Origin of the sequence: Streptomyces sp. NPDC014861, from assembly GCF_043081625.1 — a bacterium.
GTDB lineage: Bacteria > Actinomycetota > Actinomycetes > Streptomycetales > Streptomycetaceae > Streptomyces.
On the sequence record NZ_JBIBWV010000026.1, the window covers coordinates 1 to 113,012 of the forward strand.

Here is a 113,012-nt window from a genome sequence, read left to right on the forward strand (position 1 = left end):
GACCCGCACCCCAGCAAGTTCCCCAGCCCTCATACGGCCAGCGAACTACCGAACACAAGCCGTGACAAGACCACCTAACAAAGCACTACTAGGGCTCGTCCTCCGGCGGGGCGCCTTCGAGGAGGCGTTCGCCGATGTCGTCGGCCCAGCGCTGGGCCCAGGCGCGCAGGGCGTGGATCCGTTCCTCGTCGAGGCCGTGCGCGGTGAACTCGGTGTCGTCGATCCACTCCGCGCCGGCGAGCTTCGTCCGGAGCTCCTCCAGGTCGAAGCCGTCGCGGGCGTGCTGCCGGCCCAGCCCTTCCAGTTCCTCGGGGCTCCAGCCGCGGTCCGCCGCGGCCTGGACGTCGATCAGGTCGCGGGCCATGCCCCGGTCGGCCAGGGCGCGCACCTTGGTGCCGACCACATCCCGGAGGGAGAGGAGGAGGCCGAACTCGCGGTGCTCGGGAGGGCCGCAGAGGACTTCCTTGAGGACGTCGACCTCGCACTCCTCGCCGCTGTCCGGATCGGTGACGATCAGCCGGGCGGAGAGCGGGTCGGTCTCCAGGGTCCGCACCCGCCAGCCGCCGGCCTCCAGCGCGGCCCGCAGGCGGGCGGCGATCTCGGGCATGGGCCGGGGGCTCTCGGTGGCGACGTCGAGGTCCTGGCTGAGGCGGTCGACCAGGCCGTGCGCCTGGACGGCGTAACCGCCGGTGAGGACGAGGGGGTACTCGGTGCCCGCCGCGAGGACGTCGTCGAGGAGGCGGCGGTGCAGCCCGGTGAGCTTCACCCCGCGCGCCCGGCCGCCGTCGCCATCGGCGCCAGTTCGTGGAAGGCGTCCTCCCAGACCACCCGCAGGTCCTTGCTCACGAGGGTGCGCAGGACGGGCCACAGCTCGACGAGGAGGTCCCGGTTGAGGTGCCGGACTAGGTCGTCGTGGCCGCCCTCGGCGAGGACCGTGCGGTAGCAGCTCATCCGCAGCCGGGGCCGGTCGAGGTCGTACTCGGTCAGCCCGGACCAGGCCAGGTGCAGGGGAAGCCGGACCGACCCGTGCCCGGGTCCGCGCAGTGCGGACAGGTCGGTGGGGAGTCGTCGTGCGTACCGTTCGCGCCGTACCTCGGAGACGGTCGCCGTCTCGTGTGCCATGCCTCCGATTATCCCCGCGCGCGGCCGTCCCGGGGGCAACACGCGGCACCTCCGTCACGGGCGGGTTCCCGTCACGTCAGGGGCGGGGCGGCGGGAAGCCGATCTCCGCGATGTCCTCGGCGAGGTCCGTGAGGGTCGCCGCCGGGTTGAGGGCCGTCACGACCTCCGGGGTCAGCGGGCGCAGGGCGAGGACGTGGCGGACGGCTTCGACGGGGACGTCGGTGCCGTAGTGGTCGGAGGCCCAGGTGGCGTACGCCTCGGGGGTGCGGTCCAGGAGCAGGTGGAGGAGGCGGCCGGAGCCGTCCGGGTCCGCGTGGCCGTCCGGGTGGTCGTCAGGGTCGGGGAAGGCGACCGGGCCGGTGCGCCAGGCGGTGTCGGCGGGCTCGCGCCACAGGCAGGCGGTGGTGACGTGGACGTCGTCCTCGTCGAGGAAGGCGGGCTCCGTCAGGTACTCCGAGAAGGCGTCAGGGACGCCGTCGAGGACCCCGGGCCAGGTCGCGCCGTCCGCGAGGGGCCCGTAGGGGCTCAGCGGCGACTCGTGGTCGAAGACGCGGGCGAAGGCGCCCGCCGGGGAGAGGACGATGGTGTACTCGCCGCCCTCGCCGTCCTTCATCGACGCCAGCTGCTCGGTGTCGGACCAGTGCGCGTCGAAGGAGTAGTACCGGCGCTCCCATACGGGGCTCAGCACGGCGTCCAGCATCGCGAGGCTCCGGGAGTGGTCGCGCAGTTCCTCGATGCCCGGCAGCGCCCGGGCCGTGTCGTAGACGGTCATGGGTCCCATTGAAGGGGGTCGCGCCGACATGCGCGGCACCGCCCCCGAACCTACGCTGGCCACGACGCAACCCCGTGAGAGAGGGAGTCCGATGGCGAAGCGAGGCAACAAGAGGCGGGCTCGCAAGAAGAAGAAGGCGAACCACGGCAAGCGGCCCAACGCCTGAGCCGTGACGACGACGGAGGCCGGGCCGGTACGGGCCCGGCCTCCGTCGCGCCGGAGAGCGCGTCGGAGGGCGCGGCGGCCGTGCGTCAGCAGGTGTGGCGGCCGTGCGCCGGTCGTGCCTCGGCAGGCGTGGCGGTCGTGCGCCGGGGTGCGGCGGCCGTGGGTCAGCAGGTGTGGCGGTCGCGGGCCGGGTCGTAGAGGTGGCTGTCGCGGAACTCGGAGGCGGCCAGGGTGCGGCCGACGATGATCACGGCGGTCCTGGTGACGCCGGCCTCCTTCACCTGGCCGGCGATGTCCGCGAGGGTGCCGCGCAGGACGAGCTCGTCGGGGCGGCTGGCCATGGCGACGACCGCGGCGGGGCAGTCGGCGCCGTAGTGGGGGACGAGTTCGGAGACGATCCGGTCGGCGTAGCGGGCGCCGAGGTGGAGGACGAGCAGGGCGCCGCTGCGGCCGAGGGTGGCGAGGTCCTCGCCCTCCGGCATGGGGGTGGCCTGCTGGGCGATGCGGGTGAGGATGACGGTCTGGCCGACCGTGGGGACGGTGAGTTCCCGCTTGAGGGCGGCGGCCGCGGCGGCGAAGGCCGGGACGCCGGGCACGACCTCGTACGGGATGCCGGCCGCGTCGAGCCGGCGCATCTGCTCGGCCATGGCGCTGAAGACGGACGGGTCGCCGGAGTGGAGGCGGGCGACGTCCTGGCCGGCCTCGTGGGCGGCGGCGATCTCCGCGACGATACCGTCCAGGTCCATCCGCGCCGTGTCGACGAGCTTCGCGCCGGGCGGGCACTCGGCGAGCAGTTCGCGCGGGACGAGGGAGCCGGCGTAGAGGCAGACCCCGCAGGCCGCGAGGGTGCGGGCGCCGCGCACGGTGATGAGGTCGGCGGCGCCGGGGCCCGCTCCGATGAAGTAGACGGTCATCCCTCTTCAGAACCTTTCGTTACGGACCACTGGGTCACGGGCATCGCCGTACGCCAGCCGGTGAAGCCGCCGACGGGCACGGCGGCGGAGACGGCGAGCCGGACCAGTTCGCCGCCGTGGCGGCGGTAGCCCTCGGCGAGCAGGGCCTCGGATTCGAGCGTCACGGTGTTGGCGACGAGCCGGCCGCCGGCGGGCAGGGCGTCCCAGCAGGTGTCGATCAGGCCGGGGGCGGTGAGCCCGCCGCCGATGAAGACGGCGTCGGGGACGGGGAGGCCGGCGAGGGCGGCGGGGGCCGGGCCGGTGACCACGCGCAGGGCCGGGACGCCGAGGGCGGCGGCGTTGCGGGTGATCCGCGCGGCGCGCTCGGGGGACCTCTCGACGGCGATCGCCCGGCAGTCGCGGTGTGCCCGCATCCATTCGACGCCGATGGAGCCGGAGCCGCCGCCGACGTCCCAGAGGAGTTCCCCGGGGGCGGGGGCGAGCGCGGCGAGCGTGGCGGCGCGGACGTAGCGCTTGGTGAGCTGCCCGTCGTGCTCGTACGCCTCGTCGGGGAGGCCGGGCGTGGTGCCGAGCCGGAGCGTGCCGGGGTCGCGGACGCAGTCGAGGGCGAGGACGTGGAGGGCGTCGGTGCGCTCGTGCGGCCAGTCGGCGGCGGTCGCGTCGAGGAGTCGTTCGGCGGGGCCGCCGAGCTGTTCCAGGACCCGGATCCTGGTGCCGCCCCATCCCGCCTCGCGGAGCAGCGCCGCGACCCGGGCGGGGGTCCCGGGGCCCTCGCCGAGGAGGAGGAGCCGGCGGCCGGGGTGGAGGGCGGCGCGGAGCGCGTCGAGCGGCCGGGCGACGAGCGAGAGCGTGTCGACGGCCTCCAGCGGCCAGCCGAGGCGGGCACAGGCGTAGGAGACGGAGGAGGGGTGCGGGCGGACGTCGAGGCGGTCCGGTCCCGCGGTCTCGGCGAGGGTGCGGGCGATGCCGTAGAAGGAGGGGTCGCCGCTGGCGAGCACGGCGACCGCGCGGTCCGCGTGCGCGGCGAGCAGGCCGGGGACGGCGGGGCGGAGCGGGGACGGCCAGGCGATCCGCTCGCCCGGGCAGGCGTCCTCGGGGAGGAGGTCCAGCTGGCGGGGGCCGCCGAGCAGCACCTCGGCGCCGCGCAGGACCCGGCGGGAGCTCTCGGGGAGCCCGTCCCAGCCGTCCGCGCCGATTCCGACGACCGATATCGCACCGTTCACGTCGGGGACTCTACGTGAGGCCCGCAGGCCGGCGGCACGTGGCGGCGCTCACCTCGGGGCGGGGCCGCGGGGCCCGGGCCGTCACTTCTGGGCGTTCTGTCCGACGTGGAAGAGGATCCAGACGAAGCCGGCGAACGCGTGGGTGGCGAAGACGTACACGAAGACGCGGAGCATCACGCCCCGCTCCTTCCAGCCCTCGTCGTCGTGCGCCTTCTCGGTCATGGCCTCCAGGGTACGGCGACCGCATGCCCGGGCCGGGGGACCGGGGAGGCGCCGGGCGGAGGCACGGGCCGGGGACCCGGGAGGCGACGGAGCACGGGCCCCGGAGGCGCGGAATAGGGAGGCGGTCGGCACCGTTGGACGGGATAGTTTAAGCTTCAATCACTATCGAGGAACGCGAGAGGTGACCACGATGCAGTTCGGGATCTTCACCGTCGGCGACGTGACGACCGACCCCACCACCGGCCGCACCCCCTCCGAGCACGAGCGCATCAAGAACACGGTCGCCATCGCGCTCAAGGCGGAGGAGGTCGGGCTCGACGTCTTCGCGACCGGCGAGCACCACAACCCGCCCTTCGTCCCGTCCTCCCCGACCACCCTCCTCGGCCACATCGCGGCCCGCACGGAGAACCTGATCCTCTCCACCTCCACGACGCTCATCACCACCAACGACCCGGTGAAGATCGCCGAGGACTACGCCACCCTCCAGCACCTCGCCGACGGGCGGGTGGACCTGATGATGGGCCGCGGCAACACCGGCCCGGTCTACCCGTGGTTCGGGCAGGACATCCGCCAGGGCATCCCGCTCGCCATCGAGAACTACGCGCTCCTCCACAGGCTGTGGAGGGAGGACGTGGTCGACTGGGAGGGGAGGTTCCGCACCGCGCTCCAGGGCTTCACCTCCACCCCGCGCCCGCTCGACGGCGTCCCGCCGTTCGTCTGGCACGGCTCCATCCGCTCCCCGGAGATCGCCGAGCAGGCCGCGTACTACGGCGACGGCTTCTTCGCCAACCACATCTTCTGGCCCAAGCAGCACACCGAGAAGATGGTCCGGCTCTACCGGCAGCGGTACGCGCACTACGGCCACGGCACCGAGGAGCAGGCGATCGTCGGCCTCGGCGGCCAGGTCTTCGTGCGGAAGAACTCGCAGGACGCGGTACGGGAGTTCCGCCCGTACTTCGACAACGCGCCGGTCTACGGCCACGGCCCCTCCCTGGAGGAGTTCAGCAGCCAGACCCCGCTGACCGTCGGCTCCCCGCAGGAGGTCATCGAGCGCACCCTCTCCTTCCGCGAGTACGTCGGCGACTACCAGCGCCAGCTCTTCCTCGTCGACCACGCCGGACTGCCGCTGAAGACCGTCCTGGAACAGCTCGACATCCTCGGCGAGGAGGTCGTCCCCGTCCTCCGCAAGGAGTTCGCGAACCTCCGCCCCGCCGGCGTCCCCGCCACCGCCCCGCTCCACCCCGCCCTCTCGCAGAAGAAGGAGGCGTGACCACCGTGCGTACGCTCAAGCTGGTCGCCGTCTCGGCCGGGCTCAGCAGCCCCTCCTCCACCCGGCTCCTCGCCGACCGCCTCGTCCAGGCCGCCCGCTACCGGCTCGCCGAGCAGGAGTACGCGGTCGACGTCGAGGTCGTCGAGGTGCGGGACCTCGCCGTGGACATCGCCAAGCACCTCGTCACCGGCTTCCCGTCGGAGGCGCTGGGCAGGGCGATCGACGCGGTGACCGGCGCGGACGGCGTCATCGCGGTGACGCCCGTCTTCACCGCCTCCTACAGCGGTCTGTTCAAGTCCTTCTTCGACCTGATCGACCCGGCGGCCCTCACCGGTACGCCGGTCCTCCTCGGCGCGACCGGCGGCACCGCCCGCCACTCCCTCGTCCTCGACCACGCGCTGCGCCCCCTCTTCGCCTACCTGCGGGCCCGGGTCGCCCCGACCGCGGTCTACGCCGCCTCCGAGGACTGGGGCAGCGGCGGCGACGAGTACACCGAGGGCCTGCCGCACCGGATCACCCGGGCGGGCGAGGAGTTCGCGGAGCTGGTCGCGTCGGCGGCCGACCGGAAGGACGGAGCGGAGGAGGACGCGTTCGTCCCCTTCGAGAAGCAACTGGCCGACCTCCGGCTCGATTGACCGGTTTGTTAGGTTGTGAGAGGTAGTTCCCGACGACGGACGGAGGTCGGCGATGGCCGGCGGCAGGATCGTGGTGGGCGTGGACGGCTCGGAACCGTCCCTGAAGGCGCTGAAGTGGGCGGCCGCCCAGGCCGCCCTCACCGGGGACACGCTCCACGCGGTGATCAGCTGGGAGTACCCGGCGTCCTGGGCGACGCTGATGCCGGGCGTGCCGCCGGAGTTCGACCCGGAGCGGCTCGCCAAGCAGATCCTCGACCAGTCCCTGGAGCAGGCCCTCACCCCCGAGCAGGCGGCCGCGACCACCCGCACGGTCGTCGGCGGCAACGCGGCGCAGGCCCTGGTGGACCAGGCGGCGGGCGCGGAGCTGCTGGTGGTCGGGGACCGGGGCTACAGCGGCTTCAAGGCGGCCGTCCTGGGCTCGGTCTCCACCAACGTCACCCAGCACGCCCCCTGCCCGGTGGTGGTCGTCCGCACCCACGGGGCGGCGTGACGCCCGGGGCGGCGTAACCCTCGGGGCCGCGCGACCCTCAGGGGCCCGCGTGTCCCTCGCAGCATCCCGGCGGGCGGGCATCGCCCCCCGGGGGGTCACCCCCGCGCCCGCTCCGCCGTGCGAAGGGCACCGCACCGACCGAGGATGCCCTCATGGGCACCATGGACATCAAACTCGAACTGATCGGCGTCCCCGTCACCGACGTCGACCGCGCCAAGGCCTTCTACGAGCAGGCCGGCTTCCACGCCGACCACGACGTGACCGTCAGCGAGGACATCCGCTTCGTGCAGATGACCCCGCCCGGGTCGGCCTGCTCGATCGCCTTCGGGAAAGGGGTCACGCAGATGGCCCCGGGCTCCCTCGACAACATGCAGGTCTGCGTCGACGACATCGAGCGGGCCCACGCCGAGCTGACCGGCCGCGGCATCGACGTCGGCGAGATCGACGACCAGCCCTGGGGCTCGTTCGTGTACTTCGCGGACCCGGACGGCAACCGCTGGGCGGTCCAGCAGAAGACGCCCCGCGCGGGCTGACGCCTACTTGCGGTTGTAGAGCCGCATGGTCACCGCGCCGAACACGGCCACGAAGACGGCCGACCACCCCAGCGACCAGGCGATGTCCGCCGCGGGCCAGTTGCCGGCCATCAACTCCCGCACGGCCGTCGCCAGGTGGGTCACCGGGCTGTTGTTCACGAAGGCCTGGAGCCAGCCCGGCATGGTCTTCGGGTCGACGAAGACGTTGGAGAGGAAGGTCAGCGGGAAGATCACCATCATGCTGACGCCCATGACGGACTTCTCGCTGCGCAGCAGCAGCCCGAACATGGTCCAGATCCACGAGAACGAGAACGAGAAGACCAGCAGCAGCGCCACCCCGAGCAGCACGCCCACGATCCCGCCGTCCGGGCGGTAGCCGATGAGGAGCCCGACGCTCAGCATCACGGCGGAGGCGATCACATAGCGGACGACGTCGCCGAGGAGATAGCCGACCATCGGCGCGGGCCGCCAGATCGGCAGCGTGCGGAAGCGGTCGAAGACGCCCTTCTCGATGTCGGTGTTGACCGAGATGCCCGTGTACATCGTGATCATGACGACGGACATCACGAGGATGCCGGGCAGCAGGAACTGGATGTACTCCGTGACCGAGCCGGCCAGCGCGCCCCCGAAGAGGTACGTGTACATCAGCACCATCATGATCGGGAACGCGGTCACGTCGAACAGCTGCTCCGGCACGTGCTTGATCTTCAGCATGGCGCGCCAGCCGAAGGTGAGCGACGCGGAGAGCGCGCTGGGCCGGGGCGGCCGGTTCTTCCCGACGAGCAGCGCGGCGAGTTCGTCGGCGCGCGGCGCGGCGAAGTCGGTGCCGGTGGTCGCGGTGTCGGTCGTGCCGGCCGGTCCGGTGGTGCCGGTCGTTCCGGTCGTGTCGGTCGTTCCGGTCGTGTCGGTCGAGGTGGTGCCGGTACTCATGCGGCCGGCCCCTTCCGGTCGGTGAGGGCGAGGAAGACCTCGTCCAGACTCGGCTGGCCGAGGGCGAAGTTGTCGACGGTGATCCCGGCGCGGGCCAGTTCGGCGAGGGCGCGGGCGGCCTGTTCGGCGGCGCCGAGCTCGGTGCCGTGGCCGTTGACGGTCGCGGTGAGGGCGACCGGGTCGGGGTCGAGCTGGACGGAGGCCCTGAGGGCGGTGGTGAGGACCCGTTCGGCCTCGGGCCGCTGCTCCGCGTCCCGGAGCCGTACGTGGACGGAGCCCGAGCCCACCGACGCCTTCAGCTCGCCCTTGGTGCCCTCCGCGATCACCTTGCCGTGGTCGATGACGGCGATCCGGGAGGCGAGCTGGTCGGCCTCGTCGAGGTACTGGGTGGTGAGGAGGACGGTCGTGCCCTGGGCGACGACGGCCCGCACGATGTCCCACACCTGGTTGCGGCTGCGCGGATCGAGGCCGGTGGTCGGCTCGTCGAGGAAGAGCAGGTCGGGGGTGTTGAGGATGGACGCGGCGATGTCGATACGGCGCCGCATGCCGCCCGAGTAGTTCTTGACCTGCCGGTCGGCGGCCTCCGAGAGCCCGAACGCGCCGAGGAGCTGCGCGGACCGCTCGCGGGCCTCGGGCCGGCCGTGCCCGAGGAGCCGGGCCAGGAGGACCAGGTTCTCGGTGCCGGTCAGGTCCTCGTCGACGGAGGCGTACTGGCCGGTGAGGCTGACGCGGCCCCGGACGGTGTCGGCCTCCGCGACGACGTCGTGCCCGAAGACGCGGGCGCGGCCGGCGTCGGGGCGCAGGAGGGTGGCGAGCATCTTCACGGCGGTGGTCTTGCCGGCGCCGTTGGGCCCGAGCAGTCCGTAGACGGTGCCGGCCGGGACGCGGAGGTCGACGCCGTCGACGGCCCGGTTCTTCCCGAACGTCTTGACGAGACCCTCGGTCTCGATGGCCGCGCCCTCGCTCATGCCGCCTCCCTCGAACCCTCCCCAGTCTCCCCCGGCCCGGTCCGCACCGCACCCGCGCGGCGGGGGGCGGCCCGGTCCGCACCGCACCCGCGGCGGGGGACGGCCCCCGCCGCGGGCGTGTCCGGCACGGGCGGGGTCAGTACGGCGCCGGGTGACCGGCCGCGTCCTCGTGCGTGTAGTAGAGGTAGAACATCCCGGCCGTGACGGCCGCTGCCATGGCCAGCCCCAGGCCGCTCGACGACAGCACGCTCGCTCCCGACAGGCTGAAGAGGAAGCCGGTCGCACCGCCGACGAGCGCGCCCCACGCCGGTGCGCGCAGCTCGCGCCGCAGCGCGTGGCCGTAGGTGCGGAGCGCGTACACGCCGCCTCCGAGGAGGAGCGCGGAGACGATCCCGAGCCAGAGCTGGCCCCAGGTGAGCGCTCCGCCGTGCCGGGAGACGGTGGAGGTGTAGAGGCCGTAGGCGATGCCGATGACGGCGGGCAGGACGGCACCGTGCGTGCTCACGTGGCGCCGGGCGGGTACCGCTGCGTGTGCGGCCATGGCGGAGGCTCCTTCGTGTCGTCCCCCCGCTGCATCCTCCAGGGCACACCCGCCGCCCGGCCGCCGCAAGTGGATCAGGCCGCGGGCCGTACCGCCACCGCGTCGATCTCGAAGAGCATGCCCGGCAGCGCCAGCGAGGCGACCCCGCTGAGGGTCTGCGCCGGCAGCCGCTCCCCGAACGCCTCGTGCAGCGCCTTCCCCAGCACCTCCAGCTTGCCGAGGTCGTGGTCGACGACGTACGAACCGAGCCGCACGACGTGCTCGAAGCCGAGTCCGACGCCTTCGAGGGCGTGCCGCAGGTTGGCGAGGGAGCGCGCGACCTGGTCGGCGAAGTCGCCGGGGACGGGCGCGCCGCCGGCGTCGGAGGCGTACTGCCCGCCGATGAAGACGAGCTCCCCGGGGGCGGAGGCGGCGTGGCTGTAGCCGAAGGGGGTGGGGTCGTGGAGGGTGGGCGGGTTGGTGAGGGTGCGCTGATCAGCCATGACGGATCGTTCCTTCCACAGACGAGCGACAAAGGACGGGCACTTCTCGGTATTTCTTGATGTTCGATGTCCAGAACGAGCCGGTGGATCGAGGGGCGCGAGCCCCGTCACCCCCCGTTCGCGAACCATCGCCGGATCCGCTCCGGCGCGTCCGGGGCCTGCTCCTCGGCGCGGGCGCGGACGCCGTCCAGGGTCTGGGCGGCGAGTTCCCGGCGCCAGGCCAGTTCGGCGCGTCCCATCGCGCCGGCGATGGCGCACTCGGCGGCGTACGCGCCCGCGGGGCCCGCCCCGGGGCCCTGTCGGCGGATCTCCGCGCAGCGGAAGGCCTCTTCGGGGCCCTCCACCGCGGTCACGACGTCCATGAGGGTGATCCGGTCGAGGCCCCGCGCGAGCCGGAAGCCGCCCTTGGGGCCGGAGACGGAGCTGAGGATGCCGGCCCGGACGAGGGCCTGGAGCTGCTTGTTGAGATAGGCGGCGGGCAGCTCGTGGTACGCGGCGAGCCGCGCGGCGGTCACGGCCCGACCGGGCCCGATCCAGGCCAGGTTGAGGCAGCTGTGGAGCGCCCATTCCACGCCTTCGTTCATCCTCATGATCCTGGACTTTACACATCCAGAATAAGAGAGGCAAGGGAAGGACGATCACCCGTCCGGCCCTATCAGAAGGTCGAAATCATCCGATTGCTCCCACGATGGGGCCATGAGCCAGAACAGCACACCTCCGCGCCCGGACCCCGCCCCCCGCTCCCGCCCGTCGGGCACGTCGAGCACCTCCGGGGCGTGGGCCTCCGGCGGCACGCTCTTCGCCGGTGTCCTCATGCTGGTCACCGGCATCATGGACGTCTTCCAGGGCATCGCCGGGATCGCCGAGGACGACGTCTACACCCGCGTCGGCGACTACGTCTTCAAGTTCAACCTCACCACCTGGGGCTGGATCCACCTGGTCATCGGCATCGTCGTCGCGATCGCCGGCTACGGGATCCTCAAGGGCGCCGAGTGGGGCCGGGTCGCCGGTATCTGCCTGGCGTCCCTCAACCTCCTCTCCCAGTTCCTCTTCCTGCCCTACCAGCCGTGGTGGGCGCTCTTCTCCATGGCCGTCTCGATCTTCGTGATCTGGGCCCTCGCCACCGACGACGCCTACGGCCCCGGCGAACGGTACTGACCGGCGATGCCCCCACCCGCACGGGAAGCACCGGCACGAGGGGCGACCGGACGGCCCCGGGGACGGCGACCGGCCACCGCGGCCGTCCTCCTCCTCGCCCTCGCCGCCACCGGCGCGACGACCGGCTGCGACGCCGCCAAGGAGACCGCCGGCGACATCGTCTCCTCGGCGACCGCCGCCGTCGCCTCGGCCGCCCAGCGGAAGATGGACGAGATCAAGGACGGTGTGAACGCCTCCGGCGACGTGACCGCAGGCCCCACCTCCGTCGACGGCGACCGCACGGTCGCCACGATCACGGCCACCAACCCCAAGGACGGCACCGCCGACTACACGGTCATGGTCGTCTTCCGGGACGACGGCGGGAACCTCCTCGACACGGTCGTCCTCACCATCGACCGCGTCGGAGCCGGATCCTCCAAGTCCGGTACGGCGCGCAGCAATCGGACGCTCGGCGGAGCGACGACCGCGGAGATCGCCCAGGCCCTGCGACACTGAGGACGTGGACCGAGCAGCCCCGACCACGTCGCCCGGCACGCCCCCGCCCGCGACACCGACCGCACCCGCCGTACCGCACCCGCCCCTCCGGCCCAGGCACCGCGACCGCGCGCTCGCCTGGGCCGCCGGGCTGCTCCTGTCCGCGCCCGCGGCCGTCGCCGCCTGCCGGGCGCTGGACGAGGACGGCATCACGCCCCTCCCCCAACTGCTCTCCTTCCTCCCCTGGCTGACCGTCCCCGCCGGCCTCGGACTGCTGCTCGCGGCCGCCGCCCGCCACCGGGTGCTCGCCTTCGTCGCGGTGCTCGTCCTCACCGGCACCGCCTGGGCGTCGCTGCCGTACACACCGCTGCTCGCCGTCCCCTACGGCCCCTCGCTCGCCCGGATCCGCGTCATCGCCGCGAACGTCGAGTTCGGACAGGCCACCGGCTCCCTCATCGCCCTCGCGCGCAGGGAGCGCCCCCAGCTCCTGTACGTCTCCGAGTGCGACCTCGCCTGCGGGCGCGCCCTCGCCTCCGCCCTCTCCGGCCTGCTCCCGCACCGGGTCTCCGTCGACGCGGAGGGCTCCGCCGGCTCCATCCTGCTCAGCACCTACCCGCTCAGGGACCGGTCCGTCCTGCCCTCCACGATGGGCATGCCGGGCGCCACCGCGACCGTCGCCGGGCGGACGGTACGGCTCCAGCTCGCCCACCCGATGCCGCCCGTCCCCGGCCAGGTCGGCCTCTGGAAGGCCGAACTGGCCCGGCTGCGCGACGAGGTGGCGGCCCGCCCCCACGACGAGTCGCTGATCGTCGCCGGCGACTTCAACGCCTCCCAGGACCACGCCGCCTTCCGCTCCGTCGCCGCCGCCGGCCTCCTCCTCGACGCCGCCCGCGCCACCGGCGCCTCCCGCACCCCCACCTGGCCCGCCGAGGGCCCCCTGCCGCCCTACGTCCAGATCGACCACGTCCTCACCACCCCCGACCTCGCCGCCGGGGCCACCCGCTTCCCGCCCCTCCCCGGCAGCGACCACCGCGCCGTCGTCGCCGACCTCGACCTGCAGGAAGGACGCTGATCGGCGACGCTGGGAGCATGGACAACGAGCAGATCCTCGACGACATCGGAGCGCTCGTGGAGGAGGAACGCGCCCTCCGCACCCGCGCCGGCGGCCTCCTCCCGGAGGAGCTCGAACGCCTCGCCGCCCTGGAGGTCCGCCTCGACCAGTGCTGGGACCTGCTCCGCCAGCGCCGCGCCAAGGCCGAGTTCGGCGAGGACCCCGACACCGCCGCCCTCCGCCCCGCCTCGGAGGTCGAGTCCTACCGCAACTGACTCCCGCGCCTCCCGCGTAACTTGGACGCATGGCACGCCCCGCACGATCCGTACGCGTCGCTCCCCCCGCCTGGCTGACCGCGGGCCTTCGGCCCGCACCGGCGCCCGTCCCGTGGGCCGCCGTCGTGCGGGCCTCGCTCGCGATGTCGCTGCCGCTGGCGGTCGGGCTGGCCGTGGGGGAGCCGACGTACGGGGCGCTCGTGTCGATGGGGGCGCTGTCGGGCGTCATCGGCGACACCGCCGACGCGTACCGGATGCGGGTCTTCAACATCGCCGTCCCCCAGCTGTTCGGCGCGCTCGGGGTGACGCTCGGGACGCTCGTCTTCGGGCAGGGGTGGCTCGCCGTGGCGACGCTGACGCTCGTCGCGCTCGTCTCCGGGATGATCTCCTCGATCGGCGCGGTCGCCTCCGCCTCCGGACTGCTGCTCCTCCTGAACGCCGTGGTCGGCGCCGGCCTGCCCATGCCGGAACCCTGGTGGAAGGCGCCGCTGCTGCTGACCGCCGGCGGGCTCGTGGTGCTGGTCCTCACGCTGCTCGGCTGGCCGCTGCGGCGGGCCGCGCCGGAACGGGCCGCGGTGGCCGCCACCTACCGGACGGTCGCCGAACTGTACGAGGCCGCGGGCTCGGAGGCGTACCAGGAGAAGCGGCACGCGGTCACCGCCTCGCTCAACCAGTCGTACGACCTGATCCTGGCCCGCCGCACCCGCCAGCACGGCCGCACCACCTCGCTGGCCCGGCTGCTCGCCCAGCTCAACGTGCTGGTGCCGCTCCTGGAGGCGGCACCCGCCGCCGACCTGCGGGTCCGCCTGTACGGACCGCTGGCGCCCGCCGTCGCCGCCACCGTCCGCGACCTCGCGGACGCCGTCGAGACCGGCCGGACCGAGCGCCCCGAGCTCGACCTCCCGCCGTCCACCCGGCCCGCCGAGAAGGCCGTCGAGCACGCCCTCCGGCACGCCGCCACCGTCGTCCACGAGGCCGAACCCGACCCCTACAACGTCGACGACAGCCTCGGCCGCCCCGCCTCGCTCACCGTCCGCGCCCGCCGCGCCACCCGCACGATGCTGCTCTCCGCGCCGTCCTGGCGGTACGGGCTCCGCCTCGCGCTCTGCATCGGCCTCGCCCAGGCCCTGGTGTCGCTGGTCGCCGTGCCGCGCTCGTACTGGGTGGCGCTCACCGTCACCTTCGTGATGAAGCCGGACTTCGGCTCGGTGTTCTCCCGGGCCGTGCTGCGCGCCGTCGGCACCTGCCTGGGGCTCGTCTCCGCCGCGCTGGTCCTCGCCGAGGTGCCCCGCGGCTGGTGGGACGTGCCGGTGATGATGGTGCTCGCCGCGCTCATCCCGGCCTTCTCCGCGAAGGGATACGCCTTCCAGACGGCGGCCATCACCCCCGTCATCCTGCTGCTCTCCGACGCCCTCAACCAGCAGGGCTTCGACCTCGTCCTGCCCCGCCTCTACGACTCCCTCATCGGCTGCGCCATCGCGCTGATCGCCGGCTACCTGCTGTGGCCGGAGTCCTGGCACAGCCGGATCGGCGACCGGCTCGCCGACGCGGTCGCCGACTCGGCCGCGTACGTGGACCGCGCCTTCGGCGCCGACGCCGACGCCGGGCGGCTGCGGGCCCGCCGCAAGCTGTACCGGGACCTGTCGGCGGTCCGCTCCGAATTCCAGCGCGCCCTGACCGAGCCGCCGCCCACCGGCACCCGCGCCGCCGCCTGGTGGCCGCTGGCCATCGCCGTCGAACGGATCGTGGACGCCACCACGGCCGCCCGGATCCGGGTGGCGCACGGCGCCGCCCCGCCGGACCCGAAGGAGGTGACGGAGGTGGCGCGGGAGCTGCGCGAACTCGCCGAGGGGCTGCGGGCGACCGACACCCTCTTCGCCGTCCGCGCCGAGCTGCCGGACGACCAGGACGGCGTCCTCGCACCGCTCCGCCAGGAGGTGCGCGCGGCCCGCGCGATCGCCGGCCCTGAGCTGCGCTGACCCGCAGCGGGGCACCGCCAAACCCCTTCCGCGACCGTACGCGGGGCGCGGAGAAGGACTTACCGGCGGTCACGGAACGGAACCCTCCTGCCACCGTTACCGGAATCCACCGGGACGACTACGATGCGCTCGACCGCCCCGACGTGATCAGCGCCCACTCCCCTGCCCGCGCCCGCATCCGGCCGGCCGACCGCCTCGCCGGACGGGCCGCTTCACCCTGCCTCGCCCCACCGCCGCCCGCGTCTCCCCCGCACCCTCCTCAGCCCCCTCTTCTCCTCAGCCTCCTCACCCTCCGTCGTCCGGAACCCCCCACACCCGCTCCCAGGACTCCGAGGACACCGTCATGCGCACGACCACCAGCAGAGGGCTCCAGCCCAATGTCCTCGGCACCTTCGACACGATCGTCATGGCCGTCGCGGGCAGCGCCCCCGCGTACTCGCTCGCCGCCACGACCGCCGTGCTCTTCGGGGCGGTCGGGCTCGCGGGTCCCGCCGCGCTGCTCTACGGCGCGATACCCATGTTCGGCATCGTCCTCGCCTACGCCCGCCTCGGCCGGATCGACGTCAACGCGGGCGCCGGCTACTCGTGGGTGGGCCGCACGCTCCACCCCTTCCTCGGCTTCCTCTCCGGCTGGGCGCTGGTCCTCGCGGCGACCGTGTTCATGGTGGCCGGCTCGCTGCCGGCCGGGGCGCTGACCCTCGCCCTCTTCGACGCGGACCTCGCCGCCTCCACACCGCTGGCCGCCGCCGTCGGCGCCTGCTGGTTCCTGCTCATGCTCGGCGTCGTGCTGGGCGGCGCCCGGCTCACCGTGCGCGCCCAACTCGTCATGTCCGGCATCGAGATGGCGATCCTGCTGGCCTTCGTCCTCGCGGCCGTCGCCCACCGCGGCCGGGCGGTCGCCTTCGACTGGTCCTGGTTCGGCCTCGGGCACTTCGACGGGCCGGAGGGCTTCGCGGCGGGCGCGCTGATCGCCGCCTTCTACTACTGGGGCTGGGACGTCACCAGCAACCTCAGCGAGGAGACCCGGAACAGCCGCCGCACGGCCGGGCTCGCCGCCCTGGTCGGCGTCGGCTTCGTCTTCGTCCTCTTCGTGGCGTTCACCGTCGCGGTGAACGTGCTGCTGCCCGCCGACCGGATCCTCGCCGCGGGTCCGAACGTCCTCGCCGTCCTCGGCCAGGAGATCTGGCCGGGCGTCGGCGGGAAACTGCTGGTCGTCGCCGTGATCCTGTCCACGGTCGCGACCCTGGAGACGACCCTGCTCCAGGTCACCCGCTCGCTCTTCGCGATGGGCCGCGACCGGACCCTCCCCGCCGCCCTCGGCCGGGTCCACCACCGCTGGAACACCCCCTGGGTCGCGGTCGCCGCCGTCGGCGCCGCCGCCCTCGTCCTCTTCGTCGCCGCCGCCTCCGCCGGCTCCGTGCAGCGGATCCTGCGGGACGCGGTCTCCGCGATCGGCCTCCAGATCGCCTTCTACTACGGCCTGGCGGGCATCGCCGCCGCCGTCGCGTACAAGTCGCTGCTGCTGCGCTCCGCGAAGAACCTCCTGCTGGGCGGGGTGTGGCCGCTGCTCGGCTCCGCGTTCATGCTGTGGGTGTTCGTCGAGTCGCTGGGCGAGCTGTCCACCACCGCCCTCACCATCGGCCTCGGCGGACTCGCCGTCGGAGTCGTCCCGATGACGGTGTACTGGCGCAAGGGCAGCGACTACTACCGCCCCGCCCGCCTCGACGCCTCCCGCGCCCTCGCCGCCGCCGACGAGTCGGCCCCCGCCTCCCCGCACACCCGTCTGCGGGACAAGAGCTACGCCACGGATTTCTGACGCACCGTTCTCCTCCACCCCCTCCTCTCTTCAGAGACACCGACCGAAGGAGGTCCTCATGGGCGTACGCCGACGCGCCCTCAGACGGTCCCGCGGAGAGCGGTTCACGCCTGATTTCGACCCGGACTTCGGTGACCGCGCGCTGACGGAGGCCCGCCACGACATCGTGATCGGCCGCTGGCAGGGCGTGCGGGACCTGATCGCCGCGACCGGGGACGACTGGGCCCGCCGCACCCACCGGATCCGGCTGCTCTCGCACGCCGCCGCCGGCAGCTCGACCGTCGAGACGTGGCGGGCCGCCGAGCCCCACAGCGCCGACGCGGCGGTGCTGCGGGCCGCGACCGAGGTGGTGCGGGTCTTCGACGCGGCCATCGCGGCCGGCCGGGGCGCCGCCGTGGACCGGGCCCTGCTCGACGCCGCCGTGGACGCCTGCCGGGGCGCGGCGGACGCGGCCCCCGCCGACCCGATGCCGTGGGTGTCGCTGCTGTCGGTCGCCCGGCTGTACGAGGGCGGGGTGCCGCGCCGCGAACTGCGCTACTGGTTCGACGAGCTGCGCCGCCGCGACCCGTACAACACCGAGGGCCACGTGCAGGTCCTGCGCTATCTGTCGGCGCGCTGGCACGGCACCCACGGCTCGATGTACGACTTCGCACGGGACGCGGCGGGGGTGGCGCCGCCCGGCTCCGCGCTGCCGGTCCTGGTGCAGGTGGCGCGGGTCGAGGAGTACCGCTACATCGCGGACGGGGCCCTGGGCCGCGGCCCGGTGCGCGGCTTCGACCAGCACTGGAAGCACGAGCTGGCCGTGACCGAGCTGCGCCGCACCTGTGACCGCTGGATCGGCGGGCGGGACCGGTCCCGGCCGGTCGCGCCGGAGGAGGTCGGAGACCTCAACTTCCTCGCCCACGCCGCCTGCTACGCGGGCCAGGTGGAGCCGGCGCGGGAGCTGCTCGGCCTGCTCGGGAAGCGGGCGGCGTGGGTGCCGTGGGCCTACACGGGCGACCCGGAGGAGCAGTTCGTCCGCTTCCGGGAGGGCCTGGGGGTCGGCTGACCACCCCCAGACCTCCCGGGCCTCCCGGGCCTCCCGGGCTTACGGTTCCGGCGCCGGTCGGACGCCGGTCAGACGCCGATGTCGCGGCCGTCGTTGCGCCAGACGGCGACGACGGACGGGCGGACGATCTTGCCGGGGCCGTCGGGCCAGGCGGAGGCCGGGTTCTCGACGGTGGCGCCATCGAGCTCGCCCGGGTGCTGCACGGCGACCAGGACGCGGCGGTCCTGGATGATCGGGCCGCAGGTCTCGGCGCCCCGGGGGACGGTGAGGAACTGCTTCAGCTCGCCGCGTCGCTCGCCGTGGGTGGCGACGCCGAACAGGCCGTCGTGGGTGCCGAGGGCGTTGCCGTCGGTGGAGATCCACAGGTTGCCGTGCGGGTCGAAGGCCACGTTGTCCGGGCAGGAGATCGGGGAGACCTTCTCCTTCGGGTAGCCGGCGAAGTAGGTGGCCGGGTCGTTCGGGTCACCGGCGACGAGGAAGAGGCGCCAGGCGAAGCCGTCCGAGGTCGGGTCGTCCCAGTGCTCGGCGAGCTCCAGGACCTGGCCGTGCTTGTTGAGGTTGCGCGGATTGGCCTCGTCGACACCGGGGTTGGTGCCCTTGCCGCGGTTGGTGTTGTTCGTCAGGGCGACGTAGACGCGGCCGGTGCGCGGCGACGGCTCGACGTCCTCGGGGCGGTCCATCTTCGTGGCGCCGACCTTGTCCCCGGCGAGGCGGGTGAAGACGAAGACCTCTTCGGCGGTCATCCCGGGCACGTGCGAGACGGCGCCCTTCGGACCGGCCGTGGCCAGCGGGATCCAGGTGCCGGACCCGTCGAACTCGCCGTCGTTCGGGAGCTTGCCGGTGCCGTCGATCTCGGCGGCGGGGGAGTCGCCGGTCAGCTTGGCGACGTAGAGCGTGCCCTCGTCGAGCAGGGTGAGGTTGTGGGCGTGCGCCCGGCGGGAGTCGCCCTTCATCATCCGCTTCGAGGAGACGAACTTGTAGAAGTAGTCGAACCGCTCGTCGTCGCCCATGTAGACGACCGGGCGGCCGTCGGCGGTCAGGCGCGGCTGGGCGGCCTCGTGCTTGAACCGGCCGAGCGCGGTGCGCTTGCGGGGCGTGGAGTCCGGGTCGTACGGGTCGAGCTCGACGACCCAGCCGAAGCGGTGGATCTCGTTCGGCTCCTGCGCGAGGTCGAAGCGCTTGTCGAAACGCTCCCACTTGCGCTCGGAGGCGCCGGTGCCGACGCCGTAGCGCTTGTCCGTGGCGGACGAGCCGTTGGCGAAGTACTGGTTGAAGTTCTCCTCGCCGGACAGGATCGTGCCCCACGGGGTGGTGCCGCCCGCGCAGTTGTTGAGCGTGCCGAGGACGGTACGGCCCCGGGGGTCGGCGGAGGTCCGGACGAGCGCGGAACCCGCGACCGGCCCGGTCAGCTCGAACGCGCTGCTCGTGTGGAGGCGGCGGTTCAGGTAGTGGCGGGAGACCGGGGTGAGCTTGCCGGTCCGGCGCTCCTCCTGCACCACGACGACGGAGAGGCCGTGCGCGGCCCAGGCTATCTCCACCTGCTCCCGGGTCGGGTTGGCGGCGTCGTAGCCCCGGAACATCAGCTGCTCGTCGGTGTACTCGTGGTTGGCGACGAGCACCTGCCGGCCGTACTCCCCGCGCAGCGGCAGCAGGGAGAGGAAGTCGTTGTTGTAACCGAACTGGCCCGCCTGCGCCTTGGCGGTCTGCTTCTCGGAGTCGAAGGCGGGGGCGCCGCGGAGGATCGGCTCGCCCCAGCGGATGACGACGTTCTGCCCGTACCCGGACGGGACGGTGACCTGGTCGGCGGTGTTCGGCGCGACCGGCGCGAAGCGGAGGCCGCGGGCGCCGTCGGCCTTGGGGGCGGGCCAGTGGGGCTTGTGCCCGCCGTGCGCCTGCGCCTCGGGCGCTCCGGCGACCACCAGCGAACCGCCGGCGGCGGAGGCCACGGTCACGACGGCGGCGGCCCGCAGCGCGGAACGGCGGGACAGCACACCGGCGATGACGTCGCCGACGTACTCGTTGTCGCTGGTGTTCGGCACCTCCTGGAAGCAGGCGTCACCGCAACGGAACCGGCAGGTGAGCGCGGAACGACCGCCCGCGTGGGAGTGGGAGCCGATCATCGGCAGCAGCTTGCGCACTTCGTCCTCCTCCGGCGCAGAAGTGCGCCGACATGGTGTCGGGAATCCATTCGGCCGTGACGGTATGTGCGCACATCTGCACGCGGGCGGCGGCGGAGTGAACGCCGGATGAATGAGCAGCAACCGTGACCGACGGGGTCCCGAGAACCGGAGGACGTGGCCGCTAACCTTACGTGTCCGCCCTGGCCAGGGGTGAAGGACGCATACCGCATCCAACTCATGCGAAAGGGTTCGCCCATGGGTATTCGGAGCTTGCTGCGCAAGGTTTTCGGCCGCGACCGCGAAGATCCCGCGACCCCTTCCGTCCCGTCCCAGTCCCGCGAGCCCGGCGACGCGCCCGTCTCCGCGCGGGACGAGACCCCGGAGTCCGCCGAGGCGCCGGCCCCGGAGCCGGCCGCCGCACCGGCGCCCGCCGCGGAGGTCCCCGAGGACGCCGCCCGCAGGACCGCCGACGCGATGGTGGCCGCCGCCTTCGACAACCCCCAGGTCCCCAAGGCCCGCACGGCCACGGACGCGAAGCCCGCGGAGCAGACGCCCGCGACTCCGTCCGCCCCCGAGTCGGCCGAGCCGACGCCGGACCGGGCCGCCACCCCGCAGCCCGACGCCGCCACCGAGACCTCCGAGCCGACCCCGGCAGCGGCCCCGGAGGCCGTGACCGCCGTCGCCGTCGCCGACACGGAGACGGAGACGGTCCGGGGCACGGACGCCGTGCGGCCGGAGCCGGAGTCCGAGACGACCGGGACGGCCGAGGTGAAGCAGGCAGCGGCGACCGCCGCAGTTGAGACGGAGCCGTCCGAGTCCGCCGCCCCGACGGCCGGGACCGTCGAAGCGGAAGCGGAGCAGGCCACCGACGCGGCGCCGGAAGCGGCCGCGCCCGTCGAGACGCAGCCTGAGCCCGGCTCCGCCGAGACCGCCCGGACGGAGCCGACGGCCGAGGCCGCCGAGACTGTCAAGGCCGTCGAGACCGCCGAGACCGTGCCGGAGGCGCGGGGCGAGGACGCCGCCGAAGCGGAGCCGCAGGCCGGTGCCGCCGCGAGCGAGACCTCCGGAGCGACCGCGACCGCGACCGCGACGGACGCGCAGGCCGCCGCAGAGCCCGCGCCGCAGGAGGAGACGGGCACCGCCGCGAGCGGGACGGTCGTCACCGACGAGACCGCGCCGGCTGTCCCCGCCGAGGCGGAGCCCAAGGCGGTCACGGACGAAACCGCCCTGGCAGAGCCGGCGAGCGTCGTCACCGTCGTCACCGACGAGACCGCCCCCGCCGCCCCGGCCGACGCGGCCCCGGAGGCCGACACCGCCGAGGCCGCGCCGCAGGCGCAGACCGAGGCGGCCAACGAGGCGGCCACCGACACGGTGGCGGAGGCGCCCGCGGAGGCTGACCCCGTCGCCACGGACGACAGCACCGCCGTGGAGGCGGAGGCCGAGGCCGGTACGGACGCGCCGGACGCGGCCTCGGAGGCGCAGCCGGCGATCGTGGCCGACGCGTCGGAGCCCGCCGCCGAACCGGAGTCCGCGCCGGCGGCCGAAGCCCCCACCGACGAGACCCCCCAGGCGGAGCCGACAGCCGCCGCCACCGACGAGAGCGCGGACGTCCCCGCCCAGGCGGAGCCGGTGGCGGTGCTCGCCGACGAGGCCGCACCGGAGGCCGCGCCGCAGGCTGCGCCGGAGGCGGTCGCCGCAGGGGTCGCGGGCCGCGGGTCCGCCCTCTCGCTCGCGCGCGTCAGGAGCGCCGCGCCGCAGCTCGCGGAGGCGTACAGGGCCGCGGGTGGCGTGCTGCGGAAGGAGGGGCTGGAGGGTGCCCGGGCCCAGGTGTATCTGGTGGTCGACCGGTCCGGGTCGATGCGCGGGTACTTCAAGGACGGCTCCGTGCAGCGCCTCGCCGAGCAGGCCGTCGCGCTCGCCGCGCACCTGGACGAGGAGGCGACGGTGACCACCGTCTTCTTCTCGACCGACATCGACGGGGTCGTCGACCTCACCCCCGCCGGCCTCACCCCCACCCGCGTCGAGGAGATCAACGCCGGTCTCGGCCGCCTCGGCCGGACGAACTACCACCGTGCCGTCGAGGAGGTCCTGGCCCGCCACGAGAAGGCGGACCCGGCCCGCCCCGCGCTGGTGATCTTCCAGACGGACGGCGCCCCCGAGTCCCGTACCGCCGCGACGCAGGCCCTCGCGGAGGCGGCCGGCCGCCCGGTGCACTGGCGGTTCACCGCCTGGGGCGAGGAGGACGGCAAGGCCTTCGACTACCTGCGGAAGCTCTCCGCGGACCGTACGGCGACGCACTTCGCGGGCCCGGCGCCGGTCGAGACCCCGCACGCGGACTTCTACCGGGGCGTCGTCACCGGCCTGTCCCTGTAGCCCCGCCGGAAGGCCCCGCTCCGCCCCCTGCTCCCGACTCGCTCGATGTGAGTGGATCTTCGTACGCCCGTTAGGATTTCGACCATGGCGGCCACTGGATCCGAGAAGCAGGGGGCGAAGGCGTTCTACGTCACGACCCCCATCTACTACGTCAACGACGCTCCTCACCTGGGCCACGCCTACACGACCGTCGCAGGCGACGTGCTCACGCGCTGGCACCGTCAGCGCGGCGAGAAGGTGTGGTACCTCACCGGCACGGACGAGCACGGTCAGAAGATCATGCGCACGGCCGAGGCGAACAACGTCACGCCCCAGGCCTGGTGCGACAAGCTCGTCGAGGAGGCCTGGAAGCCCCTCTGGGAGCACCTGGGCATCGCGAACGACGACTTCATCCGCACCACGCAGAAGCGTCACACGGACCGCGTCCAGGAGTTCGTGCAGGACCTGTACGACAAGGACGAGATCTACAAGGGCGGCTACGAGGGCCCGTACTGCGTCGGCTGCGAGGAGTTCAAGCTCCCGGGCGATCTCATCGAGGCGGAGGACGGCACGAAGCTGTGCCCCGTCCACAAGAAGCCGGTGGAGATCCTCAAGGAGGAGAACTACTTCTTCAAGCTGAGCGAGTACGGCCCGAAGCTCCTGGAGTTCTACGAGGCGAACCCGGGCTTCATCCAGCCCGAGTCGGCCCGCAACGAGGTCGTGAACTTCGTGAAGCAGGGCCTGGAGGACCTCTCCATCTCGCGCTCGACCTTCGACTGGGGCATCCCGGTCCCGTGGGACAGCGAGCACGTGATCTACGTGTGGATCGACGCGCTGCTGAACTACGCGACGGCGGTCGGCTACAACGAGAACCCGGAGAAGTTCGACGAGACCTTCCCCGCGAACGTCCACCTGATCGGCAAGGACATCCTCCGCTTCCACGCGGTGATCTGGCCGGCGATGCTGATGGCGCAGGGCCTCCCGGTGCCGGGCAGGGTCGCGGCCAACGGCTGGCTGATGGTCGGCGGCGAGAAGATGTCGAAGTCGAACCTGACCGGCATCAAGCCGCAGGACCTGACCTCGCACTTCGGCGTGGACGCGTACCGCTGGTACTTCCTCCGCGCGATCGCGTTCGGCCAGGACGGCTCGTTCTCGTGGGAGGACTTCTCCGCCCGCTACACCTCCGAGCTGGCCAACGACTACGGCAACCTCGCCTCCCGCGTGGCGGCGATGGTCGGCAAGTACTTCGGCGGCGAGCTGCCGGCCTCGGCGGCCGACGGCGACGCCGAGAAGGCGGTCCAGGAGGGCCTGGCCAAGGCCGTCGCGACGGCCGACGCCAAGATCGGCGAGGAGCTGGACTTCCAGGGCGGCATCCTGGCGGTCTTCGACTTCGTGAAGCAGGTCAACGGCTACATCACGGAGCAGGAGCCGTGGAAGGTCGCGAAGGACGAGTCGGAGGAGGGCCGGGCCCGCCTGGCGACGATCCTCTACACGGCCGCCGAGTCCCTCCGCGCCGCCGCCGTCCTCCTCAATCCGATCATGCCGGAGTCCTCCCAGAAGCTGTGGGACTCCCTCGGTGCCGAGCCCGAGCTGGGCGCCCTGGCCGCGCAGCCGGTCCAGGACGCGGCCCGCTGGGGCCAGCTCCCGGCCGGTGCGACGGTGACGAAGGGCGCGGTTCTCTTCCCGCGCCTGGAGGAGCCGAAGAAGGACTGACGTCCGCGCCGACGTCCGCACCGACGTCCGTACGTCCACCGTGAAGGCCGCCGCCCCGCCCGGGTCGGCGGCCTTCGCCGTCCCCAAAACGGCGGAGCCCGCCCCGTCGGCGTGACGGGGCGGGCAAAGACCACGAGGGCCACGAGCCGCGCGGGCGCGCGGTGTCAGAAGAGCAGCTCGCCGGTCGGGTAGCTGTAGCCGATCTGGGTCCGGGGGGCGTAGTAGCCGGCGCCGTCGCCCTTGTAGAACCACAGACCACCGGACGCGTCGCGGCCGATCAGGTCGGCCCTGCCGTCGCCGTTGATGTCGCCGGGGGCGGCGAGCGCGGTGTAGATCTGCCAGCCGGAGCCGATCTGGGTCCGGGGCGCGTAGTAGCCAGCGCCGTCGCCCTTGTAGAACCACAGACCACCGGACGCGTCGCGGCCGATCAGGTCGGCCCTGCCGTCACCGTCGAAGTCGCCGGGGGCGAGCAGGCTGTCGAAGGTCTGCCAGCCGGAGCCGATCTGTTCGCGGGCCCCGTAGCCGTTCGCGCCGTCGCCGGGGTACAGCCAGAGCGCACCGGCACTGTCGCGGCCGATCAGGTCGCGCTTGCCGTCGCCGTCGAAGTCGCCGGGGGCGAGGAGCACGTCGTTGCCCTGCCAGCCGGTGCCGGCCTGGACGCGGGTGGACCCGGAGTAGCTGCCGGTGGCCGGGTCGGCCGGGTAGCGCCACAGGGTGCCGGAACCGTCGACGGCGACGAGGGTGGTGCCGTCCTGGGCCACCTTGCTCATCGTGCCCCAGCCCACGCCGACCTTGCAGGGCGCGGCGATCTTGCCGTCGGCGCGGCCGGCGTAGCGGTGGAGGGCGCCGCTCGCGTCGCGGCGGAAGAGGCCGTCGGTGGCACCGGCCGGGCCGCAGTCGGCCCAGGTGGCGGCGGCGCGGACCATGTCGTGGTCGGAGGCGTCGACGACCCTGGGCAGGACGTCGCCCTTGACGTTCTTGAAGTGGGCGCCGGAGAGGAAAATGTAGTCGATCTTCCGGCGGCTGGCGCCGAAGGTGGTCTCGCCGCTGCGGCAGCGGGTCGCGCCGGCCGCGGTGCACGCGCTGGTGAACCAGTCCTTGTCCGTCTCGTCGGCCTCGACGAAGCGGCCCTTCCCGGAGCCGTTGCCCGGCTCGTAGAAGGTCCCGGCCATGGTGGACCCCGGGGTGTCGTTGAAGTCGCCTCCGAGGACGACGGGGAGGCCCTGCTCCTGCCAGGCGGCGGCCTGAGCGGCGAGGAACTCGGCTTCCTTGTTGCGGAGGGTGGGGTCGGAGGCCCAGTAGAGGTGGACGGAGCAGGCCCAGTTGGCGCGGCCCTGGGTGTAACTCTTCACGCAGGGGGCCTTGATGGGTTCGCTCTCGCCGCCGGCGGTGAGGTCGAGGACCTTGCGCTCGGACACGGTCCCCTTGACGAAGAGGGCCATGCCGTAGTCGCCCTTGGTGCCTTCCGGCCCCTTGGCGCACAGCTTGGAGGCCGTACCGAGCTGCACCGTGGTGGTGTAGAGCCCTTCGAAGCCCTTGGGGGCGAGGTCGCCGGCGAGCTTGTCGTACTGGTAGCGGCAGACCTCCTGGAGGAAGATCTGGTCGGCGCCCCAGACGGACGGGTTGGTCTGGTCGAGGATGGTCGCGTACTTCGCCGCGTCGGTGTAGCCGAGCTCGTCGGTGCACGGGCTGCCGCTGCCGCACATGTTGTAGCTGACGAAGCGGAGCGCGGGCGCGGTGCCGCCGGTCACGGTGTCGGCCTGGGCGGCCGGGGTGCCGAGGGCGAAGGCGGCGGCCACGCTGCCGAGGAGGGCACCGGCCGCGCCGAGAGCCTTGCGTAGTCTCATGGATGACTCCTGGTGGGAGGGGTGGTCCGGGGGCGGCCGGTCACCAGCCGGTGCCGATCTGCGTGCGGGAGCCGCCGTTGTAGAGGGGGCCGGCGTAGCGGTAGAGGTTGCCGTTCGCGGTCTCGACGGCGAGGAGGTCCGGGACGCCGTCGCCCGTGACGTCGCCGACGCCCGTCACGTTCGACATGGCGTCCCAGTTGACGCCGAGCTTCACGCGGGAGCCGCCGTTGTAGTTCGGGCCGGAGTAGCGGTAGAGGTCTCCGTTCGCCTTCTCCACGGCGAGGACGTCGGCGACGCCGTCGCCGGTGAGGTCGCCCACGGACGCGAGGGCGGACATCGAGTTCCAGGCGACGCCGATCTTCACGCGGGCGGTGCCGCCGGTGAAGGCCGGACCGGCGTAGCGGTAGAGGTCCCCGGTCGCCTTCTCCACGGCGACGAGGTCGGGGACGCCGTCGCCGGTCTGGTCGCCGACGCCGTTGACGTGGGCCATCGCGTCCCAGTTCGAGCCGACCTTGACCCGGGAACCGCCCTTGTAGGTCGGGCCGGAGTAGCGGTAGAGGTCTCCGGTGCCCTTCTCGACGGCGAGGATGTCGGCGACGCCGTCGCCGGTCTGGTCGCCGACGGCGACGAGGTCGCTCATGCCGTTCCAGCCGTAGCCGAGCTTGGTCCGGGCGCCCATGCCGACGTAGCCGGGGCCGTCGTAGCGGTAGAGGTCACCGGTCTTGGCCTCGACGGCGACGATGTCGGGGACGCCGTCGCCGCTGAGGTCGCCCACGGAGGTGAGGTGGGCCATCTTCGTCTGCGGGGCGGCCGGTTCGGCGGGGTACGGGTCGGCCGGGTCGGAGCCGAGTCCGGCCCTGGGCCCACAGGTGGGCCAGGCGCGCTCGCCCTGGGTGGCGAGGACCTTCTCGCCGATGCGGATCTGCTGCTCCTTGGTCGCCTGGTGCGGGTACGTGGCGTACGCGCTGCCGCCGAAGGCGTCCCAGGTCGACTTCAGGAACTGCAGGCCGCCGTAGTAGCCGTTGCCGGTGTTGATGGACCAGTTGCCGCCGGACTCGCACCGGGCGACCTCGTCCCAGGTGGCGACGGAGGCCGCCGAGGCGGGCGGGGCGGTGAGCAGGCCGAGGGCGAGGGCGGCCGACGGGAGTGCGACGAGGGCGGTGCGCGGGGAGAGGCGGCGCTTGCGGGGGCTCATGGGGTTCCTCTGCGGGTGGTACGGGAGGGCACGTACGGGAGGGAGGGCGGGCGCGGTGCCGCGCGACGGGCCGGGCCGGGCCGGACCCGTGCCCGGCCGGCGGCGCGGGGCCGCCGGCCGGGGCGCGGGGTGGGGCGGGGCGAGGTGGGGCGGGGTGGGGCGGGGTGGGGCGCGGGGTCTACCAGCCGGAGCCGATCTCGACGGCCGAGCCACCGTTGAAGGACGGGCCCGAGTAGCGGTAGAGCTTCTGCGTGTCGGAGCGGACGGCGATGAGGTCCGGCACGCTGTCGCCGGTGAGGTCGCCGACGGCGGTGATGTTGGTCATCGCGTCCCAGTTGGTGCCGATCTGGACGCGGGTGCCGCCGTTGTAGTTCGGGCCGGAGTAGCGGTAGAGGTTGCCGGTGGACCGCTCGACCGCGACGATCTCGGCGACGCCGTCGCCGGTGAGGTCCCCGACGCCGACGAGGGTGGACATGCCGTTCCAGGCGTTGCCGATCTGGACGCGACCGCCGCCGCCGACGTAGTTGGGGCCCGAGTAGCGGTAGAGGTTGCCGGTCGCGGTCTCGACCGCGATGATCTCCGGGATCCCGTCGCCGGTGAGGTCGCCGACGCCGGTGATGTTGGTCATCCCGTCCCAGTTGGAGCCGATCTTCACGCGGGCGCCGCCGTTGTAGTTCGGGCCGGGGTAGCGGTAGAGGTCTCCGGTGCCCTTCTCCACGGCGATGACGTCGGCGACGCCGTCGCCCGTGACGTCCCCGGTCCCGACGATGGTGGACATGGTGTTCCAGCCGTTGCCGATCTTGGTGCGGGCGGCCATGCCGACGTAGCCGGGGCCGTTGTAGCGGTAGAGGTTCCCGGTCGCGGACTCGACGGCGATGATGTCGGTGACGCCGTCACCGGTGAGGTCGCCCACGGCGGTCAGGTTGGTCATGCCCTTGTCGACGGGCGCGTCCACGATCCGCTTGTACCGGAGCGCCTTGTAGTCGCCGTTCGGGTGGCTGTCCCAGGTGGCCGCGTTGATGGAGACGCCCGTGACGTGCTTCACCGGCGTCGAACCGAAGGAGTAGTAGGAGAACTTGGTCTTGGCGGCGTCCTCCCACTTGTCGAAGAGGAAGACGTGGTCGTAGTAGCTGTTGAGGATGTCTCCGGGCTTGAGGTCGCTGCGCGGTATCTCGTAGGTGTCCGCGCTGTCCTCGAGCGTCCGGGTACTGAGGCTGGTGGTCAGGTGCCAGGCCATCGAGACGTAACCGGAGCAGTCGGTGCGGTAGTTCTTGCCGTCGGAATCCGGGTACGTGGCGCCCTGGTTGTACGGGATGGACTTGCCGAGCCAGTGCTTGGCGCGCTGGATGACCTCGTCGCGGGTGATCGAGCCGCCGACCGAGGAGTCGGCCGCGACCGCGGTGACCGCCGTCGTGGCGGCGGCGAGGCCGGCCGGGGCGGCGGCCTGGGCGGGGGTGGTGACGCCGAGGACGACGGCGGCGAGGGCGGCCGCGGAGGTGAGGGAGAGGACGCGGGCACGGGTGTTCATCAGGGCTCCTGGGGTGCGAGGACGGAAAGTCTTGAAGCGGGCATGACAGAGCATGGGGTGCTGTGCGCCCGGGCGGGGAAAGGGGTCGGAGACGAAGGAAGCGTGAGGACGACCGGAAGGCCGCGGCGAGCCCGGAGACCGGCCCGCGCCCTCACGGCACCGACAAGCCCCGGCGGGAACCGGCGAGGCCGGCGGGGCGGCGGGACCTAGCGGGCGATGCCGCCGGTGAGGCCGTGCCGGGCGAACGGCTCCCTCACGCGCTCCAGCAGCACCTCGGCGGACCGGATGGCGGCCTCGTCCGTGGATGCCTTCAGGAAGAGGACGACGTCCAGGCCATGAGGGAGTTGGCGGGTCCGGACGTGTTCCAGACCGTCGGCGGGGAGGGCGTGTGCCCAGAGCAGGTCGTGGATCAGGCTGGGGAGCGCGGTGAGGCGGGGGCCGCCCGCCGGTCCCTTCAGCAGGACACAGACCATGCGCATGGGAGGACTCTCGGAACGACGGTGGGGGGAGGAAGGAAGGTCGACGGAAGGCCGGAGGGAGGTCGGAGGACTGTCAGAGGGAGGCCCGGATCGTCCGGTCAGTCCCAGCCGATGGTGTCCGAGGAGGCCGCGAGCGTCGTCCCGCCCGCCGGGGCCGAGTCCCAGCCGATGGTGTCGGCGGGAGCGGCGACGCCCGCGCCGGCCGGAACGGCGTCCCAGCCGATGGTCTCCCCGGTGGCGAAGCCCGCGAGGGCGAGGACGAGGGCGGCGGTGGCGAGGGGGCGGCGGGCGGACGTGAACACGGGGTTTCCTCTCGGGCGGAGCACCACGGACGGCGCGGAATCGAAGGGGACCGACTCCTCGGGGAGCCGGTCCGGTCCACTCCGGGCGCCTCCCTTTCGGTGACACCATCCTGTTCACCCGCCACCCCCGGGTGAAGGGCTTCCCGGCGTCACCTAAATGCCTGGCACCAAGGTGCCGCACCCCGGCTCCCGGCGAGTGGCCATGACATGGCATCAAGGTGACGTACTCGCCCGCCCGAAGGTCCGCTACCGCCGGGGGGATGACCTTCCCGAACCGAACGCGTTCTAAAGTGGGCCCCATCGGGGTGGTGCCACTGGGGGGTGGGCGATCATGCAGGACACTTACGGCCTTGAGCTGCTGGGACTCGGACCGGACCAGGAAGCGGTCTACCAGAGCCTGCTGAACTGCGGACCGGCCGGCGAAGCGGTCGGCGTCGTGCGGCTGGCCGAGCGGCTCGGCATCACGGAGTGCCGGGTACGCGAATGCCTGGACGACCTGGTCGACCTGGAGCTGCTGCGGCCCTCGCGGGACGCGCCCGGCATGCTCCGCGCGGTCAGCCCGGAGACCGGCTTCGACTCCATCCTGCGCCGCCAGGAGGCCGAACTCCTGCGGCGCCAACAGCAACTGGCCCGCAGCAAGGAGGCGGTCGCCCGTACCGTCGCCGCCTACGCGGCCGACCGGTCCGACGCCGGCGTCGACGGCGCCGAACGGCTCGTCGGCCTCGACGCCATCCAGTCCCGCCTGGAGAGCCTCGCCCGGGACCTCACCGACGAGTGCTGCTCCATCGAGCCCGGCGGCGCGCAGTCCCCGGCCAGCCTCGCCGCGGCCCGCCCCCTGGACGAGCGCGCCCTCGCGCGGGGCGTGACCCTGCGAACGATCTACCAGGACAGCGCCCGCAACGACCCGGCGACCTTCGCCTACGCCCGCTGGCACACCGAGAACGGCGGGCAGATCCGCACCTGCCCGGAGACCCCGCCGCGGATGCTCGTCTTCGACCGCCGCGTCGCCGTCGTCCCCATCGACCCGGCCAACACCCGGCTCGGCGCGCTCTGCACCAGCGCCCCCGGCATCGTCATGCCCCTCCTCGCCCTCTTCGAGCAGACCTGGGAGATGGCCGTCCCGCTCGGCGCCGACCGACGCGCCGCTCACGCCGCCGCCGACGGCCTCTCCCCGGCCGAGAGCGCCCTGCTGAAACTGCTGGCTTCCGGCATGACGGACGAGGCCGCGGGCAAGCGCCTCGGCGTCTCCCTGCGGACGGTACGCCGCCAGATGGCCGCGCTGATGGAACGCCTCGACGCGACGAGCCGCTTCGAGGCCGGCCTCAAAGCGGCCCAGCGCGGCTGGCTCTGACCCCGTCCCGCCCGCCGCGGGCGGCTCCCGCCGCGAACACGGCTTCCCGCGGAAGAACTGACCAGTCTCGAATCGGCGCTCCACAAGGCCCTGAATCCCCTGGCCACCGCCCTCCGCGCCCACACGACCGGGCAGCCCGAGGAGCAAATGTGGCGGGGCGAGCCGGTGGACATCGCGCTCTCCGTCCTCGCCGCCTGGAAGGTGGTCGACCAGGAGGTCAAGCGCCTCACCTCCGTCGCCGCCGGCACGGCCGGTTCCTACGGCGCGAGCTACGAACAGCTGGGCGCCGTCTGGGGCATCACCCGCCAGGGCGCCCGCAAGAAGTGGCCGGCCGCGGTGACCCGCCCGACCCCCGGCACCACCACCCCCGCCCTCTTCGGCGGACAGGCGGAGCTCTCCCCCTCCGCCGACGCCTGGACGTGGACGGCGACGGCGGCCGACGGCACCAGAAGCGACAGGGCCGCCGCCCCCACGAAAGAGGAGGCAGCGGCCCTGGCGGGCGCGTTCCTGAAGGACCACGCCCGCTGAATCCCGACGGGGTCCGCGTCAGCCGTCGCCGCGCGCGAACCCGACGAACCCGGCCCACGCCGCCGGCGAGAGGACGAGCTGGGGCAGGCCGATGTCCTTGGAGTCCCGGACGCGGACGGCGGCGGGGGCGGTGGCGACCTCGACGCACGAGTCGCCTTCGCTACTGCTGCTGTGGGAGCTCTTGAACCAGACCGGATCAGAGCCATCCCCGAGTGAGCTGCGGTGCGTCACGTCTCTCCTAGCAGTTGCTCGATGACGGAGGCGGACTCACGGGGGGTGAGAGCCTGCGTCCGGATGATCCCATAACGCAGTTCCAGAATACGGAGCTGCCGCAGGTCGGTCACGGGCCGTCCGCCGGCGATCGCCGGCGAACGCCCCACCGCTGTCCCGTCCTCGAACTTCAGCACCTCGATGCCGCCCGCGAGGCCCGCGTGCTCCTCCCGGCTCAGTGGCATCACTTGAAGCTCCACCTGCCTCGACTCCGCCACGATCAGCAGGTGTTCGAGCTGACGGCGGAGTATCCCCCGCCCGCCCAGAGGGCGCCGCAGCGTCACCTCCTCCAGGACGAAGCTCAGCTCGGGCGCCGGGTCCCTGTCGAAGACGGACTTCCGGGCCACCCGCGCCGCCATGTACCGATCCACCTCGTCCTTCGTGTACGCCGGACGCCGCATCATCAGCAGCCCGCGCGCGTACTCGGGCGTCTGCAACAGGCCATGAACGTTGAGCGGGTCGTACAACTGCATCTCCACCGCCCTCGCCTCCAGCGTCGCCAGCTCGCGGACCTTCTTCGGGTACCGGACCTTCGCCACGTCGTCCTTCATCGCCGACAGCAGCCCCTCCGCCCGCAGCACCCCGTCCGCCTTGTCCAGGTATTCGGGGCGAGGAATCCGCTTTCCGCCCTCGATCTTGTAGACGAGGTCCTCGCCGTAGCCGAGCGCTTCCCCGAACTCCGCACCGCTCATACCGACCGACTCGCGCCGCAAGCGCAGTTGGCGACCCACCGTGGCGACGACGGCGACACCCCACTCATCGTCCGGATCGACTTCCCAACCACTGTCCTCAGCCGACATCCTGCACCCCTCCGCATGTCCTGTGTGGCCGCAACCCCCTACCCGCCACGGGGCCCCCGACAGACCGGACAGCAGTGGACAAGGCCCGGACAGTCACCCTACGTATCGACGGAGTGACTGTTCACGCTAGCCGCACGCGGCCACGCTCGGTGACGTGAACCGAGAGAAAGCCGCCCTCCAACTGGCCGCTCCCGAAGTGCAGTTCGACATCCAGCTGTCCTCGACTCCGCGCGGCGCGCGGCTCGCCAGACTCCTGGCGGTCGAGTGGCTGCGGCCCCGCCAGGACGTCCCGTACGACGTCACCGAGGCCGCCGCGCAGATCATCGCCGAGCTGACGGCGAACGCGGTGACGCACGGCAGGGTCGCCGGCCGGGACTTCCGCCTCGCGCTGGCCGCACTCCCCGGGCTGCTACGGATCGAGGTCAGCGACACCCGAGGGAGCGACCTCCCCGAACTCCCCGAAGCCCACGCGGGAAGGGGCCTGTTGCTGGTGGAGAAGCTGGCGGATCGCTGGGGCGTCGCGCCGGGACCCGTACCCCGCAAGACGGTGTGGGCGGAACTCGATCACCCTTCTGACCTGTGATGTTCTCCCGCCCCACCGGAGCCCGACCGACCGGGCTCCGGTGAGCCGGGCGCCGCCGGGGCGGGCGGCAAAAAGACAAAGAACCGAGGGAAAGAACTCCCACCCACCCACCCTCGCGCGGGCGTGGGAGCGCGGTCACTCACGAGAGTGAATATGCCAACTGATGGCGTTTCGAGGCGGGTTGGTTGGTCTAGTGTCAGCGCCATACCAACCGTTCGCAGAAATGCGTCGGCCCCCGCCGGGATTGCAGTCCCAGTGCGAGGGCCTACCAACAAGGAAGCCAGAACCTTCCCGATGGATACCCGACAGCCTAGTCGGCGGCCGCGCCCCGCGTCCCGCTCACACCCCAAGAACCACTCTTCCCGGCGTACTTCCGGCGGTGTGTGCCACGAGCGGACCCGCCTCACCCGCAACTTCACGGTCCTCGACAACGCCCTGCTCCAGCACAAGGGGCTGGACGGCGTCGCGATCGGCGTCGGCGCCTACATCGCGTCACTGCCCGAAGGCACCGCCGTGGACATCAAGACCCTCTCGCACGAGCTCGACCTCGGCAGGACGACCGTCGCGAAGGCCCTGAACGCCCTGGAAGCCCACGGCTACCTGCGCCGCACGGTCATCCGCACCCCCGACGGCCGCGTCGCGACGCACACGGTCTTCTGCCACCGCCCGGCCCAGAACCGGCCTCCGGCAGACAGGCCGGCCCGACGCCGAATCCCCACCCCGCCCCCGGACCCGACCCCGTCACCTCCGGACCCGGCACCCTCGCCCCCGGCCCCGGCCCCCTCGCCCCCGGACGCGGACCCCACCCCGCCCCCGGCCTCGCGGACCGCCACCCCACCCCGTCGCCCCCTCCCACCCGTGCCCAGCCCCGGCTTCCCCGCCCGCGAACTCCTCCGCTCCGCCCTCCACGTCCTCATCGGGCTACGCGAGACGGACCCCCGCCTGTACTGCTCCGAGGCCGACGCCGAACACCTCACCCCCGGCGTGGCCGCCTGGCTCGAACGCGGCGTCTCACCGGAGACCATCCGCCACGCCCTGACGGCCGGGCTCTCCACCACCCCCATCCACCACCCCGCCGCACTCCTGGCCCACCGCCTGGCCGCCCAGCTCCCCCCAGCACCCCCACTCAGCGCCCCCTCCCCGAATCCGCACCCGTCCCCGCCCCCGCCCACCCCCACCCCCTCCACTACTGCGAACCCTGCGACATCTGCTTCCGAGCCCCCGACTCCACCCCCTGCCCCACCTGCGGCAACCCCGACACCAACCCCGCCCTCCCCCCACACCACGACCAACTCCCCTCTCGCCGCTGACGAAAGCGCAACCACCTGACGGTCCAGGAGGGCACCTCCCGCTCTGGCAGTCTCCAGCACCCCGCGCGCACGCCTACCGCCCCGACGGCGGCCTGACCTCCGTCGCCGAAGCCTTCTCCGGCCCCCGGCACCTCGACCTGGACGGCGCGGGCAGGGGCACGACAGCGCGCGGCCGGAGAGGCGGAAATCGCCGGAGGCGGGGGTCAGTATTTCGGAATGGAGATCAACAATCAGAGCGGCCACTACTGGCCATCCACGGAGAGCCTCGACATCGGAAAGGAAGAGTTCGAACGTGCGGGAATATCCTTCTTCTGACGGACCGCCCTCCACACCGAGTCGACCCAGGGGTCCCCATCGGGCCCACGATTCTTCGCTCGACGCCCTGGAGACGTTTCTGCACAGTCCGGAGGCGCGGACGTGCACGGCCGAGCATTGGGAACAGCTTCGCGACCGAGCGGTCGGTCAGATGCAGCGCTCTGACGAAACCGACGGGAACAGGCTGCGCTGGGCCCGTCTCGCCCTCGCAGCTGTCTCAAGGAAGCATCAGGGCGGCGCACCGCAGCTTTCCATGACCGAATCGGTAGCCATCCGCGCCTATCTGATCCGCGAGTTCGGGGTCGACTCCAGTGATGCGGACCGAAGCCTCGCCCTGCTCTGTTCGGACGTACTCGAGAATCTTGAACTGCCCCTGGAGACGGCGGGCCGGATGGCCGAGCGCTGGCGGGAGACGACACGGGAGAGAATGCTGCAACTGCGCAGGGCGAAGAATCTCCTCACTCCGCTTCTCCCCATCCGGGCGATGCTCGACAGCGGCGATCTTCCGACCGAGGAAATCCACTCATGGCTGGATTTGATTCCAAAGCTCCCCTGAGGAGGAAGGCCCAAGGCGTTCGATCCCCCGAGGTAGTGTCACGCCCCGGCAGAAGCTGAAACGGTGCGGGTGGCATGGAGGCTCGGAGCATGCGGGGCGATGTCGTCGTCGGAGTGATCGGTACCGAGCGGCTGGAGTTGGTGCCGTTGGAGGTGTCGCACGCCGAGGAGATGGCCGGGGTGCTGGGGGATCCGGCGCTGCACGCGTTCATCGGGGGTGTGCCGGAGAGCCTGGAGGAGCTGCGGGCCCGGTACACGCGGTGGGAGGCCGGGGCGCCGGACCCTGACACCGCGTGGTGCAACTGGGTGGTGCGGGAGCGGGACGGCGGGCGGCTCGTCGGGACCGTGCAGGCGACCGTGACCGGCGAGGGGGCCGAGGTCGCCTGGGTGGTCGGGAGCGCCTGGCAGGGGCTGGGGTACGCCTCCGAGGCGGCCCGCGCGCTCGTCGGGTGGCTGCGGCCCCGGGTCCGTACCGTCGTCGCGCACGTGCACCCCGATCACGCCGCCTCCGGCGCCGTCGCCCGCGCCGCCGGGCTCGTACCGACCGGGGAGATCCACGACGGGGAAGTGCGGTGGGAGGCCGCCACCGCCGGGTGAGCGGCTGAGCGGCTGAGCGGGTGGACGCGAAGGGCCCGGGATCCGTGTGCGGATCCCGGGCCCTTCGGACGGGCGGAGACCTACCGCGCCGCGTCCGGGTGGACCGACTCGGTCACCGGGCGGTCGTCCGTCTTCACGGACGGCTTCTCGACCGGCTTGCGGAGCTGGATGTTCAGCTCGCGCAGGCGGGTCTCGTCGAGCTCCGTGGGGGCGCCCATCATGAGGTCCTGCGCGTTGCCGTTGAGCGGGAACGCGATGGTCTCGCGGATGTTGGGCTCGTCGGCGAGGAGCATGACGATGCGGTCGACGCCGGGGGCGATGCCGCCGTGCGGCGGGGCGCCGTACTGGAAGGCGCGCAGCATGCCGGCGAACTCGCTCTCGACGGTCGCGCGGTCGTAACCGGCGATCTCGAAGGCCTTGAACATGATGTCGGGCTCGTGGTTCCGGATGGCACCGGAGGAGAGCTCGATGCCGTTGCAGACGATGTCGTACTGCCAGCCGAGGATGTCCAGCGGGTCCTTCGTCTCCAGGGCCTCGAGGCCGCCCTGGGGCATGGAGAAGGGGTTGTGCGAGAAGTCGATCTTGCCGGTCTCCTCGTCCTTCTCGTACATCGGGAAGTCGACGATCCACGCGAAGCGGAAGACGTTCTCCTCGAACTGGCCGGCGCGCTTGGCGGCCTCGACCCGGACCGGGCCCATGATCTTGGAGACCTCGTCGAACTCGCCGGCGCCGAAGAAGATCGCGTGGCCGGGGGCGAGGCCGAGGCGCTCGGTGAGGACCTTGACGTTCTCCTCGGTGAGGAACTTGGCGATCGGGCCGGTGAGGGCGTTCCCTTCGCCGACGCGGACCCAGGCCAGGCCCTTCGCGCCGAGGGAGACCGCGAAGTCGCCGAGGCCGTCGAAGAACTTGCGCGGCTGGTCGCCGGTGTCCGGGACGGCGAGCGCGCGGACGTGCTTGCCGGCGAAGGCCTTGAACTCGGAGTCCGCGAACACGTCGGAGATGTCGACGAGTTCGAGGGAGGTCCGCAGGTCCGGCTTGTCGTTGCCGTACTTGAGCATCGACTCGCGGAACGGGATCCGCGGGAAGGGGGAGGTGACGTGGCGGCCGCCGCCGAACTCCTCGAAGAGCTCGGTCATGAGCTTCTCGATCGGCTGGAAGACGTCCTCCTGCTCGACGAAGCTCATCTCGACGTCGAGCTGGTAGAACTCGCCGGGCGAGCGGTCGGCGCGGGCGTCCTCGTCGCGGAAGCAGGGCGCGATCTGGAAGTAGCGGTCGAAGCCCGAGATCATGAACAGCTGCTTGAACTGCTGCGGGGCCTGCGGGAGCGCGTAGAACTTGCCCGGGTTGAGACGGGACGGGACGACGAAGTCACGGGCGCCCTCGGGGGAGGTCGCGGTGAGGATCGGGGTCGCCATCTCGTTGAAGCCGAGGGCCACCATCTTGGAGCGGATGGCGGCGATGACGGCGGAGCGCAGCATGATGTTGCGGTGCATGCGCTCGCGGCGCAGGTCGAGGAAGCGGTACTCCAGGCGCCGCTCCTCGTTGACGCCGTCGTCGGCGTTGATGGTGAAGGGGATCTGCTTGGCGGCGCCGAGGACCTCGACCGCGCCGACCTCGACCTCGACCTCTCCGGTGGGGAGTTCGGGGTTGACGTTCTCCGCGCCGCGCGAGACGACCTTGCCGTCGACGCGGACGACGGACTCCTTCGTCAGCTTGTCGAGCGCCTCGTAGGCGTCGGTGCCGGGGCGGGCGACGAGCTGCGTGATGCCGTAGTGGTCGCGCAGATCGATGAAGAGGATGCCGCCCAGGTCGCGCCGATTGTGCAGCCAGCCGCTCAGCCGGACGTCGGTGCCGACGTCAGAGGCGCGGAGCTCGCCGCAGGTGTGGGACCTGTACCGATGCATCGTCGTTCATCCAGTCTTCGGGATCGTGGTGTGAATCCCGACCGCGCCGGAGGGCAGGGTCAGGGCGGTCCCAGCCTACCGGGACACCCAAGATCGCGATTCGGTTACTGTCGGTCGTGCCCGGCGGGGGCACGGTGGCGACACGCTGTCCGATATTCATAAAGTGGGGCAATGCGTACCGAGGACGTCCTGGCCGCGATCGCCACGGGCCTGTGGCGCTGGGACAACGCTTCCGGGACCGTCTCGCTCGACGCCGAGGCCGCCCGGCTGCTCGGGCTGCCCGCGGAGCCGGTGCGGCTGAGCGAGGCGGCGGTGCGGTCCCGCTTCCATCCGGTGGACTGGAACGAGATCGACGGCGTGGTGAACCTGGCGGTGGCCGAGGGCACGCTCGCCGAGGCCCGGCTGCGGATCATGGACGGCGAGGGCCGGGTGGTCCGTACGGTACGGAGCCGGTCCAAGCCGCTGATCGAGGGAAGCGACTACCAGCTGGTCGGCACGCTCCAGGAGGTGGCCGATCCGCAGCCCGGGACGGCCGGGCCGCACACGCCGATCACGGGCGACTGGCGGCGGTCTCGGGAGGCGTTCCTGCTGGACGCGGGGCGGGCGCTCGCGGAGGCGCGGTCCACGGCGGAGGTGCTGCGGGTGGCGGCCTCGCTGTCGATGCCGGGGTTCTCACCGGACGGGCTCGCGGTCTTCGGGATGTCGGGCGAGCGCCTGACGGTGATCGGGCACCACGGGCAGCGGGACGGCGACGAGGGCCCGTTCACGTCGATGTCGCTGGCGACGGACTACCCGGCGGCGGAGGTGGTGCGGACCGGGCGGGCGATCTACCTGCCGTCGCCGGAGGAGTACCGGCGCCGCTTCCCGATGACGTGGCCGCTGGCGGAACGTTTCGAACGGCACTCGTGGGCGTTCGTGCCGCTGGTGGTGGCCGGGCGGACGATGGGCGCCTGGATGGCGGCCTTCGAGCACCCGGTGACGTTCACGCCGGACGAGCGGTCGGTGCTGACGACGGTGGCGCGGATGCTGGCGCAGGCGCTGGCCAGGGCCGGGGTGGCGGAGTCGGAGCGGGAGCTGTCGCTGGGGCTCCAGCGGACGATGATGCCGGTGCTCGGCCCGGGGATCCCGGGGATCCGGGTGGCGGCGCGGTACGTGCCGACCGGCGGCGGGCTCCAGGTGGGCGGCGACTGGTACGACATGATCCGGCTGCCCGGCCGCACGGGCGGCGGCGCGGGCCGGATCGCACTGGTCATCGGGGACGTGCAGGGGCACGACGTGCGGGCGGCGGCGCTGATGGGGCAGCTGCGGATCGCGCTGCGCGCGTACGCCTCCGAGGGGCACCGGCCGGACGCGGTGCTCTCGCGGGCCTCGCGGTTCCTGTACGGGGTGAACGACGGCGACGACGGCCCGGACGGGGAGGGCGGAGAGAGCGGGGTGAGCGGGGAGGGGCGCGGCGGCGGGCCGCGGTTCGCGACCTGTCTGTACCTGGAGGTGGACCTGGAGTCGGGGACGGTGGACATCGCGCGGGCGGGCCACCCCGACCCGGCGGTACGGATGCCCGACGGGACGGTGCTGCTGAGGCCGACGGCCGGCGGGCTGCCGCTCGGCATCGACGCCGACACCGACTACCCCACCACCCGCCTCACCCTGGAGCCCGGCGAGACCCTCATGATCTGCACCGACGGGCTCCTGGAGACCGGCGGGCACGATCTCGACAGCGGCTGGGAGCGGGTCAGGAAGCTGCTCGAACAGCACCGGGGCGACGACCTGGAGGAGCTGGCCGACACGCTCGTGGAGGCCGTCCACGGCCCCGGGTCGCACCACACCACCGGCCCGCTCGCGGACCGGCGCGAGGACGACATCGCCGTCCTGCTGCTCTCCCGGCGGCCGGCGACGACGGTACGGGAGGCCCCGCGCCGCACGCTGATGACGATCGCCCAGGCGGAGCCGGAGCGGATCGCGGAGGCGCGGGAGCAGGTGCGGCAGCTGCTGCACGACTGGGCCGACAAGGACCAGCTCGACTCGGCGGTCCTGATGGTCTCCGAGATGGTCACCAACGTGCTGGTCCACACGGACGGCGACGCCCTGCTGACCGCCGGGGTCACCTGCGGCGACAAGGGCCGCCGGCTGCGGGTGGAGGTCTCGGACGCCAGCGACGAGCTGCCGCACAAGCGCCACCCGGGCGAGATGGCGTCCAGCGGGCGCGGCCTGGTGCTGATGGAGATGCTGGCGGAGGCGTGGGGCGTGGAGCCGCGCGGCGAGGGCAAGACGATCTGGTTCGAGCTGACGGAGCCCACGGGGGCGGAGGGATGCTGCCCGTAGGGGCGGGGTTGTCCACTGGTTCGGGGGCTGCCCGTAGGGGCCGGGACCGCCCGTGAGGGGGCTGTTCCGGGGGGGGGAGGCCGGGACCGCCCGTAGGGGCCGGGACCGCGTCCGTACGGGGCCGGGGCTGCCTGGAGGAGGGGCTGAGGCTGCCGCTCGGACGGGGCAGGGCCGCGCCGGTCTAGGCGGTGCCGCGGGGTTCCGTGCGGGCGCCGTACCGGGCGCGGAGCTCGCCGAGGATGCCGGTGGCCGCGGCGGTGAGCGGGACGGCGAGGAGCATGCCGAGGATGCCGGCGACGGAGGCGCCTGCGGTGATGGCCAGCATCACCGCCGCGGGGTGCATCTGGACGGTGCGGCTCTGGACCATGGGCTGGAGGACGTTGCCCTCGATGACCTGGACCGCGAGGACGATGCCGAGGACCCACAGGGCGATGACGAAGCCCCGGTCGGCGAGGGCGACGAGGACGGCGACGGCTCCGGAGAGGAAGGCGCCGAGGTAGGGGATGTAGGCGGTGACGAAGACGAGGGCGGCGAGCCCGATCGCGCCGGGCACGTCGAGGACGAGCAGGCCGACGCCGATGAGGACGGCGTCGACGAAGGCGACGAGGGTGGTTCCGCGCATGAACCCCTCGACGGCCTCGAAGGCGCGGCGGGCCATGGCCTCGGCGGTGTCGGAGGTGCCGGACGGGACGAAGGCGCGCAGGGCGCCGACGGCCTTGTCGGAGTCGCGGAGGAAGAAGAAGATCAGGAGGAGGGCGAGGACGGCGGTGGCGAGCATCTGCCCGACGACGCTGAGTCCCGAGATGACGCCGGAGGCGGCCGTCCCGCCGAACTTCTCCAGGAGCTGCCGGGCGTTCTTGGCCAGGTCCTCCAGGGAGGTCCCGGCGGCCCCGAAGTGCTCGGCGATGTCGACGGCGGCCTGCCGGAGCGAGGCGAGGATCTGGTCACCGGTCTCGATGAGGGCGGCGACCACGATGTAGCCGGCGCCGCCGACGACCACGAGGACGGCGGCGACGGTGACGGCGGCGGCGAGGGACTTGCTGACCTTCATCCGCAGCAGCCGCCGGTAGAGCGGTCCCAGCAGGGCGGTGCCGAGGATCGCGAGGAGCACGGGTGTCACGGCGGTCTTGAAGACCACGCAGAGCCAGATGAAGACGGCGGCGACGCCCGCCACGAGGAGCAGGACGGCGCACCAGGCGCCGAGCTTGCGGGCCGGCTCGGGCAGCAGGGGCGTTCGACTCGTCTCCACCCGTCCATAAGATCACACGCACAGTTGTCGATCGCGGACATGACGGGCCGTCCGTGCGACGACCCGTCACCTCCGTACGGACCTGCCGCCCGTCCCCGTCGAGGACGGGCGGGGCGGTCTACTCGCCCATCCCGTGGACCGCCGGGACGGTGCCGAGGCGGCCGGCCTGGAAGTCCTCGAAGGCCTGGCGGAGTTCGGCCTGGGTGTTCATGACGAAGGGGCCGTAGTGGGCCATGGGCTCGCGGATGGGCTGCCCGCCGAGGAGGACGACCTCCAGGTCGGGGGTGTGCGAGTCCTGCTTCTCGTCGGCGCGGACGGTCAGCGAGCCGCCCTGCCCGAACACCGCGGTCTGGCCGAGGTGGATGGGGCGGTGCTCGGCGCCGACGGTGCCGCGGCCGGCCATGACGTACGCGAGGCCGTTGAAGTCCTCGCGCCAGGGCAGGGTGATCTCGGCGCCGGGGCGGAGGGTGGCGTGGATCATCGTGATCGGGGTGTGGGTGATGCCGGGGCCCTGGTGTCCGTCGAGCTCGCCGGCGATGACGCGGAGCAGCGCGCCGCCGTCGGGGGAGGTGAGGAGCTGGACCTGGCCGCCGCGGATGTCCTGGTAGCGGGGGGCCATCATCTTGTCGGCGGCGGGCAGGTTGACCCAGAGCTGGAGGCCGTGGAAGAGCCCGCCGCTGACGACGAGGGACTCCGGCGGGGCCTCGATGTGGAGAAGGCCGGAGCCGGCGGTCATCCACTGGGTGTCGCCGTTGGTGATGGTGCCGCCGCCGCCGTTGGAGTCCTGGTGGTCGAAGGTGCCGTCGACGATGTAGGTGACGGTCTCGAAGCCGCGGTGCGGGTGCCAGGGGGTGCCCTTGGGCTCGCCCGGCGCGTACTCCACCTCACCCATCTGGTCCATCATGATGAACGGGTCGAGGTACTGGTAGTTGATGCCCGCGAACGCCCGGCGGACCGGGAAGCCCTCGCCCTCGAAGCCCTGGGGGGCCGTGGTGACGGCGAGCACGGGGCGCGGGGCGGCGTCGGCCGGGGCGACGACGCGCGGCAGGGTGAGCGGGTTCTCGACAGTCACGGCGGGCATGGCGGGACCTCCTTCGTACGGCCTGAGGGCTCGGTGGCCTTCCGGCCTGTCCTCGTACGACCACTTTAGTTGAATGCTGAACTTCCTGCCACCCGGAACGCGGAACGCCCGGGAGGAATTCCTCCCGGGCGCTCTCCACCTCTTCAGGATCCGTCAGCCGTACATCCGCCGCATCGCGAAGTCCACCATCTGCTCCACGGCCTTCGCGTCGAAGACGATCCGGTGGTCGCCCTCCATGTCGAGGACGAAGCCGTAGCCGGTCGGAAGCAGGTCGATCACCTCGGCGCCGGTGATCACGAAGTACTTGGACTCCTTGCCCGCGTACCGCCGCAGCTCCTTCAGCGTGGTGAACATCGGGATCACGGGCTGCTGGGTGTTGTGCAGGGCCAGGAAGCCGGGATTGTCGCCGCGCGGGCAGTAGACCTTCGAGGTCGCGAAGACCTGCTGGAAGTCCTCGGCGGCCAGGGTGCCGGTGGTGAAGGCCCGGACGGCGTCGGCGAGGGAGGGCGGCGACGGCTCGGGATAGAGCGGCGCCTGCTGCTGCCCGTACCCGCCGCCCTGCATGCCGGCCTGCGGGGGGTACTGCCCCTGCGGGGGCGGTGCGTACTGCTGCTGGGCGGCGCCGCCGTCCCCGTGCTGCCCGTATCCGTACATGCCCCCAGCCTATCGACCGACCGCCCCGCACAGGGGCCGACGTCCGTACCCTGGGCTCACGTTCGACGACGGGGGGTCGGCATGGACGAGGCACGGGCGGACGACGCGCGTGAGGCACGGGCGGGCGGTGCGGACGGGGCACGGGCGGGCGGTGCGGACGCGGCACGGGCGGGCGGTGCGCGGGCGGCCGGAGCTTCGTGGGCCGCCGGACCTTCGTGGGCGGCCCGCGCCGACGAGGCGCGGACCGGCGAGCCTCGGCCGGGCGGGGCCGCGCGCCCGGGCGCGCCCTCGCGGGCGGGCCGCCTCGCGCGGGCGGCCGGGTGGATCGGCGCGGGGGTGCTCCTCGCGGGCGCGGGAGCGGGGGTGACCGCCGTCGGCACCGGCGCGCCCGGCCTGGAGACCGTCACCTTCACCCGGATCAGCTGCGCCGAGACGCGGACCGCCGAGGGCGGCGGCGTGTGGCACTGCTTCGGCATGAGCGCCGCGCAGATCGCGGCGGCGGAGGAGGACCGGCGGCGGGCCGCCCTGGACGCGCTGCGCGGGAGGCCCTCGGGGCCGCCGCCCGTCCGGAGCACCCGGCTCTCCTTCGTGGCCCACGACGGGCGGAAGGACCCCGCCGAGGTGACCGCGACCCGGGTCGGTTCGCGCTGGATCGCCCACGCGCCGGGGGTGGTGGGCACCGGCGCGGCCCTGCTCCTCGGGGGCTGCGGGGCCCTCGCCGCGGGGTTGGCGGGGCTGCGCGCGGCGCGAGGCGTGTCACAGATCTCCCGGTAGGGGTTGCCCTTATTACCGGCGGGTAGCATCATCGTAGAGAAGAGTGCGCTACTCGTGAGTAAGTCCTGTCCGGAAGCCGGGCGGGAGCGTGAGTGGCCCTCGGTACGAGGAACCCTCCCCGATCATTACGGAGCCGTCGCCATGGGGCACTACAAGTCGAATCTCCGCGACATCGAGTTCAACCTCTTCGAGGTGCTCGGCCGCGACAAGGTGTACGGCACCGGTCCGTTCGAGGAGATGGACGTCGAGACCGCCAAGAGCATCCTCGACGAGATCCGCCGCCTCGCCGAGAACGAGCTGGCCGAGTCCTTCGCCGACGCCGACCGCAACCCGCCGGTCTTCGACCCGGAGACCAACACCGCCCCGGTCCCGGCCACCTTCAAGGACTCGTACAACGCCTTCATGGAGTCCGAGTACTGGCGCCTCGGCATCCCCGAGGAGATCGGCGGCACCGTCTCCCCGCGCTCCCTGATCTGGGCCTACGCGGAGCTCCTCCTCGGCTCGAACCCGGCGATCTGGATGTACTCCTCCGGCCCCGCCTTCGCCGGCATCCTCTACACCGAGGGCAACGAGCAGCAGAAGAAGGCCGCGCAGATCGCCGTCGAGCGCCGCTGGGGCTCCACGATGGTCCTCACCGAGCCCGACGCCGGCTCCGACGTCGGCGCCGGCCGCACCAAGGCCGTCCAGCAGGAGGACGGCTCCTGGCACATCGAGGGCGTCAAGCGCTTCATCACCAGCGGTGAGCACGACATGGAGGAGAACATCCTCCACTACGTCCTCGCCCGCCCCGAGGGCGCCGGCCCCGGCACCAAGGGCCTCTCCCTCTTCCTCGTCCCCAAGTTCGAGTTCGACTGGGAGACCGGCGAGCTGGGCGAGCGCAACGGCGTCTACGCCACCAACGTCGAGCACAAGATGGGCCTCAAGGCGTCCAACACGTGCGAGATGACCTTCGGCGACCGCCACCCCGCCAAGGGCTGGCTCATCGGCGACAAGCACGACGGCATCCGCCAGATGTTCCTCATCATCGAGTTCGCCCGCATGATGGTCGGCACGAAGGCGATCTCCACCCTCTCCACGGGCTACCTCAACGCCCTGGAGTACGCCAAGGAGCGCGTCCAGGGCACCGACCTGGCCAACTTCATGGACAAGGCCGCGCCCAAGGTCACCATCACGCACCACCCCGACGTCCGCCGCTCGCTCATGACGCAGAAGGCGTACGCCGAGGGCATGCGCTCCCTCGTCCTCTACACCGCCTCCGTGCAGGACGCCATCCAGGTCGCCGAGGCGGCCGGCGAGGACGCCAAGGCGCTCCACGGCCTCAACGACCTGCTCCTGCCGATCGTGAAGGGCTACGGCTCCGAGAAGGGCTACGAGCAGCTCGCGCAGTCGCTCCAGACCTTCGGCGGCTCCGGCTTCCTCCAGGAGTACCCGATCGAGCAGTACATCCGGGACTCCAAGATCGACACCCTCTACGAGGGCACCACCGCCATCCAGGGCCAGGACTTCTTCTTCCGGAAGATCGTCCGCGACCAGGGCGCCGCGCTGAACACCCTCTCCGAGGAGATCAAGAAGTTCCTCGCGGTCGGCACCGGCGGCGAGGAGCTGGCCGGCGCCCGCGACGCGCTCGCCAAGGCGGCCGTCGACCTGGAGGCCATCGTCGGCAAGATGATCACCGACCTCACCGCCACCGGCGAGGACGTCAGGAACATCTACAAGGTCGGCCTGAACACCACCCGCCTGCTCATGGTCTCCGGCGACGTCGTCGTCGGCTACCTGCTCCTCAAGGGCGCGGCCGTCGCCGCCGAGAAGCTGGCCGCCGGCGCGACCGGCAAGGACGTCGCCTTCTACCAGGGCAAGATCGCCGCCGCGAAGTTCTTCGCCGCGAACGTCCTGCCGGGCGTCTCCACCGAGCGCGTCCTCGCCGACGGCGTGGAGAACGGCCTCATGGACCTGGACGAGGCCGCGTTCTAGTACTCCGGTACCCGAACGCACCACGTCCTACGGGAACGGCCCGTCCCCGGGGAGGGGGGCGGGTCGTTCCGCCTTTCCGCCCCCTCCCCGGGAGGCCGGCACGGCGCGACGGCCGGCACAGCACACTTACCGGCGGTACGAGCTCCGCGTGCCGAGGGCCCGTACCGTCCGGAACCGGGCTCCGGGAGGCGCCGGGGGTCTCTCGTAAGGTGGGCGCATGAGCAGCGCAGCTTCCCGACCGGCGTCGACACCCTTCGGCCCCGGCCACACCGATGACCTGATGTCCTTCCTCGCGGCCTCGCCGTCGCCGTACCACGCGGTGCGCAACGCCACCGAGCGGCTGGAGAAGGCGGGCTTCCGCCGGGTCGAGGAGACCGAGGCGTGGGACGGGACGAGCGGCGGGAAGTTCGTGACCCGGGGCGGTGCGATCATCGCCTGGTACGTGCCCGAGGGCGCCGCCCCGCACACCCCGTACCGGATCGTCGGCGCCCACACCGACTCCCCCAACCTCCGCGTCAAGCCCCAGCCCGACATGGGCAACCAGGGCTGGCGGCAGGTCGCCGTCGAGATCTACGGCGGCACCCTCCTCAACACCTGGCTCGACCGCGACCTCGGCCTCGCCGGCCGCCTCACCCTCCGCGACGGCACCCACCGCCTCGTCCACGTCGACCGGCCGCTGCTGCGCGTCCCGCAGCTCGCCATCCACCTCGACCGCGGCGCCAACGACGGCCTCAAGCTCGACCGCCAGCGCCACATGCAGCCCGTGTGGGGCACCGGCGAGGTCCGTGAGGGCGACCTCATGGAGTTCGTCGCCGGCGAGGCCGGTGTGGACGTCGAGGACGTGGCCGGCTGGGACCTGATGGTCCACGCCGTCGACGCCCCCGCCTACCTCGGCCGCGACCGCGAACTCGTCGCGGGACCGCGGATGGACAACCTGCTGTCCGTGCACGCCGGCGTCGCCGCCCTCGCCGCCGTCGCCGGCCGCGACGAGCTCCCGTACATCCCCGTCCTCGCCGCCTTCGACCACGAGGAGAACGGCTCCGAGGCCGACACCGGCGCGCAGGGCCCGCTCCTCGGCAACGTCCTGGAGCGCTCCGTCCACGCCCGCGGCGGCGGCTACGAGGACCGCGCCCGCGCCTTCGCCGGCACGGTCTGCCTCTCCTCCGACACCGGCCACGCCGTCCACCCCAACTACGCGGAGCGGCACGACCCGACGCACCACCCGCGCGTCAACGGCGGCCCGATCCTCAAGGTCAACGTCAACCAGCGGTACGCCACCGACGGCTCCGGCCGCGCCCTCTTCGCCGCCGCGTGCGAGAAGGCGGGCGTGCCGTGGCAGTCGTTCGTCTCCAACAACGACATGCCCTGCGGGACCACCATCGGCCCCATCACGGCCGCCCGCCACGGCATCACCACCGTCGACATCGGCGTGGCGATCCTCTCCATGCACAGCGCCCGCGAGCTCTGCGGCGCCGAGGACCCCTACCTCCTCGCCAACGCCCTCGTGGCCTTCCTGGAGGGCTGAGCCCTCAGGCGTCCATGCCCGCCAGGATCAGCGGGAGGCGGTTCGCGCCGCCTCCCGTGAGCCTCACCGGGACGCCCCAGTCCTGCTGGTGGACGTGGCAGGCGGGGTACTCGTTCGCCGGGTCGTCGTCGCAGGACGCGGCCATCGCCGAGACGTGCAGGACGCCTTCCGCGAGGTCCGGGTTCAGCTCCAGGTCGCGGAAGAGGTCCGTGCCCGTGCCCTCGCCGGAGAGCAGCAGCTCCGGCGGGGTGGCGGAGACCAGGAGGCGGGTCGAGGGGCCGTAGCGCTCGTCCAGCTTCTGGCCCGTGGGTGCCTGGAAGACGACGTCCAGGCGGAAGGCGCCCGGGGCCACCTCGGTGGCCTCCCGCTTCGTCCGGTGGGCGACCGCCTCCACCCGCACGGCCTCCTCGGGGAGCCGCAGCCGGGTGAGGCGGTGGCGCGCCGACTCGACGACCACGATGTCCCCGCCGACCAGGACGGCGTCACTGGGCTCGCGCAGATCGGTGGCGAGGGTGGTGACCTCGCCGGTCGCCGGGTCGTAGCGGCGCAGGGCGTGGTTGTACGTGTCGGAGACCGCGACCGAGCCGTCGGGCAGGGCCGTCACGCCGAGCGGGTGCTGGAGCAGCGCCTGGTCGGCGGCGCCGTCGCGGTGCCCGAAGTCGAAGAGGCCGGTGCCGACGGCCGTGTGGACGGCGCCGTCGGTGTCGATCCAGCGCAGCGCGCTGGTCTCGGAGTCGGCGATCCAGAGACGGTCCTCGGTGGCGGCGAGCCCGGACGGCTGGGCGAACCACGCCTCGGCGCCCGGCCCGTCGACGAGCCCCTCGTTCGTCGTGCCCGCCGCGACCTCGACGGTCCCGCTCCCGGGGTCGTACGTCCAGATCTGGTGCACGCCGGCCATGGCGATCCACACCTTGCCGCGCCAGAAGGCGACGTCCCACGGCGAGGACAGGTCCACGTCGAGCGCGGGCCCGGAGGTCGGGGACCCCTGCCACCACTGCCTGCCGGTGCCCGCGATCCGCTCGACCGTCCCGGTCGCCGGGTCGAAGCGCTGGAGCGCGTGGTGCACGGTGTCCGCGACGACGACCGTGCCGTCCGGGAGCAGCGCGAGGCCCTGCGGCTCGCGGAAGACGCCCTCGCCGCCGATCCGGCGCACGACGGTCTCCCCGTCGGCGGCCAGCTCGACCAGCTGGTGCCGGGTCGTGTCGGAGACGAGCAGGTTGCCGCCCGGCAGCTCGACCGCCTTCCCCGGGAACCGCAGGTCGGTGGCGACGGGCTCCGGCGGCACGTACGGCCCGTCCCCGCGCCGCAGCGTCCCCTTCGCCTCGTGCTCGGCCTCCAGCTCCTCGACGAGCGTCCGGATCGCGTTGGCATGCCCCTCACCCGCGTGCTGGGCGACGACGTACCCCTCCGGGTCGATCACGACCAGCGTCGGCCAGGCCCGCACCGCGTACTGCTTCCAGGTCGCGAGCTCCGGGTCGTCCAGCACCGGATGGTGCACCTCGTACCGCTCCACGGCGTCCACGACCGCCTGGTGCTCCGCCTCGTGCACGAACTTCGGCGAATGCACCCCCACGATCACCAGCGTGTCCCGGTGCTTCTCCTCCAGCTCCCGCAGCTCGTCGAGGACGTGCAGGCAGTTGATGCAGCAGAAGGTCCAGAAATCGACCAGAACGATCTTTCCTCGCAGGTCGGCGAGGGTGAGTTCGGCACCACCGGTGTTCAGCCAGCCTCCCTTGCCGATCAGCTCGGGGGCACGGACACGGGCGCGGGAACGGGGGGCGGGCGCGGGGGTGGGCGCCGGGGCGGCATCGTTCATTCTTCAAGCTTGCCATCCGTCCGTGACAGGCAGGTGAAGGGGCTGTCGCGGGGGTGCGGGCGTACGGGTGGATCGGTGGGGCCGGGTGGGGGGTGCGGGCGTGTCCCGGGGCGGGTGGGGGGTGGGGCGGGCGGTGGCATGGGCTCATGACGCGTGCGGGCAGATCATCGGACTACTCCCGCTTCCGGGTGAGGCGGGCCGTTCGGGCCGGGGCCGGGATCCTCGTCGGGGTCCTCGTCCTGCCCGGACTCGTGCTGGCCGGACTCGTGCTGGCCGGCGGGAGCGGCGCGTGGGCCGACGGGGCCGGCGCCGAGGCGCTGCGGATGAGCGTCACCGTCAACGGGCGCGGGTACGGCGCGGACGGGCCGACGCCGGTACGGGCCGGGCGCGACGTCGTGAAGCGGTACTGGCTGGTGAACGGCGGCGGGGCCGATCTGTACGGGGTGCGGGTGCGCGATCCCGGGATCCCGTCGGGTGTCGTCGTGCGCTGCCCGCGCCGGACCCTCGTCGGGCTCACCTCCATGGAGTGCGTCGCCCGTTTCCGTGCCGTCCCCGCGACCCGTACCGCCACCGTCCGCGCCGAGGGGCGGATCCCCTCGCTCGGTCTCACCGCCACCGCGACCGCCCGATCCGGGTACACCGGCGTCGCCGGGGCCCTCGTCCTCGCCGAGCGGGTGAGCGTCGCCGCGCCGCGCGTCGCGCCGGGCACCGGGCGGACCGGTCGGGCGGCGCCCCGGCGCGCCGTCACGGCCGAGGCCGTCCTCACGTACACCGTCAGCAACAGGGGGAACCGGGCCCTGCGCGACGTGCGCGTCACCGACCCCGCGCTCCGGCTCTCCGGCGACCGCGTCGACTGCGGCGGGCGCCCCGGTCTCGTCCCGGTGCTCGCGCCGGGTGCCTCCGCGCGCTGCACCGCGACCGTCCGCCGCCCGTCCGGGACCCACCGCAGCACCGGACTCGCCACCGGGACGGACCGGGTCGGGACCTACGCCACGGACGGGCGGCTCGTCCGCGCTCCTCTGCTCACGGCACGCGCGCGGGCCTCGTTCGCTGTGCCGGATGCGGAGGTGGAGGTGGAGCGGGGGGTGGAGCCGGGGGCGGGGGTGTCACGGCCGCAGGGGGCGGGGGGCGGTGCGGGAGGGGGCGGGGGCGCGCTCCCGGGGGTTCCTGGGCCGGGGGCTGGTGCGCCGGGTTCTGGGGCGCCGGGGGCTGGTGGGGGGACTGCGGCAGGTGGAGGGGCGGGGGCTGTGAGCGTGCCTGGGGTTTCCGGAGTGCCTGCGGGGGCCGGGCCTGCCGGGGCCGGGGCTGCTGGGGCCGGGGCTGCTGGGGCTCTTGGGGCTCCTGGGGTGGTGGGGAGCGCCTCTGGTGCTGCGGGCGCCGTGCCTCCGGCCGCGGGTGTGCTGCCCGTCGGGCCTCCCGCTCCGGATCCCCTGCCGGCCGCCGGGGCCGCGGGAACGGATACGGGTGCGGGTGTGGGTGTGGGCGGGGCGGTGGGCGGCGCAGGGGCTGGGGCTGGTGCCGGGGCTGGTGTCGGGGCCGGGGCCGGTGTCGCCGCGGTCGGTGGTGTGGCCGGTGAGGGGCGGGTGGAGCCGGCGCCCGCCGCGCGGGAGGCCGCGCGGGAGGCCGCGCGGGCGAGAGGGGCGGGGGAGGCGCCGGTGAGGGGGCGTACGCCGTCGTCCGAGGAGGAGGTTCGGGCCGCCTCCGTCGACGACGAGGGGTTCCTCGGGCGGTTGCGGCGCCGGGGGCGGGAGGCGGACGAGATGGGGGTCGTCGCGATGCTGCTGCTGATCCTGGTGCCGGCGGCCCTCGCCGCCGCGCTCCTCGGGAACCGGAGGAACTGACCCGTGGCCCTGCTCGAAACGCTCGTCGTCGTGCTCGGGGTCGCGCTGCTCGGCGCGCTCGCCGTCGTGGTCAAGACACGGCTCTTCCCCGTCTCCGAGAGCGAGGAGCCGCGCGAGGACGTCGCCGAGTACATCGCGATGATGGTCTCGGTGCTCTACGCGATCGTCCTCGGCCTCTGCCTGGTCTCCGTGTGGGACACCCGGTCCGGCGCCGCCGACGACGTCCAGGCCGAGGCGAGCGCCCTGCATCAGACGTATCTGCTCGCGGACGCCCTCCCCGACGACCGGACCGAACCGCTGCGGGTGGCGGCCCGGACGTACGCCGACCACGTCGTGGAGGTGGAGTGGCCGATGATGGCGGCCCGGCAGCCGCTCGACCCGGAGGGCTGGCGGCTGCTCGAACAGCTCCGGGAGGCGGGCGAGGTCGGCGACACCGCGACCGTCTCGCAGCAGATCGCCGCACAGGAGGTGCTCGCGCAGCTCGGGTACGTGGACGACGCCCGGCGCAGCCGCGAGGCGGCCTCGCAGGAGCGGCTGTCGCCGGTGCTGTGGGCGGGACTGATCATCGGCGGCTTCCTCACGCTCGCCTTCATGTTCATCTTCGGGATCCATCACACCCGCACCCACGTGGTGATGGTGATGGGCCTCGCCGGCTTCATCGCGTTCACCGCGCTGCTGGTCCATCAGCTCGACGAACCCTTCGGCGACGTGCTGGGCACCAACCCGGACGCCTTCACCCGCTACTTCGGATGAGTTCGTCGCCCCACGGCCGAAGCGCTGTTTCACGTGAAACATCAGGAGGGGAGACATTCCGTATGAAATACCTCGTGCGGGACAAGATCTTCGCGATCGGCGACGACTACTGGATCGAGGACGAGAACGGCCGGCACGCCTTTCTCGTCGACGGCAAGGCGCTCCGGCTGCGCGACAAGCTGGAGCTGAAGGACCCCGACGGGCGGGTGCTCGTCACCCTGCGGGAGAAGCTCTTCAGCCTGCGGGACGCGATGACGCTCGAGCGGGACGAGCGGCCGCTGGCGACCGTGCGCCGCAAGCGCCTGTCGCTGCTGCGCAACCACTACCGGGTGGCGCTCGTCGACGGTACCGAACTGGACGTCAGCGGCCGGATCCTGGACCGGGAGTTCGCCGTCGAGTACGACGGCGAACTCCTCGCCCACATCTCCCGCCGGTGGCTGAGCGTCCGGGACACCTACGGCGTGGACGTGGTCCGCGAGGACGCCGACGCGGCACTGCTGATCGCGGTCGCGGTGTGCGTGATCCGGATGGCCGAGCGAGGGGACTGACCCCGGCTCACAGCGCCTTCGAGAGGGCCTGGTCCAGGTCGGTCCACAGGTCCTCGACGTGCTCGATGCCGACCGAGACGCGGACCGTGCCGGGGCCGATGCCGGCCGCCTCCAGGGCGGTGGCGTCGAGCTGGCGGTGCGAGGTGGAGGCCGGGTGCATGACCAGGGTCTTCACGTCACCGAGCGAGACCGAGAGGGAGGCCAGCCGGACCGCCTCGACGAAGGCGCGGCCGGCCTCCCGGCCGCCGACGAGGTCCAGCGAGACCACCCCGCCGGCGCCGTTCGGCAGCAGTCGCTCGGCGAGCGCCCGGTCCGGGTGGCCGGCCAGGCCGGGATAGCGGACGGCGGCGACCGCCGGGTGCTCCGCGAGCCGGGCGGCGAGTTCGGCGGCGGAGGCGCACTGCCGCTCCATCCGCAGCGACAGCGTCTGCATGCCGCGCAGCGTCAGCCAGGCGGCGAACGGGTCGGTGGAGGCGCCGAGCTCGACGGCGAAGTGACGCATCCGGCGCAGGAGTTCCGGGTCGGCGACGGCGAGGATGCCGCCGAGGACGTCCGCGTGGCCGGCGAGGTACTTGGTGGCCGAGTGGACGACGAGGTCGGCGCCGAGCGTGAGCGGGCGGCAGAGCAGCGGGGAGGCGAAGGTGTTGTCGACGGCGACCGGGACGCCGGCCTCGCGGGCGACGGCGGCGAGGGCCGGGATGTCGGAGACGCGGGTGGTGGGGTTGGCGATGGTCTCCAGGTAGAGGAGGCGGGTGGTGGGCCGCAGGGCCGCGGCGACCTCCTCCGGGTCGGTGCCGGAGACGTAGCTGACCTCGACGCCCCAGCGGTCCGCGAGGTCGGTGAGCATCGCGTACGTACCGCCGTACAGGCACCGCTGGGCGATGACGTGTCCGCCGCTGGAGAGCAGTCCGAGCAGGAGCGTGTTGATGGCGCCCATCCCGGAGGCGAACGAGAGCGCGCCGGCGGCGCCCTCCAGGCGGGCCACCGCTTCCTCCAGCGTACGGACGGTGGGGTTGCCCATGCGGCTGTAGAGGAAGGAGTCGCCGGAGTGCATGGACTCGGCGAGGGCGTCGGCCGACTCGAAGGTGAAGACGTGGCCCTGGTGGAGGGGGACGCCGAGCGGCACGCTGCCGGTGACCTCGACCCGGGGCGGGTGCACGGCCAGGGTCTCGGCGCGGAGGTCGTCGGGCGTGACGGAGTGATCGCGTTCGCTGCTCATGGGGCCAGTCTCCGGAGGGCGTTGCGCGTCTCCCAGGGCCAATCGCGGGTAAGTGGTTCGAAGTTCGCCGGGCCCTTCCGGCCCGGAGTACCGCCTGATCCCCGCGTGATGCCCGGCCGGGGGCCCGGCGGTGGCCTGTGCGGGGGGCGTGCGAGGGTCGGGGGAGACGACTTCGCGGGAGGAACCCGATGCACACCACCGTCACACCCTTCACGCTGCGCCCGTGGCGGGAGGGGAAGGGGTACGAGCGGCGAGCCGGTTGGCGCGGCGCGTCGGCCGAGTTCGGCGAGGTCACGGTGGAGGCGCCGCTGCGCCAGACCGTGCCGGAGGTGATCGTCTCGGAGCTGCGGGGCGGGCTGCTGCCGGGTGCCTCGTACGAGACGCGGGGCATCCACACGGAAGCGATCCGGCTGCCGACGCTGAACCGGGCCACGCTGCGGCTCGGTGACGCGCTGGTCCGCATGGAGCGCGACCGGCTCGGGTTCACGGCCCGGCAGCGCGGGCTCCGGCTGCGGTACGGCGGCGACGACTACCGCCTGTGGGCGGAGAACCGGCACTCCTGGACGCTGGCCCGGGCGGCCGACGCCGAGGACCCGGGCGTCCGCGTGCGGGTGCGCGGCGCGGGGCTGCCCGGCGGGCGCCGGTTGGAGGTCACGGTGACGGGCCGGGCGGTCGCGGCCGACCTGTCACTGGCCCTGATCTTCGCGGGCGTGGACCGCGCGGCGCTCACCCGAGGCGGGGCGGTCCGCGCGGCCCTGTCGCGGGGCACGGGGTTCTGGGCGGAGACGCGGCACTGAGACGGGGTCAGGGGGCCCGCCGCGGCTCGTACGCGACGAGGGCGAGCGCGCGGGTACGCCCGTCGAGTCCGTCTCCCGCGCTGGTACGCCCATCGGGTCCGTCTCCCGCGCGGGTACGCCCGTCGGGCCGCTCTTCCCCTCGTGCACGTCGGTCAGGCGCGGGGGCGGCGTGGTGCGGCGACGCCGAGGACGCGGTCCTTGAGGGCCGGGAACTCCTCGCGGATCGCGGCGGGCTTGGCGGGGTCCAGGACGGCGCGCAGGACCTCCTCGCCGGGGCCGGCCTCCGCGAGGATCTCGCCCCACGGGTCGACGATCAGCGAGTGGCCGGCCTGCTCGACGTCGGCGTGGGTACCCGCCGTACCGCAGGCGAGGACGTACGCCTGGTTCTCCACGGCCCGGGCCTGGGCGAGGAGGCGCCAGTGGGCGCGGCGGCGGGCGGGCCAGCCCGCGGGGACGACGAACGCCTCGGCGCCGGCGTCGACGAGGCCGCGGAAGAGCTCGGGGAAGCGGAGGTCGTAGCAGGTGCCGACGCCGACGGTGAGGTGCGGCAGGTCGAAGGTGACCAGGTCCTCGCCGGCGGCCATCAGGACGGCCTCGCCCTTGTCGAAACCGAAGCGGTGGATCTTGCGGTAGGAGGCGGTGAGCTCGCCGTCGGGGGAGAAGACGAGGGAGGTGTTGTAGAGGGCGCCGCCCGCGGCCTCGACGAAGGAGCCGGCGTGCAGCCAGACCTCGGCGTCCTTGGCGGCGGCGGCCATCGCCCGGTAGGTGGGACCGTGGAGGGGCTCGGACTCGGGACCGAAGAGGTCGGCGGCGAAGGCGCCCACGGGCCACAGTTCGGGGAGGACGACGAGGTCCGCGGCCCCGCTCTCCTCCCGTACGAGGCGGGCCGCGCGGGCCCGCCGGTCGGCGACCGGTTCGTCCGGGTCTACCGCGATCTGGATCAGCGAGGCGCGCACACTACCACCGTCCTGGCGTTGAAGCCGTCAACACCGGCCTACGATCGTCACACGAAAGCACTGCCGGGGTGCTCCCGGGGAGCGTAACTTAGCGTCCGAGCCTCCCATTCCACTGTCGCCCAGTCGTGTTTTCAGCCCGCACCGAAGAACGTCGAGGGGTCCCGTGACCGTCCATCCCAGCCTCCAGAACTACGCCGACGCCTGGACCCATTCCATCGAAGCGATAGCCGAGCTGGTGCAGCCGCTCGTGGAGGGCGAGTGGAACCGGGCGACTCCGTGCCGCGGCTGGTCGGTACGCGACATCGTGTCCCATGTGATCGGCATGGAGACGGAGATGCTCGGCGACCCGAGGCCGATCCACTCGCTCCCCCGCGACCTGTACCACGTGCGCAGTGACTTCGCCCGCTACATGGAGGTGCAGGTCGACGTCCGGCGGCACCACACGGCGCCGGAGATGACGTCGGAGCTGGAGTACATCCTGATCCGCCGCGCGCGGCAGCTCCGCAACGAGAACCGCTCGCCCGACCACGTCATCCGGGCGCCTCTGGGCGCGGAGCAGACCCTGGAGCAGGGCTACCGGCTGCGGGCCTTCGACACGTGGGTGCACGAGCAGGACCTGCGGGCCGCGCTCGGGGTGCCGGGCCACCTGGACTCGCCGGGCGCGCTCGTGGCGCGGGACCTGCTCCTGGAGGCGCTGCCGAAGGTGGTCGCGAAGGACGCGGGCGCGCCGGCGAGCTCGGCGGTCGTGGTGGACGTGACGGGGCCGGTGGAGTTCCTGCGGACGGTGCGGGTGGACGCGGAGGGGCGGGGCAGCATCGACGGGGCGCCGTCGCTGGGTCCGGCGGTGACGCTGGCGACGGACTGGGAGACGTACGTCCGGCTGGCCTGCGGCCGGGTCCGGCCGGCCGAGGTGGCCGACCGGATCAAGACCGAGGGCGACGCGGACCTGGCCGCCGCGATCCTCGACCACTTCGCGGTCACGCCGAACTAGCCCGGCCCGGGGCGCGACCCCCGCCGACGCCCTCCGCCGGCACGCGTACGCCCTCGAACCACACCCGCACGTCCTCACGTCACACGCGCACGCCCTACACCGGCACGTGCACGGCCTCCACGCGGCTGGCGACGAGCCGTTCGCGCTCGCGCCGGTGGGTGCGGGACTTCAGGCGGAGGATCTGGGCGACGCCGAGGGCTTCGAGGACGAAGACCGAGGAGAAGGCGATCCGGTAGTCGTCGCCGGTCGCGTCGAGCAGCACGCCGATGGCGAGCAGCGTCGTCATGGAGGCGACGAAACCACCCATGTTGACGATGCCGGAGGCGGTGCCCTGACGCTCCGGCGGGTTGGCCGGGCGGGCGAAGTCGAAGCCGATCATGGAGGCCGGTCCGCAGGCGCCGAGGACCACGCAGAGGGTGACGAGCAGCCACATCGGCGCGTGGTCGGCGGGGTACGCGATCGTCGCGGCCCACAGCAGGGCGGTGGCGGCGACGGTGCCGAGGGCGAGCGGGGCGCGGGCGCCGCCGTGCCGGGCGATGATCTGCCCGTAGGCGAGGCCGACGGCCATGTTGGAGAGCACGACGAGGGTGAGGAGTTCGCCCGCGGTGCCGCGGGAGAGGCCCTGTGCCTCGACGAGGAACGGCAGCCCCCACAGCAGCAGGAAGACCATGGCGGGGAACTGGGTGGTGAAGTGCACCCAGAGGCCGAGCCGGGTGCCGGGCTCGCGCCAGGAGGCGGCGATCTGCCGGCGGACGTAGGCGGCGCCGGCGTGCCGGACCGGGGTGGGCTCGAACCCCTCGGGGTGGTCCTTGAGGAAGAGCAGCAGCAGGACCAGGACGAGGACGCCGGCGAGGGAGCTGCCGACGAAGGTGGTGGTCCAGCCGAGGCCGTGCAGGGCGCGGGAGAGGACGACGGTCGAGATCAGGTTGCCGGCCATGCCGATGAGGCCGGCGAGCTGGGCGATGAGCGGGCCGCGGCGGGCCGGGAACCAGCGACCGCCGAGCCGGAGGACGCTGATGAAGGTCATGGCGTCGCCGCAGCCGAGGAGGGCGCGGGAGGCCAGTGCCATGGGGTACGTGGGGGAGAGCGCGAAGCCCAGCTGGCCCAGGGTGAAGAGGACGACGCCGAGGGCGAGGACCTTCTTGGTGCCGAGCCGGTCGACCATGAGGCCGACGGGTATCTGCATGCCGGCGTAGACCAGCAGCTGGAGTATGGAGAAGGTGGAGAGCGCGGAGGCTCCCACGTGGAAGCGGTCGGCGGCGTCGAGTCCGGCGACGCCGAGCGAGGTGCGGAAGATGACGGCGACGAAGTAGACGGCGACGCCGACGCCCCAGACGAGGGCGGCGCGGCGGCCGCCGGGCGGGTCGCCGGGGAGGGTGACGGCGGAGCCGTAGCCGTTGCGGCCGCTCACCGGCCCTCACCCCGGACCAGGACGCCGACGCGGCCGAGGTGGCGGCGGACGGCGGCGGCGGCGCTCTCCGCGTCCCCGTCCCTGAGGTGGTCGAGGATCTCGGCGTGCTCGGTGATGTTCTGGGCGACCCGGTCGGGGTGGGCCTGCATCACGGCGACGCCCATGCGGAGCTGGCGGTCGCGGAGCTGGTCGTAGAGGCGGGCGAGGATCTGGTTCCCGGCGTGCTTGACGATCTCGGCGTGGAAGCAGCGGTCGGTGACGGCGACGTCCGCGAGGTCGCCGGCGCCGGCCTGCCGCTGCTGCTCCGCCAGGAGTTCTTCGAGGCGGGTGAGGAGCGCGGGCGGGGCGGGGACGGCCTTGCGGACGGCGAACTCCTCGACGAGGAGGCGGGTCTCGACGACGTCGGCGATCTCCTGGGCGGAGACGGCGAGGACGAGGGCGCCCTTCTTGGGGTAGAGCTTCAGCAGCCCTTCCATCTCCAGCTTGAGCAGTGCCTCGCGGACGGGGGTGCGGGAGACGCCGACGGCCTGGGCCAGCTCCCCCTCGGTGAGCAGGGTGCCGCCTTCGTAACGGCGGTCGAGGACCGCGCGCTTGACGTGGCTGTAGACGCGTTCGGCGGCGGGTGGCTGCTTGGTGGGCTGCTCGGTGGAGGGGGGTGCTGCTGATGGCATGCGCACAGCATAGATACATGAGGGATGCGTCTGACAGGGGCGTCCAGATCTTGGACTCCTTACCTGCCGTGACTACCTGCCAGGACTGCCTGCCGTGACTACCTGCCGGGACTACCTGCCGGGACTGCCTGTCGGGATCACCCGCCGGAGTCACCCGCGGGAGTCTCCTGCCGGAAAGCGGAACATCCGGTGGCGGCGCGGGGCCACCACCGGATGTTTCACGTGAAACACGCCAACCGGACGACTACGACCAGGTGATGAGCCTCTTCGGCTGCTCCAGGACCGCGGCCACGTCGGCCAGGAACTTGGAGCCGAGCTCGCCGTCGACCAGGCGGTGGTCGAAGGAGAGGGCCAGCGTCGTGACCTGGCGCGGCTTCACCTTGCCCTTGTGGACCCAGGGCTGGAGCTTGATCGCGCCGACCGCGAGGATCGCGGACTCGCCCGGGTTGAGGATGGGCGTACCGGTGTCGACGCCGAAGACGCCGACGTTGGTGATGGTGAAGGTGCCGCCCTGCATCGCCGCCGGGGTCGTCTTCCCCTCGCGGGCGGTGGCGACCAGCTCGCTCAGGGAGCGGGAGAGCTCCGGCAGGGTCTGGGCGTGCGCGTCCTTGATGTTCGGCACGATCAGACCGCGCGGGGTGGCCGCGGCGATCCCGAGGTTCACGTAGTGCTTGAGGACGATCTCCTGCGCCGCCTCGTCCCAGGCCGCGTTGATCTCCGGGTTGCGCTTGACCGCGACCAGGACGGCCTTGGCGATGAGGAGGAGCGGGTTGACCCGCAGGCCCGCCATGTCCTTGTCGGACTTGAGCTCCTCGACCAGCTTCATCGTGCGCGTGATGTCGAAGGTCACGAACTCGGTGACGTGCGGGGCGGTGAAGGCCGAGCCGACCATCGCCGCCGCCGTGGCCTTGCGGACGCCCTTGATCGGGACGCGGGTCTCCCGCGCGTCGCCCGCGCCCACGGCGGCCGGTGCCTGGACCGGGACGGCCGGGGCGGCGACGGCCGGGGCGGGGGCCGCCTCGACCGCGGGCGCCTGGGCCGGCGCCGGGGCCGCGGGAACGGCCGGGGCCGCCGCGCGGTGGACGTCCTCGCGGGTGATGATCCCGTCCGGGCCGGTCGCGACGACCGCGGCCAGGTCCACCCCGAGGTCCTTGGCGAGCTTGCGCACCGGCGGCTTGGCCAGCGGCCTGGGCGCGCCGGTCACGGTGCCGTGGCCGTTCAGCTGCTCGGGCACGACCGCGACGGGGGCGGCCCCGGGCGCGGTCCTGCGGGCCCTGCGCTTGGTGGAGCTGGCGGCCACGCCGTAGCCGACGAGGACCGGCTGGCGGCCCTGCGGCTCCTCGGCCTCCGCCTCCGGCGCGGGGGCCGGGGTCGCGACGGGGGCCGGGGCGGCGACGGGGGCCGGGGCCGCCGGGGCGGGAGCCTCGGCGGGGGCGTCGCCGCCGACGTTCACCGAGATGATGACCTGGCCGACGTCGACCGTGGTGCCCTCGGGGAAGACCAGCTCGTGGACGGTGCCGTCGAAGGGGATCGGCAGCTCCACGGCGGCCTTGGCCGTCTCCACCTCGCAGACGACCTGCCCGTCGGTGACGGTGTCACCGGGCTGGACGTACCACTTGAGGATCTCGGCCTCGGTCAGGCCCTCGCCCACGTCGGGCATCTTGAATTCGCGGATCGTCATCGTGCTCTCCTCAGTACGCCAGCGAGCGGTCGACGGCGTCGAGCACGCGGTCCAGGCCCGGCAGGTACTCCTCCTCCAGGCGCGCCGGCGGGTACGGCGCGTGGTAGCCGCCGACCCGCAGGACGGGGGCCTCCAGGTGGTAGAAGCAGCGCTCGGTGATCCGGGCGGCGATCTCCGCGCCGGAGCCGAAGAACACCGGGGCCTCGTGGACGACGACCAGCCGGCGGGTCTTCTCGACCGAGGTCTGGATGGTGTCGAAGTCGAGCGGGGAGATCGAGCGCAGGTCCACGACCTCGATCGACCGGCCCTCCTCGGCGGCGGCCGCGGCCGCCTCCAGGCAGGTCTTCACCATGGGGCCGTACGCGACCAGCGTGAGGTCGGTGCCCTGGCGGGCGACCCGGGCCCTGTGGAGCTCGCCGGGGATGGCCTCGGTGTCGAGCTCGCCCTTGTCCCAGTAGCGGCGCTTGGGCTCGAAGAAGATGACCGGGTCGTCGCTCTGGATCGCCTGCTGGAGCATCCAGTAGGCGTCGGAGGAGTTCGCCGGGGTGACGACCTTGAGGCCCGCGACGTGCGCGAAGAGCGACTCGGGGGACTCGGAGTGGTGCTCGACGGCGCCGATGCCGCCGCCGTACGGGATGCGGATGACGACCGGCATCTTCACGGTGCCGAGCGAGCGGGCCCGCATCTTCGCCAGCTGGGTGACGATCTGGTCGTACGCCGGGAAGACGAAGCCGTCGAACTGGATCTCCACGACGGGGCGGTAGCCGCGCAGCGCGAGGCCGATCGCGGTGCCGACGATGCCGGACTCGGCGAGCGGGGTGTCGACCACCCGGTCCTCGCCGAAGTCCTTCTGGAGGCCGTCGGTGATGCGGAAGACGCCGCCGAGCTTGCCGACGTCCAGGCCCATGACGACGACCTTGGGGTCGGTCTCCAGGGCCTTGCGCAGCGACTCGTTGAGCGCCTTCGCGAGGGGAAGCTTCTGAACAGCCATGATTACTCGGCCTCTCCGTCCGCGAAGGACGCCTGGTAGGCGGCGAACTGCGCGCGCTCCTCGTCGACGAGCGTGTGCCCGTCCGCGTACGTGTGGTCGAACATCGCCATGTGGTCCGGGATCGGCATGGCGCGGACGACCTCGCGGACGCTCTTGCCGAGGGTCTCGCTCTCGGCCTCCAGCTCCTCGAAGAAGGCCGCGTCGGCGTGGCCCTCGCTCTCCAGGTACGCCCTCAGGCGGAGGATCGGGTCCTTCGCCTCCCACGCCTCGCGCTCCGCGTCGCGGCGGTAGCGGGTCGGGTCGTCGGAGGTGGTGTGGGCGGCCATCCGGTAGGTGAACGCCTCGATCAGGGTGGGGCCCTCGCCGCGGCGGGCGCGCTCCAGTGCCGAGCGGGTGACGGCCAGGCAGGCGAGGACGTCGTTGCCGTCGACGCGGACGCCGGGGAAGCCGAAGCCGCGGGCGCGCTGGTAGAGCGGGACGCGGGTCTGCTTCTCGATGGGCTCGGAGATGGCCCACTGGTTGTTCTGGCAGAAGAAGACGACCGGGGCGTTGTAGACCGCGGAGAAGACGAACGACTCGTTGACGTCGCCCTGGCTGGAGGCGCCGTCGCCGAAGTAGGCGAGCACGGCGGAGTCCGCGCCGTCCTTGGCGATGCCCATGGCGTAGCCGGTGGCGTGCAGGGTCTGCGAGCCGAGGACGATCGTGTAGAGGTGGAAGTTGTTGCTGCTGGGGTCCCACCCTCCGTTGTTCACGCCGCGGAACATGCCGAGCAGGTTGGTGGGGTCGACGCCGCGGCACCAGGCCACGCCGTGCTCCCGGTAGGTCGGGAAGACGTAGTCGTCGTCCCGCAGGGCCCGGCCGGAGCCGATCTGGGCGGCCTCCTGGCCGAGGAGCGAGGCCCACAGGCCCAGCTCGCCCTGGCGCTGGAGGGCGGTCGCCTCGGCGTCGAAGCGGCGCGTGAGGACCATGTCGCGGTAGAGCCCGCGCAGTTCCTCGGCGCTCAGGTCGATGTCGTAGTCGGGGTGATGGACGCGCTCGCCCTCGGGCGTCAGCAGCTGAACGAGCTCGGGCTCCCCGGCCTGCGGCTGGTCGGCCTTCTTGGCGCCGGCGCTGGCGCCGGTGGCGCGCTTGGCGCCGCTGCTGCGTCGCGTCGTCTTGCGCGCGGCAGTGCTCTCCACGGTCACGTGCGTGCTCCTCCGTCGGTCCGGCCCCCGGGTTCGCCGGTGGGCCAGTGCGGCTCTCCGCCTTATCCGTACCCTGCGCACGGGGTGGGTGCGACGCGGCCGGGGTCGGGCGTGACAGGTGTCCCGGAGAGCGCCGTCATGAGGCACGTTACCCATAGCGCGGCATTCCTGCGAAACCCCACTTGACCTGCAATTTTGCTTGGATTTCCAAGTAAATCGAGAAAAGCGGAAAGTCGCCCAGGTCAGCGCACCGAGCAGCGGCCCGACACCCTCGTCGGAACATCCGGCACCGTAACCCGCACACCCCGGGCACCGGAAGAGCCAATATGTGAGACTGGCTTCGTGCGCGAAGAAGGAAAAATCCGGGTATTTCTGCTGGATGACCATGAAGTCGTCCGGCGCGGCGTCCACGAGCTGCTTTCCGTGGAGGACGACATCGAGGTGGTCGGCGAGGCCGGAACCGCGGCCGACGCCCTGGTCAGGATCCCCGCGACCCGCCCCGACGTGGCGGTGCTCGACGTCCGGCTGCCCGACGGCAGCGGGGTCGAGGTCTGTCGCGAGGTCCGCTCCCAGGACGAGTCGATCAAGTGCCTCATGCTCACCTCGTACGCGGACGACGAGGCGCTTTTCGACGCGATCATGGCCGGGGCCTCGGGATACGTCCTCAAGGCCATCCGGGGCAACGAACTGCTGAACGCGGTCCGGGACGTGGCGGCCGGCAAGTCGCTGCTCGACCCGGTGGCGACGGCGCGCGTCCTGGAGCGGCTGCGGGACGGCAACAATCCGAAGGGTGACGACAAGCTCGCCCATCTCACCGAGCAGGAGCGCAAGATCCTCGATCTGATCGGCGAGGGTCTGACCAACCGGGCCATCGGCGAGCGCCTCCACCTCGCGGAGAAGACCATCAAGAACTACGTCTCCAGCCTGCTGTCGAAGCTGGGCATGGAGCGCCGCTCGCAGGCCGCCGCCTACGTGGCGCGGATGCAGGCCGAGCGTCACTGAGCCACCGCACGCCCCGCCGGGCCCGCGCCCTCCCCGAAGGTCTCGTCCGTGGGGAGCGGTCCGGGCCCGCCCGACGGGATTCGGGACCTACGTCCCCGCCGACGCGGGGCCCCGGCCCCTTTCCCGACAGGGTGCCGGTGGCGGAGAGTGGAGGCATGTCCACCGAGGAGATCCGCGCCATCGAACTGCTCGGCCGTGCGTCGTACGGCCGGGTCGCCACGAGCATGCGGGCGATGCCGTTCGTCGCGCCCGCCCGGCACATCGTCTCCGACGACAGCGTCGTGATCCGCATGCACGAGGGTCTCGGCTACCACCAGGCGTGCAGCGGCAGCGTCGTCGCCTACGGGGCGGACGACCTCGATCCCGCCTCCGGCGTCCTGTGGTCGGTGCAGTTCACCGGGACCGCCGAGATCGTCGAGCCGACCGCGGAGGAGCTGGCCGCCTTCGGCCCCGAACCGGTGAGCGTGGACGGCGAGCCCTTCGTCCCCGTCTACATGCGGATCGAACCCCAGTTCGCAACGGTGCACAGCATCGAGTACGGCCCCGCGGCCGGTTCCGTACCGCGCCGCCTTCACCACGCAGCGTGATCTAACATCTGCGGAGTGCCGCGCTCATCTGACCACTCCGCTCCTCCGGTCGGCGCCCTGCTGCGCCGCCACCCGCACGCCGGCGAGCCCCTGTCCTGCGTCCCCGTCACCGAGGGCCTGCTCAACCGCGGCTACCGGCTCGCCACCACCCGCGGCCGCTACTTCCTCAAGCAGCACCTCGACGCCCCCACCGCCGACCGGGCCACCATCACCCGCCAGCACCGCGCCACCCAGCGCCTGCACGCCCTGGGCCTTCCCGTCGCCCCGCCGCTGCCCGACAGCCGCGGCCGCACGGTCGCGGTCATCGACGGCCGCTGCTACGCCCTGCACCCCTGGGTCGAGGGCCGGCACCGCGACGGCGCCCAGCTCACCCCCGGCGGCTCCCGCCGCCTCGGCGCCCTCCTGGGCCGCGTCCACACCACCCTGGACCGGGTCATGGAGCCCCCGCCGCCCGGCGACCGGCACGACAGCGTGTGCCTGGAGGACACCTTCCGCGACATCGCCGAGCTGATCCGCCTCGCCCGCGCCCACCACCCGCATGGCAGCTTCGACGCGCTCGCCGAGCACCGGCTGCGGGAGCGCCGCCGGCTGCTCGCGCAGCACGCCCACCGGCGTCCTCCGGCGCCCGCCACGACCGGCTGGGTGCACGGCGACTTCCACCCCCTGAACGTCCTCTACCGGGGCGCGGAACCGGCCGCGATCGTCGACTGGGACCGGCTCGGCGTCCGCCCGCGCGCCGAGGAGGCCGTCCGGGCCGCCGCGATCTTCTTCGTACGGCCGGGGGGCGAGCTGGAGCTGGAGAAGGTGCGGGCCTACGCGCGCGCGTACCGGCGGGCCGCCGGCGCGGACGGCACCGAGCTGGCCGCGGCGGTGCACCGGGTGTGGTGGGAGCGGCTGAACGACTTCTGGACGCTGCGCTGGCGCTACCAGCTGAACGACCGCAGGGCCGACCCGCAGTTTCCCGCGGTGTCGGCCCTGGCCGTGTGGTGGACCCGGGAGTACGACGCCGTCCGCGACGCCTTCTCGGACTGAGGCCCCGGGAGGAGCCCTACGGCGTGGTGGCGCCGGTGAGGCCGGTGTCGCCGCCGGGAGGCGGCGTGTTCGGGTCGCCGTTGCCCCCGCCGGTCGGGTCGGTCTGGCCGCCGCTGTCGGCTCCGCCGTCGTCGGCGCCGCCGTTGTCCGCCCCGCCGTCCGTCGGCGCGGTCGTCTGCTCCTCGGTCGGGGTCGGCTCCGTCGACGGCTCCTCGGTGGGAGTCGGCTCCGTCGACGGCTCCCCGGTCGGGGTCGGCTCCGTCGTCGGCTGCTCGGTGTGCGTCGGCGGGTTCGTCGTCGCGTTCGTCGGCGGGTTCCACGGCTCCTGCGTGGTACCGCCGTCGCCGCCACCGCCGCCGTTCGTGTCGCTCGGCTGGTCGGTGCTCGGCTGCTCGCTCGGCTCCTCGGAGGGGGTGGGCTCCTCGGAGGTCGTGGACGGCGAGTCGGACACCGTCGTCGGCGTCGTGATCGGGTCCTTCTTCTCGCCGCCGCCGGACATCTTCACCGCGAAGACCACGCCGGCGACGATCGCGACGACCGCGAGCGCCGCGAACAGCACCATCCGGTTGCGCTTGCCCCGGCCGTCGTCGTGAGCGCCGTAGCCGCCGGTGCCGCCGCCCGTGCCGTCGTCGTAACCGCCGTAGCCGCCGTACCCGCCGTCGTCGGGGTTGGGCAGAGGGACGATCCGGCCCTGCTGGGCCGTCTCGCCGAGCGGCGGGTGGCCCATGGCCGTGGTCGCCGCCATGCCGTGGCCGGGCGTCTGCCCGCCCTCGTGCACGGCCACCGGGCCGGTGCTCCAGGTGCCGGTGTGACCGCCCTGCTGGTGGAGCATCTCCAGGCTGTACTGGATCAGCCCGCGCATCTCCTCGGCGCTCTGGAACCGGTCGTCCGGCTCCTTCGCGAGCGAACGCATGACCAGGCCGTCCAGCTCCGGCGGCGTCGAGCCGCGGACCTCGGACGGCGGGACCGGGATGTCCTGCACGTGCTGGTAGACGACCGACAGCGGCGTCTCACCGGTGAAGGGGGGACGCAGCGCGAGGAGCTCGTAGAGCAGGCAGCCCGTCGCGTACAGGTCGGAGCGGTGGTCGACGGCCTTGCCGAGCGCCTGCTCCGGGGAGAGGTACTGCGGCGTGCCCATGACCATGCCGGTCTGCGTCATCGTGGCCTGCGCGCCGTGCAGCGCGCGGGCGATGCCGAAGTCCATGACCTTCACGGCGCCGGCGTGCGTGATGATCACGTTGGCCGGCTTGATGTCGCGGTGCACGATGCCGTGCTGGTGCGAGTAGGCCAGCGCCTCCAGGACGCCGGAGACGATCACCAGAGCCTGCTCGGGGCCGGGCGCCTCCGCGCTGACCAGCAGGTCGCGGATGGTGCGGCCCTCGACGATCTCCATCACGATGTACGGCACGGGGCGGCCGTCGACGACGTCCTCGCCCGAGTCGTACACCGCCACGATCGCGTGGTGGTTCAGGCCGGCGACCGACTGTGCCTCACGCGTGAACCGCGCCTTCGAGACCGGGTCCTCGGCGAGGTCGGAGCGCAGCAGCTTCACCGCGACCGTGCGGCCGAGCCGCACGTCCTCGGCGGCGAAGACCTCCGCCATGCCGCCGCGTCCCAGACGGTGCGTCAGGCGGTAGCGGCCGTCACCGACGACGCGGCCGACGCCCCATGACTCGGCGCCAGCGCCCGGCATACCGCCACCTGCGTCGGATCCGGGTTCCATGAGTCCTCGCCGTCGTCTGTCCTTGCCGTGTCCAGTCGTCACGCTACAGGCTCCGTACGACATCACGGTCCGCGATGACCGGCCATCCAACCCTTCTCGTGTACGCCTGTGCAAATTCCGTGAGTTTCGCCCGGTCCCCGCGCCGTGCCGCCTGTGCGGAGGGTCACGGAACGGGTACCCGGCTTGACGTGTCAGGGGCCTCGGGCAGACTTGGCGCAGAATCGGCGGGATATCGAGGTCCGGCCGGAGACGACGGAACGACGCCGCGGGGCGCAGGGGGACAGCACACATGAGCCACGACGGCGCTCAGGGCGGCCGCTACGCGGGCGGTTCGGTCGCGAACGGCCGCTACCAGCTGCGCGACCTCCTCGGCGAGGGCGGCATGGCCTCGGTCTACCTCGCGTACGACAGCGCGCTGGACCGCCAGGTCGCGATCAAGACGCTCCACACCGAGCTGGGCCGCGAGGCGTCCTTCCGCGAGCGGTTCCGCCGTGAGGCGCAGGCCGTCGCGAAGCTCTCGCACACCAACATCGTCTCGGTCTTCGACACCGGCGAGGACACCCTCGACGGCGGCCTCATGCCGTACATCGTCATGGAGTACGTGGAGGGGCAGCCGCTCGGCTCGGCGCTGGCCGCCGATGTGCGCCAGTACGGGGCGATGCCCGCCGACAAGGCGCTGAAGGTGACGGCGGACGTCCTCGCCGCCCTGGAGGTCAGCCACGAGATGGGGCTGGTCCACCGCGACATCAAGCCCGGCAACGTGATGATGACCAAGCGCGGCGTCGTGAAGGTCATGGACTTCGGCATCGCCCGCGCCATGCAGTCCGGCGTGACGTCCATGACCCAGACCGGCATGGTCGTCGGCACCCCCCAGTACCTCTCCCCCGAGCAGGCCCTGGGCCGGCCGGTGGACGCCCGCTCCGACCTTTATTCGGTCGGCATCATGCTGTTCCAGCTGCTGACGGGGCGCCTCCCCTTCGACGCGGACTCGCCGCTCGCCATCGCCTACGCGCACGTGCAGGAGGAGCCGGTCGCCGCGTCCTCGGTGAACCGCTCGGTGACGCCCGCGATGGACGCGCTGATCGCCCGCGCGCTGCGGAAGAACCCGAACGAGCGGTTCCCCAGCGCCGCCGCCATGCGCGACGAGTGCCTGCGGGTGCTGGCGGCCGGCCAGTCCGCGGCGCCGGCGATCGTCCCCGGCGCCCCCGTCGGCAGCGGCTCGGGCGTCGGCTCGGCGGTCTTCCCGCCGGTCGGCCAGACCCCGCCGCCGCACCACGGCGCGCACGTGCAGCAGCCGTACCCCGCGCACACCCCGCAGCCCGGCCCCTACGGGCCGCCGACCCCCGCCCCCGTACCGGCGCCCGGCCCCGGATACGGCTACCCGCAGCAGGCCCCGACCCCGGCCCCCGGCTATCAGACCCCGCCGCCGGTCTCCTACGCGCCCGCGCACTCGCCGGCTCCCGCGAGCGCCCCGCGCCGCACCATGCCGGTGCTCGCGGGTGCCCTCGCGGTCGCCGTGATCGCCGTCGGCGGCGTGGTCGCCTACAACATGATGGACAAGGACGACACCGGCGGGACCACCGGCACCGCCACCGGCACCGGCACCGGCGGCACGGAGCAGACCCAGACCGACAGTCCCGGCCACAGGGGCCCGGACCTGTCGAAGACCATCGACACCAAGGAGTGCACCGAGCCGAGGGAGTCGAGCGACGACCCCGAGAAGTTCGAGGTGCCCGACTTCACCTACAAGAACCTGACCTCGGTGAAGGACTGTCTGAACGCCGCCGGCTGGAAGACGAAGAAGCAGACCCCGGTGGACGAGAACACCTACGGCGAGGACACCGTCCTGGAGCAGTACCCGCCGGCCGGTACGGACATCCGGCCCGACGAGGCCGAGTTCACCCTGGAGATCTCCACCGGCAACCCCCAGAAGTAGCCGCCCCGGATGCCGGAGTCACCCCGCTGTGTGACGCTGAGTCGGACACCTCGGCGGCACGGCAGGGGAGGGTTTCCCGTTGACTCCCACACGCGGCGGGACCGGCGGACGCGGTAGCGGCGGACACCGCCGCGTACGGGCAGGGACACGGGCGCGGACCGCCCGGTCCGGCCCCGTCCTCCTGAGCCTGCGAAGAACCGCCCTCGCCTCCGCGCTGGCCTGCGCCTTCACCCTGTACGGGCTCTCCGGCGCGGCCCTCGCCGGAGCCGCCGCGATCCCCGCGGGACCCCCCGCCGGAACCAGCGGGGCACCCCCCGGACGGACCGCCTCGCACGCCCCCACCGCCGCCCCCGCGCACGGCCCCGGCGCAGGAGCCACCGCCACCCGACCGCACAGCGCCCGGCCGCCCGGCGCCCGGCCGCACGCCACCCGACCGCACGCCGCCACCGAGCCGGCCGTCACCGCGACCGGACCCGCCACCACCGGCCGCCCGGACACCGGCGGCGGACCGGGCACGCCCCCGGCTCCGGGCGCACCCGCCGGCACCGACCGCGCGCCCGCACCCACCGGCACGGGCACCCACCCCGCCCCCGGCACCACCGCGCCCGTCACCCCGACCGGCACCCCCACCGCCCCGCAGACCGGCTCCGCGGCGCCCCGCCCCGGCAAGCCCGCGGCCGCGACCACCGACGCCCCCGCGCCCACCGGCTCCCCCTCCCTCGCCGGCCGGCCCGCCGGCGAGGGCCGCACCCGGCCCGGCCGCCCCGAACCGGCCGCCCCCGAGGAGCCGGACCCCTCCGCCACCCCCTCCCGTGACAGAACCGCTACAGAATCCGACGCCTCCGAACGCCTCGCCGAGGAGGACGCGGGCCTCCCCGAGGAGGACGCGGCGGTACCCGGGACGGAGACCGCGGCCCGCACCGAAGCGGCTCCCGCCAGCCGCCCCGGCATCGCCCCGCAACTCTCCCTGCGGACCGACGCCACCACCTCCGACCAGCCCGTTCCCCTGCTCACCCTCGGCGTGGGACTCACCCTGATGGGGCTCGGGCTCGGCTTCCTCGGACTCCGGCTCCGCCGCCGCTGAACCGGCCGGCCGGCCCCTTCCCGTCCCCCTTGAGTCGGACCCCCCGGGTCCCTCTCGCGACGGTTGTCGCCCTCCGCATACCCGGTATACATACTCGGTATGTCGATCCGCCACGGGCTCCTCGCCCTCCTCGAACAGGGCCCCCGCTACGGCTCCCAGCTGCGCACCGAGTTCGAGTCCCGCACCGGCTCCACCTGGCCGCTCAACGTCGGCCAGGTGTACACGACCCTGGGCCGGCTCGAACGGGACGGCCTGGTCACCCAGAACGGCGAGGACGGCGCCGGCCACGCGCTCTACGCGATCACCCACGCGGGCCGCACCGAACTGCGCAGCTGGTTCGAGCAGCCCGTGGACCGCACCAGCCCCGCCCGTGACGAGCTCGCCATCAAGCTCGCCATGGCCGTCGGGGCACCCGGCGTCGACATCCGCGAGGTCATCCAGTCCCAGCGCCGGCACACCGTGAAGGCCATGCAGGACTACACCCGCCTCAAGGCCCAGGCCCTCGCCGCCCTCGAAGGCGGCGGCTCGCACGAACGCGACGACGTGGCCTGGCTCCTCGTCCTGGAACAGCTGATCTTCCAGACCGAGGCCGAGGCCCGCTGGCTCGACCACTGCGAGGCCCGGCTCATCCGGCTCTCCGCCACCGTCACCGTCACCCCCGACCCTCCCGCCACGGCCTCCGGCTCCGGCTCCGCCTCCGTCCCGGAGCCGGGGCTCGGGGCGGGGGTCCGGCGCGGGCGCGGGGCGGGGACGGGCGGGGTGGGGGCGGGGGCCGGGTCGGGGGGCGCGCCCCGGGACGGGGCCGCGGGCCGGACCCGCTGACCCGGGGCCCAGGCCCCCGTACCACCACGTTCTTCTCACCACACCGCTCACCACCGTGCGCCGCAGCCGCCGCGCACGTCCAAGGGGGACCCCTCCATGTCCACACCGCTCGCCGCGCAGCCCGTGCTGCGCCTGCAGAACCTGACCCGGGTCCACGGGTCCGGCGCCACCGAGGTGCACGCCCTGCGCGGCATCGACCTCGACGTGCACCCCGGCGAACTCGTCGCCGTCATGGGTCCGTCCGGCTCCGGCAAGTCCACGCTGCTCACCATCGCCGGCGGCCTCGACACCCCCACCTCCGGCCAGGTGATCGTCGAGGGCACCGACATCACCACCGCCGGGCTCAAGGAGCTCGCCGCCCTGCGCCGCCGCAGCATCGGCTACGTCTTCCAGGACTACAACCTCATACCGGCGCTGACCGCCGCCGAGAACGTCTCCCTGCCCAGGGAGCTCGACGGCACCTCGGCCCGCAAGGCCCGCGTCGAGGCCCTCGCCGCCCTGGAGGAGATGGGGCTCGGCCACCTCGCCGACCGCTTCCCCGACGAGATGTCCGGCGGACAGCAGCAGCGCGTCGCCATCGCCCGCGCCCTGGTCGGCGACCGCCGCCTCGTCCTCGCCGACGAGCCCACCGGCGCCCTCGACTCCGAGACCGGCGAGTCCGTCCTCGCCCTGCTCCGCTCCCGCTGCGACGCCGGCGCCGCCGGCGTCCTCGTCACCCACGAGCCGCGGTTCGCCGCCTGGGCCGACCGCGTGGTCTTCCTCCGCGACGGCGCCATCGTCGACCAGACCGTGCGCAGCGAGGCCGACTCCCTCCTCACGGGCCGGGTGGCGGACGCGTGAAGACCTGGTTCCACTCCTGGCGGGCGGCCGTCCGCATCGCCCGCCGCGACGCCTGGCGCGCCAAGGGCCGCAGTTCACTCGTCCTCGCGATGATCGCCCTGCCCATCCTCGGGGTCAGCGCCGCCGACCTCACCATCCGCAGCTCCGAGCTCTCCGTGGCCGAACAGCTGGAGCGGTCCATCGGCGCCGCCGACGCCTCCTTCGGTGACCCCGGCTTCGCCGGTGAGCCGGTCCACCAGTCACCGAACGGCGACAACGTCTACCCGGCGAACTGGAAGGAAGGGGACAACGCCCCCTGGCCCAGCGGTGCGACCGACCCCCGCAAGGCCATCCCGGCCGGCGCCCGCTGGATCAGCGACACCCAGGGCGCGGCCAAGCTGACCACCGTGCACGGCCTGCTCCAGACCGACGTCCGGGAGCTCAAGGCCGACGATCCGATGGCCAAGGGCATCACCACCCTCCTCGACGGGCGGTACCCCCAGAAGGCCGACGAGGTGATCGCCACCGCCGCCTTCCTGGAGCAGAGCGGGCTCTCGGTCGGCTCGACCGTTTCCGCTCGCAATTTCGACCGGCCCTACCGGATCGTCGGCTCCTACGAGCTGCCCGACACCCTGACGGCCGCCCAGATCATCGCGCTGCCGGGGGCCTTCCTCTCCCCGTACGCGAAGGCCGCGGAGAAGGCCGGAGCGCTCGCCCCCGGCGACACCACCACGTATCTGGTGCAGCGCGACGGTGGTTTCACGTGGAACAACGTGAAGGAGATCAACGCCAAGGGCGTCACGGTCGTCTCCCGCACCGTCCGGCTCGCCCCGCCGGCCGACTCCGAGGTCCCGCTCTACCAGCAGGAGGGCTGGGGCGACTACGAGTCCAGCGGCGCCGCCGACGCCATGCTCCTCGCCTCCGTCGCCACCGTCGTCGGCCTGGCGATGCTGGAGATCTGCCTGCTCGCGGGCCCCGCCTTCGCGGTCGGCGCCCGGCGCTCCCGCCGCCAGCTCGGCCTGGTCGGCGCCAACGGCGGCTCCCGCAGCCACATCCGGGCCATCGTGCTGAGCGGCGGTCTCGTCATCGGTGTCGCCGCCGCCGTCGTCGGCACGGTGCTCGCGCTGATCCTCACGCTCGTCCTCCAGCCCTTCCTGGAGGACTTCCTGGGGCAGCGGTTCGGCGCCTTCGACGTCCGCCCGCTCGAACTCCTCGGCATCGCGCTGCTCGCCGTCCTCACCGGTCTGCTCGCCGCGATCGTCCCGGCCGTCACCGCCTCCCGGCAGACCGTGCTCGCCTCGCTCACCGGCCGCCGGGGCGTCCGGTCCACCAGCAAGGTGCTGCCCGTCCTCGGTCTGGTGGCGCTGCTCCTCGGCGCGGCGATCGCCCTGTACGGCTCCGTCGTCACCGACCAGTTCATCATCGTCGCCGGCGGCTCGGCCCTCGCCGAGCTGGGCGTGGTCGCCATGACCCCGGCCATCGTCGGGCTCTTCGGGCGCACCGGCCGCTGGCTGCCGCTCTCCCCGCGGCTCGCGCTCCGCGACGCCGTCCGCAACCGGGGCCGTACGGCTCCCGCCGTCGCCGCCGTCCTCGCCGCCGTCGCCGGCACCGTCGCCGTCGCCACGTACACGTCGAGCAGCGACGCCCAGTACCGGGCCGAGTACTCCGCCAGCCTGCCGCACGGCGCCGTGTCCTTCTTCCAGATGGAGGAGTCCGGCCGGGACGTCCCCGCCGTCGCCGACGCCGTCCAGCGGTACTTCTCCGTCGAGACCCGCGCCGACGTCTCCCGCGTCGCCGTCGGCAAGCCCGGCTGCCCCGCCTGGGGCGGCGGCGCCGGCTGCGGCCAGTACGAGGTGATGCTGCCGCCCGCCAACGAGTGCCCGATGTGGGCCTCCACCACCGACGGCAGCGACCCGTCCGAGAAGTTCACCCCCGAGCAGCGGCGCACGATGGTCAAGGAGGACTGGCGCTGCAAGGAGTCCCGGGGCGGCGGTGTCTACGTCGACGGCGGCATCCTCGTCGGCGACGCCCGCCTCCTGAAGGTCCTCGGCATCGACGACCCGGGCGCCGTCAAGGCGCTCGCGGACGGCAAGGCCGTCGTCTTCTCGAAGCCGCTCGTCGACCGGGACGGCACGCTCGGCATCAAGCAGATCACCGACACCAAGGCCGCCGAGAAGGCGTCGATGGAGAACAAGCCCGCCCCGGGCAAGGTCTCCAGGATCCCCTCCCACCTGGTCACCGGTGACCCGAAGTCCTACGGCCTCCAGGTGCTGATGCCGCCCGCGACCGCCAAGGCCGCCGGTCTCACCACGGTCCCCGTCGGCGCCTACTTCAGCACCGACGCCATGCCCAGCAGCGAGCAGCGCCAGAAGCTCGACGCCGAACTGGCGACCCTCGGTGCCGGCATCGACCTCACCGTCGAGGAGGGGTACGTCTCCGACGACAGCATCTTCCTGATCGCGCTGACCGTCTTCGCCGGCCTGGTCACCATCGGCGCCGCCGGCATCGCCACCGGCCTCGCCCAGGCAGACGCCGAGGCCGACCTGAAGACGCTCGCCGCCGTCGGCGCCCCGCCGCGCGTCCGCCGCACCCTCAGCGGCTTCCAGTGCGGGGTGGTCGCCGCGATGGGTGTCGTCCTCGGCTCGGTCTCCGGACTCCTCCCGGCGATGGGCCTGCGGCTCACCGAGGAGCGGCAGCAGCTCCGCTTCCACGAGCAGATGCTCTCCGAGGGCTGGGGCGGCGACACGAGCCCGCCGTACGTGCCGATCGTGGTGCCCTGGGAGACGCTGGCGGCCCTGCTCGTCGCCGTCCCGCTCGGCGCGGCGCTGCTCGCCGCCCTGGTGACCCGCTCGAAGGGGGCCGTGGCCCGCCGCGAGGCGACCTGACACCTTTCCGTGGCCCGACCGTGCCCGGGGAGGAGGGTGGATCACCCTCCTCCCCGGGCACACCTCGTGGTGAAGCGTGTGTGCGAGAGAATGGCGGCATGGAGATGCCGAGGAATGACAGGTCGCAGGAGAGCCCCCAGGTCCTCATCGTGGGACAGGACGGGATGGCTCTCGGCGGCGCCCAGGGCGACGACGAACCCCGCGAGGTCCCGGTGACGGAAATGGTCGAGCAGCCTGCGAAGGTCATGCGGATCGGCAGCATGATCAAGCAGCTTCTGGAGGAAGTTCGGGCGGCACCTCTCGACGAGGCCAGCCGGGTCCGGCTCAAGGAGATCCACGCCAGCTCGGTGAAGGAGCTGGAGGACGGTCTCGCGCCGGAGCTGGTGGAGGAACTGGAGCGGCTGTCCCTGCCGTTCACGGACGAGGCGATCCCCTCCGAGGCGGAACTGAGGATCGCGCAGGCCCAGTTGGTGGGCTGGCTGGAGGGCCTCTTCCACGGCATCCAGACGGCGCTGTTCGCCCAGCAGATGGCGGCCCGCGCCCAACTGGAGCAGATGCGGCGGGCCCTGCCCCCCGGCGCCTCGCACGACGATGACGACGACGAGGGCGGTCGCGGGCACGGCCGCGCGGTCGGGTCGGGCCCGTACCTGTAGGTCCCTCCCCGTACGTGACGGGCCCGGCGCGCGACGAGCGCGCCGGGCCCGTTCCCTTTCTCGTACGTGGCGTGCCCGGCGTGCGCGCCGGGCCCGTTCCTTTTTCGTACGTGGCGTGCCCGGCGTGCGAGCAGGCGCCGGGCCCGGCTCCGTGAGTGCCGGGGGGGCGGGCGCGCCGTGAGCGCGCCGGGCCCCTCCCGTATCGCTCAGGGGGCCAGCAGGAGGACCTTTCCGACGTGCGCGCCGGACTCCAGCACGCGGTGCGCCTCGGCGGCCTCCGGCATCGGCAGCGTCCGGTCGACGACCGGGCGGACCGTGCCGCCCTCGACCAGCGGCCAGACGTGCTCGCGGACGGCCGCGACGATCGCGGCCTTCTCCTGGAGCGGGCGGGCGCGCAGGGTGGTCGCCATGACGGCGGCGCGCTTGGCGAGCAGCGCCCCGAGGTTCAGCTCGCCCTTGACGCCGCCCTGGAGGCCGATGACGACGAGGCGGCCGCTGACGGCGAGGGCCTGGACGTTCCGCTCCAGGTACTTGGCGCCCATGATGTCCAGGATCACGTCCGCGCCCGCCCCGCCGGTCGCCTTGTGGAGCTCCTCGACGAAGTCCTGGGTGCGGTAGTCGATCAGCACGTCCGCGCCGAGCTCGGCGCAGCGGGCGAGCTTCTCCGGGCTGCCCGCGGTGACCACGACCTTCGCGCCGACCGCCTTGGCCAGCTGGATCGCCATCGTGCCGATGCCGCTGGCCCCGCCGTGCACGAGCAGCGTCTCGCCCGGCCGCAGGTGGGCGATCATGAAGACGTTGGACCAGACCGTGCAGGCGACCTCGGGGAGCGCGGCGGCCGTGGCCAGGTCGACGCCCTTCGGGACCGGCAGCAGCTGGCCGGCCGGGACGGCCACCCGCTGGGCGTATCCGCCGCCGACGAGCAGGGCGCAGACCTCGTCGCCGACGGACCAGCCGGAGACGCCCGGGCCGAGCGCGGTGATCCGCCCGGCGCACTCCAGGCCGGGGTGGGGAGAGGTGCCGGGCGGCGGGTTGTAGAAGCCCTGCCGCTGGAGGACGTCGGCGCGGTTGACGGCGCTCGCCACCACCTCGACGAGGACCTCGCCCTCGCCGGGCACGGGATCGGGCACCTCGGCCCAGACGAGGGCCTCGGGACCACCGGGTTCCGGAATCGTGATCGCATGCATGGCGGCGAGGCTACTCCCGCGCCCCGCCGCCCGCGCCTCCGGTCAGGCGGCCGTGGGCGTGCCGTCAGTCGTGCGGCGGCGTGGTGAGCGGGGTGACGGGAGCGGCGCGGACGATGGTGATGACCCGGTCCGTGAGCTGGAGCGGGCTGGCCGAGGGGTCGTCGTAGCCGAGCAGCCGGTGGCCGCGCAGCACGCTCACCACCAGGTCGTCGGTCTCCCGTACGCTCCGGCCCGCCTCCGCCTTGGTCACCGGACGCTCGACCAGGTCGAGGCCTGAGCCCTGCTGGATCAGGTCCTCCATGACGGTGCCGGCGCTGGGGCTGAGCACGGAGAGGCCGAGCAGCCGGCCGGCGGCGGAGGCACTGGTGATGACCGCGTCGGCCCCGGACTGGCGGAGCAGCGGCGCGTTCTCCTCCTCGCGGACGGCGGCGACGATCTTCGCGCCCCGGTTGAGCTGGCGGGCCGTCAGGGTGACCAGTACGGCGGTGTCGTCGCGCTGGGTGGCGATGACGATCTGGCGGGCCCGCTGCACCTCGGCCCGGAGCAGGACGTCGCTGCGGGTGCCGTCGCCGACGACGCCGACGAAGCCGTCGAGGTTGGCCGCCTCGATGACCTTGCCGGAAGGGTCGACGATGACGATCTGGTCCTTGCGGAGTCCGGTGGCGCAGAGGGTCTGGATCGCGGACCGCCCCTTGGTGCCGAAGCCGACGATCACGGTGTGGTCGCGCAAGTTGGACCTCCAGTGCTTCAGCCGGAACTCCTCCCGGGTCCGCTCCGTGAGGACCTCGAGGGTGGTGCCGACCAGGATGATCAGGAAGAGCACGCGCAGGGGCGTGATCACCAGGATGTTGACGAGTCGCGCGGAGTCGCTGAACGGGACGATGTCGCCGTATCCGGTGGTGGAGAGAGTGACGGTCGCGTAGTAGGCGCAGTCGAGGAAGTCAACGGTCTCGTTGGCGTTGTCGTGGTAGCCGTCGCGGTCGACGTAGACGATGAGAATCGTCAGGAACAGGACGCCGAGAGCCATGAGGAGGCGCTGGCCGACCTGGCGCAGCGGGTCCACCTTCGCCCTCGGCAGGTGGATCCGCGCACCGGTGACCTTCTCGTCTGCGTGTCGGGCCATGACGTCACGGCTGGGAAGTTTCACGTGAAACATGCTCCTTGGGCGAGCTGCGTCGCGGTCGGCCAGGGGAGGGCGAGGAGTTCCGGCCGCCGGCCGGGCTCGGCTCCGCCGGGGGGGACGACGGCCATGGCGTCGGCGGCGGCGATGCCCCGCAGCATGGCCGGCCCGTTGTAGCGCAGCGGTACGACGAGCCCGTCCCGGTGGACGACGGGGACGAGGCGGGTGTCGTGCGGGTGCCCCTGGACGGCGTCACGGAGGGCCGGCGCGGGCGCTTCGGCGGCGGCAAGGGTCCCGGTGGGCGCGGGCGGCCGGGGGGCCGGCTCTCCGGCGAGCGCGGCCAGCAGGGGCGCGGCGAGTGTGAGGAGGCCGGAGACGGCGGCGAGCGGGTTGCCCGGCAGGCCGACGAGGTGGCGTGCGGCGTCGAGCCGGGCGAGCAGCATGGGGTGGCCGGGGCGGACCTTCACGCCGTCGACCAGGAGGACGGCTGCCGCCTTGTCGAGCACCCGGTGGACGTGGTCCACGGGCCCGGCGGCGGTGCCGCCGGTGGTGACGACGAGGTCGGCGGCGGAGCTGGTGACGGCCTCGTACAGGGCCTCGGCGTCGTCGCCGATCCGGCGGGTCGCGAGGACCTCGGCGCCGAGCGCCGTCAGCCAGGGCCCGAGCATCGGGCCGAGCGCGTCGCGGATCAGGCCCTCGTGGGGGAGTCCGGCGGCCAGCAGCTCGTCGCCGAGGACGAGGATCTCCACCTGGGGGCGGGGCAGCACCGCGGGCTCGTCGTAGCCGGCGGCGGCCGCGAGGCCGAGCACGGCCGGGCCGACGACGGTCCCGGCGGGCAGCAGCTCGTCACCCGTGCGGCACTCCTGGCCCCGGGGGCGGATGTCCTGCCCGGTGACCACCTCGCGGAGGGGGTGGAGCAGCAGAACCGTTCCGGCCGCTGCCCGGCCGGCGGCCGGGGGAGCTCCTTCGGTACGGGAGTGCTCGGTACCGGAGTACTCGGTACGGGAGTGCTCGGCGCGGACGACGGCGGTCGCGCCGGCGGGGACGCGGGCGCCGGTGGCGATCCGTACCGCCTCTCCGGGGGCGAGGGCGGCGGCCCCGGCGTGCCCGGCGAGGACGGACTCCTCACGGACGGTCCAGGGCCCGGGGCCCGCGACCGCCCAGCCGTCCATGGCGGAGCTGTCGAAGGACGGCAGGTCGGTCAGGGCCCGCAGCGGTTCGGCGAGGGTCCGGCCGAGGGCCTGCCCGAGCGGTACGCGGACGGGCGGGCGGCTCCTCGCCGCCCGGGCCTCGGCTCCGGCGCGGGCGGCGAGGGCGCGCGCCTCGGGCCAGGGGGTGGCGCGGTGGTGCCCGTGCCCCCGCCCGGACGCGGGGACGGGGACAGGGGCGGGGGCGGGGGCGGGTTGTCCGGGGGTCATCCGGCCTCGTCCTGTTCGGCCGCCCATCGCTGGGCGAGGGCGGCGGCCTTGCGGGCGGCCTCGGCGACCGCGTCCGCGGGAGCCGCGCCGTCCTCGGCGGCCTTCGCCGCCGCGTAGCCGACCAGGAAGGTCGTCAGGGGCGCGGCGGGGCGGGCGACGCCGTGGGCGGCGTCACGGGCCAGGTCGAGCAGCACGCCGGTGTCGACGTCCAGGTCGAGGCCCAGTTCGGTCTTGACTGCGGTGATCCATTCGTCCAGCACGGCTCCATGGTCCCTGATGCGGGCCCGGGCCGTGGCGATGTCCTCCCAGGTGTCGCAGTCGAAGGACGCCGACGCCTCTTCGGGACCGGCCGGGACGCGGACGGTGCGGAGTCCGGCGGTGAGGGACCGGAGGGGGAGGCCGTCGAGGCCGTGGTGGGTGCGGCGCAGTTCGTCGAGCGCACGGCGCAGTGGGGCGGCGCGGTGGACGGCGACGAGCGGCTGGTCGCGGCCTTCGGCGTCGGTGAGGAACACGGCCTCGGCGTCCGGCTCGGCGTCGAGCGCGGCGAGGAGGCGGTGGACGGTCGCCTCGCCGAGGAACGGCAGATCGGCGGAGAGCACGAGCACGACCTCGGGCGCGGGAGACGCGGGAGGCGAGGAGGGCCCGGCAGGGGTGGCGGGCGTGACAGGCCCTGCGGGGGTGGCGGGCGCGGGACACGCGGCAGGGGTGGCGGGCACGGGAGGCGTGGAAGGCCAGGCAGGGAGGGCGGGTCCGGCAGGCCCGGCAGGGGTGGCGGGCGCGGAAGGCCCGGAGGGTCCTGCAGGGCCGGCAGCGTCGGTGGCCGTATCGCCCTCGGCTCCGGGGGCGGTCGTGGCGAGGGCCGCCGCTCCGGCGGCCAGCGCGGCCAGCGGACCCGTGCCGGCCGGCTGCTCGCGGGTCCAGTGGACGGGGCGGACGGTCGGGCGCGGGTCGCCGACGACCACGGTCAGACGGGCTCCCGCGCAGGCGGCGAGCACCCGGTCCAGCAGGGCGCGGCCGCCGACCCGTACCCCTGGCTTGTCCACGCCGCCGAGGCGCCGCGCGGCGCCTCCGGCGAGCACGACGGCGTCGTATGCGGTGGTCACCCCAGCAGTATGGTCCGCCGCCGCCCGCCGGTGCCCGGCCGGTCTCCTGATGAGACGGGCCGGGCCCGGTCACGCGGACCGCTCCGGGTGGGTTCAGACCGTGCGGAGCAGCACCGCGGGCTGCTCGACGCAGTCCGCGACGTACCGCAGGAAGCCGCCGGCCGTGCCGCCGTCGCAGACCCGGTGGTCGAAGGTGAGCGAGAGCTGCACCACCTGACGGACGGCCAGTTCGCCCTGGTGGACCCAGGGCTTGGGGATGATTCGGCCGACGCCGAGCATCGCCGCCTCGGGATGGTTGACGATCGGCGTGGAGCCGTCCACCCCGAACACCCCGTAGTTGTTGAGGGTGAAGGTGCCGCCGGTGAGGTCGGCCGGGGTGAGCGTGCCCTGCCGGGCCGACTCGGTGAGCCGGGCGAACTCCTCGGTGAGCGACTCGGCGGTCCGGGTCCCGGCGTCCCTGACCACGGGGACGACGAGTCCGCGCGGGGTCTGGGCGGCGAAGCCGAGGTGCACCTGGGGCAGCCGCACGATCTCGCGGGCGGCCGTGTCCACGGTGGAGTTCAGCTCGGGGAAGCGAGCCAGCGCGTGGGCGCAGATCCGGGCGAGCAGCGCGAGGAGCGAGATCTTCGGCCCTCCCGCCGCGTTCATGGCCGCGCGCGCGGCCATGAGTTCGGTGGCGTCGGCGTCCACCCAGCAGGTCGCGTCAGGGATCTCGGTGCGGCTGCGGGAGAGCTTGTCGGCGACGGCTCCGCGCAGGCCGCGCAGCGGGATCCGCTCACCGGCCGGGGCAGTGCCCACGGCGGGCGCGGGCGCCGCGACGGGCGTCTCCCGCGCGGTGAGGGCCCGCTCGACGTCGGCGCGCAGGATCAGGCCCTCGGGGCCGGAGCCGCGCACCTCGCGCAGGTCGAGGCCCCGGTCGCGGGCCAGCTTCCGCACGAGCGGCGAGATGACCGGGAGCGGTCCCCCGGGCGCTGCCACGGCGACCGCGACCGCCATCGCGGCGGACGTGGCGTGCGCGGCGTGCGCCGGAGCGGTGGCCACCGGCATGGCGGGCGCGGCGGGCGCGCCGGGCATCTGCGCGGCGCCGGCCGTCGCGTTCGGCGCGGGGGCGGGGCCGGCCGTCGCGTTCGGCGTGGGGTGCGCGACGGCCGGAGACTGGGGGCGGATCCGGCGCCTGCGGGCCGCCGGGCCCGCGGTGCCGTAGCCGACGAGCACATTGCCCGAGTACTCCGACGACACCGCGGAGTCGGCGGCAGCGGCGGACTCGGCCTCACGGGCGGGCGCGGCCGTCCCGGCGCCGCCGTCGGCGGAGGCGCCGACGGCGACCGTCAGGAGCGGGGCGCCGACGGGAAGTTCGGTGCCCTCCTCGCCGAAGCGGGCGGTGACCACGCCGCCGTACGGGCAGGGCACCTCGACCATCGCCTTGGCGGTCTCGACCTCGACGACCGGCTGGTCGATCGCGACGACGTCGCCGACGTCCACCAGCCAGCGGACGATCTCGGCCTCGGTGAGTCCCTCACCGAGGTCGGGGAGCTTGAACTCCAGGACCTGTGCCATCAGTTCCCCGCCTCCCACTGGAGCCGCGCGACCGCGTCAAGGACCCGGTCGACGCCCGGCAGGTGGTGCCGCTCCAGCATCGGCGGCGGGTAGGGGAGGTCGAAGCCCGCGACCCGCAGCACCGGGGCCTCCAGGTGGTGGAAGCAGCGCTCGGTGACCCGGGCGGCGATCTCCGCGCCGGGACCCGCGAAGCCGCCGGACTCGTGGACCACGACCGCGCGGCCGGTGCGCCGCACCGAGGCGGCCACGGTCTCGTCGTCGAAGGGCACGAGCGAGCGGAGGTCCACGACCTCCAGGTCCCAGCCCTCGGCCGCGGCGGCCTCGGCGGCCTCCAGGCAGACCGGCAGGGAGGGGCCGTAGGTGATCAGGGTGGCGCTGGTGCCGGCGCGGCGGACGACGGCCTTGCCGATGGGCTCCACGCGCGCGGGTGCCTCGGGCGACCAGTCGGACTTCGCCCAGTAGAGCCGCTTGGGCTCCAGGAAGACGACCGGGTCGTCGGAGGCGATGGCCGCGCGCAGCAGCCCGTAGGCGTCCTCGACGGTCGCCGGGGTGACGACGTGCAGGCCGGGGGTGGCCATGTAGTAGATCTCGGAGGAGTCGCTGTGGTGCTCGACGCCGCCGATCCCGCCGCCGTACGGGACGCGGATGACCATCGGCATCGGCATCGCGCCGCGCGTGCGGTTCCGCATCTTCGCCACGTGCGAGACGAGCTGCTCGAACGCCGGGTAGGCGAACGCGTCGAACTGCATCTCCACCACGGGCCGCAGGCCGTACATGGCCATGCCGACGGCGGTGCCGAGGATGCCCGCCTCGGCCAGCGGCGTGTCGGTGCAGCGGTCCTCGCCGAACTCCTTGGCGAGCCCGTCGGTGACCCGGAAGACCCCGCCGAGGGTGCCGACGTCCTCGCCCATGACGTGGACGGTCGGGTCCTCGGCCATCGCGTCGCGCATGGCGCGCTGGAGCGCCTGCGCCATGGTGGCCGGCTTGGGCCGGCCAGCCGCCTTGGCGGCCGCCGCGCCGGTCGTCGCCGTCGTCATCGGCTCTCGTCCTCCGCATCGAGTTCGGCCCGCAGTTGCGCCGCCTGTTCGCGCAGCTGCGCGGTCTGCTCGGCGTAGACGTGGGTGAAGAGGTCCATCGGGTCGAGCACCGGGTCGGCGTTCATCCGCTCGCGCAGTTCCGCCGCCATGGTCTCCGCGGCCTCGGCCGCGGCCCGGCGGCCCTCCTCGTCGAGCAGGCCGCGCGCGGTCAGCTCCCGCTCCAGCAGGAGCACCGGGTCGTGGGCCCGCCAGGTCTCGACCTCGCCGTCCGCGCGGTAGCGGGTGGCGTCGTCGGCGTTGGTGTGGGCGTCGATCCGGTAGGTGATCGCCTCCACCAGGGTCGGGCCGCCGCCGCGCCGCGCGCGGGTCACGGCCTCGGTGAGGACCTGGTGCACCGCGACCGCGTCGTTGCCGTCCACCAGGCGGCCTGGCATGCCGTAGCCGACGGCCTTGTGGGCGAGCGAGGGGGCGGCGGTCTGCTTGGCGAGCGGCACGGAGATCGCGAAGCCGTTGTTCTGCACGAAGAAGACGACCGGCGCCTGCCAGACGGCGGCGAAGTTCAGCGCCTCGTGGAAGTCGCCCTCGCTGGTGCCGCCGTCGCCGACCATGGCGAGCGCGACCACGTCGTCGCCCTTGAGGCGGGCGGCGTGGGCGAGGCCCACGGCGTGCGGCAGCTGGGTGGCGAGCGGGGTGCACAGCGGCGCGATGCGGTGCTCGCGCGGGTCGTAGCCCGTGTGCCAGTCGCCGCGCAGCAGGGTCAGTGCCTGTACGGGGTCGAGGCCACGGGCGACGGCCGCGAGGGTGTCGCGGTACGACGGGAAGAGCCAGTCCCGCTCCTCCAGGGCGAGGGCGGCGGCGATCTCGCACGCCTCCTGGCCGGTGGTGGAGGGGTAGACGGCGAGCCGGCCCTGCTTGGTCAGGGCGGTCGCCTGGGCGTTGTACCGGCGACCGCGGACCAGCTCCGCGTAGAGCCGGCGCAGCAGCGCGGGATCGGCGTCGGCCACCGCGTCCGTGCCGAGCACGCGCAGCGGCTCGGCGTCGGGCAGCAGCGGGACGGGGTCGGTCCGCGGCCGCCAGGCCGGCGGCGGCGTGGGCCGGTAGGCCGTGTCGGCGAGCGGCTCCTGGACTGTCGAACTGCGCTGTTGCAACGAGTCCACCTCCTCGTGGGAGCGGGCATAAGACCCGAAGGCGGGTGGCGCGGGTGTGGCGCGCCTCACCTACCGATTGTTCGGTCGTGGAGGCATTTTGGCTACAGGCACCTTCAGCCTGTGGACAAACGGTTCTCCACAGCCTGGGATAGAGACAGGTCGTCCACCGGAGAGAGGCGGGGGGACATGGCGGATGAACAAATGGCCGTCGCCCGGGGCGGAGCCCCGGACGAGGCGGCGGCGGACGCCGCGGGCGAGGTGCTGAGCGCTCCCCCGGACACGCCGGCGCACGCCGTCCCGGCACGCCCGCTGGACGCGATAGACCGGGACATCCTGCGACTGCTCCAGACGGACGGCCGTGCCTCGGTGCGGTCCGTGGCCGAGCGGGTGCACGTCTCCCGGGCCAACGCGTACGCCCGGATCAACCGGCTCATCGACGACGGCGTGATCCGCGGCTTCAGCGCCCGGGTCAACCACGAGCGGGCGGGCCACGGCGCCTCCGCCTACATCACGCTCAAGATCGTCCAGAATTCCTGGCGCACTGTCCGCGAACAGCTCAAGGCCCTCCCCGGGGCCGCGCACATCGCGCTGGTCAGCGGCGACTTCGACGTCCTGCTGCTGGTCCACACCCCGGACAACCGGACCCTGCGGGAACTGGTCCTCACCCGCCTCCAGGCGATCCCGGAGGTGCTCTCCACCCGCACCCTGCTCGTCTTCGACGAGATGGACCTGAACGCCGACCCGAGGCCGTAACGCCCGGACGTGCGGAAAGGCCCCCGGACGTGCGGAAAGGGCCCGGACGTGCGAAGAGGGCCCGGACGTGCGAAGAGGGCCCCGGACGGTCTCCGGGGCCCTCTCCCGCGTCTCAGGGCCCTCTCCCGCGCCTCGGGGGGCTCTCCCGCGCCTCGGGGGGCTCTCGGCACTCCTCAAGGGCCCATGGGCGGCACTCGCCGGCCCTTCAGGCCCTGGCGGCCCCTTCCCGGGCCTGAAGGGCCCTCGTCCCCCTTACGCCCTCCGGGCCCCCTCAGCCGGCCTTCCGCAGCCCGTCGAAGGCCAGGTGGGCGACGGTCTCGGCGAGCTGGTCGCGCTCCGCCTGGTCCGGGTGCGGCCGGTACCACTCCACCAGCGAGTTGATCATGCCGAAGAGGAGCCGGGTCGCGAGCCGGATGTCCACGTCGGACCGCAGATCGCCCTCGGCCGCGGCCGCCCCGAGCAGTTCGGCCACCCGGTGGTCGAACTCCCGGCGCCGCTCCATCGCCCACCGCTCGGTCGCGGTGTTGCCCCGGACCCGCAGCAGCAGCGTCACGTACGGCAGCTCGGCTATCAGCACCTCGACCGTCCGCCGGGTCACGTACTCGACCCGCTCCACCGCCCGGCCACGCACCGCGCCCGGCTCCTCGAGGATCGCGAAGAGCCCGTCCAGCGCCCGGCTGACCGCCCGCCGGAGCAGCTCCTCCTTGCCCGCCACGTGGTGGTAGATCGAGGACTTGGAGATCCCGGCCGCCTTGGACAGGTGCTCCATGGACGTGCCGTCGTAACCGCGCTCGTTGAAGACCGTCACCGCGACCGAGAGCAGCGTCTCGGGGGTGTACGTGTCACGTCTGGCCGTGGTCATCGGTCCTCCTCCGCTTCCTCCACCCAGCTGCGGCGCACCAGGCCGGCAGCGGGCGCGTACCGGCCCGTCGGGTACCGCTCGTGGAGCTGGCCCAGCAGGGCGCACACGCGCCGGTACCCCAGTTTCTCCGCCCACTCCAGCGGGCCGACGGGATAGTTCACGCCGAGCCGCATGGCCGTGTCGATGTCCTCCGCGGTGGCGACGCCCCGGTCGACGGCGTCGGCGGCGAGGTCCACCAGCATGGCGACCGTCCGGCCGACGATCATGCCGGGCACGTCGCCGATCACGGAGACCTGTTTGCCGATCGCCTGGAAGAGGCCCACGGCCTCGGCGACCGCCTCGGGGGCGGTGCCTTCCCAGATCGACAGGACGATCCGGGTCGCCGCCGCGTAGTCCAGGGCGAGGTCGAAGAAGGCGATCTCTTCCCCGTGGTGCTCGAAGGAGGAGTCGCCGTCCACGAGGCAGAGCTTCAGGCCCCCGGGCAGCTCGATGAAGCCGCCGCCCCGTTTGCGGCGGACGGCGATGCCCGCCCCTTCGAAGAGCTCCACCAGCTCCGCGGCCGGCCCCAGATCACCGCGGACGGTGATCCGCTCCGGCGCCTTCGCGGGCGGCTCGGTGTCCGGCTCGGGCCGCTCGGCGCCGTCCGCGTACGGGAACCACCCGTGCCCCGACTTCCGGCCCAGCCGCCCCGACTCCACCAGCCGCCGCTGCGCCAGCGACGGCGTGAACTTCGGGTCGTGGAAGAAGGACTCCCACACGGACCGGGTGACGGCCTCGTTGACGTCCTGCCCGATCAGGTCGGTCAGCTCGAAGGGGCCCATCCGGAAGCCGCCGCACTCGCGCAGCGCCGCGTCGATGGTGGCCGGATCGGCGCCACGCTCCTCGTGGACCCGGAAGGCCTCCGCGTAGAAGGGGCGGGCGATCCGATTGACGATGAAGCCCGGGGTGTCGGCGCAGCGCACCGGCGTCTTCCCCCACGCCAGGACCGTCTCGTACGCGCGCGTGGCGGCGGTCTCACCGGTGGCGAAGCCGCGGACGACCTCGACGAGGGGGAGCAGCGGCGCCGGGTTGAAGAAGTGCAGGCCGACGAAGCGGCCGGGCAGCCGCAGCCCTCCTGCGATGGCGGTGACGGAGAGGGAGGAGGTGTTGGTGGCGAGGAGGGCGTCGTCCGCGACCGTCTTCTCCAGGTCGGCGAAGAGCCGCTGCTTGACCGCCAGGTCCTCGACGATCGCCTCGACGACGAGGGCCGCGTCGGCCAGCTCGGCGAGGTCCTCGGCGGCGTGGAGGCGGCCGGCGGCGTCCTTGCGGTCGGCGGCGTCCAGCCGCCCCTTCTCGACGAGCCGGTCCAGCCGGGCGCCGATCGCGGCGACGGCCTCGGCGGCGCGGCCGGGAGCGCTGTCGTAGAGCCGTACGGGATGACCGGCGACCAGCGCCACCTGCGCGATCCCCTGGCCCATGGTGCCGGTGCCGACGACGGCGACCGTCCGGCCCCGCCCGATTCCCTCGCCCGCGGCGCTTGCGTCGTCCATGGTGGCGCTCCCCCTGACGGTCCCGTCGGCCTGCACGGCGGCGCTCGTGTCGGCGCTCATAGGTGTGATCCTCCCCGATGGGTTTTCCACAGGGGCCACGGACCCCGGGTTCTCCACAGGATCGAGAGACCCCCTTGTCCCGACCGATCGTTCGGTTACTCTAACTCCGTACGCGTCTCCCTGCCCAGCTCGACGAGGAGTTGGTCCATCCATGGCCACCGCCCAGCCGACCACCGACGTTCTGGCCGCGAAGCACCGGTCCACGCTCGATCAGGCCCTCGCCACCATCCGCAGTCGCGCCTACTGGTCGCCGTACCCGGAGCACCCGAAGGCGTACGGGGCGGACGGCTCGCTCGACGCCGCCGCCGGCCTCGCCGCCCACCAGGCGGTGCTGAACGGCCGCTTCGACCTCGACCAGCCGGGCACCGACGGCTGGACCGGCGGCGAGATCTCGCCGTACGGCCCCGCGCTGGGCGTCGAGTACCCGCACGCGGACATCGACGTGCTGCTGCCCGCGATGCGCGCCGGGCTGCCCGGCTGGCGCGACGCGGGGCCCGAGGCGCGCGCCCTGGTCTGCCTGGAGATCCTGGCCCGGATCTCCGCCCGCACCCACGAGTTCGCCCACGCGGTCATGCACACCAGCGGCCAGGCGTTCATGATGGCGTTCCAGGCCGGCGGCCCGCACGCCCAGGACCGCGGTCTGGAGGCGGTGGCGTACGCGTACGAGGAGCAGACCCGGACCCCGGCCGGCCGGGCCGCCTGGTCGAAGCCGCAGGGCAAGCGGGACCCGCTGGAGCTGAGCAAGGAGTTCACCCCGGTCGGCCGCGGCGTCGCCCTGGTCATCGGCTGCAACACCTTCCCGACGTGGAACGGCTACCCGGGCCTCTTCGCCTCCCTCGCCACGGGCAACGCGGTCCTGGTGAAGCCGCACCCGCGCGCGGTCCTCCCCCTGGCGCTGACCGTGAAGGTCGCCCGCGAGGTCCTCGCCGAGTCCGGCTTCGACCCGAATCTGGTGGCGCTGGCCACCGAGCGTCCGGGCGAGGGCATCGCCAAGACCCTGGCGGTCCGCCCGGAGATCCGGATCATCGACTACACCGGCTCGACCGCCTTCGGCGACTGGCTGGAGGCCAACGCCCGGCAGGCGCAGGTCTACACGGAGAAGGCCGGCGTCAACACGGTCCTGATCGACTCCACCGACGACTACAAGGGGATGCTGTCCAACCTGGCGTTCTCGCTGTCCCTGTACAGCGGCCAGATGTGCACCACCCCGCAGAACCTGCTGATCCCCCGCGACGGCATCGCCACCGACCAGGGCCCCCGGTCCTACGACGAGGTGGTGGCCGATCTGGCCGGCGCGGTCGGTGGACTCCTCGGCGACGACGCCCGGGCCAACGCCCTGCTCGGCGCCCTGGTCAACCCGGACGTGAAGGCCCGCCTGGAGGCGGCCGCGGGGCTGGGAGAGGTGGCCCTGGCCTCCCGCGAGGTCGCCAACCCGGAGTTCCCGGAGGCGGTCGTCCGCACCCCGGTCATGGTGAAGCTGGACGGCTCCAAGCCGGACGCGGAGGCCGCGTACCTCTCCGAGTGCTTCGGCCCGGTCTCCTTCGCCGTCTCGGTGGACTCCACCGCCGACGGCCTGGAGCTGCTGCGGCGCACCATCCGCGACAAGGGCGCGATGACGGTCGGCGCGTACACGACGTCCGCCGACACGGAGCGGGCCGTGGAGGAGGTCTGCCTGGAGGAGTCCGCGCAGCTCTCGCTCAACCTGACGGGCGGGGTGTACGTGAACCAGACGGCCGCGTTCTCCGACTTCCACGGCTCGGGCGGCAACCCTGCGGCGAACGCCGCGCTGTGCGACGGCGCGTTCGTCTCCAACCGCTTCCGCGTGGTCGAGGTGCGCCGCCAGGCGTGACCCCCGGCCGTCCCGGTGCCGGCTGGATCCGGCACCGGGCGGCTCCCCGGATCAGGGCTCCGGGATCTCCGCGTACCGCTGCACCCACGCGTGCATGGCGATCGCGGCGGCCGCCCCGGCGTTGATCGACCGGGTGGAGCCGAACTGGGCGATCGAGCAGACCGTCCGCACATGGCGGCGGGCCTCCTCGGTCAGCCCGGGTCCCTCCTGCCCGAAGAGCAGCACGCAGCGGCGCGGCAGCACGGTCCGCTCCAGCGGCACCGAGCCCGGCAGGTTGTCGATGCCGATGATCGGCAGGTCCTCGGCCGCCGCCCAGGCGGTGAGCGCCTCGGTGTCGGGGTGGTGCCGCACGTGCTGGTAGCGGTCGGTGACCATGGCGCCGCGCCGGTTCCAGCGCCGCCGCCCCACGATGTGCACCTCCTTGGCCAGGAAGGCGTTGGCGGTCCGCACCACCGATCCGATGTTGAAGTCGTGGCCCCAGTTCTCCACGGCCACGTGGAAGTCGTGCCGTCGGGTGTCCAGGTCGGCGACGATCGCCTCCCGGGTCCAGTACCGGTACTCGTCCACGACGTTGCGCCGGTCGCCCTCGGCCAGCAGTTCGCGGTCGTAGCGCGGGTCCTCGGGCCACGGCCCGGGGTGCGGGCCGACGCCGACCTCGGGGGCGTGACCCTCGTCGTACTGGAGCGGCTCGGCCCCGGCCGGCGGGGGGTGTTCTTCGGTGGTGCTCACCCGACGAGGGTACGGGGAGAGGCCTCCCCGCCCTTCTCCCCGCCCGGCGCCCCTCCACCGCGCGCCCCTTCACCCGGCGTTCCTTCACCCGACTCCCCGGCGGGTCGCTGCGGGGGCAGCTCCGGGGCGGTGGGCCTCCGCCGCAGCAGCCGGTCCCGGCCCCGGGCCACCCGGGCGCCGAGCCACACCAGGAAGACGGTGGGCAGGAAGACGGCGTCGGCCGCGATCATCGCCAGCGAGAAGGCCGGCAGGCCGAGCAGGACCGCGATGCCGGCGTGCTCCAGCATCATCACGACGAGCAGGACGTTCTTCACCTTGCGCTTGAACAGCGTGAAGGGGAAGGCGACCTGCACGATCACGGTGCCGTAGCTGAGCAGCATGACCATGATCCCGCTGGAGGCGAGCAGCTCGGACAGCCCCGGCCAGGGCGTGAAGTAGTTCAGGTGGAGCGGGTAGAAGAGCGCCGTGCCGTCCTGCCAGCGCGAGCCCTGGATCTTGTACCAGCCGGCGGTTGCGTAGATCAGGCAGACCTCGGCCATGAGGACCACGAGCGTCGCGTTGTGGGCGAGGTTCGCAAGGACGTCCAGGAGGACGCGGGGCTCGCCCGGCACGTACTGCTCCACCAGCCACCACAGGCCGTGGCCGAGCCAGAGCACCCACAGCAGCACGTACATCCACCACTCGCCGGTGACCGGGCTGAACCAGGTCGCGGCGACCAGGAACCCGCCGAGGACGACCCAGAGGACCGGCCCCGCGAGCTCCACCCGCTCGGCGGCCGCCGGGCCCGCGGCGGCCTTGCGGGCGGCCCGCCGGGCGTCCAGGGACCACACCTGCCCGCAGCGGATCAGCGTGAGGTAGATCGCGACGAGGTGCACCACGTTGTCGCCGCCGTCGCCGAGGAAGACGGACCGGTTCTGCAGCGACAGCGCGCCGACCATGAAGACGACCGAGACGGCGCGGGTGTGCCAGCCGACGAGCAGCAGCAGGGCGGCCGCCACGGCGAGCCCGTAGACCACCTCGAACCAGAGCCGTCCGTCGGACCACATCAGGACCGTGAAGGCCCGGTTGTCGGCGATCAGCCGGCGCGCCAGATCGAACGACCAGGGGCCGTCGGGGCCGTACATCTCGTGCCGGTGCGGGAACTCCCGCAGCAGGAAGAAGAGCCAGGTCAGCGAGAAGCCGATCCGGACGATCGCGGTCTGGTACGGGCCCAGCGCGCGCGAGGTGACGGTCTGTGCCGCCCGGGCCAGCCTGCGGTCGAGGGGCACGCGCGCCGGAGCCGCGGCCGGTGCGGGGCGGGGGGCGGTCATCGGCTCGTCTCCGTACGGCTGCGGTCGGCGTCGGTGATCTCCCACCACGGCATGACGGTGGTGGAGGGGTCGGTGGAGCGCTTCTCGGTGCTCCAGTGCGGGGCCGCCACCGGCCGGACGACCCGGCGGAGCTGGATCCGCTCCACGGTCCCGCCGACGTCCGCGCGGGCCTCCGGGCCCTCGATGCGGGGCAGCACGATGCGGCGCATGTACGCCTCCGAGAGCCGGCCGCGCATCCCCTTGGGGCGGCCCGCGTCGTCGTGGGCGTTGCCGTACCAGTCGATCGCCCGGCGCAGCAGGTTCTGGTCGGTGTGGCTGGGGAAGACGTTGCCCCGGATGGACTCGATGTCCATCGCGGTGAGGTCGATCCAGCCGGTGGTCCGCCGGGCGCCGGCGGCGTCGGAGACCTCGGCGCGGACCTCGACGGAGACGTTCTGCTGGAGCGGGTTGGGCGCGAAGAGCTTCCAGTTCTGCTCGAACTCGGGATAGATCCAGTCGTCGACGGCCTGTCCGTGCTGCTTGGTGATCGTGTTCGACGGTGCCACGTGCAGGAAGACCATGGACAGGTGCAGACCGGCGAGGACGGCCACGGCGGCGAGCGCCACCGCCGCCACCACCTGGTACGGCATGGACAGCGCCAGGATTCCTCCGGCCGGCCGCCGCTCCCCGCTGCCGTCGATGTGCGCGCTCATCCCACCCCGATCCCGGGCTTCCCCACCCGATCCCGTCCCACCGGTGACCCGCTCGTCTGCGCCCCGGACGGAGCAGGCGGTTATCCACAGGGTTGACACCATACGGGCCGCCGACCCACCATTGAAGTCATTCAACCGAACGATCGGTCGGTAGGGGGTCCGATGACCGCAGGGACCGCAGGGACGGCAGTGACCGCGGAAGCGCCCGGCACGGGTGCCGCGGACGCGGCGGCGCAGGCCGCCCGCGAGGCGGTGTTCGACGCCGCCGTCGCCGCCGACGAGCGCATCGAGCCGCGCGACTGGATGCCGGAGGCGTACCGCGCCTCCCTCGTCCGCCAGATCGCGCAGCACGCCCACTCGGAAATCATCGGCATGCAGCCCGAGGCCAACTGGATCACCCGCGCGCCCTCGCTGCGCCGCAAGGCCATCCTCATGGCCAAGGTCCAGGACGAGGCCGGCCACGGCCTGTACCTCTACAGCGCCGCCGAGACCCTCGGCGTCAGCCGCGACGAGCTCCTCGACAAGCTCCACACCGGCCGCCAGAAGTACTCCTCGATCTTCAACTACCCCACCCTCACCTGGGCCGACGTCGGCGCCATCGGCTGGCTCGTCGACGGCGCCGCCATCACCAATCAGGTCCCCATCTGCCGCTGCTCCTACGGCCCCTACGCCCGGGCCATGGTCCGCGTCTGCAAGGAGGAGTCCTTCCACCAGCGACAGGGGTACGAAGCCCTGCTCGCCCTCTCCCGCGGCACCGAGGCCCAGCACGCCATGGCCCAGGACGCGGTGGACCGCTGGTGGTGGCCCTCCCTGATGATGTTCGGCCCGCCGGACGACGAATCGACCCACACCGCACAGGCGATGGCGTGGAAGATCAAGCGCCACACCAACGACGAGCTGCGTCAGCGCTTCGTCGACATCGCCGCTCCGCAGGCGGAGTCCCTCGGCCTCACCCTCCCCGACCCCGACCTGAAGTGGAACGAGGAGCGCGGGCACTACGACTTCGGCCCCATCGACTGGGCCGAGTTCTGGGACGTGCTGAAGGGCAACGGCCCCTGCAACGACCAGCGGATCACCCAGCGCCGCCGGGCCCACGAGGACGGCGCCTGGGTCAGAGAGGCCGCCGCGGCCTACGCGCGCAAGCACACCGGACAGCACGGGGAGGCACAGGCATGAGCAGCGACACTTGGCCCCTGTGGGAGGTGTTCGTGCGCTCCCGCCGAGGGCTCTCCCACACCCACGCCGGCAGCCTCCACGCCCCCGACGCGGAGATGGCCCTGCGCAACGCCCGGGACCTCTACACCCGCCGGATGGAGGGCGTCTCCCTCTGGGTCGTGCCCTCCGCCGCCATCACCGCCTCCTCCCCGGACGAGAAGGACCCCTTCTTCGAACCGGCCGCCGACAAGCCCTACCGGCACCCGACCTTCTACGAGATCCCGGAGGGGGTGAAGCACCTGTGACCGCCACCGGCACTCAGGACACCACCGGCACCGCGAACACCACCGTCGCTCCGGACACCACCGGCCCCGAGAACACCACCAGCACCCAGGGCACCACCGGCGCTCCGGACACCTCCGGCACCCCGGGCACGCCCACCGATGCGGCCGTCACCGACCCGGCCCTCACCGACCAGGCCGTCACCACCGCGGCCCTCGCCCTCGGCGACGACGCCCTCGTCCTCGCCCAGCGCCTGGGGGAGTGGGCCGGCAGCGCCCCCGTCCTGGAGGAGGAGGTCGCCCTCGCCAACATCGCGCTCGACCTCCTCGGCCAGGCCCGCGTCCTGCTCTCCCTCGCCGGCGACGAGGACGCGCTCGCCTTCCTCCGCGAGGAGCGCGACTTCCGCAACGTCCAGCTGGTCGAGCAGCCCAACGGCGACTTCGCCCACACCATTGCCCGCCAGCTGTACTTCTCCACCTACCAGCGACTCCTCTACGCGGCCCTCGCCACCGGCTCCACCCCGCTGACCGGCCTCGCCGCCAAGGCCGTCAAGGAAGTCGCCTACCACCAGGACCACGCCGAGCACTGGACGCTCCGCCTCGGCGACGGCACCGAGGAGAGCCACCGCCGGATGCAGACCGCCTGCGACGCGCTCTGGCGCTACACCGGCGAGCTCTTCCAGCCCCTCGACGGCCTCGGCCTGGACCCCGCCGGCCTCGAAGCGGCCTGGCTGGACTCCGTCACCACCGTCCTCACCCGCGCGGGACTCACCGTGCCCACCGGCCCCCGCACCGGCGCCTGGCGGGCCGGCGCCGGCCGCCAAGGCCTCCACACCGAGCACTTCGGCCGGATGCTCGCCGAGATGCAGCACCTCCACCGCAGCCACCCGGGGGCGACATGGTGACCACCGCCACCACCCCGCTCGAAGCGGAACTGGCCCGGATCGCCGGCGCCGTCCCCGACCCCGAGCTGCCCGTCCTCACCCTCGCCGAACTCGGCGTGCTCCGCGGCGTCCACGTCACCGGCCCCGGCCGGGTCGAGGTCGCCCTCACGCCCACGTACACCGGATGCCCCGCCGTCGAGACGATGTCCACCGACATCGAGCACGCCCTCCACGAGCACGGCATCCCCGAGGTCACCGTCGTCACCGTCCTCGCCCCGGCCTGGAGCACCGACGACATCACCGAGGAAGGCCGCCGCAAGCTCAGCGAGTTCGGCATCGCCCCGCCCCGCCCCCAGGGCCCCGCCGGCGGGCCCGTCGCCCTCACCCTGGCCATCCGCTGCCCGCACTGCGGCTCCACCGACACCGAGCTCCTCAGCCGGTTCTCCTCCACCGCCTGCAAGGCCCTGCGCCGCTGCACCGCCTGCCGCGAACCCTTCGACCACTTCAAGGAGCTGTAGATGTTCCATCCGCTCCCGGTGAGCCAGGTCGAGCGGCTCACCGACGACTCCGTGGCCGTCACCTTCGCGGTCCCCGACGACCTCCACGAGACCTTCCGCCACCGCCCGGGCCAGCACCTCGCCCTGCGCCGCACCGACGAGTCCGGCCAGGAGATCCGCCGCACCTACTCGATCTGCTCCCCCGCCGCCCCGGCCGGAGAGCGCCCCGAACTCCGCGTCGGCATCCGCCTCGTCGACGGCGGCGCCTTCTCCACCTGGGCCCTCAAGGAACTCACCCCCGGCCACACCGTGGACGTCATGGCCCCCACCGGCCGCTTCGTCCTCGACCCGCGCCCCGGGCACTTCGCCGCCGTCGCCGGCGGCAGCGGCATCACCCCGGTGCTCTCCATGGCGGCCACCCTCCTCGACCGCGAACCCGAGGCCCGGTTCTGCCTGATCCGCAGCGACCGCACCGCCGCCTCCACGATGTTCCTCGACGAGGTCGCCGACCTGAAGGACCGCCACCCGGAGCGCTTCCAGCTCGTCACCGTCCTCTCCCGCGAGGAGCAGCAGGCCGGGCTCCCGTCCGGCCGCCTCGACCAGGACCGGCTCACCGCGCTCCTGCCCGCCCTCCTTCCGGTCGGCGCCATCGACGGCTGGTTCCTCTGCGGACCCTTCGGTCTCGTCCAGGGCGCCGAGCGGGCCCTGCGCGAGCTCGGTGTCGACCGTGCCCGGGTCCACCAGGAGATCTTCCACGTCGACGACGGCTCGGGCCCCGCGCCTGTCCCCACCACCGACACCCCCGCCCACGCCACCCTCACGGCCACCCTCCACGGCCGCTCCGGCACCTGGCCCGTCGAGCGCGGCGAGAGCCTCCTCGACACCGTCCTCCGCGCCCGCGCCGACGCCCCCTACGCCTGCAAGGGCGGGGTCTGCGGCACCTGCCGGGCCTTCGTCGTCGGCGGCGAGGTCCGCATGGACCGCAACTTCGCCCTCGAACCGGAGGAGACCGACGCCGGCTACGTCCTGGCCTGCCAGTCCCACCCGGCCACCCCCGATGTGGAGCTGGACTTCGACCGCTGAGCCCATTCCCTTCCGCTAGAACCTGTTCTATCTTGACGGCCCGTCAGAACACTGCCTCCTGGCGGGCCGCAGGACCGGCAGCGGACAGCAACGGAAGGACAGGGCCATGGACTTCACGTTCACCGAAGAGCAGCAGGCGGCCGCGGAGACCGCCCGCACCGTCTTCGCCGACGTCGCACCCGACGCCGTACCCAGCCCCGCCCTCACCCCGACCGCCGTCGCCGACGACCTCGACCGCCCCCTGTGGCAGCGCCTCGCCGCCACCGATCTCCTCGGCCTCCTCGCCGCCCCCGAACACGGCGGCACCGGCCTCGACCCGGTCGCCCTCTGCCTCGTCCTGCGCGAGTCCGCCCGCGTCCTGGCCCGCGTCCCCCTCCTGGAGACCACCGCCGTCACCCACGTGCTCCAGCACCACGCCCCGGCCGCCACCGCCGCCGCGCTCCTTCCCGAAGTCTCCGCCGGACGGCTGATCCTCACCGCCGCCGCCCACGGCACCACCGGCCACGAACCCGCCGAACGTGCCGTCACCGCCCGCCGGGTCTCCACCCACTGGATCCTCGACGGCACCACCGACCACGTCCCCTGGGCACACCACGCCGACCTGACCGCCGTCCCCGCGCACACCGCCGACGGCCGCACGGTCCTCGCCCTGCTCCCGCGCGACCACCCGGGCCTCACCCTCGACGCCCAGTACGGCACCCACGGCGAACGCCTCGCCCGGCTACAGCTCGACGCCGTCCGCCTCGACACCGACCAAGTCCTGGACTCCACCGACGCCTGGCCGGCCCTGCGCGCCCTGCTCACCACCGGAACCTGCGCGCTCGCCCTCGGTCTCGGCGAACAGGTCCTCACCATGACGAGCCAGTACACCGGGAAGCGCGAACAGTTCGGCCACCCCGTGGCCACCTTCCAGGCCGTCGCCGTCCAGACCGCCGACCGCTACATCGACCTCCGCGCGATGGAGGCCACCCTCTGGCAGGCCGCCTGGCGCATCTCCACCACGGCCGACACGGCCATGCCCGCCGAGGCGGACCTCGCCGTCGCCAAGATCTGGGCCTCGGAAGGTGTACGCCGGGTCGTCCAGACCGCCCAGCACCTGCACGGCGGCTTCGGCGCCGACACCGACTACCCGCTGCACCGCTACCACGCCTGGGCGAAGTACCTCGAACTCTCCCTCGGCCCGGCCGCCGCCCACGAGGAAGCCCTGGGCGACCTCATCGCCGCCCACCCCCTGAGCTGACCACACCCTGAGGTGACCACCCCCTGAGCTGACCACCCCGAAACGCCGGAGCGGCTCCGCAGGGGATGCGCCGAACACGCCAGGCACAGGGAACTCCGGAGGAGCGGGGCAGAGGAATGCCCCGCCCCGCACGCGCCGGGAAGACAGCTCAGGCGACGAACCCGGGACCGTCGTCCGCCACCACGGGACGCCCGGCGCCCTCCCAGGCCACCATCCCGCCGTCCACGTTCACCGCGTCGTACCCCTGCTGCACCAGATACTGCGTGACCTGCGCCGACCGGCCACCCACCCGGCACATCACATAGGCACGCCCGTGCTCGGCGAGCTGCTCACCGACCTCGGCGAACCGGGCCACGAAGTCGCTCATCGGCACGTGCAGCGCGCCCTCGACCCGCCCGGCCGCCCACTCGTCGTCCTCCCGCACGTCCAGCACCAGGGCATCGGCGGGCACGGACGCGGCGGGCACCGACGGCAGCGGGGCGAAACTCATGGCACTGACCTTCTCTCGTGTACGGCGGAACCGCCTCGACCTGGGAAAACCTACTGCACCAGTGTGGCCAGCTCGGCCTCACGCTCGGACACCTGGCCACGCAGCTGCTCGGCGATCTCCTCGAGGAGCCGGTCCGGGTCCTCCGGCGCCAGCCGCAGCATCGACCCGATCGCGCTCTCCTCCAGCTCCCGCGCCAACGCGGACAGCAGGTCCTTGCGCTGGGCCAGCCACTCCAGCCGCGCGTACAGCTCCTCGCTCTCGCTCTGCCGCTCCTCGGCCGGCGCCGGACCCGCCTCCCACTCGGCGGCGAGCTCCCGCAGGAGACCCTCGTCGCCACGCGCGTAGGCCGCGTTCACGCGGGTGATGAACTCCTCCCGCCGCTGCCGCTCGCCCTCCTCGCGCGCCAGGTCGGGGTGGGCCTTGCGGGCCAGCTCGCGGTAGAGCCGGCGCGCCTCCTCGCTCGGCCGCACCCGCTGCGGCGGCCGCACCGGCCGCTCGGTCAGCATCGCGGCCGCCTCGGGGGAGAGCCCGTCGGAGTCGAGCCAGTCGTCGAAGAGCACGTCGACCCCCGGCAGCGGCTGCACCGCGGCCCGCGCCTCACGCGCCCTCCGCAGGTCCTCCGGATCACCGGTCCGCGCGGCCCGCGCCTCCGCGATCGACGCGTCCAGCTCGTCGAGCCGCGCGTACATCGGCCCCAGCGTCTGGTGGTGCAGCCGGGAGAAGTTCTCCACCTCGACCCGGAAGGTCTCCACGGCGATCTCGAACTCGATCAACGCCTGCTCGGCCGCCAGAACAGCCCGCTCCAACCGAGCCTCAGGCCGCTCCGCACCGTCTGCGGCCCTGGCTTCCACCCGCGGCCCGTCGCCGGATCCCGCAGACGACTCCGGACCTGACGGCGACGGCGAGCCCGCCGACGCTTCCACCGGCGACCCGGACGGCGACTCCGACCGCGACCGCGTATCCGAGCTCGATCCCGCCGCCACTACCGCCTCCGCCTCCGCCTCAGCCACCTCGGGCTTCGGCTCCGGCTTGGGCTCCCGGCCCTGGTCCTGGTCCTCGCTCACGTTCACGCCCGCCCACGTCCTCGTTCCGGCCCGACCCCTCAAGCCTAGGTCCTCACCGGGGGCCCCTCCCCCCTCCCTCCCCTCCCCCTCCCCCCCGGTCTTCCGCGTGCTGCCCCCGGCACCCCCAGCTCCTCCGGGCGCCATTCCGCCCCGCGCGCCGCCCGCTCTCCCACCGGCCCCCTCAGGCACCGCAGGGTCACCCGGCGGTCACACCCCCATCTCCGCCACCATGCGGCCGGTGCGGATGGCGGTGAGCAGGTCGGCGTGGTCGGCGGTGGTGCGGTCGGCGTAGGTGACGGCGAAGGTGGCGACGGCCTCGTCGAACTCCTCGTTCTTGCCGCAGTAGCCGGCTATCAGGCGCGGGTCGGCGCTGTGGGCATGGGCGCGGGCGAGGAGCGCGCCGGTCATGCGGCCGTAGTCGTCGACCTGGTCGGGGGTGAGCGCCGCGGGGTCGACGCTGCCCTTGCGGTTGCGGAACTGGCGCACCTGGAAGGGACGCCCGTCGACGGTGGTCCAGCCGAGCAGCATGTCGCTGACGACCTGCATGCGCTTCTGTCCGAGGACGACGCGGCGGCCCTCGTGACCGGGGTCGGAGACGGCGAACCCGGCGGCGGGCAGGTGGGGCAGGAGCACGGACGGCCGGGCTTCCTTCACCTGGAGGACGAGCGGTTCGCCGCGGTGGTCGAGGAGCAGGACGACGTAGGAGCGGGTGCCGACGCTGCCGGTGCCGACGACCCGGAAGGCGACGTCGTGGACGGTGTACCGGGCGAGGAGCGGGCGCCGGTCCTCGGAGACGGTCTCCAGGTAGGCACCGAGGGCCGCGGTGACGACGGCGGCCTCGGCGTCGGGCACTCGGCGCAGGACCGGGGGTGCGTCGACGAAGCGGCGTCCGCCGCCTTCGGCCTCGTCGACCGTCTCGGTGGAGCGGGCGGCGAACCGGGCGCTGGTGTTGTTGCGTGCCTTGGCGGAGACGCGTTCCAGAAGGCCGAGGAGGTCGCGGGCGTCGGTGTGGGAGACGAGTTCCTCGTCGGGTATCGCGTTCCAGGCGTCGAGGGCGGGCAGCCTGGCGAGGAGCCGCATGGTGCGCCGGTAGGCGCCGACGGTGTCGAAGGCGGCGGCCCGGCAGGTGTCCTCGTCCGCGCCGACCACGCGGCCGGCGAGGACGAGGGAGGTGGCGAGCCGCTTGAGGTCCCATTCCCAGGGGCCGACGGCGGTCTCGTCGAAGTCGTTGAGGTCCATCACGAGCCGGCCGCGGGCGTCGCCGTAGAGGCCGAAGTTGGCGGCGTGGGCGTCGCCGCAGAGTTGGGCGGCGATGCCCGTGACGGGGGTGCCCGCGAGGTCGTGGGCCATGAGTCCGGCGGTTCCGCGCAGGAACGCGAACGGGTTGGCGGCCATCCGGCCGACGCGGATCGGGGTGAGACCGGGGACGCGTCCCCGGCTGGACTCCTCGACGGCGCGGACCGCGTCGGGCCGCCCGTCGGGGAGGGTGAGCTCGGCGTGGGAGGAGCGGGGGACGGCGGTGCGGAGCTGTTTGCCGCGCGTCTTGGGGGAGTCCTCCGCTGTGCCTCGCCTGGCGAATCCGGGCACGTGCGGGATGCGTTCCCCGTCCGTTCCTCCACGCTGTCCGGGCACGACGGCCTGGATCTCGTCCATGGGACGACCTCCCCCGATGACTGCTGCGACTGCTGCGACTGCTGCGACTGCTTCCGGGCCTGACGGTACAGCGGGTCATGATCGGCCGTCTCCCCCTGTGGACAACGACCTGTGGACAACCATCAACCGCCTGCTCAGACGGCCACGGCCTCCTCCATCTCTTCCTCCTCTGCCTCGACCTCCGCCTTCTCCGTCTCCCTCTCCCTCTGAGCCTCCTGACCTGCCTGAGACTCCTGAGACTCCTGACCGTCCTGAGGCTTCTGAGTCGTGTGCGCCGTGGCGGTTCCCGCACCGACGGCCGCCGGGGCGGCCTCAGCCGCGGCCGACGCCTTCCGCCCGGCCTCGGTGCGGGCCGCCACCGCGACCAGGACGGTGCCGGCGAGGAACCAGAGGGCGAGGACGAGGACGTTGCCGCCCAGGCCGTGGCCGTCGAAGTAGACGTGGCCGCGGATGCCTTCGACGAGGCCGGCGCCGTTCCAGAAGGCGTGCAGGGAGCCGAAGAAGCCGGGCTGGAGCTCGGGACGGTAGATGCCACCGGAGCTCGTGAAGTTGAGCATGACGAAGAGGACCATCACGCCGAGCGTGGTCCAGCGGCGCAGGTAGGTGTGGAGACCGATGCCGATGAGGAGGATGCCTGCGGCGTAGAGCCAGGAGAGGGCCCAGACCCCGGCGAGACCGTGGTCGACGAGGTGGAAGACGGGGCCGGCGAAGAGGGTGCCGATGAGGCTGACGACGAGGGAGGTGCCGGCGGCGAGGAGGGCGCGGATCCTCATGGGGAGGGTGGCTCCGGCGGCACCGATGACGGCGACGGAGGCGTACGCGCCGATACTGACCGCGACGAGGAGGAAGAAGACGCCCTGGCCGGTGGGGTCACCGGGGGCGGTGGGGGCGAGGTCGGTGACCTTGAGGGGGGCGTCCCGCTCGGCGGCGACCTGGGTGAAGACCTTCTCGACGGCCATGGCGCTGGTGTCGGAGGAGGCGGAGGCGACCAGGAGTTCGGGGTGCTCGCCGGGGATGTAGGCGCCGAAGCTGTCCTGCCGGTGGAGGGCGGTGGCGGCGGCGGACCGGTCGGGGACGGTACGGACGTCGAGGGCGCCGGCGCTCTTGTCGTGGAGGGTCTGGGCGAGGACCTGCGCGGCGGGTCCTGCGCCGACGACGTCGACGCGGAGGTCGTGGGGCTGGGGGGCGTGGAAGGCGCCGAGGTAGGCGAGGCCCATGCCGAGACACATGAGGAGAGGGGTGAGGAGGTGCCCGAGGACGTGCCGCAGGGCACCGGCGGTGGGGTTCGGTCCTGTGGACACCATGACCTCCGGAGACGGTGAGAGCCATTGGGTGGCTTTTACAACCAAAGAACCGTTGTACTATACAACCGAAACCCCGCACGGGGCTAACTCACCCGGGGAGCCCCCGATGTCCAGCACCGAGAACGCCGTCGTCGCGGCCTCCCACGAGGCCGCCCACGAAGCCACCGGCGACGCCCGCACGACCCGCCCGACCCGCGAAGAACCGCCCCGCGAGGCGTCCGTCGACGTCATCCAGCGAGAGCTGACGGCCTTCGCGCGCCGGGCGCGTGCCGCCGCCGCCCGGGTCCACCCGGAGATCCCCCTCGTCTCGTACACGCTCCTCGCGCACATCGAGGACCGGCGCGGCTGCCGCGCCACGGATCTCGCCTCGCACTACCTGCTGGACAAGTCGACGGTCAGCCGCCAGCTGGCGGGACTGGAGAAGCTGGGCCTGGTGGAGCGCCGGCCCGCGCCGGACGACCACCGGGTGCACGTCCTGCACCCGACGGAGGCCGGTCTCGCGGTGCTCGCCACCGCCCAGGCCAACCGTCTCGCGGCCTACCAGGAGCGCCTGAGGGACTGGTCGAACGACGACCTGGCCCGCTTCGCCGAGTACCTCCTCCGGTACAACGCCGCGGGCCCCGCTGATCCCACCGGGCCCCCCACCCCGCTCTGACACCGGAACCCGCGCCGGAACGCGCGCCCGCCGCCTCACACCCGCCCGCGCACCACCGCCCGCACCCGCCCGCGCGCCCTCGCCCGCACCCGCTCGCGGACCCGCCTCCTCGCCCGCTCTACAAGCCCGCGTCGCGGGCCAGGAGGGCGGCCTGGACGCGGTTCTCACACTGCAGTTTGGCGAGGATCCTGCTGACGTACGTCTTCACGGTGCCCTCGCTCATGTGCAGGCGGCGGCCCGCGTCGGCGTTGGAGAGGCCCTCGCCGAGGAGTGCGAGGACCTCGCGCTCCTTCTCGCCGAGCGCGGCGACCCGTCCGCGGGCCTCCTCGGCGCGGGCGGCCTCGCGGCCGGAGGCGAGCCGTTCGACGACGTGCCGGGTCGCGGCCGGCGACAGGTAGGCGTCGCCCGCTGCGGTGGCCCGGACGGCGCCGATCAGTTCGGCGGGGGCGGTGTCCTTCAGCAGGAAACCGGCGCTGCCGTGCTCCAGCGCCCGCAGGACGTTCTCCCGCTCGCCGAAGGTGGTCAGGACGATCACCCGGGCTCCGGGCGCGGCCCTGCGCAGCTCGGGGAGGGCGGAGAGGCCGTCGAGGACCGGCATCTGGATGTCGAGGAGCACGACGTCGGCGGCGTGCGCGCGGGCCGCGTCGACGGCCTCTCGGCCGTTCGCCGCCTCGGCGACCACGTGGATGTCCGGATCGGAGTTGAGGATCATCCGGATCCCCGCCCTGATCAGCGGCTCGTCGTCGGCCACCACGACCCTGACGGTCCGCCCGGACCGTCCCGTCTGCCCTGACAGCACTGCGCCTCCCCGACGCCTCCGGTACGGGTCGGCCGTGACGCTACTGCCTGACCTCGTACGCCTTCTTCTCGATCAGCTTGCCGTCCTTGAAGCAGAACCGGAAAACGGGGTCGACGTCGAAGTCGTCGCTCATCTCCGTGGACAGGAGGGCGAGGCAGGCGGCGCCCTTCGGCTCCGGGGGCGCGCCCTTGCCCGACGTGGCCAGGTTCGCGAAGGAGTCGCCGTCGGGCAGCATGGCCCGGACGTCCTTCTCCGCCATGCCGACCTCGATCGACTCGTACTTCGAGGGTTCGACCATCGTGTCCTGGACCGAGCCTATGAAGTAGAAGATGCCGAAGCCGGCGGCGACGACGAGGACGACGAGCGCCGCGAAGGCGATGCCGCAGCCGAGCGCGACCGATCCTCCGGTGCGGCGGGTCTTCCCCCCGTGCAGTGCCATCGCCAACTCCCGTTCCGTGAAGGTCCAGTCGGGCTCTCCGACCGGTACGGAACGACCTTCTCGTCCGAAGGGCTTCGTCGACTGCTGCCGGAAGTCGTCGGCCGCATCGACCAAAGACGCGGATTCGCCGGTGGGCGCGGAGCCGTACGGCAGCATGCCGGCGACCCGGAAGCCTCCGTCGTCGGCCGGTCCCGCGTGGCACATGCCGCCGACGAGCCGGGCCCGCTCCTCGAGTCCGGCCAGGCCTTGGCCTCCGCTGACGACGTCCTTCGCGGGGCCGGCGCTCGGCTCCTCGTTGAAGATCTCGACGACGAAGGTGTCGGGCTCGTAGCGCAGTTCGACGCTGATGGCGGCCCCGGGGGCGTACTTGTAGGCGTTGGTGAGCGCCTCCTGCGCCATGCGGTACGCGGCGTGTCCGGCGGCCGGCTCCAGGGGCCGCTCGTCGCCGATCCGCCGCAGTTCGACGCGGGTTCCGGCGGCACGCGCGGAGGCGACGAGTCCTTCGATGCCGGCGATCCCGCGTGCCGCCCGCCCGCTCTCGTCGCCGGCGCCGACCGGTCCGGTGTCCGGGTCGGCGGCCTCGGTGCCGTCCCTGAGTATGCCGACGACCTCCCGCAGTTCGTGCATGGCGGTCACGGACGCGTTCCTGAGCACGCCGACGACCTCGCGCTGCCGGTCGTTCAGCGCGCGGTCGACCTCCAGCGCGCCGGTGTGCACGGCGATCAGGGCGAGTTGGTGGCCGAGGCTGTCGTGCATGTCCTGGGCGATGCGCTGCCGCTCGCGCAGCCGGGCGTTCCGCCCGATCATGGCCCGCTCGCGCACCAGCCGTACGTTGCGCTCCTGGAGGGCGTGCAGGAGGGTGCGGCGCTGGGCCCAGTAGCGGTGGGCGAGTCCGGGCGCGAGGGTGGTGCCCAGGTAGTACAGGGTCGCCATGAAGGCGACGGTGAGCATGCGGCTCTGGTCCCAGGCGACGAGCAGGGTCGCGGCGACGTTGAGGACGTAGGCGGCGATGAACGCGTGCAGGGCCCGGCCGACGCCGAGGATGTGGCCGCCGGCGGACCAGCCGAGGACGAGCAGCAGCGGTCCGAGACCGGGGACGACGGGGCTCAGGGCGGCGGTGACGACGAGCACGGTGGCGGGGAACCTGCGGCGGAGCAGCGACAGCACGGCCGAGCCGGCGGCGACCGCCGCGAGCTGCCACCCCTCGCCGCCGAGCAGTTCCTCGGTGCCCGCGGCGAGCAGGGCGACGACGGCGGTGAGCGCCACCTCGCCGACCGTCCTGCGCCGCGACCACTCCCCGGCGGGCACGAGCCACCTCCACACGGCGGCCGCCCGGGCTCCCGCCCCGCGCCCGGCCCCCGCCCACGGCGTCGTTCCCGCACTCGTCGCTTCCACGCTCGCACCCTAGGCAGCGTCAGGGCCTCCGGGCGTCCCTCTTTCGTCGCGACCCGCAACGACGAAAGACGCAAGGCCCGGTGAGACATACAGGCCGGAGGGATCCTCGGTCGGACAACGCGGAAGCCCCGTAGGTCTGGGACCTACGGGGCTTCCGTCTGGTGCGCGAGGGGGGAGTTGAACCCCCACGCCCTTTCGGGCACTGGAACCTGAATCCAGCGCGTCTGCCTATTCCGCCACCCGCGCATTGGGTGGTCTCCCGGTCTCTCACCTTTTCGGTGGGAGCGCCTGGCGACATCTGAAGATTAGCACGTCGCGGACGGTGGATTCACATCCGTTGTTTCGGCCTCCCGCGGGCGGAACAGAGGAGAGGGAGGGGTGGGCGACGGGAGGCGGGAAGACGATGAGAGCGGGAGCGAGAGGGCGGCACGAGGGGTCGAGGGATCGGGGCATCTCGGAGCGACCGAAGATCGTCGCGGAGCCACGAAGGTTCGCGGAACGACGGAGCACCCCCACCGTCGCGGACCCCCGGGCCGGACACGGATCCCCACCGCTCCCGTCGATCCCCACCCCTCCCACCACTCCCGCCGGTCCCACCACTGCCACCTCTGCCACCACTGCCACCGGCCCCGCCCCTCTCACCGGTCCCGCCCCTCCCGGACGCCACCCGGCGCTCCCGGCGCTCCCGCCACTCCCGGATCCGCCACGAAGGACCCCGAAGGACCACGAAGGACCACAGGGGAGAAGTAAGGAGAAGAAGGAGAGAAGGGACACAGGGGAGAGAGGGGAGAGATGGGAGAGACAGGGGAGAAGCGGGAGGTTGCGGCGCCGGCCGCGCCGCTCGACGCGCGCACTGCCCCACTCCACCCCTCCTGTCGGACAGCCGCGTGCGGGACACTGTCCACAGGCCCCCTCTACGATCCCTGGGGGGAGGGCCTGTGAGAGGTGACACTCGTCCACAGGGCAGAGAAGGGGAACCAGCCGATTTCCCGACGCGTGGATACGATCAGTAAGCAGTACCAGGACGGCAACGACGGAGGAGGTGCCCCATGGGAGTCCTGAAGCGTTTCGAGCAGCGTCTCGAAGGTCTGGTCAACGGCACCTTCGCCAAGGTGTTCAAGTCCGAGGTCCAGCCGGTCGAGATCGCCGGCGCGCTCCAGCGCGAGTGCGACAACAACGCGCAGATCTGGAACCGCGAGCGGACCGTCGTCCCCAACGACTTCATCGTGGAGCTCAGCGCGCCCGACTACGAGCGTCTGAGCCCCTACTCGGGCCAGCTGGGCGACGAGCTCGCCGGCCTGGTCCGGGACTACGCCAAGCAGCAGCGGTACACCTTCATGGGGCCGATCAAGGTCCATCTGGAGAAGGCCGACGACCTCGACACCGGTCTCTACCGGGTGCGCAGCCGTACGCTCGCGTCGAGCACGTCCCAGCCGCAGCCGCAGGCGGGTCACCAGCAGCAGCCCCACCAGCAGCACGGCCAGCAGCACGGCCAGGGCGGCGGCTACGGATACCCGCAGGGGCCCCCGGCCGGGGCTCCGCCGATGCCGTCCGCCCCGCCGCCCGGCGGCGGCCAGCGGCCGGCCGCGGGCGGCCGTCCTCCGGCTTCCGGCGGTACCCAGGTGCGCCGCTGGATCGAGATCAACGGCAACCGCCACCAGATCTCCCGCCCGACCCTGGTTCTCGGCCGCAGCACCGACGCGGACGTGAGGATCGACGATCCCGGCGTGTCCCGCCGGCACTGCGAGATCCGGACCGGAACGCCCTCGACGATCCAGGATCTCGGATCCACCAACGGCATCGTGGTGGACGGGCAGCACACCACCCGCGCTACGCTCCGCGACGGCTCGCGGATCGTCGTGGGCAGCACCACCATCGTTTACCGGCAAGCCGAAGGGTGAAGCGGGGGCAATGTCAGAGCTGACCCTGACGGTCATGCGGTTGGGTTTCCTGGCCGTTCTGTGGCTGTTCGTCATCGTGGCCGTCCAGGTCATCCGTAGCGACCTGTTCGGTACGCGGGTGACCCAGCGCGGTTCCCGCCGCCAGGAGGCGCGCCCCCAGCAGGGCGGCCGCCAGGCGGCCCCTCCGCAGCAGCGCGCCCAGCAGCCGCAGCCGACCGGTGGTGGCCGGTCGCGCCGCGGCGCCCCGACGAAGCTGGTCGTCTCCGAAGGCACCCTCACCGGCACGACCGTCGCCCTGCAGGGCCAGACGATCACCCTGGGGCGGGCGCACGACTCGACGATCGTGCTGGACGACGACTACGCATCCAGCCGGCACGCCCGGATCTACCCCGACCGGGACGGCCAGTGGATCGTCGAGGACCTCGGGTCCACGAACGGTACGTACCTCGACCGGACCCGCCTCACCACCGCGACGCCGATTCCGCTGGGGGCGCCGATCCGCATCGGCAAGACCGTCATCGAGCTGCGGAAGTAGTACGACAATGAGCGAGCTGACCGGAGCGACCGGAGGGTGGGCAGTGTGGGTCGAGACCGGCTGTACCCCGATGCAGCGGCGACAGGGCAGGTGGGCATGAGTCTCTCCCTGCGATTCGCCGCGGGCTCGCACAAGGGCATGATCCGCGAGGGGAACGAGGACTCCGGCTACGCCGGTCCCCGTCTCCTCGCGATCGCCGACGGCATGGGCGGCCAGGCCGCCGGAGAGGTCGCCTCCTCCGAGGTGATCTCGACGCTCGTCACGCTCGACGACGACGTCCCGGGCTCCGACATCCTCACCTCGCTGGGCACGGCGGTGCAGCGCGCCAACGACCAGCTCCGGATGATGGTCGAGGAGGACCCGCAGCTGGAGGGCATGGGCACCACGCTCACCGCCCTGCTGTGGACCGGGCAGCGGCTCGGCCTCGTGCACGTCGGCGACTCGCGCGCGTACCTGCTGCGCGACGGCGTCCTCACCCAGATCACCCAGGACCACACCTGGGTCCAGCGGCTCGTCGACGAGGGCCGGATCACCGAGGAGGAGGCCACCACCCACCCGCAGCGCTCGCTCCTCATGCGCGCGCTCGGCAGCGGCGACCACGTCGAGCCCGACCTCTCCATCCGCGAGGTCCGCGCCGGCGACCGGTACCTGATCTGCTCCGACGGCCTCTCCGGCGTGGTGTCCCACCAGACGATGGAGGACACCCTCGCCAGCTACCAGGGCCCGCAGGAGACCGTGCAGGAGCTGATCCAGCTCGCGCTGCGCGGCGGCGGCCCCGACAACATCACGGTGATCGTCGCCGACGTCCTCGACGTCGACGGCGGCGACACCCTCGCCGGCCACCTCAGCGACACCCCCGTGGTCGTCGGCGCGGTCGCCGAGAACCAGACGCAGCTGAACGACGGCGGCGCGATGCAGACCCCGGCCGGCCGCGCCTCCGGGCTCGGCCGCCCCGCGCACCACCAGCCCCCGGCCGGCGGCTTCGGCCCGCCCGGCAGCGGCGACGACCACGGCTACGGCGGCATGCCGCCGCACGGCGCCTTCGACTCGTACGCCGACGACGACTTCGTGAAGCCGCGCAAGCGGCGCCGGTGGATCGGGCGCACGGTGATTCTCGTCCTCGCCCTCGGCGTCCTCGCCGGCGGCGCGTACGGCGGCTGGCGCTGGACCCAGACCCAGTACTTCGTGGGCTCGAACGCCGAGCACGTGGCGCTGTACCGCGGCATCAGCCAGGACCTCGCCTGGGTGAAGCTCTCGGAGGTCGAGAAGGACCACCCCGAGATCGAACTCAAGTACCTGCCCGCCTACCAGCGGAAGCAGGTCGAGGACACCATCGCGGGCGGCAGCCTCGCCAAGGCCCAGACGAAGATCTCCGAGCTCGCGGTGCAGGCCTCGTCCTGCAAGAAGACCGAGGAGCGCCGCGTGGCCAAGGAGAAGGCCGACAAGGAGAAGGCCGCCGCCGAGGCGGCCCAGAAGCCGGCCGACGGCGAGAAGGCCGACGCCAAGCCCGAATCCAAGCCCACCGCAGCCGCTCCGACCCCGGGTCCCACCCTCACTCCGGAGGAACAGAAGCTGGCCTCGAACTGCGGCAAGCAGTAAGCACCCGTAGGGGGCCTTTCACCACCATGAGCGTTGTCACCAACACGACCACCATCGGCGCGATCGAGGCGCCGAGCCGCCGCAACACCGAGCTGGCGCTGCTCGCGTTCGCCGTCGTCATCCCGGTGTTCGCGTACCTCAACGTCGGGCTCGCGCTGGACGGCGAGGTCCCCTCCGGCATGCTCGGGTACGGGCTGGGCCTGGCCCTCCTCGCGACCGTCGCCCACCTCGTCGTACGCAAGTGGGCGCCGTACTCGGACCCGCTGCTGCTGCCGTTGGCGACCCTTCTCAACGGCATGGGCCTGGTGCTGATCTGGCGTCTGGACCAGTCGCCGCGGCTGATCGACCTGGCGAAGCGGCAGTACGGGGCGTTCAGCGCCTCCGCGCCGAACCAGATGATGTACTCGGCGATCGGCATCGCCATGTTCGTGGGCGTTCTGCTGATCCTCAAGGACCACCGGGTCCTCCAGCGCTACACGTACATCTCGATGGTCGCCGCGCTCGTGCTGCTGCTGCTGCCGCTCGTCCCCGGCCTCGGCGCCGACGTGTTCGGCGCCAAGATCTGGATCCGCGTCGGCGGCTTCTCGATCCAGCCCGGTGAGTTCGCCAAGCTCGTCCTCGCCGTGTTCTTCTCCGGCTACCTGATGGTGAAGCGGGACGCGCTGGCTCTGGCCAGCCGCCGCTTCATGGGGCTCTACCTGCCTCGCGGCCGTGACCTCGGCCCGATCCTGACGATCTGGGCGGTCAGCCTCCTCATCCTGGTCTTCGAGAACGACCTCGGTACCTCGCTGCTGTTCTTCGGCATGTTCGTGATCATGCTGTACGTGGCCACCGAGCGGACCAGCTGGATCGTCATGGGCCTCCTGATGGCCGTCGCGGGAGCCGTGGCCGTGAGCTCCACCGCCAGCCACGTGCAGTCCCGCGTGGCGGCCTGGCTCGACCCGTTCGAGTGCCTCAAGACGGCCCCCGACGGCTCGAACATGGCGTACGCCTGTGACCAGATGACGCAGGTGCTGATGTCCTTCGGCTCCGGCGGCATCCTCGGCACCGGTCTCGGCCAGGGCAACTCCGACCTGATCCAGTTCGCCGCCAACTCCGACTTCATCTTCGCCACGGTCGGCGAGGAGCTCGGTCTCGCCGGCGTGATGGTCTTCCTGCTGATCTACGGTCTGATCATCGAGCGCGGCATCCGCACGGCTCTCGCGGCCCGCGACCCCTTCGGCAAACTGCTCGCGATGGGCCTGTCCGGCGCCTTCGCGCTCCAGGTCTTCGTCGTCGCCGGCGGTGTGATGGGCCTCATCCCGCTGACCGGTATGACGATGCCGTTCCTCGCGTACGGCGGATCGTCCGTGATCGCCAACTGGGCCCTGATCGGCATCCTGATCCGGATCAGCGACACCGCGCGCCGCCCGGCGCCCGCCCCCGCTCCGAACCCCGACGCCGAGATGACCCAGGTGGTCCGTCCGTGAACAAGCCGCTGCGGCGGGTCGCGATCTTCTGCGGCCTGCTTGTCCTCGCCCTGCTCCTGCGCGACAACTGGCTCCAGTTCGTCCGTGCCGAGGAGCTGAACGCGCACCCGAAGAACCGCCGCGTCCAGATCGAGCGCTACTCCAACGAGCGCGGAAACATCATCGTCGACGGCAAGCCGATCACCGGCTCCGTCGACTCCGGGGACGAGTACTTCAAGTTCAAGCGCACGTACGTGGACGGCCCCATGTGGGCCCCCGTCACCGGCTTCGCCTCGCAGGCCTACGACGCCAACCAGATCGAGAAGATCGAGGACGGCATCCTCACCGGCAACGACGACCGGCTCTTCTTCGACCGCACCCTGTCGATGTTCACCGGGGAGCAGAAGAAGGGCGGCGACGTCGTCACCACCCTCAACGGCGCCGCGCAGAAGGCCGCCTTCAAGGGTCTGGGCAACAACACCGGTGCCGTCGTCGCGATCGAACCGAAGACCGGCAAGATCCTCGCGCTGGCGTCCACCCCCTCGTACGACCCCTCTTCCTTCGCCGGCTACTCCAGCAAGGACGAGAAGGCGTGGGTCGCGCTGGAGGAGAACAAGAACAAGCCCAAGCAGAACCGCGCGATCCGTGAGATCTACCCCCCCGGCTCCGTCTTCAAGGTCGTGACCGCCGCCGCCGCGCTGGAGGCCGGCAAGGTCACCGACATCGACGCGGCGACGGACACCCCCGAGGGCTGGAAGATCCCGCTCTCCACGCTGCCGATGAAGAACCACTCCGGCGGCTGCGCCAACGCCAGCCTCAACGAGGCGCTGCGGGTCTCCTGCAACTCGGTCTTCGCCAAGCTCGGCGACGACGTCGGCGTCGAGAAGATGAACGAGATGGCGGAGAAGTTCGGCTTCAACGCCGAGCAGTTCACCCCCGTCCGCTCCGCCGCCTCCGTCTACGACAAGAAGGCCGACCGCGGCGGCAACGCGCTCTCCTCCATCGGCCAGTTCAACACCGCGACCACCCCGCTCCAGATGGCGATGGTCACGGCGGCGATCGCCAACGACGGCAAGCTGATGAAGCCGTACATGATCGACCAGCTGCGCGCGCCGAACCTGGACGTCATCAAGCAGAACGAGCCCGAGGAGATGAGCCAGCCCGTCTCCGCGGAGAACGCGCAGAAGCTCCAGGCGATGATGGAGAACGTCGTCGCCAAGGGCACCGGCGGCAGGGCCGACCTGAACATGGACGGCGTGAAGGTCGGCGGCAAGACGGGTACCGCGCAGCACGGCGAGAAGAACGCCAAGCGCCCCTACGCCTGGTTCATCTCCTACGCCAAGACCGACCAGGGTTCCCCGGTCGCCGTCGCCGTGATCGTCGAGGACGCCGAGGGCGTCGGCCGTGAGGACATCAGCGGTGGCGGCCTCGCCGCACCGATCGCGAAGGCGGTCATGAAGGCGGTTCTGAAGAGTCGCGGCTGATCTTGCAAAGGGCCGGTGCCAGCCAGGTACCGGTCAGGTATCAGCTGCCCCGCGCGGGCGGTACCGCCTCTCGGGGCCGGTAGCGTATGCGCGAACAGCACACACCGCCGGACCACCCATGGGTGCGGTCGGGACAGACGGAGAGGGCTGGATTAGCTATGGAAGAGCCGCGTCGCCTCGGCGGCCGGTACGAGCTGGGCTCGGTGCTCGGCCGCGGTGGCATGGCCGAGGTGTACCTCGCCCAGGACACCCGGCTCGGCCGCACCGTCGCCGTGAAGACGCTGCGGGCCGACCTGGCCCGTGACCCGTCCTTCCAGGCCCGGTTCCGCCGTGAGGCACAGTCCGCCGCCTCCCTGAACCACCCGGCGATCGTCGCCGTGTACGACACCGGCGAGGACTACGTCGACGGCGTCTCCATCCCGTACATCGTGATGGAGTACGTGGACGGCTCGACCCTCCGTGAGCTGCTTCACTCCGGCCGCAAGCTGCTGCCCGAGCGCACCCTGGAAATGACCGTCGGCATCCTCCAGGCGCTGGAGTACTCGCACCGCGCCGGCATCGTGCACCGCGACATCAAGCCCGCGAACGTGATGCTGACCCGCACCGGCCAGGTCAAGGTCATGGACTTCGGCATCGCGCGCGCCATGGGCGACGCGGGCATGACCATGACGCAGACCGCCGCGGTCATCGGCACCGCCCAGTACCTCTCCCCCGAGCAGGCCAAGGGCGAGCAGGTCGACGCCCGTTCCGACCTGTACTCCACGGGCTGCCTGCTCTACGAACTGCTCACCGTCCGGCCGCCGTTCATCGGCGACTCCCCCGTGGCCGTCGCCTACCAGCACGTCCGGGAAGAGCCCCAGCAGCCGAGCAACTTCGACGCCGAGATCACGCCCGAGATGGACGCCATCGTCCTCAAGGCACTGGTCAAGGACCCCGACTACCGCTACCAGTCCGCCGACGAGATGCGCGCGGACATCGAGGCGTGCCTGGACGGGCAGCCGGTCGCGGCCGCCGCCGCCATGGGCATGGCGGGCGCCCAGTCGTACAACGGCTACGGCTACCCGCCGGACGACCAGCCGACCACCGCGCTGCGCCAGTCCGACCCGATCGGCCAGACCTCGATGATGCCGCCGGTCCCGCCGGACGGCGGGGGCTACGGCGGGTACGACGACCGTCCCGACCGTCGCCGCGGCGCCCAGAAGAAGTCGAACGCCTCGACGATCCTGCTGGCGCTCTGCGGCGTCCTGGTGCTGGTCGGCGCGATCTTCATCGCCCGGTACCTCATGGACACCAGCGACACCCCGCAGCAGACGGTGGTGCCGCAGCTCGTCGGCCAGAAGATGGACGAGGCGAAGAAGTCCGTCACCAACGCCCAGGTGCAGTTGCAGGAGGCGGGCACCGAGCGCTGCGAGCAGCCCACAGGCGCCATCTGCCGTCAGAACCCGGTCGCGGACAACATCGCCAAGATGGAGGTCGGCGCCACCATCCAGGTGTGGATCTCCGAGGGCGCGCCGCTCGTGGAGGTCCCGGACGTCCAGGAGCAGTCGCTCCAGCGGGCCAAGGAGACCCTGGAGGGCAAGGGCTTCAAGGTCAAGGTCGACGAGGAGGAGTCCGACGAGGACCCCGGCACCGTCCTGCGGCAGAACCCGCAGAACGGCACCAAGGCCGAGAAGAACTCCGAGGTGACGCTGACCGTCGCCAAGCAGAAGCTGACGAACCTGCCCCCGGTGACGGGTCGCGACATCAGCCTGGCACTCCAGCAGCTGAACGGCCTCGGCTTCACCGACGTGAAGCAGGAAGAGGTCGAGAACGACCAGCCCAAGGGCACGGTCCTGGAGCAGAACCCGGCGGGCAACACCAACCAGCCGCTGGACGTCAAGATCACCCTGAAGGTCTCCAAGGGCCCCGCGACGCCGCAGATCACGGTCCCCGCGGACGCTGTCGGCAAGACGCTCAA

The 113,012-nt window shown here is 72.9% G+C and carries 102 protein-coding genes, 1 tRNA gene and 1 pseudogene (1 of these 104 running past the window's edge); 53 read left to right on the plus strand and 51 right to left on the minus strand.

Annotation, left to right across the window (positions count from 1 at the left end; all coding sequences use genetic code 11):
- Positions 1-88: 88 nt before the first annotated feature.
- The 3 genes from ACF1BN_RS32320 to ACF1BN_RS32330 form a co-directional block, all read right to left on the minus strand.
- Positions 89-766: a nucleotidyl transferase AbiEii/AbiGii toxin family protein gene (locus tag ACF1BN_RS32320; RefSeq protein WP_392335140.1), complete on the minus strand. Its 678-nt coding sequence runs from the start codon at positions 764-766 to the stop codon at positions 89-91.
- On the minus strand, positions 763-1,122 hold the full coding sequence (locus tag ACF1BN_RS32325) for a transcriptional regulator (RefSeq protein ID WP_392335141.1): 360 nt from the start codon (positions 1,120-1,122) through the stop codon (positions 763-765). The genes ACF1BN_RS32320 and ACF1BN_RS32325 overlap by 4 nt, the downstream gene beginning before the upstream one ends.
- A gap of 76 nt (positions 1,123-1,198) precedes the next feature.
- The gene (locus tag ACF1BN_RS32330) at positions 1,199-1,894 is read right to left on the minus strand and encodes a hypothetical protein (RefSeq protein WP_392335142.1); all 696 of its coding nucleotides are present in this window, start codon (positions 1,892-1,894) and stop codon (positions 1,199-1,201) included.
- Between the two features lie 91 nt (positions 1,895-1,985).
- On the opposite strand from ACF1BN_RS32330, the gene ACF1BN_RS32335 reads away from it, so the two are divergent.
- A complete protein-coding gene (locus tag ACF1BN_RS32335; protein WP_100661309.1) occupies positions 1,986-2,060 on the plus strand; it encodes a 50S ribosomal protein bL37 in 75 nt (24 codons plus the stop codon).
- A 163-nt stretch (positions 2,061-2,223) separates the two neighbouring features.
- Here ACF1BN_RS32335 and cobM read toward each other — a convergent pair whose 3' ends face one another.
- From cobM to ACF1BN_RS32350, 3 genes are all read right to left on the minus strand, one after another.
- Positions 2,224-2,973, minus strand: a complete 750-nt coding sequence (gene cobM / locus ACF1BN_RS32340) for a precorrin-4 C(11)-methyltransferase (RefSeq protein ID WP_392335143.1) — start codon at positions 2,971-2,973, stop codon at positions 2,224-2,226.
- Positions 2,970-4,196 (minus strand): precorrin-6y C5,15-methyltransferase (decarboxylating) subunit CbiE, encoded by a 1,227-nt coding sequence (cbiE, locus tag ACF1BN_RS32345; protein WP_392335144.1) that lies wholly within the window; start codon positions 4,194-4,196, stop codon positions 2,970-2,972. Before cbiE ends, cobM begins: the two co-directional genes overlap by 4 nt.
- A gap of 81 nt (positions 4,197-4,277) precedes the next feature.
- A complete protein-coding gene (locus ACF1BN_RS32350; protein WP_392335145.1) occupies positions 4,278-4,418 on the minus strand; it encodes a DUF6126 family protein in 141 nt (46 codons plus the stop codon).
- Positions 4,419-4,608: 190 nt separating this feature from the next.
- Between ACF1BN_RS32350 and ACF1BN_RS32355 the strand changes: the two genes are divergently transcribed.
- The 4 genes from ACF1BN_RS32355 to ACF1BN_RS32370 all read left to right on the plus strand — a co-directional run bounded on the left by ACF1BN_RS32355 (position 4,609) and on the right by ACF1BN_RS32370 (position 7,346).
- Positions 4,609-5,688 carry an LLM class flavin-dependent oxidoreductase gene (locus ACF1BN_RS32355; protein WP_392335233.1) on the plus strand — a complete coding sequence of 360 codons (1,080 nt, stop codon included), beginning with the start codon at positions 4,609-4,611 and terminating at the stop codon, positions 5,686-5,688.
- A complete protein-coding gene (locus tag ACF1BN_RS32360) occupies positions 5,685-6,323 on the plus strand; it encodes an FMN reductase (protein ID WP_392335146.1) in 639 nt (212 codons plus the stop codon). Before ACF1BN_RS32355 ends, ACF1BN_RS32360 begins: the two co-directional genes overlap by 4 nt.
- A gap of 52 nt (positions 6,324-6,375) precedes the next feature.
- Entirely contained in the window at positions 6,376-6,813 is a 438-nt protein-coding gene (locus ACF1BN_RS32365) for a universal stress protein (RefSeq protein WP_392335147.1), read from the plus strand.
- Between the two features lie 161 nt (positions 6,814-6,974).
- Entirely contained in the window at positions 6,975-7,346 is a 372-nt protein-coding gene (locus ACF1BN_RS32370) for a VOC family protein (protein ID WP_392335234.1), read from the plus strand.
- A gap of 3 nt (positions 7,347-7,349) precedes the next feature.
- Here ACF1BN_RS32370 and ACF1BN_RS32375 read toward each other — a convergent pair whose 3' ends face one another.
- The 5 genes from ACF1BN_RS32375 to ACF1BN_RS32395 all read right to left on the minus strand — a co-directional run bounded on the left by ACF1BN_RS32375 (position 7,350) and on the right by ACF1BN_RS32395 (position 10,851).
- On the minus strand, positions 7,350-8,276 hold the full coding sequence (locus ACF1BN_RS32375; RefSeq protein ID WP_392335148.1) for an ABC transporter permease: 927 nt from the start codon (positions 8,274-8,276) through the stop codon (positions 7,350-7,352).
- Positions 8,273-9,244: an ATP-binding cassette domain-containing protein gene (locus ACF1BN_RS32380; RefSeq protein WP_392335149.1), complete on the minus strand. Its 972-nt coding sequence runs from the start codon at positions 9,242-9,244 to the stop codon at positions 8,273-8,275. The genes ACF1BN_RS32375 and ACF1BN_RS32380 overlap by 4 nt, the downstream gene beginning before the upstream one ends.
- A 136-nt stretch (positions 9,245-9,380) precedes the next feature.
- A complete protein-coding gene (locus ACF1BN_RS32385) occupies positions 9,381-9,785 on the minus strand; it encodes a hypothetical protein (protein ID WP_392335150.1) in 405 nt (134 codons plus the stop codon).
- Between the two features lie 74 nt (positions 9,786-9,859).
- The gene (locus ACF1BN_RS32390; RefSeq protein WP_392335151.1) at positions 9,860-10,267 is read right to left on the minus strand and encodes a RidA family protein; all 408 of its coding nucleotides are present in this window, start codon (positions 10,265-10,267) and stop codon (positions 9,860-9,862) included.
- 107 nt (positions 10,268-10,374) lie between these two features.
- On the minus strand, positions 10,375-10,851 hold the full coding sequence (locus tag ACF1BN_RS32395) for an RrF2 family transcriptional regulator (RefSeq protein ID WP_392335235.1): 477 nt from the start codon (positions 10,849-10,851) through the stop codon (positions 10,375-10,377).
- A 112-nt stretch (positions 10,852-10,963) separates the two neighbouring features.
- Here ACF1BN_RS32395 and ACF1BN_RS32400 point away from each other — a divergent pair, with 112 nt between their 5' ends.
- The 7 genes from ACF1BN_RS32400 (at position 10,964) to ACF1BN_RS32430 (ending at position 18,068) form a co-directional block, all read left to right on the plus strand.
- Positions 10,964-11,425, plus strand: a complete 462-nt coding sequence (locus ACF1BN_RS32400) for a hypothetical protein (RefSeq protein ID WP_392335152.1) — start codon at positions 10,964-10,966, stop codon at positions 11,423-11,425.
- A gap of 6 nt (positions 11,426-11,431) precedes the next feature.
- Positions 11,432-11,920 carry a hypothetical protein gene (locus ACF1BN_RS32405; protein WP_392335153.1) on the plus strand — a complete coding sequence of 163 codons (489 nt, stop codon included), beginning with the start codon at positions 11,432-11,434 and terminating at the stop codon, positions 11,918-11,920.
- A gap of 4 nt (positions 11,921-11,924) precedes the next feature.
- Entirely contained in the window at positions 11,925-12,971 is a 1,047-nt protein-coding gene (locus tag ACF1BN_RS32410; protein ID WP_392335154.1) for an endonuclease/exonuclease/phosphatase family protein, read from the plus strand.
- A 17-nt stretch (positions 12,972-12,988) separates the two neighbouring features.
- The gene (locus tag ACF1BN_RS32415) at positions 12,989-13,225 is read left to right on the plus strand and encodes a DUF2630 family protein (protein ID WP_392335155.1); all 237 of its coding nucleotides are present in this window, start codon (positions 12,989-12,991) and stop codon (positions 13,223-13,225) included.
- 29 nt (positions 13,226-13,254) lie between these two features.
- Positions 13,255-15,204, plus strand: coding sequence for an FUSC family protein (locus tag ACF1BN_RS32420; protein ID WP_392335156.1), 1,950 nt, complete (start codon positions 13,255-13,257; stop codon positions 15,202-15,204).
- 343 nt (positions 15,205-15,547) lie between these two features.
- Entirely contained in the window at positions 15,548-17,020 is a 1,473-nt protein-coding gene (locus ACF1BN_RS32425) for an APC family permease (protein WP_392335157.1), read from the plus strand.
- Between the two features lie 58 nt (positions 17,021-17,078).
- Entirely contained in the window at positions 17,079-18,068 is a 990-nt protein-coding gene (locus ACF1BN_RS32430) for a hypothetical protein (protein WP_392335158.1), read from the plus strand.
- A 68-nt stretch (positions 18,069-18,136) separates the two neighbouring features.
- Here the strand turns inward: ACF1BN_RS32430 and ACF1BN_RS32435 are convergent, their stop codons facing one another.
- On the minus strand, positions 18,137-20,206 hold the full coding sequence (locus ACF1BN_RS32435; RefSeq protein WP_392335159.1) for a PhoX family protein: 2,070 nt from the start codon (positions 20,204-20,206) through the stop codon (positions 18,137-18,139).
- 237 nt (positions 20,207-20,443) lie between these two features.
- Here ACF1BN_RS32435 and ACF1BN_RS32440 point away from each other — a divergent pair, with 237 nt between their 5' ends.
- Positions 20,444-22,561, plus strand: a complete 2,118-nt coding sequence (locus ACF1BN_RS32440; protein ID WP_392335160.1) for a VWA domain-containing protein — start codon at positions 20,444-20,446, stop codon at positions 22,559-22,561.
- 84 nt (positions 22,562-22,645) lie between these two features.
- Positions 22,646-24,253 (plus strand): methionine--tRNA ligase, encoded by a 1,608-nt coding sequence (gene metG, locus ACF1BN_RS32445; protein WP_392335161.1) that lies wholly within the window; start codon positions 22,646-22,648, stop codon positions 24,251-24,253.
- Between the two features lie 164 nt (positions 24,254-24,417).
- Here metG and ACF1BN_RS32450 read toward each other — a convergent pair whose 3' ends face one another.
- The 5 genes from ACF1BN_RS32450 to ACF1BN_RS32470 all read right to left on the minus strand — a co-directional run bounded on the left by ACF1BN_RS32450 (position 24,418) and on the right by ACF1BN_RS32470 (position 29,604).
- Positions 24,418-26,100: an FG-GAP-like repeat-containing protein gene (locus tag ACF1BN_RS32450; RefSeq protein WP_392335162.1), complete on the minus strand. Its 1,683-nt coding sequence runs from the start codon at positions 26,098-26,100 to the stop codon at positions 24,418-24,420.
- Between the two features lie 40 nt (positions 26,101-26,140).
- On the minus strand, positions 26,141-27,295 hold the full coding sequence (locus tag ACF1BN_RS32455) for a transglycosylase family protein (RefSeq protein WP_392335163.1): 1,155 nt from the start codon (positions 27,293-27,295) through the stop codon (positions 26,141-26,143).
- Positions 27,296-27,473: 178 nt separating this feature from the next.
- Positions 27,474-28,823: an FG-GAP-like repeat-containing protein gene (locus tag ACF1BN_RS32460; RefSeq protein ID WP_392335164.1), complete on the minus strand. Its 1,350-nt coding sequence runs from the start codon at positions 28,821-28,823 to the stop codon at positions 27,474-27,476.
- A 206-nt stretch (positions 28,824-29,029) separates the two neighbouring features.
- Positions 29,030-29,302: a hypothetical protein gene (locus ACF1BN_RS32465; RefSeq protein ID WP_392335165.1), complete on the minus strand. Its 273-nt coding sequence runs from the start codon at positions 29,300-29,302 to the stop codon at positions 29,030-29,032.
- Between the two features lie 98 nt (positions 29,303-29,400).
- Positions 29,401-29,604 carry a hypothetical protein gene (locus ACF1BN_RS32470; protein ID WP_392335166.1) on the minus strand — a complete coding sequence of 68 codons (204 nt, stop codon included), beginning with the start codon at positions 29,602-29,604 and terminating at the stop codon, positions 29,401-29,403.
- A 331-nt stretch (positions 29,605-29,935) separates the two neighbouring features.
- Here ACF1BN_RS32470 and ACF1BN_RS32475 point away from each other — a divergent pair, with 331 nt between their 5' ends.
- Positions 29,936-30,955, plus strand: a complete 1,020-nt coding sequence (locus ACF1BN_RS32475; RefSeq protein ID WP_392335167.1) for a LuxR C-terminal-related transcriptional regulator — start codon at positions 29,936-29,938, stop codon at positions 30,953-30,955.
- 147 nt (positions 30,956-31,102) lie between these two features.
- Positions 31,103-31,483, plus strand: a complete 381-nt coding sequence (locus tag ACF1BN_RS32480) for a hypothetical protein (protein WP_392335168.1) — start codon at positions 31,103-31,105, stop codon at positions 31,481-31,483.
- 18 nt (positions 31,484-31,501) lie between these two features.
- On the opposite strand, the gene ACF1BN_RS32485 is transcribed toward ACF1BN_RS32480, so the two are convergent.
- Together ACF1BN_RS32485 and ACF1BN_RS32490 are read right to left on the minus strand one after the other, a co-directional pair.
- Entirely contained in the window at positions 31,502-31,714 is a 213-nt protein-coding gene (locus ACF1BN_RS32485; RefSeq protein ID WP_392335169.1) for a DUF397 domain-containing protein, read from the minus strand.
- Positions 31,711-32,553, minus strand: a complete 843-nt coding sequence (locus tag ACF1BN_RS32490) for a helix-turn-helix domain-containing protein (RefSeq protein ID WP_392335170.1) — start codon at positions 32,551-32,553, stop codon at positions 31,711-31,713. Before ACF1BN_RS32490 ends, ACF1BN_RS32485 begins: the two co-directional genes overlap by 4 nt.
- 154 nt (positions 32,554-32,707) lie before the next feature.
- Between ACF1BN_RS32490 and ACF1BN_RS32495 the strand changes: the two genes are divergently transcribed.
- The 4 genes from ACF1BN_RS32495 to ACF1BN_RS32510 all read left to right on the plus strand — a co-directional run bounded on the left by ACF1BN_RS32495 (position 32,708) and on the right by ACF1BN_RS32510 (position 35,913).
- Positions 32,708-33,136, plus strand: coding sequence for an ATP-binding protein (locus ACF1BN_RS32495; protein ID WP_392335171.1), 429 nt, complete (start codon positions 32,708-32,710; stop codon positions 33,134-33,136).
- Between the two features lie 381 nt (positions 33,137-33,517).
- Positions 33,518-34,465 carry a helix-turn-helix domain-containing protein gene (locus ACF1BN_RS32500; protein ID WP_392335172.1) on the plus strand — a complete coding sequence of 316 codons (948 nt, stop codon included), beginning with the start codon at positions 33,518-33,520 and terminating at the stop codon, positions 34,463-34,465.
- A gap of 447 nt (positions 34,466-34,912) precedes the next feature.
- Positions 34,913-35,317: a hypothetical protein gene (locus tag ACF1BN_RS32505; RefSeq protein ID WP_392335173.1), complete on the plus strand. Its 405-nt coding sequence runs from the start codon at positions 34,913-34,915 to the stop codon at positions 35,315-35,317.
- A gap of 89 nt (positions 35,318-35,406) precedes the next feature.
- Positions 35,407-35,913 carry a GNAT family N-acetyltransferase gene (locus ACF1BN_RS32510; protein ID WP_392335174.1) on the plus strand — a complete coding sequence of 169 codons (507 nt, stop codon included), beginning with the start codon at positions 35,407-35,409 and terminating at the stop codon, positions 35,911-35,913.
- 80 nt (positions 35,914-35,993) lie between these two features.
- On the opposite strand, the gene aspS is transcribed toward ACF1BN_RS32510, so the two are convergent.
- Positions 35,994-37,817 carry an aspartate--tRNA ligase gene (gene aspS / locus ACF1BN_RS32515; protein ID WP_392335175.1) on the minus strand — a complete coding sequence of 608 codons (1,824 nt, stop codon included), beginning with the start codon at positions 37,815-37,817 and terminating at the stop codon, positions 35,994-35,996.
- A gap of 171 nt (positions 37,818-37,988) precedes the next feature.
- On the opposite strand from aspS, the gene ACF1BN_RS32520 reads away from it, so the two are divergent.
- Positions 37,989-40,139, plus strand: coding sequence for a SpoIIE family protein phosphatase (locus ACF1BN_RS32520; protein WP_392335176.1), 2,151 nt, complete (start codon positions 37,989-37,991; stop codon positions 40,137-40,139).
- A gap of 181 nt (positions 40,140-40,320) precedes the next feature.
- On the opposite strand, the gene ACF1BN_RS32525 is transcribed toward ACF1BN_RS32520, so the two are convergent.
- The 3 genes from ACF1BN_RS32525 to ACF1BN_RS32535 form a co-directional block, all read right to left on the minus strand.
- On the minus strand, positions 40,321-41,388 hold the full coding sequence (locus tag ACF1BN_RS32525) for an AI-2E family transporter (protein WP_392335177.1): 1,068 nt from the start codon (positions 41,386-41,388) through the stop codon (positions 40,321-40,323).
- Between the two features lie 118 nt (positions 41,389-41,506).
- Positions 41,507-42,469, minus strand: a complete 963-nt coding sequence (locus tag ACF1BN_RS32530) for a pirin family protein (protein ID WP_392335178.1) — start codon at positions 42,467-42,469, stop codon at positions 41,507-41,509.
- 153 nt (positions 42,470-42,622) lie between these two features.
- Complete coding sequence (locus ACF1BN_RS32535; protein WP_392335179.1) at positions 42,623-43,123, minus strand: SseB family protein; 501 nt, start codon at positions 43,121-43,123, stop codon at positions 42,623-42,625.
- A gap of 81 nt (positions 43,124-43,204) precedes the next feature.
- On the opposite strand from ACF1BN_RS32535, the gene ACF1BN_RS32540 reads away from it, so the two are divergent.
- From ACF1BN_RS32540 to ACF1BN_RS32550, 3 genes are all read left to right on the plus strand, one after another.
- A complete protein-coding gene (locus tag ACF1BN_RS32540) occupies positions 43,205-43,897 on the plus strand; it encodes a hypothetical protein (protein ID WP_392335180.1) in 693 nt (230 codons plus the stop codon).
- Between the two features lie 141 nt (positions 43,898-44,038).
- The gene (locus tag ACF1BN_RS32545; protein ID WP_392335181.1) at positions 44,039-45,868 is read left to right on the plus strand and encodes an acyl-CoA dehydrogenase; all 1,830 of its coding nucleotides are present in this window, start codon (positions 44,039-44,041) and stop codon (positions 45,866-45,868) included.
- Positions 45,869-46,085: 217 nt separating this feature from the next.
- The gene (locus ACF1BN_RS32550; protein WP_392335182.1) at positions 46,086-47,393 is read left to right on the plus strand and encodes a M18 family aminopeptidase; all 1,308 of its coding nucleotides are present in this window, start codon (positions 46,086-46,088) and stop codon (positions 47,391-47,393) included.
- A gap of 4 nt (positions 47,394-47,397) precedes the next feature.
- Here the strand turns inward: ACF1BN_RS32550 and ACF1BN_RS32555 are convergent, their stop codons facing one another.
- Positions 47,398-49,209, minus strand: a complete 1,812-nt coding sequence (locus ACF1BN_RS32555; protein WP_392335183.1) for an NHL domain-containing thioredoxin family protein — start codon at positions 49,207-49,209, stop codon at positions 47,398-47,400.
- A 1,655-nt stretch (positions 49,210-50,864) separates the two neighbouring features.
- On the opposite strand from ACF1BN_RS32555, the gene ACF1BN_RS32560 reads away from it, so the two are divergent.
- The 3 genes from ACF1BN_RS32560 (at position 50,865) to ACF1BN_RS32570 (ending at position 52,351) form a co-directional block, all read left to right on the plus strand.
- Complete coding sequence (locus tag ACF1BN_RS32560; RefSeq protein ID WP_392335184.1) at positions 50,865-51,050, plus strand: hypothetical protein; 186 nt, start codon at positions 50,865-50,867, stop codon at positions 51,048-51,050.
- Between the two features lie 3 nt (positions 51,051-51,053).
- Entirely contained in the window at positions 51,054-51,803 is a 750-nt protein-coding gene (locus ACF1BN_RS32565) for a hypothetical protein (protein ID WP_392335185.1), read from the plus strand.
- A gap of 62 nt (positions 51,804-51,865) precedes the next feature.
- Positions 51,866-52,351: an LURP-one-related/scramblase family protein gene (locus ACF1BN_RS32570; protein ID WP_392335186.1), complete on the plus strand. Its 486-nt coding sequence runs from the start codon at positions 51,866-51,868 to the stop codon at positions 52,349-52,351.
- A gap of 7 nt (positions 52,352-52,358) precedes the next feature.
- Here ACF1BN_RS32570 and ACF1BN_RS32575 read toward each other — a convergent pair whose 3' ends face one another.
- On the minus strand, positions 52,359-53,570 hold the full coding sequence (locus tag ACF1BN_RS32575) for a trans-sulfuration enzyme family protein (RefSeq protein WP_392335187.1): 1,212 nt from the start codon (positions 53,568-53,570) through the stop codon (positions 52,359-52,361).
- A 188-nt stretch (positions 53,571-53,758) separates the two neighbouring features.
- Here ACF1BN_RS32575 and ACF1BN_RS32580 point away from each other — a divergent pair, with 188 nt between their 5' ends.
- On the plus strand, positions 53,759-54,367 hold the full coding sequence (locus ACF1BN_RS32580) for a hypothetical protein (protein ID WP_392335188.1): 609 nt from the start codon (positions 53,759-53,761) through the stop codon (positions 54,365-54,367).
- Positions 54,368-54,519: 152 nt separating this feature from the next.
- Here ACF1BN_RS32580 and ACF1BN_RS32585 read toward each other — a convergent pair whose 3' ends face one another.
- On the minus strand, positions 54,520-55,323 hold the full coding sequence (locus ACF1BN_RS32585) for a carbon-nitrogen family hydrolase (RefSeq protein WP_392335189.1): 804 nt from the start codon (positions 55,321-55,323) through the stop codon (positions 54,520-54,522).
- 163 nt (positions 55,324-55,486) lie between these two features.
- Between ACF1BN_RS32585 and ACF1BN_RS32590 the strand changes: the two genes are divergently transcribed.
- Complete coding sequence (locus ACF1BN_RS32590) at positions 55,487-56,314, plus strand: maleylpyruvate isomerase family mycothiol-dependent enzyme (RefSeq protein WP_392335190.1); 828 nt, start codon at positions 55,487-55,489, stop codon at positions 56,312-56,314.
- 94 nt (positions 56,315-56,408) lie between these two features.
- Here the strand turns inward: ACF1BN_RS32590 and ACF1BN_RS32595 are convergent, their stop codons facing one another.
- The 5 genes from ACF1BN_RS32595 to pdhA (ACF1BN_RS32615) all read right to left on the minus strand — a co-directional run bounded on the left by ACF1BN_RS32595 (position 56,409) and on the right by pdhA (ACF1BN_RS32615) (position 62,252).
- A complete protein-coding gene (locus ACF1BN_RS32595; protein WP_392335191.1) occupies positions 56,409-57,725 on the minus strand; it encodes a nitrate/nitrite transporter in 1,317 nt (438 codons plus the stop codon).
- Positions 57,722-58,396 (minus strand): GntR family transcriptional regulator, encoded by a 675-nt coding sequence (locus ACF1BN_RS32600; protein ID WP_392335192.1) that lies wholly within the window; start codon positions 58,394-58,396, stop codon positions 57,722-57,724. Before ACF1BN_RS32600 ends, ACF1BN_RS32595 begins: the two co-directional genes overlap by 4 nt.
- 244 nt (positions 58,397-58,640) lie before the next feature.
- Entirely contained in the window at positions 58,641-60,077 is a 1,437-nt protein-coding gene (locus tag ACF1BN_RS32605; RefSeq protein ID WP_392335193.1) for a dihydrolipoamide acetyltransferase family protein, read from the minus strand.
- A gap of 10 nt (positions 60,078-60,087) precedes the next feature.
- Entirely contained in the window at positions 60,088-61,068 is a 981-nt protein-coding gene (locus ACF1BN_RS32610) for an alpha-ketoacid dehydrogenase subunit beta (RefSeq protein WP_392335194.1), read from the minus strand.
- A 2-nt stretch (positions 61,069-61,070) separates the two neighbouring features.
- A complete protein-coding gene (gene pdhA, locus ACF1BN_RS32615; protein ID WP_392335195.1) occupies positions 61,071-62,252 on the minus strand; it encodes a pyruvate dehydrogenase (acetyl-transferring) E1 component subunit alpha in 1,182 nt (393 codons plus the stop codon).
- Positions 62,253-62,594: 342 nt separating this feature from the next.
- Between pdhA (ACF1BN_RS32615) and ACF1BN_RS32620 the strand changes: the two genes are divergently transcribed.
- The 3 genes from ACF1BN_RS32620 to ACF1BN_RS32630 all read left to right on the plus strand — a co-directional run bounded on the left by ACF1BN_RS32620 (position 62,595) and on the right by ACF1BN_RS32630 (position 64,873).
- Positions 62,595-63,254 (plus strand): response regulator transcription factor, encoded by a 660-nt coding sequence (locus tag ACF1BN_RS32620; RefSeq protein WP_351844912.1) that lies wholly within the window; start codon positions 62,595-62,597, stop codon positions 63,252-63,254.
- A 155-nt stretch (positions 63,255-63,409) separates the two neighbouring features.
- Positions 63,410-63,841, plus strand: coding sequence for a pyridoxamine 5'-phosphate oxidase family protein (locus tag ACF1BN_RS32625; protein WP_392335196.1), 432 nt, complete (start codon positions 63,410-63,412; stop codon positions 63,839-63,841).
- Positions 63,842-63,856: 15 nt separating this feature from the next.
- Entirely contained in the window at positions 63,857-64,873 is a 1,017-nt protein-coding gene (locus ACF1BN_RS32630; protein ID WP_392335197.1) for a phosphotransferase, read from the plus strand.
- A 16-nt stretch (positions 64,874-64,889) separates the two neighbouring features.
- On the opposite strand, the gene ACF1BN_RS32635 is transcribed toward ACF1BN_RS32630, so the two are convergent.
- Complete coding sequence (locus ACF1BN_RS32635) at positions 64,890-66,596, minus strand: protein kinase (protein WP_392335198.1); 1,707 nt, start codon at positions 66,594-66,596, stop codon at positions 64,890-64,892.
- A 289-nt stretch (positions 66,597-66,885) separates the two neighbouring features.
- Here ACF1BN_RS32635 and ACF1BN_RS32640 point away from each other — a divergent pair, with 289 nt between their 5' ends.
- From ACF1BN_RS32640 to ACF1BN_RS32665, 6 genes are all read left to right on the plus strand, one after another.
- Positions 66,886-68,532 (plus strand): protein kinase, encoded by a 1,647-nt coding sequence (locus ACF1BN_RS32640; RefSeq protein ID WP_392335199.1) that lies wholly within the window; start codon positions 66,886-66,888, stop codon positions 68,530-68,532.
- 79 nt (positions 68,533-68,611) lie between these two features.
- Positions 68,612-69,616, plus strand: coding sequence for a hypothetical protein (locus ACF1BN_RS32645; RefSeq protein WP_392335200.1), 1,005 nt, complete (start codon positions 68,612-68,614; stop codon positions 69,614-69,616).
- 99 nt (positions 69,617-69,715) lie between these two features.
- Complete coding sequence (locus ACF1BN_RS32650) at positions 69,716-70,438, plus strand: PadR family transcriptional regulator (protein ID WP_392335201.1); 723 nt, start codon at positions 69,716-69,718, stop codon at positions 70,436-70,438.
- A 96-nt stretch (positions 70,439-70,534) separates the two neighbouring features.
- Positions 70,535-71,278, plus strand: a complete 744-nt coding sequence (locus tag ACF1BN_RS32655) for an ABC transporter ATP-binding protein (RefSeq protein ID WP_360308064.1) — start codon at positions 70,535-70,537, stop codon at positions 71,276-71,278.
- The gene (locus ACF1BN_RS32660) at positions 71,275-74,142 is read left to right on the plus strand and encodes an ABC transporter permease (protein ID WP_392335202.1); all 2,868 of its coding nucleotides are present in this window, start codon (positions 71,275-71,277) and stop codon (positions 74,140-74,142) included. Before ACF1BN_RS32655 ends, ACF1BN_RS32660 begins: the two co-directional genes overlap by 4 nt.
- Before the next feature lie 98 nt (positions 74,143-74,240).
- Entirely contained in the window at positions 74,241-74,795 is a 555-nt protein-coding gene (locus ACF1BN_RS32665) for a bacterial proteasome activator family protein (protein WP_392335203.1), read from the plus strand.
- 206 nt (positions 74,796-75,001) lie between these two features.
- On the opposite strand, the gene ACF1BN_RS32670 is transcribed toward ACF1BN_RS32665, so the two are convergent.
- The 7 genes and pseudogenes from ACF1BN_RS32670 to pdhA (ACF1BN_RS32700) form a co-directional block, all read right to left on the minus strand.
- Positions 75,002-75,982, minus strand: coding sequence for an NAD(P)H-quinone oxidoreductase (locus ACF1BN_RS32670; protein ID WP_392335204.1), 981 nt, complete (start codon positions 75,980-75,982; stop codon positions 75,002-75,004).
- A 64-nt stretch (positions 75,983-76,046) separates the two neighbouring features.
- Positions 76,047-77,138, minus strand: coding sequence for a potassium channel family protein (locus ACF1BN_RS32675; RefSeq protein ID WP_392335205.1), 1,092 nt, complete (start codon positions 77,136-77,138; stop codon positions 76,047-76,049).
- Positions 77,126-78,634: pseudogene (locus ACF1BN_RS32680) on the minus strand (molybdopterin molybdotransferase MoeA); the annotation flags it as partial. The pseudogene ACF1BN_RS32680 and the gene ACF1BN_RS32675, both read right to left, overlap by 13 nt.
- On the minus strand, positions 78,517-79,623 hold the full coding sequence (locus ACF1BN_RS32685) for a DUF6457 domain-containing protein (RefSeq protein WP_392335206.1): 1,107 nt from the start codon (positions 79,621-79,623) through the stop codon (positions 78,517-78,519). The gene ACF1BN_RS32685 and the pseudogene ACF1BN_RS32680, both read right to left, overlap by 118 nt.
- A gap of 93 nt (positions 79,624-79,716) precedes the next feature.
- Positions 79,717-81,180: a dihydrolipoamide acetyltransferase family protein gene (locus tag ACF1BN_RS32690; protein WP_392335207.1), complete on the minus strand. Its 1,464-nt coding sequence runs from the start codon at positions 81,178-81,180 to the stop codon at positions 79,717-79,719.
- Positions 81,180-82,217 carry an alpha-ketoacid dehydrogenase subunit beta gene (locus ACF1BN_RS32695; RefSeq protein WP_392335208.1) on the minus strand — a complete coding sequence of 346 codons (1,038 nt, stop codon included), beginning with the start codon at positions 82,215-82,217 and terminating at the stop codon, positions 81,180-81,182. Before ACF1BN_RS32695 ends, ACF1BN_RS32690 begins: the two co-directional genes overlap by 1 nt.
- Positions 82,214-83,365 carry a pyruvate dehydrogenase (acetyl-transferring) E1 component subunit alpha gene (gene pdhA / locus ACF1BN_RS32700; protein WP_392335209.1) on the minus strand — a complete coding sequence of 384 codons (1,152 nt, stop codon included), beginning with the start codon at positions 83,363-83,365 and terminating at the stop codon, positions 82,214-82,216. The genes ACF1BN_RS32695 and pdhA (ACF1BN_RS32700) overlap by 4 nt, the downstream gene beginning before the upstream one ends.
- Before the next feature lie 186 nt (positions 83,366-83,551).
- Here pdhA (ACF1BN_RS32700) and ACF1BN_RS32705 point away from each other — a divergent pair, with 186 nt between their 5' ends.
- Entirely contained in the window at positions 83,552-84,118 is a 567-nt protein-coding gene (locus ACF1BN_RS32705; RefSeq protein ID WP_392335210.1) for an Lrp/AsnC family transcriptional regulator, read from the plus strand.
- A 271-nt stretch (positions 84,119-84,389) separates the two neighbouring features.
- Here ACF1BN_RS32705 and ACF1BN_RS32710 read toward each other — a convergent pair whose 3' ends face one another.
- Both ACF1BN_RS32710 and ACF1BN_RS32715 read right to left on the minus strand, forming a co-directional pair.
- The gene (locus ACF1BN_RS32710; protein ID WP_392335211.1) at positions 84,390-84,980 is read right to left on the minus strand and encodes a TetR/AcrR family transcriptional regulator; all 591 of its coding nucleotides are present in this window, start codon (positions 84,978-84,980) and stop codon (positions 84,390-84,392) included.
- Positions 84,977-86,509, minus strand: coding sequence for a 3-hydroxyacyl-CoA dehydrogenase (locus ACF1BN_RS32715; RefSeq protein WP_392335236.1), 1,533 nt, complete (start codon positions 86,507-86,509; stop codon positions 84,977-84,979). The genes ACF1BN_RS32710 and ACF1BN_RS32715 overlap by 4 nt, the downstream gene beginning before the upstream one ends.
- Before the next feature lie 211 nt (positions 86,510-86,720).
- Between ACF1BN_RS32715 and paaN the strand changes: the two genes are divergently transcribed.
- Positions 86,721-88,418: a phenylacetic acid degradation protein PaaN gene (paaN, locus tag ACF1BN_RS32720; RefSeq protein ID WP_392335212.1), complete on the plus strand. Its 1,698-nt coding sequence runs from the start codon at positions 86,721-86,723 to the stop codon at positions 88,416-88,418.
- A gap of 51 nt (positions 88,419-88,469) precedes the next feature.
- On the opposite strand, the gene ACF1BN_RS32725 is transcribed toward paaN, so the two are convergent.
- Genes ACF1BN_RS32725 through ACF1BN_RS32735 form a run of 3 tightly spaced genes read right to left on the minus strand, consistent with a single transcriptional unit; the run spans position 88,470 to position 91,149 of the window.
- Positions 88,470-89,147: a TrmH family RNA methyltransferase gene (locus ACF1BN_RS32725; protein ID WP_392335213.1), complete on the minus strand. Its 678-nt coding sequence runs from the start codon at positions 89,145-89,147 to the stop codon at positions 88,470-88,472.
- The gene (locus ACF1BN_RS32730; protein ID WP_392335214.1) at positions 89,144-90,457 is read right to left on the minus strand and encodes an HTTM domain-containing protein; all 1,314 of its coding nucleotides are present in this window, start codon (positions 90,455-90,457) and stop codon (positions 89,144-89,146) included. Before ACF1BN_RS32730 ends, ACF1BN_RS32725 begins: the two co-directional genes overlap by 4 nt.
- The gene (locus tag ACF1BN_RS32735) at positions 90,454-91,149 is read right to left on the minus strand and encodes a DUF5819 family protein (RefSeq protein ID WP_392335215.1); all 696 of its coding nucleotides are present in this window, start codon (positions 91,147-91,149) and stop codon (positions 90,454-90,456) included. Before ACF1BN_RS32735 ends, ACF1BN_RS32730 begins: the two co-directional genes overlap by 4 nt.
- A gap of 162 nt (positions 91,150-91,311) precedes the next feature.
- Here ACF1BN_RS32735 and paaA point away from each other — a divergent pair, with 162 nt between their 5' ends.
- The 6 genes from paaA (at position 91,312) to ACF1BN_RS32765 (ending at position 96,289) form a co-directional block, all read left to right on the plus strand.
- A complete protein-coding gene (gene paaA / locus ACF1BN_RS32740) occupies positions 91,312-92,325 on the plus strand; it encodes a 1,2-phenylacetyl-CoA epoxidase subunit PaaA (protein WP_392335216.1) in 1,014 nt (337 codons plus the stop codon).
- A complete protein-coding gene (gene paaB, locus ACF1BN_RS32745) occupies positions 92,322-92,609 on the plus strand; it encodes a 1,2-phenylacetyl-CoA epoxidase subunit PaaB (RefSeq protein ID WP_030493720.1) in 288 nt (95 codons plus the stop codon). The genes paaA and paaB overlap by 4 nt, the downstream gene beginning before the upstream one ends.
- The gene (paaC, locus tag ACF1BN_RS32750) at positions 92,606-93,490 is read left to right on the plus strand and encodes a 1,2-phenylacetyl-CoA epoxidase subunit PaaC (RefSeq protein ID WP_392335217.1); all 885 of its coding nucleotides are present in this window, start codon (positions 92,606-92,608) and stop codon (positions 93,488-93,490) included. The genes paaB and paaC overlap by 4 nt, the downstream gene beginning before the upstream one ends.
- Positions 93,484-93,987, plus strand: a complete 504-nt coding sequence (paaD, locus tag ACF1BN_RS32755) for a 1,2-phenylacetyl-CoA epoxidase subunit PaaD (protein ID WP_376599866.1) — start codon at positions 93,484-93,486, stop codon at positions 93,985-93,987. Before paaC ends, paaD begins: the two co-directional genes overlap by 7 nt.
- The gene (locus tag ACF1BN_RS32760; protein WP_392335218.1) at positions 93,988-95,049 is read left to right on the plus strand and encodes a 2Fe-2S iron-sulfur cluster-binding protein; all 1,062 of its coding nucleotides are present in this window, start codon (positions 93,988-93,990) and stop codon (positions 95,047-95,049) included.
- 106 nt (positions 95,050-95,155) lie between these two features.
- A complete protein-coding gene (locus ACF1BN_RS32765) occupies positions 95,156-96,289 on the plus strand; it encodes an acyl-CoA dehydrogenase family protein (protein ID WP_392335219.1) in 1,134 nt (377 codons plus the stop codon).
- 148 nt (positions 96,290-96,437) lie between these two features.
- On the opposite strand, the gene ACF1BN_RS32770 is transcribed toward ACF1BN_RS32765, so the two are convergent.
- The 4 genes from ACF1BN_RS32770 to ACF1BN_RS32785 all read right to left on the minus strand — a co-directional run bounded on the left by ACF1BN_RS32770 (position 96,438) and on the right by ACF1BN_RS32785 (position 100,800).
- Complete coding sequence (locus ACF1BN_RS32770; protein ID WP_392335220.1) at positions 96,438-96,779, minus strand: rhodanese-like domain-containing protein; 342 nt, start codon at positions 96,777-96,779, stop codon at positions 96,438-96,440.
- Between the two features lie 50 nt (positions 96,780-96,829).
- A complete protein-coding gene (locus ACF1BN_RS32775) occupies positions 96,830-97,630 on the minus strand; it encodes a hypothetical protein (RefSeq protein ID WP_392335221.1) in 801 nt (266 codons plus the stop codon).
- Between the two features lie 420 nt (positions 97,631-98,050).
- Complete coding sequence (locus ACF1BN_RS32780) at positions 98,051-99,496, minus strand: DUF2252 domain-containing protein (RefSeq protein ID WP_392335222.1); 1,446 nt, start codon at positions 99,494-99,496, stop codon at positions 98,051-98,053.
- A gap of 134 nt (positions 99,497-99,630) precedes the next feature.
- Positions 99,631-100,800, minus strand: coding sequence for a hypothetical protein (locus ACF1BN_RS32785; RefSeq protein ID WP_392335223.1), 1,170 nt, complete (start codon positions 100,798-100,800; stop codon positions 99,631-99,633).
- Between the two features lie 106 nt (positions 100,801-100,906).
- On the opposite strand from ACF1BN_RS32785, the gene ACF1BN_RS32790 reads away from it, so the two are divergent.
- Complete coding sequence (locus tag ACF1BN_RS32790) at positions 100,907-101,455, plus strand: MarR family winged helix-turn-helix transcriptional regulator (protein ID WP_392335224.1); 549 nt, start codon at positions 100,907-100,909, stop codon at positions 101,453-101,455.
- Positions 101,456-101,573: 118 nt separating this feature from the next.
- Here the strand turns inward: ACF1BN_RS32790 and ACF1BN_RS32795 are convergent, their stop codons facing one another.
- The 3 genes from ACF1BN_RS32795 to ACF1BN_RS32805 form a co-directional block, all read right to left on the minus strand.
- Positions 101,574-102,209 carry a response regulator gene (locus ACF1BN_RS32795; protein WP_392335225.1) on the minus strand — a complete coding sequence of 212 codons (636 nt, stop codon included), beginning with the start codon at positions 102,207-102,209 and terminating at the stop codon, positions 101,574-101,576.
- 85 nt (positions 102,210-102,294) lie between these two features.
- On the minus strand, positions 102,295-104,001 hold the full coding sequence (locus ACF1BN_RS32800; protein WP_392335226.1) for a sensor histidine kinase: 1,707 nt from the start codon (positions 103,999-104,001) through the stop codon (positions 102,295-102,297).
- A 246-nt stretch (positions 104,002-104,247) separates the two neighbouring features.
- A tRNA-Leu gene (locus ACF1BN_RS32805) sits at positions 104,248-104,334 on the minus strand.
- A gap of 803 nt (positions 104,335-105,137) precedes the next feature.
- Here ACF1BN_RS32805 and ACF1BN_RS32810 point away from each other — a divergent pair.
- The 6 genes from ACF1BN_RS32810 to pknB all read left to right on the plus strand — a co-directional run.
- On the plus strand, positions 105,138-105,989 hold the full coding sequence (locus ACF1BN_RS32810) for an FhaA domain-containing protein (protein WP_392335227.1): 852 nt from the start codon (positions 105,138-105,140) through the stop codon (positions 105,987-105,989).
- Positions 105,990-105,999: 10 nt separating this feature from the next.
- Positions 106,000-106,524, plus strand: coding sequence for an FHA domain-containing protein (locus tag ACF1BN_RS32815; protein WP_392335228.1), 525 nt, complete (start codon positions 106,000-106,002; stop codon positions 106,522-106,524).
- 96 nt (positions 106,525-106,620) lie between these two features.
- Complete coding sequence (locus ACF1BN_RS32820; RefSeq protein WP_392335229.1) at positions 106,621-108,123, plus strand: Stp1/IreP family PP2C-type Ser/Thr phosphatase; 1,503 nt, start codon at positions 106,621-106,623, stop codon at positions 108,121-108,123.
- A gap of 26 nt (positions 108,124-108,149) precedes the next feature.
- A complete protein-coding gene (locus tag ACF1BN_RS32825) occupies positions 108,150-109,592 on the plus strand; it encodes an FtsW/RodA/SpoVE family cell cycle protein (RefSeq protein ID WP_392335230.1) in 1,443 nt (480 codons plus the stop codon).
- On the plus strand, positions 109,589-111,055 hold the full coding sequence (locus ACF1BN_RS32830) for a peptidoglycan D,D-transpeptidase FtsI family protein (protein ID WP_392335231.1): 1,467 nt from the start codon (positions 109,589-109,591) through the stop codon (positions 111,053-111,055). Before ACF1BN_RS32825 ends, ACF1BN_RS32830 begins: the two co-directional genes overlap by 4 nt.
- A gap of 158 nt (positions 111,056-111,213) precedes the next feature.
- Positions 111,214-113,012: the 5' portion of a Stk1 family PASTA domain-containing Ser/Thr kinase gene (pknB, locus tag ACF1BN_RS32835; protein ID WP_392335232.1), read on the plus strand. Its footprint extends 277 nt past the window's final position; the window shows 1,799 of its 2,076 coding nt (coding positions 1-1,799); the start codon lies at positions 111,214-111,216; its stop codon lies beyond the right edge, outside the window.

Coding starts and splice junctions, on each gene's coding strand:
- ACF1BN_RS32325 (WP_392335141.1), bottom strand. CDS start 1,122: ATGGCACACGAGACGGCGACCGTCTCCGAGGTACGGCGCGAACGGTAC.
- ACF1BN_RS32330 (WP_392335142.1), bottom strand. CDS start 1,894: ATGACCGTCTACGACACGGCCCGGGCGCTGCCGGGCATCGAGGAACTG.
- cobM (WP_392335143.1), bottom strand. CDS start 2,973: ATGACCGTCTACTTCATCGGAGCGGGCCCCGGCGCCGCCGACCTCATC.
- ACF1BN_RS32350 (WP_392335145.1), bottom strand. CDS start 4,418: ATGACCGAGAAGGCGCACGACGACGAGGGCTGGAAGGAGCGGGGCGTG.
- ACF1BN_RS32355 (WP_392335233.1), top strand. CDS start 4,609: ATGCAGTTCGGGATCTTCACCGTCGGCGACGTGACGACCGACCCCACC.
- ACF1BN_RS32365 (WP_392335147.1), top strand. CDS start 6,376: ATGGCCGGCGGCAGGATCGTGGTGGGCGTGGACGGCTCGGAACCGTCC.
- ACF1BN_RS32370 (WP_392335234.1), top strand. CDS start 6,975: ATGGACATCAAACTCGAACTGATCGGCGTCCCCGTCACCGACGTCGAC.
- ACF1BN_RS32375 (WP_392335148.1), bottom strand. CDS start 8,276: ATGAGTACCGGCACCACCTCGACCGACACGACCGGAACGACCGACACG.
- ACF1BN_RS32380 (WP_392335149.1), bottom strand. CDS start 9,244: ATGAGCGAGGGCGCGGCCATCGAGACCGAGGGTCTCGTCAAGACGTTC.
- ACF1BN_RS32385 (WP_392335150.1), bottom strand. CDS start 9,785: ATGGCCGCACACGCAGCGGTACCCGCCCGGCGCCACGTGAGCACGCAC.
- ACF1BN_RS32390 (WP_392335151.1), bottom strand. CDS start 10,267: ATGGCTGATCAGCGCACCCTCACCAACCCGCCCACCCTCCACGACCCC.
- ACF1BN_RS32395 (WP_392335235.1), bottom strand. CDS start 10,851: ATGAACGAAGGCGTGGAATGGGCGCTCCACAGCTGCCTCAACCTGGCC.
- ACF1BN_RS32400 (WP_392335152.1), top strand. CDS start 10,964: ATGAGCCAGAACAGCACACCTCCGCGCCCGGACCCCGCCCCCCGCTCC.
- ACF1BN_RS32405 (WP_392335153.1), top strand. CDS start 11,432: ATGCCCCCACCCGCACGGGAAGCACCGGCACGAGGGGCGACCGGACGG.
- ACF1BN_RS32415 (WP_392335155.1), top strand. CDS start 12,989: ATGGACAACGAGCAGATCCTCGACGACATCGGAGCGCTCGTGGAGGAG.
- ACF1BN_RS32420 (WP_392335156.1), top strand. CDS start 13,255: ATGGCACGCCCCGCACGATCCGTACGCGTCGCTCCCCCCGCCTGGCTG.
- ACF1BN_RS32425 (WP_392335157.1), top strand. CDS start 15,548: ATGCGCACGACCACCAGCAGAGGGCTCCAGCCCAATGTCCTCGGCACC.
- ACF1BN_RS32430 (WP_392335158.1), top strand. CDS start 17,079: ATGGGCGTACGCCGACGCGCCCTCAGACGGTCCCGCGGAGAGCGGTTC.
- ACF1BN_RS32440 (WP_392335160.1), top strand. CDS start 20,444: ATGGGTATTCGGAGCTTGCTGCGCAAGGTTTTCGGCCGCGACCGCGAA.
- metG (WP_392335161.1), top strand. CDS start 22,646: ATGGCGGCCACTGGATCCGAGAAGCAGGGGGCGAAGGCGTTCTACGTC.
- ACF1BN_RS32450 (WP_392335162.1), bottom strand. CDS start 26,100: ATGAGACTACGCAAGGCTCTCGGCGCGGCCGGTGCCCTCCTCGGCAGC.
- ACF1BN_RS32455 (WP_392335163.1), bottom strand. CDS start 27,295: ATGAGCCCCCGCAAGCGCCGCCTCTCCCCGCGCACCGCCCTCGTCGCA.
- ACF1BN_RS32460 (WP_392335164.1), bottom strand. CDS start 28,823: ATGAACACCCGTGCCCGCGTCCTCTCCCTCACCTCCGCGGCCGCCCTC.
- ACF1BN_RS32465 (WP_392335165.1), bottom strand. CDS start 29,302: ATGCGCATGGTCTGTGTCCTGCTGAAGGGACCGGCGGGCGGCCCCCGC.
- ACF1BN_RS32475 (WP_392335167.1), top strand. CDS start 29,936: ATGCAGGACACTTACGGCCTTGAGCTGCTGGGACTCGGACCGGACCAG.
- ACF1BN_RS32480 (WP_392335168.1), top strand. CDS start 31,103: ATGTGGCGGGGCGAGCCGGTGGACATCGCGCTCTCCGTCCTCGCCGCC.
- ACF1BN_RS32490 (WP_392335170.1), bottom strand. CDS start 32,553: ATGTCGGCTGAGGACAGTGGTTGGGAAGTCGATCCGGACGATGAGTGG.
- ACF1BN_RS32505 (WP_392335173.1), top strand. CDS start 34,913: ATGCAGCGCTCTGACGAAACCGACGGGAACAGGCTGCGCTGGGCCCGT.
- ACF1BN_RS32510 (WP_392335174.1), top strand. CDS start 35,407: ATGCGGGGCGATGTCGTCGTCGGAGTGATCGGTACCGAGCGGCTGGAG.
- aspS (WP_392335175.1), bottom strand. CDS start 37,817: ATGCATCGGTACAGGTCCCACACCTGCGGCGAGCTCCGCGCCTCTGAC.
- ACF1BN_RS32520 (WP_392335176.1), top strand. CDS start 37,989: ATGCGTACCGAGGACGTCCTGGCCGCGATCGCCACGGGCCTGTGGCGC.
- ACF1BN_RS32530 (WP_392335178.1), bottom strand. CDS start 42,469: ATGCCCGCCGTGACTGTCGAGAACCCGCTCACCCTGCCGCGCGTCGTC.
- ACF1BN_RS32535 (WP_392335179.1), bottom strand. CDS start 43,123: ATGTACGGATACGGGCAGCACGGGGACGGCGGCGCCGCCCAGCAGCAG.
- ACF1BN_RS32540 (WP_392335180.1), top strand. CDS start 43,205: ATGGACGAGGCACGGGCGGACGACGCGCGTGAGGCACGGGCGGGCGGT.
- ACF1BN_RS32545 (WP_392335181.1), top strand. CDS start 44,039: ATGGGGCACTACAAGTCGAATCTCCGCGACATCGAGTTCAACCTCTTC.
- ACF1BN_RS32550 (WP_392335182.1), top strand. CDS start 46,086: ATGAGCAGCGCAGCTTCCCGACCGGCGTCGACACCCTTCGGCCCCGGC.
- ACF1BN_RS32555 (WP_392335183.1), bottom strand. CDS start 49,209: ATGAACGATGCCGCCCCGGCGCCCACCCCCGCGCCCGCCCCCCGTTCC.
- ACF1BN_RS32570 (WP_392335186.1), top strand. CDS start 51,866: ATGAAATACCTCGTGCGGGACAAGATCTTCGCGATCGGCGACGACTAC.
- ACF1BN_RS32575 (WP_392335187.1), bottom strand. CDS start 53,570: ATGAGCAGCGAACGCGATCACTCCGTCACGCCCGACGACCTCCGCGCC.
- ACF1BN_RS32580 (WP_392335188.1), top strand. CDS start 53,759: ATGCACACCACCGTCACACCCTTCACGCTGCGCCCGTGGCGGGAGGGG.
- ACF1BN_RS32600 (WP_392335192.1), bottom strand. CDS start 58,396: ATGCCATCAGCAGCACCCCCCTCCACCGAGCAGCCCACCAAGCAGCCA.
- ACF1BN_RS32605 (WP_392335193.1), bottom strand. CDS start 60,077: ATGACGATCCGCGAATTCAAGATGCCCGACGTGGGCGAGGGCCTGACC.
- ACF1BN_RS32610 (WP_392335194.1), bottom strand. CDS start 61,068: ATGGCTGTTCAGAAGCTTCCCCTCGCGAAGGCGCTCAACGAGTCGCTG.
- ACF1BN_RS32625 (WP_392335196.1), top strand. CDS start 63,410: ATGTCCACCGAGGAGATCCGCGCCATCGAACTGCTCGGCCGTGCGTCG.
- ACF1BN_RS32635 (WP_392335198.1), bottom strand. CDS start 66,596: ATGGAACCCGGATCCGACGCAGGTGGCGGTATGCCGGGCGCTGGCGCC.
- ACF1BN_RS32640 (WP_392335199.1), top strand. CDS start 66,886: ATGAGCCACGACGGCGCTCAGGGCGGCCGCTACGCGGGCGGTTCGGTC.
- ACF1BN_RS32650 (WP_392335201.1), top strand. CDS start 69,716: ATGTCGATCCGCCACGGGCTCCTCGCCCTCCTCGAACAGGGCCCCCGC.
- ACF1BN_RS32655 (WP_360308064.1), top strand. CDS start 70,535: ATGTCCACACCGCTCGCCGCGCAGCCCGTGCTGCGCCTGCAGAACCTG.
- ACF1BN_RS32665 (WP_392335203.1), top strand. CDS start 74,241: ATGGAGATGCCGAGGAATGACAGGTCGCAGGAGAGCCCCCAGGTCCTC.
- ACF1BN_RS32670 (WP_392335204.1), bottom strand. CDS start 75,982: ATGCATGCGATCACGATTCCGGAACCCGGTGGTCCCGAGGCCCTCGTC.
- ACF1BN_RS32675 (WP_392335205.1), bottom strand. CDS start 77,138: ATGTTTCACGTGAAACTTCCCAGCCGTGACGTCATGGCCCGACACGCA.
- ACF1BN_RS32690 (WP_392335207.1), bottom strand. CDS start 81,180: ATGGCACAGGTCCTGGAGTTCAAGCTCCCCGACCTCGGTGAGGGACTC.
- ACF1BN_RS32695 (WP_392335208.1), bottom strand. CDS start 82,217: ATGACGACGGCGACGACCGGCGCGGCGGCCGCCAAGGCGGCTGGCCGG.
- ACF1BN_RS32705 (WP_392335210.1), top strand. CDS start 83,552: ATGGCGGATGAACAAATGGCCGTCGCCCGGGGCGGAGCCCCGGACGAG.
- ACF1BN_RS32710 (WP_392335211.1), bottom strand. CDS start 84,980: ATGACCACGGCCAGACGTGACACGTACACCCCCGAGACGCTGCTCTCG.
- ACF1BN_RS32715 (WP_392335236.1), bottom strand. CDS start 86,509: ATGGACGACGCAAGCGCCGCGGGCGAGGGAATCGGGCGGGGCCGGACG.
- paaN (WP_392335212.1), top strand. CDS start 86,721: ATGGCCACCGCCCAGCCGACCACCGACGTTCTGGCCGCGAAGCACCGG.
- ACF1BN_RS32730 (WP_392335214.1), bottom strand. CDS start 90,457: ATGACCGCCCCCCGCCCCGCACCGGCCGCGGCTCCGGCGCGCGTGCCC.
- ACF1BN_RS32735 (WP_392335215.1), bottom strand. CDS start 91,149: ATGAGCGCGCACATCGACGGCAGCGGGGAGCGGCGGCCGGCCGGAGGA.
- paaA (WP_392335216.1), top strand. CDS start 91,312: ATGACCGCAGGGACCGCAGGGACGGCAGTGACCGCGGAAGCGCCCGGC.
- paaB (WP_030493720.1), top strand. CDS start 92,322: ATGAGCAGCGACACTTGGCCCCTGTGGGAGGTGTTCGTGCGCTCCCGC.
- paaD (WP_376599866.1), top strand. CDS start 93,484: ATGGTGACCACCGCCACCACCCCGCTCGAAGCGGAACTGGCCCGGATC.
- ACF1BN_RS32760 (WP_392335218.1), top strand. CDS start 93,988: ATGTTCCATCCGCTCCCGGTGAGCCAGGTCGAGCGGCTCACCGACGAC.
- ACF1BN_RS32765 (WP_392335219.1), top strand. CDS start 95,156: ATGGACTTCACGTTCACCGAAGAGCAGCAGGCGGCCGCGGAGACCGCC.
- ACF1BN_RS32770 (WP_392335220.1), bottom strand. CDS start 96,779: ATGAGTTTCGCCCCGCTGCCGTCGGTGCCCGCCGCGTCCGTGCCCGCC.
- ACF1BN_RS32780 (WP_392335222.1), bottom strand. CDS start 99,496: ATGGACGAGATCCAGGCCGTCGTGCCCGGACAGCGTGGAGGAACGGAC.
- ACF1BN_RS32785 (WP_392335223.1), bottom strand. CDS start 100,800: ATGGTGTCCACAGGACCGAACCCCACCGCCGGTGCCCTGCGGCACGTC.
- ACF1BN_RS32790 (WP_392335224.1), top strand. CDS start 100,907: ATGTCCAGCACCGAGAACGCCGTCGTCGCGGCCTCCCACGAGGCCGCC.
- ACF1BN_RS32810 (WP_392335227.1), top strand. CDS start 105,138: ATGGGAGTCCTGAAGCGTTTCGAGCAGCGTCTCGAAGGTCTGGTCAAC.
- ACF1BN_RS32815 (WP_392335228.1), top strand. CDS start 106,000: ATGTCAGAGCTGACCCTGACGGTCATGCGGTTGGGTTTCCTGGCCGTT.
- ACF1BN_RS32820 (WP_392335229.1), top strand. CDS start 106,621: ATGAGTCTCTCCCTGCGATTCGCCGCGGGCTCGCACAAGGGCATGATC.
- ACF1BN_RS32825 (WP_392335230.1), top strand. CDS start 108,150: ATGAGCGTTGTCACCAACACGACCACCATCGGCGCGATCGAGGCGCCG.